General features: G+C 30.3%; 118 protein-coding genes, 1 other RNA gene and 1 riboswitch (1 of these 120 running past the window's edge). Of the genes, 81 read left to right on the forward strand and 38 right to left on the reverse strand.

Annotated elements, in window-relative coordinates; all coding sequences use genetic code 11:
* Positions 1-102 precede the first annotated feature (102 nt).
* From L992_RS01585 to L992_RS01670, 18 genes are all read left to right on the forward strand, one after another.
* Positions 103-681 (forward strand): LA_2272 family surface repeat-containing protein, encoded by a 579-nt coding sequence (locus L992_RS01585; RefSeq protein WP_052191623.1) that lies wholly within the window; start codon positions 103-105, stop codon positions 679-681.
* A gap of 115 nt (positions 682-796) precedes the next feature.
* Positions 797-1,147, forward strand: a complete 351-nt coding sequence (gene rplS, locus L992_RS01590; protein ID WP_047380723.1) for a 50S ribosomal protein L19 — start codon at positions 797-799, stop codon at positions 1,145-1,147.
* An 88-nt stretch (positions 1,148-1,235) separates the two neighbouring features.
* A complete protein-coding gene (gene lepB, locus L992_RS01595) occupies positions 1,236-2,162 on the forward strand; it encodes a signal peptidase I (protein WP_047380721.1) in 927 nt (308 codons plus the stop codon).
* A gap of 2 nt (positions 2,163-2,164) precedes the next feature.
* Positions 2,165-2,590 (forward strand): ribosomal protein S18-alanine N-acetyltransferase, encoded by a 426-nt coding sequence (gene rimI, locus L992_RS01600; protein WP_047380719.1) that lies wholly within the window; start codon positions 2,165-2,167, stop codon positions 2,588-2,590.
* Positions 2,591-2,615: 25 nt separating this feature from the next.
* Positions 2,616-4,049 carry an adenylosuccinate lyase gene (gene purB / locus L992_RS01605; RefSeq protein ID WP_047380717.1) on the forward strand — a complete coding sequence of 478 codons (1,434 nt, stop codon included), beginning with the start codon at positions 2,616-2,618 and terminating at the stop codon, positions 4,047-4,049.
* On the forward strand, positions 4,046-4,567 hold the full coding sequence (locus L992_RS01610) for a Gx transporter family protein (RefSeq protein WP_197053372.1): 522 nt from the start codon (positions 4,046-4,048) through the stop codon (positions 4,565-4,567). Before purB ends, L992_RS01610 begins: the two co-directional genes overlap by 4 nt.
* Entirely contained in the window at positions 4,564-5,922 is a 1,359-nt protein-coding gene (glmM, locus tag L992_RS01615) for a phosphoglucosamine mutase (protein WP_047380713.1), read from the forward strand. Before L992_RS01610 ends, glmM begins: the two co-directional genes overlap by 4 nt.
* A gap of 8 nt (positions 5,923-5,930) precedes the next feature.
* Positions 5,931-6,641: a class I SAM-dependent methyltransferase gene (locus tag L992_RS01620; RefSeq protein ID WP_047380711.1), complete on the forward strand. Its 711-nt coding sequence runs from the start codon at positions 5,931-5,933 to the stop codon at positions 6,639-6,641.
* A gap of 51 nt (positions 6,642-6,692) precedes the next feature.
* Positions 6,693-6,878 (forward strand): AtpZ/AtpI family protein, encoded by a 186-nt coding sequence (locus L992_RS01625; protein ID WP_231549750.1) that lies wholly within the window; start codon positions 6,693-6,695, stop codon positions 6,876-6,878.
* A gap of 13 nt (positions 6,879-6,891) precedes the next feature.
* Positions 6,892-7,266 (forward strand): ATP synthase subunit I, encoded by a 375-nt coding sequence (locus L992_RS01630; protein WP_047380707.1) that lies wholly within the window; start codon positions 6,892-6,894, stop codon positions 7,264-7,266.
* Between the two features lie 23 nt (positions 7,267-7,289).
* Complete coding sequence (gene atpB / locus L992_RS01635; RefSeq protein WP_047380704.1) at positions 7,290-8,102, forward strand: F0F1 ATP synthase subunit A; 813 nt, start codon at positions 7,290-7,292, stop codon at positions 8,100-8,102.
* 44 nt (positions 8,103-8,146) lie between these two features.
* A complete protein-coding gene (gene atpE / locus L992_RS01640) occupies positions 8,147-8,416 on the forward strand; it encodes an ATP synthase F0 subunit C (RefSeq protein ID WP_040407557.1) in 270 nt (89 codons plus the stop codon).
* A gap of 45 nt (positions 8,417-8,461) precedes the next feature.
* A complete protein-coding gene (gene atpF, locus L992_RS01645) occupies positions 8,462-8,968 on the forward strand; it encodes a F0F1 ATP synthase subunit B (RefSeq protein WP_052191622.1) in 507 nt (168 codons plus the stop codon).
* Complete coding sequence (atpH, locus tag L992_RS01650) at positions 8,965-9,486, forward strand: ATP synthase F1 subunit delta (RefSeq protein WP_047380702.1); 522 nt, start codon at positions 8,965-8,967, stop codon at positions 9,484-9,486. Before atpF ends, atpH begins: the two co-directional genes overlap by 4 nt.
* Before the next feature lie 31 nt (positions 9,487-9,517).
* Positions 9,518-11,020, forward strand: coding sequence for a F0F1 ATP synthase subunit alpha (gene atpA / locus L992_RS01655; protein ID WP_047380700.1), 1,503 nt, complete (start codon positions 9,518-9,520; stop codon positions 11,018-11,020).
* Positions 11,021-11,034: 14 nt separating this feature from the next.
* On the forward strand, positions 11,035-11,886 hold the full coding sequence (gene atpG / locus L992_RS01660; protein WP_047380699.1) for an ATP synthase F1 subunit gamma: 852 nt from the start codon (positions 11,035-11,037) through the stop codon (positions 11,884-11,886).
* 19 nt (positions 11,887-11,905) lie between these two features.
* Positions 11,906-13,309 carry a F0F1 ATP synthase subunit beta gene (atpD, locus tag L992_RS01665; protein ID WP_047380697.1) on the forward strand — a complete coding sequence of 468 codons (1,404 nt, stop codon included), beginning with the start codon at positions 11,906-11,908 and terminating at the stop codon, positions 13,307-13,309.
* 2 nt (positions 13,310-13,311) lie between these two features.
* The gene (locus tag L992_RS01670) at positions 13,312-13,719 is read left to right on the forward strand and encodes a F0F1 ATP synthase subunit epsilon (RefSeq protein ID WP_047380694.1); all 408 of its coding nucleotides are present in this window, start codon (positions 13,312-13,314) and stop codon (positions 13,717-13,719) included.
* A 26-nt stretch (positions 13,720-13,745) separates the two neighbouring features.
* Here the strand turns inward: L992_RS01670 and L992_RS01675 are convergent, their stop codons facing one another.
* From L992_RS01675 to L992_RS01695, 5 genes are read right to left on the reverse strand one after another with little or no spacing between them, the layout of a single operon-like run.
* Complete coding sequence (locus L992_RS01675) at positions 13,746-15,101, reverse strand: cell wall metabolism sensor histidine kinase WalK (RefSeq protein WP_047380692.1); 1,356 nt, start codon at positions 15,099-15,101, stop codon at positions 13,746-13,748.
* Positions 15,082-15,738 carry a response regulator transcription factor gene (locus L992_RS01680; protein ID WP_047380690.1) on the reverse strand — a complete coding sequence of 219 codons (657 nt, stop codon included), beginning with the start codon at positions 15,736-15,738 and terminating at the stop codon, positions 15,082-15,084. Before L992_RS01680 ends, L992_RS01675 begins: the two co-directional genes overlap by 20 nt.
* A gap of 11 nt (positions 15,739-15,749) precedes the next feature.
* On the reverse strand, positions 15,750-17,069 hold the full coding sequence (der, locus tag L992_RS01685) for a ribosome biogenesis GTPase Der (RefSeq protein ID WP_047394084.1): 1,320 nt from the start codon (positions 17,067-17,069) through the stop codon (positions 15,750-15,752).
* Between the two features lie 2 nt (positions 17,070-17,071).
* The gene (locus L992_RS01690; protein ID WP_047380685.1) at positions 17,072-18,778 is read right to left on the reverse strand and encodes a YgiQ family radical SAM protein; all 1,707 of its coding nucleotides are present in this window, start codon (positions 18,776-18,778) and stop codon (positions 17,072-17,074) included.
* Between the two features lie 6 nt (positions 18,779-18,784).
* Complete coding sequence (locus L992_RS01695; RefSeq protein ID WP_047380683.1) at positions 18,785-20,392, reverse strand: putative manganese-dependent inorganic diphosphatase; 1,608 nt, start codon at positions 20,390-20,392, stop codon at positions 18,785-18,787.
* Between the two features lie 192 nt (positions 20,393-20,584).
* Between L992_RS01695 and L992_RS01700 the strand changes: the two genes are divergently transcribed.
* From L992_RS01700 to L992_RS01735, 8 genes are all read left to right on the forward strand, one after another.
* The gene (locus tag L992_RS01700) at positions 20,585-21,343 is read left to right on the forward strand and encodes a TatD family hydrolase (RefSeq protein WP_047380681.1); all 759 of its coding nucleotides are present in this window, start codon (positions 20,585-20,587) and stop codon (positions 21,341-21,343) included.
* Positions 21,344-21,349: 6 nt separating this feature from the next.
* On the forward strand, positions 21,350-21,715 hold the full coding sequence (gene acpS, locus L992_RS01705) for a holo-ACP synthase (protein WP_047380679.1): 366 nt from the start codon (positions 21,350-21,352) through the stop codon (positions 21,713-21,715).
* The gene (locus L992_RS01710) at positions 21,715-22,134 is read left to right on the forward strand and encodes an NAD(P)H-dependent oxidoreductase subunit E (RefSeq protein ID WP_047380677.1); all 420 of its coding nucleotides are present in this window, start codon (positions 21,715-21,717) and stop codon (positions 22,132-22,134) included. Before acpS ends, L992_RS01710 begins: the two co-directional genes overlap by 1 nt.
* An 18-nt stretch (positions 22,135-22,152) precedes the next feature.
* A protein-coding gene (gene prfB / locus L992_RS01715; protein WP_197053369.1) for a peptide chain release factor 2 occupies positions 22,153-23,257 on the forward strand; the annotation gives its coding sequence in 2 pieces (ribosomal slippage) (positions 22,153-22,224 and positions 22,226-23,257; 1,104 coding nt in all).
* A gap of 73 nt (positions 23,258-23,330) precedes the next feature.
* The gene (gene gltX / locus L992_RS01720) at positions 23,331-24,839 is read left to right on the forward strand and encodes a glutamate--tRNA ligase (RefSeq protein ID WP_047380674.1); all 1,509 of its coding nucleotides are present in this window, start codon (positions 23,331-23,333) and stop codon (positions 24,837-24,839) included.
* A 108-nt stretch (positions 24,840-24,947) separates the two neighbouring features.
* The gene (locus tag L992_RS01725) at positions 24,948-25,430 is read left to right on the forward strand and encodes a hypothetical protein (RefSeq protein ID WP_047394085.1); all 483 of its coding nucleotides are present in this window, start codon (positions 24,948-24,950) and stop codon (positions 25,428-25,430) included.
* A gap of 150 nt (positions 25,431-25,580) precedes the next feature.
* Positions 25,581-25,928, forward strand: a complete 348-nt coding sequence (locus L992_RS01730; RefSeq protein ID WP_047394086.1) for a hypothetical protein — start codon at positions 25,581-25,583, stop codon at positions 25,926-25,928.
* Positions 25,870-27,174 (forward strand): ATP-dependent endonuclease, encoded by a 1,305-nt coding sequence (locus L992_RS01735; RefSeq protein WP_047380668.1) that lies wholly within the window; start codon positions 25,870-25,872, stop codon positions 27,172-27,174. Before L992_RS01730 ends, L992_RS01735 begins: the two co-directional genes overlap by 59 nt.
* A 46-nt stretch (positions 27,175-27,220) precedes the next feature.
* Here the strand turns inward: L992_RS01735 and L992_RS01740 are convergent, their stop codons facing one another.
* Genes L992_RS01740 through L992_RS01750 form a run of 3 tightly spaced genes read right to left on the reverse strand, consistent with a single transcriptional unit; the run spans position 27,221 to position 29,967 of the window.
* Complete coding sequence (locus tag L992_RS01740) at positions 27,221-27,757, reverse strand: chromate transporter (RefSeq protein WP_047380666.1); 537 nt, start codon at positions 27,755-27,757, stop codon at positions 27,221-27,223.
* Positions 27,754-28,284, reverse strand: coding sequence for a chromate transporter (locus L992_RS01745; protein WP_047380664.1), 531 nt, complete (start codon positions 28,282-28,284; stop codon positions 27,754-27,756). Before L992_RS01745 ends, L992_RS01740 begins: the two co-directional genes overlap by 4 nt.
* A 60-nt stretch (positions 28,285-28,344) precedes the next feature.
* Positions 28,345-29,967: an ABC-F family ATP-binding cassette domain-containing protein gene (locus L992_RS01750; protein ID WP_047394087.1), complete on the reverse strand. Its 1,623-nt coding sequence runs from the start codon at positions 29,965-29,967 to the stop codon at positions 28,345-28,347.
* 162 nt (positions 29,968-30,129) lie between these two features.
* Between L992_RS01750 and L992_RS01755 the strand changes: the two genes are divergently transcribed.
* From L992_RS01755 to efp, 3 genes are read left to right on the forward strand one after another with little or no spacing between them, the layout of a single operon-like run.
* Entirely contained in the window at positions 30,130-31,089 is a 960-nt protein-coding gene (locus tag L992_RS01755) for an NADH:flavin oxidoreductase (RefSeq protein WP_047380660.1), read from the forward strand.
* A complete protein-coding gene (gene earP / locus L992_RS01760; RefSeq protein ID WP_047394092.1) occupies positions 31,089-32,255 on the forward strand; it encodes an elongation factor P maturation arginine rhamnosyltransferase EarP in 1,167 nt (388 codons plus the stop codon). Before L992_RS01755 ends, earP begins: the two co-directional genes overlap by 1 nt.
* An 11-nt stretch (positions 32,256-32,266) precedes the next feature.
* On the forward strand, positions 32,267-32,830 hold the full coding sequence (gene efp, locus L992_RS01765; protein ID WP_047380656.1) for an elongation factor P: 564 nt from the start codon (positions 32,267-32,269) through the stop codon (positions 32,828-32,830).
* A 74-nt stretch (positions 32,831-32,904) separates the two neighbouring features.
* On the opposite strand, the gene ffs is transcribed toward efp, so the two are convergent.
* The 4 genes from ffs to L992_RS01780 all read right to left on the reverse strand — a co-directional run bounded on the left by ffs (position 32,905) and on the right by L992_RS01780 (position 36,843).
* Positions 32,905-33,004: signal recognition particle sRNA small type (gene ffs / locus L992_RS13290), an RNA gene on the reverse strand.
* A gap of 58 nt (positions 33,005-33,062) precedes the next feature.
* Positions 33,063-34,379, reverse strand: coding sequence for a hypothetical protein (locus tag L992_RS01770; protein ID WP_047380654.1), 1,317 nt, complete (start codon positions 34,377-34,379; stop codon positions 33,063-33,065).
* Between the two features lie 71 nt (positions 34,380-34,450).
* Entirely contained in the window at positions 34,451-35,176 is a 726-nt protein-coding gene (gene fabG, locus L992_RS01775) for a 3-oxoacyl-[acyl-carrier-protein] reductase (protein ID WP_047380652.1), read from the reverse strand.
* 77 nt (positions 35,177-35,253) lie between these two features.
* Positions 35,254-36,843: a ClC family H(+)/Cl(-) exchange transporter gene (locus L992_RS01780; protein ID WP_047394093.1), complete on the reverse strand. Its 1,590-nt coding sequence runs from the start codon at positions 36,841-36,843 to the stop codon at positions 35,254-35,256.
* Between the two features lie 159 nt (positions 36,844-37,002).
* Between L992_RS01780 and dapF the strand changes: the two genes are divergently transcribed.
* Positions 37,003-37,833, forward strand: coding sequence for a diaminopimelate epimerase (dapF, locus tag L992_RS01785; RefSeq protein ID WP_047380649.1), 831 nt, complete (start codon positions 37,003-37,005; stop codon positions 37,831-37,833).
* Positions 37,824-39,122 carry a hemolysin family protein gene (locus tag L992_RS01790; protein ID WP_047380648.1) on the forward strand — a complete coding sequence of 433 codons (1,299 nt, stop codon included), beginning with the start codon at positions 37,824-37,826 and terminating at the stop codon, positions 39,120-39,122. Before dapF ends, L992_RS01790 begins: the two co-directional genes overlap by 10 nt.
* A gap of 39 nt (positions 39,123-39,161) precedes the next feature.
* On the opposite strand, the gene L992_RS01795 is transcribed toward L992_RS01790, so the two are convergent.
* The 4 genes from L992_RS01795 to L992_RS01810 form a co-directional block, all read right to left on the reverse strand.
* The gene (locus tag L992_RS01795; RefSeq protein ID WP_047380646.1) at positions 39,162-40,337 is read right to left on the reverse strand and encodes an NADP-dependent malic enzyme; all 1,176 of its coding nucleotides are present in this window, start codon (positions 40,335-40,337) and stop codon (positions 39,162-39,164) included.
* A 35-nt stretch (positions 40,338-40,372) separates the two neighbouring features.
* Positions 40,373-40,915, reverse strand: coding sequence for a Fe-S-containing hydro-lyase (locus L992_RS01800; protein ID WP_047394095.1), 543 nt, complete (start codon positions 40,913-40,915; stop codon positions 40,373-40,375).
* Positions 40,912-41,754 (reverse strand): fumarate hydratase, encoded by an 843-nt coding sequence (locus L992_RS01805; RefSeq protein ID WP_047380642.1) that lies wholly within the window; start codon positions 41,752-41,754, stop codon positions 40,912-40,914. The genes L992_RS01800 and L992_RS01805 overlap by 4 nt, the downstream gene beginning before the upstream one ends.
* A 98-nt stretch (positions 41,755-41,852) precedes the next feature.
* On the reverse strand, positions 41,853-42,350 hold the full coding sequence (locus tag L992_RS01810) for a PTS glucose transporter subunit IIA (protein ID WP_047380640.1): 498 nt from the start codon (positions 42,348-42,350) through the stop codon (positions 41,853-41,855).
* Between the two features lie 292 nt (positions 42,351-42,642).
* Positions 42,643-42,740: riboswitch (purine riboswitch) on the forward strand.
* Between the two features lie 94 nt (positions 42,741-42,834).
* Between L992_RS01810 and L992_RS01815 the strand changes: the two genes are divergently transcribed.
* The gene (locus L992_RS01815) at positions 42,835-44,121 is read left to right on the forward strand and encodes an NCS2 family permease (protein ID WP_047394097.1); all 1,287 of its coding nucleotides are present in this window, start codon (positions 42,835-42,837) and stop codon (positions 44,119-44,121) included.
* Between the two features lie 42 nt (positions 44,122-44,163).
* Here L992_RS01815 and brnQ (L992_RS01820) read toward each other — a convergent pair whose 3' ends face one another.
* Positions 44,164-45,426 (reverse strand): branched-chain amino acid transport system II carrier protein, encoded by a 1,263-nt coding sequence (gene brnQ, locus L992_RS01820; RefSeq protein WP_047380636.1) that lies wholly within the window; start codon positions 45,424-45,426, stop codon positions 44,164-44,166.
* A 312-nt stretch (positions 45,427-45,738) separates the two neighbouring features.
* Here brnQ (L992_RS01820) and L992_RS01825 point away from each other — a divergent pair, with 312 nt between their 5' ends.
* The 5 genes from L992_RS01825 to L992_RS01845 all read left to right on the forward strand — a co-directional run bounded on the left by L992_RS01825 (position 45,739) and on the right by L992_RS01845 (position 51,901).
* Complete coding sequence (locus tag L992_RS01825; protein ID WP_047394101.1) at positions 45,739-47,088, forward strand: sodium:alanine symporter family protein; 1,350 nt, start codon at positions 45,739-45,741, stop codon at positions 47,086-47,088.
* Between the two features lie 112 nt (positions 47,089-47,200).
* Complete coding sequence (locus L992_RS01830; RefSeq protein WP_047394132.1) at positions 47,201-48,712, forward strand: AbgT family transporter; 1,512 nt, start codon at positions 47,201-47,203, stop codon at positions 48,710-48,712.
* Between the two features lie 76 nt (positions 48,713-48,788).
* Positions 48,789-49,631 (forward strand): WYL domain-containing protein, encoded by an 843-nt coding sequence (locus L992_RS01835; protein ID WP_047394104.1) that lies wholly within the window; start codon positions 48,789-48,791, stop codon positions 49,629-49,631.
* 132 nt (positions 49,632-49,763) lie between these two features.
* Complete coding sequence (gene brnQ, locus L992_RS01840; RefSeq protein ID WP_047380630.1) at positions 49,764-50,996, forward strand: branched-chain amino acid transport system II carrier protein; 1,233 nt, start codon at positions 49,764-49,766, stop codon at positions 50,994-50,996.
* Between the two features lie 143 nt (positions 50,997-51,139).
* Positions 51,140-51,901 carry a formate/nitrite transporter family protein gene (locus L992_RS01845; RefSeq protein WP_052191621.1) on the forward strand — a complete coding sequence of 254 codons (762 nt, stop codon included), beginning with the start codon at positions 51,140-51,142 and terminating at the stop codon, positions 51,899-51,901.
* Positions 51,902-51,950: 49 nt separating this feature from the next.
* Here the strand turns inward: L992_RS01845 and L992_RS01850 are convergent, their stop codons facing one another.
* The 4 genes from L992_RS01850 to L992_RS01865 are packed head-to-tail and all read right to left on the reverse strand — an operon-like array spanning position 51,951 to position 56,367.
* Positions 51,951-52,724, reverse strand: a complete 774-nt coding sequence (locus L992_RS01850; protein ID WP_047380628.1) for an SDR family NAD(P)-dependent oxidoreductase — start codon at positions 52,722-52,724, stop codon at positions 51,951-51,953.
* 10 nt (positions 52,725-52,734) lie between these two features.
* A complete protein-coding gene (locus L992_RS01855; protein WP_047380626.1) occupies positions 52,735-53,253 on the reverse strand; it encodes a shikimate kinase in 519 nt (172 codons plus the stop codon).
* 5 nt (positions 53,254-53,258) lie between these two features.
* Positions 53,259-53,588, reverse strand: coding sequence for a DUF1904 domain-containing protein (locus L992_RS01860; RefSeq protein WP_047380625.1), 330 nt, complete (start codon positions 53,586-53,588; stop codon positions 53,259-53,261).
* Between the two features lies 1 nt (position 53,589).
* Complete coding sequence (locus L992_RS01865) at positions 53,590-56,367, reverse strand: pitrilysin family protein (RefSeq protein WP_047394106.1); 2,778 nt, start codon at positions 56,365-56,367, stop codon at positions 53,590-53,592.
* 138 nt (positions 56,368-56,505) lie between these two features.
* Here L992_RS01865 and L992_RS01870 point away from each other — a divergent pair, with 138 nt between their 5' ends.
* The 16 genes from L992_RS01870 (at position 56,506) to fba (ending at position 77,943) form a co-directional block, all read left to right on the forward strand.
* Positions 56,506-58,074 (forward strand): putative glycoside hydrolase, encoded by a 1,569-nt coding sequence (locus L992_RS01870; protein ID WP_156110627.1) that lies wholly within the window; start codon positions 56,506-56,508, stop codon positions 58,072-58,074.
* 67 nt (positions 58,075-58,141) lie between these two features.
* The gene (truB, locus tag L992_RS01875; RefSeq protein WP_047380622.1) at positions 58,142-58,999 is read left to right on the forward strand and encodes a tRNA pseudouridine(55) synthase TruB; all 858 of its coding nucleotides are present in this window, start codon (positions 58,142-58,144) and stop codon (positions 58,997-58,999) included.
* A 22-nt stretch (positions 59,000-59,021) separates the two neighbouring features.
* Positions 59,022-60,827, forward strand: coding sequence for a translational GTPase TypA (gene typA / locus L992_RS01880; protein WP_047380619.1), 1,806 nt, complete (start codon positions 59,022-59,024; stop codon positions 60,825-60,827).
* A gap of 25 nt (positions 60,828-60,852) precedes the next feature.
* Positions 60,853-61,653: an ankyrin repeat domain-containing protein gene (locus tag L992_RS01885; RefSeq protein ID WP_047394107.1), complete on the forward strand. Its 801-nt coding sequence runs from the start codon at positions 60,853-60,855 to the stop codon at positions 61,651-61,653.
* Positions 61,654-61,777: 124 nt separating this feature from the next.
* On the forward strand, positions 61,778-63,127 hold the full coding sequence (locus L992_RS01890; RefSeq protein ID WP_047380615.1) for a TrkH family potassium uptake protein: 1,350 nt from the start codon (positions 61,778-61,780) through the stop codon (positions 63,125-63,127).
* 13 nt (positions 63,128-63,140) lie between these two features.
* Positions 63,141-63,797, forward strand: coding sequence for a TrkA family potassium uptake protein (locus L992_RS01895; RefSeq protein ID WP_047380613.1), 657 nt, complete (start codon positions 63,141-63,143; stop codon positions 63,795-63,797).
* 15 nt (positions 63,798-63,812) lie between these two features.
* Positions 63,813-65,702: a tRNA uridine-5-carboxymethylaminomethyl(34) synthesis enzyme MnmG gene (gene mnmG, locus L992_RS01900; protein WP_047380611.1), complete on the forward strand. Its 1,890-nt coding sequence runs from the start codon at positions 63,813-63,815 to the stop codon at positions 65,700-65,702.
* Positions 65,703-66,407, forward strand: a complete 705-nt coding sequence (gene rsmG, locus L992_RS01905) for a 16S rRNA (guanine(527)-N(7))-methyltransferase RsmG (protein WP_047380610.1) — start codon at positions 65,703-65,705, stop codon at positions 66,405-66,407.
* 35 nt (positions 66,408-66,442) lie between these two features.
* Positions 66,443-70,777 carry a hypothetical protein gene (locus tag L992_RS01910; protein WP_047394108.1) on the forward strand — a complete coding sequence of 1,445 codons (4,335 nt, stop codon included), beginning with the start codon at positions 66,443-66,445 and terminating at the stop codon, positions 70,775-70,777.
* A 24-nt stretch (positions 70,778-70,801) separates the two neighbouring features.
* Entirely contained in the window at positions 70,802-72,880 is a 2,079-nt protein-coding gene (locus L992_RS01915; RefSeq protein ID WP_047380605.1) for an outer membrane protein assembly factor, read from the forward strand.
* A 25-nt stretch (positions 72,881-72,905) separates the two neighbouring features.
* A complete protein-coding gene (locus L992_RS01920; protein WP_047380603.1) occupies positions 72,906-73,391 on the forward strand; it encodes an OmpH family outer membrane protein in 486 nt (161 codons plus the stop codon).
* Positions 73,392-73,424: 33 nt separating this feature from the next.
* The gene (lpxD, locus tag L992_RS01925; protein ID WP_047380601.1) at positions 73,425-74,423 is read left to right on the forward strand and encodes a UDP-3-O-(3-hydroxymyristoyl)glucosamine N-acyltransferase; all 999 of its coding nucleotides are present in this window, start codon (positions 73,425-73,427) and stop codon (positions 74,421-74,423) included.
* A gap of 119 nt (positions 74,424-74,542) precedes the next feature.
* Positions 74,543-75,130 (forward strand): TIGR03936 family radical SAM-associated protein, encoded by a 588-nt coding sequence (locus L992_RS01930; protein WP_047380599.1) that lies wholly within the window; start codon positions 74,543-74,545, stop codon positions 75,128-75,130.
* A 33-nt stretch (positions 75,131-75,163) separates the two neighbouring features.
* Complete coding sequence (serS, locus tag L992_RS01935) at positions 75,164-76,435, forward strand: serine--tRNA ligase (protein WP_047394111.1); 1,272 nt, start codon at positions 75,164-75,166, stop codon at positions 76,433-76,435.
* The gene (locus L992_RS01940) at positions 76,422-76,892 is read left to right on the forward strand and encodes a hypothetical protein (protein ID WP_231549747.1); all 471 of its coding nucleotides are present in this window, start codon (positions 76,422-76,424) and stop codon (positions 76,890-76,892) included. The genes serS and L992_RS01940 overlap by 14 nt, the downstream gene beginning before the upstream one ends.
* 73 nt (positions 76,893-76,965) lie before the next feature.
* A complete protein-coding gene (fba, locus tag L992_RS01945; RefSeq protein ID WP_047380593.1) occupies positions 76,966-77,943 on the forward strand; it encodes a class II fructose-1,6-bisphosphate aldolase in 978 nt (325 codons plus the stop codon).
* 39 nt (positions 77,944-77,982) lie between these two features.
* Here the strand turns inward: fba and L992_RS01950 are convergent, their stop codons facing one another.
* Entirely contained in the window at positions 77,983-78,228 is a 246-nt protein-coding gene (locus L992_RS01950) for a hypothetical protein (protein WP_052191620.1), read from the reverse strand.
* Positions 78,229-78,352: 124 nt separating this feature from the next.
* Here L992_RS01950 and L992_RS01955 point away from each other — a divergent pair, with 124 nt between their 5' ends.
* The 22 genes from L992_RS01955 (at position 78,353) to tgt (ending at position 98,316) form a co-directional block, all read left to right on the forward strand.
* Positions 78,353-79,252, forward strand: a complete 900-nt coding sequence (locus tag L992_RS01955) for a LysR family transcriptional regulator (RefSeq protein ID WP_047380591.1) — start codon at positions 78,353-78,355, stop codon at positions 79,250-79,252.
* 80 nt (positions 79,253-79,332) lie between these two features.
* On the forward strand, positions 79,333-79,827 hold the full coding sequence (locus L992_RS01960) for an NAD(P)H-dependent oxidoreductase subunit E (protein ID WP_047380590.1): 495 nt from the start codon (positions 79,333-79,335) through the stop codon (positions 79,825-79,827).
* A 44-nt stretch (positions 79,828-79,871) separates the two neighbouring features.
* Positions 79,872-81,659 (forward strand): NADH-quinone oxidoreductase subunit NuoF, encoded by a 1,788-nt coding sequence (locus L992_RS01965; RefSeq protein ID WP_047380588.1) that lies wholly within the window; start codon positions 79,872-79,874, stop codon positions 81,657-81,659.
* Positions 81,660-81,671: 12 nt separating this feature from the next.
* Positions 81,672-83,426 (forward strand): NADH-dependent [FeFe] hydrogenase, group A6, encoded by a 1,755-nt coding sequence (locus L992_RS01970; RefSeq protein ID WP_047380586.1) that lies wholly within the window; start codon positions 81,672-81,674, stop codon positions 83,424-83,426.
* A gap of 143 nt (positions 83,427-83,569) precedes the next feature.
* A complete protein-coding gene (locus L992_RS01975; protein WP_047380585.1) occupies positions 83,570-84,673 on the forward strand; it encodes a M20/M25/M40 family metallo-hydrolase in 1,104 nt (367 codons plus the stop codon).
* A 2-nt stretch (positions 84,674-84,675) separates the two neighbouring features.
* Entirely contained in the window at positions 84,676-85,482 is an 807-nt protein-coding gene (gene mreC, locus L992_RS01980) for a rod shape-determining protein MreC (protein WP_047380584.1), read from the forward strand.
* Positions 85,482-86,033: a hypothetical protein gene (locus L992_RS01985; protein WP_047380582.1), complete on the forward strand. Its 552-nt coding sequence runs from the start codon at positions 85,482-85,484 to the stop codon at positions 86,031-86,033. The genes mreC and L992_RS01985 overlap by 1 nt, the downstream gene beginning before the upstream one ends.
* On the forward strand, positions 86,030-86,734 hold the full coding sequence (gene recO / locus L992_RS01990) for a DNA repair protein RecO (RefSeq protein WP_047380581.1): 705 nt from the start codon (positions 86,030-86,032) through the stop codon (positions 86,732-86,734). Before L992_RS01985 ends, recO begins: the two co-directional genes overlap by 4 nt.
* On the forward strand, positions 86,728-87,198 hold the full coding sequence (locus L992_RS01995) for a PTS sugar transporter subunit IIA (RefSeq protein WP_047380580.1): 471 nt from the start codon (positions 86,728-86,730) through the stop codon (positions 87,196-87,198). The genes recO and L992_RS01995 overlap by 7 nt, the downstream gene beginning before the upstream one ends.
* A gap of 9 nt (positions 87,199-87,207) precedes the next feature.
* Positions 87,208-87,669 (forward strand): transcriptional regulator NrdR, encoded by a 462-nt coding sequence (gene nrdR, locus L992_RS02000; protein WP_047380578.1) that lies wholly within the window; start codon positions 87,208-87,210, stop codon positions 87,667-87,669.
* Entirely contained in the window at positions 87,666-88,097 is a 432-nt protein-coding gene (gene aroQ / locus L992_RS02005; RefSeq protein WP_047380576.1) for a type II 3-dehydroquinate dehydratase, read from the forward strand. Before nrdR ends, aroQ begins: the two co-directional genes overlap by 4 nt.
* A gap of 8 nt (positions 88,098-88,105) precedes the next feature.
* Positions 88,106-89,035, forward strand: a complete 930-nt coding sequence (gene fmt, locus L992_RS02010) for a methionyl-tRNA formyltransferase (RefSeq protein ID WP_047394113.1) — start codon at positions 88,106-88,108, stop codon at positions 89,033-89,035.
* 26 nt (positions 89,036-89,061) lie between these two features.
* Positions 89,062-89,712 (forward strand): redox-sensing transcriptional repressor Rex, encoded by a 651-nt coding sequence (locus tag L992_RS02015; RefSeq protein ID WP_047380572.1) that lies wholly within the window; start codon positions 89,062-89,064, stop codon positions 89,710-89,712.
* Between the two features lie 2 nt (positions 89,713-89,714).
* The gene (gene folD / locus L992_RS02020; protein WP_047380571.1) at positions 89,715-90,569 is read left to right on the forward strand and encodes a bifunctional methylenetetrahydrofolate dehydrogenase/methenyltetrahydrofolate cyclohydrolase FolD; all 855 of its coding nucleotides are present in this window, start codon (positions 89,715-89,717) and stop codon (positions 90,567-90,569) included.
* A 13-nt stretch (positions 90,570-90,582) separates the two neighbouring features.
* On the forward strand, positions 90,583-91,023 hold the full coding sequence (locus L992_RS02025; RefSeq protein WP_047380569.1) for an ACT domain-containing protein: 441 nt from the start codon (positions 90,583-90,585) through the stop codon (positions 91,021-91,023).
* A gap of 9 nt (positions 91,024-91,032) precedes the next feature.
* Positions 91,033-91,491, forward strand: a complete 459-nt coding sequence (accB, locus tag L992_RS02030) for an acetyl-CoA carboxylase biotin carboxyl carrier protein (protein WP_047394115.1) — start codon at positions 91,033-91,035, stop codon at positions 91,489-91,491.
* A gap of 120 nt (positions 91,492-91,611) precedes the next feature.
* Complete coding sequence (locus tag L992_RS02035; protein WP_047380565.1) at positions 91,612-92,871, forward strand: hemolysin family protein; 1,260 nt, start codon at positions 91,612-91,614, stop codon at positions 92,869-92,871.
* Positions 92,872-92,873: 2 nt separating this feature from the next.
* Positions 92,874-93,533 (forward strand): DUF502 domain-containing protein, encoded by a 660-nt coding sequence (locus L992_RS02040; protein ID WP_231549748.1) that lies wholly within the window; start codon positions 92,874-92,876, stop codon positions 93,531-93,533.
* Complete coding sequence (locus L992_RS02045; protein ID WP_047394117.1) at positions 93,534-94,322, forward strand: tetratricopeptide repeat protein; 789 nt, start codon at positions 93,534-93,536, stop codon at positions 94,320-94,322.
* Positions 94,323-94,378: 56 nt separating this feature from the next.
* Complete coding sequence (locus tag L992_RS02050; protein ID WP_047380560.1) at positions 94,379-94,891, forward strand: adenine phosphoribosyltransferase; 513 nt, start codon at positions 94,379-94,381, stop codon at positions 94,889-94,891.
* A 66-nt stretch (positions 94,892-94,957) separates the two neighbouring features.
* On the forward strand, positions 94,958-97,138 hold the full coding sequence (locus tag L992_RS02055; RefSeq protein ID WP_047380558.1) for a bifunctional (p)ppGpp synthetase/guanosine-3',5'-bis(diphosphate) 3'-pyrophosphohydrolase: 2,181 nt from the start codon (positions 94,958-94,960) through the stop codon (positions 97,136-97,138).
* 11 nt (positions 97,139-97,149) lie between these two features.
* Complete coding sequence (tgt, locus tag L992_RS02060; RefSeq protein WP_052193876.1) at positions 97,150-98,316, forward strand: tRNA guanosine(34) transglycosylase Tgt; 1,167 nt, start codon at positions 97,150-97,152, stop codon at positions 98,314-98,316.
* A 36-nt stretch (positions 98,317-98,352) separates the two neighbouring features.
* On the opposite strand, the gene L992_RS02065 is transcribed toward tgt, so the two are convergent.
* From L992_RS02065 to L992_RS02100, 8 genes are all read right to left on the reverse strand, one after another.
* Entirely contained in the window at positions 98,353-98,565 is a 213-nt protein-coding gene (locus L992_RS02065; RefSeq protein ID WP_047394118.1) for a hypothetical protein, read from the reverse strand.
* Between the two features lie 9 nt (positions 98,566-98,574).
* On the reverse strand, positions 98,575-99,606 hold the full coding sequence (locus L992_RS02070; RefSeq protein WP_047380556.1) for an asparaginase: 1,032 nt from the start codon (positions 99,604-99,606) through the stop codon (positions 98,575-98,577).
* Positions 99,607-99,658: 52 nt separating this feature from the next.
* Entirely contained in the window at positions 99,659-100,939 is a 1,281-nt protein-coding gene (locus L992_RS02075) for an adenylosuccinate synthase (protein ID WP_047380555.1), read from the reverse strand.
* 25 nt (positions 100,940-100,964) lie between these two features.
* Positions 100,965-101,666 (reverse strand): tRNA (guanosine(46)-N7)-methyltransferase TrmB, encoded by a 702-nt coding sequence (gene trmB, locus L992_RS02080; protein ID WP_047380554.1) that lies wholly within the window; start codon positions 101,664-101,666, stop codon positions 100,965-100,967.
* Positions 101,663-102,820: a 3-deoxy-D-manno-octulosonic acid transferase gene (locus tag L992_RS02085; protein ID WP_231549749.1), complete on the reverse strand. Its 1,158-nt coding sequence runs from the start codon at positions 102,818-102,820 to the stop codon at positions 101,663-101,665. The genes trmB and L992_RS02085 overlap by 4 nt, the downstream gene beginning before the upstream one ends.
* Before the next feature lie 74 nt (positions 102,821-102,894).
* Positions 102,895-103,557, reverse strand: a complete 663-nt coding sequence (gene cmk / locus L992_RS02090) for a (d)CMP kinase (protein WP_047394123.1) — start codon at positions 103,555-103,557, stop codon at positions 102,895-102,897.
* Between the two features lie 12 nt (positions 103,558-103,569).
* The gene (gene prmA, locus L992_RS02095; RefSeq protein WP_047380551.1) at positions 103,570-104,499 is read right to left on the reverse strand and encodes a 50S ribosomal protein L11 methyltransferase; all 930 of its coding nucleotides are present in this window, start codon (positions 104,497-104,499) and stop codon (positions 103,570-103,572) included.
* A gap of 10 nt (positions 104,500-104,509) precedes the next feature.
* Entirely contained in the window at positions 104,510-105,304 is a 795-nt protein-coding gene (locus L992_RS02100) for a TIGR00282 family metallophosphoesterase (RefSeq protein ID WP_047380550.1), read from the reverse strand.
* A gap of 165 nt (positions 105,305-105,469) precedes the next feature.
* On the opposite strand from L992_RS02100, the gene L992_RS02105 reads away from it, so the two are divergent.
* From L992_RS02105 to L992_RS02125, 5 genes are all read left to right on the forward strand, one after another.
* The gene (locus L992_RS02105) at positions 105,470-105,682 is read left to right on the forward strand and encodes a hypothetical protein (RefSeq protein ID WP_047380549.1); all 213 of its coding nucleotides are present in this window, start codon (positions 105,470-105,472) and stop codon (positions 105,680-105,682) included.
* A 115-nt stretch (positions 105,683-105,797) separates the two neighbouring features.
* A complete protein-coding gene (locus tag L992_RS02110) occupies positions 105,798-106,208 on the forward strand; it encodes a SoxR reducing system RseC family protein (RefSeq protein WP_052191618.1) in 411 nt (136 codons plus the stop codon).
* 15 nt (positions 106,209-106,223) lie between these two features.
* Positions 106,224-106,718, forward strand: a complete 495-nt coding sequence (locus L992_RS02115) for a toxin-antitoxin system YwqK family antitoxin (protein ID WP_052191617.1) — start codon at positions 106,224-106,226, stop codon at positions 106,716-106,718.
* A gap of 20 nt (positions 106,719-106,738) precedes the next feature.
* Entirely contained in the window at positions 106,739-107,074 is a 336-nt protein-coding gene (locus tag L992_RS02120; RefSeq protein ID WP_047380547.1) for an STAS-like domain-containing protein, read from the forward strand.
* Positions 107,075-107,147: 73 nt separating this feature from the next.
* The gene (locus tag L992_RS02125; RefSeq protein ID WP_047380545.1) at positions 107,148-107,390 is read left to right on the forward strand and encodes a hypothetical protein; all 243 of its coding nucleotides are present in this window, start codon (positions 107,148-107,150) and stop codon (positions 107,388-107,390) included.
* A gap of 260 nt (positions 107,391-107,650) precedes the next feature.
* Here L992_RS02125 and L992_RS02130 read toward each other — a convergent pair whose 3' ends face one another.
* From L992_RS02130 to mutL, 8 genes are all read right to left on the reverse strand, one after another.
* The gene (locus L992_RS02130) at positions 107,651-108,346 is read right to left on the reverse strand and encodes an LrgB family protein (protein ID WP_047380543.1); all 696 of its coding nucleotides are present in this window, start codon (positions 108,344-108,346) and stop codon (positions 107,651-107,653) included.
* Positions 108,347-108,688 carry a CidA/LrgA family protein gene (locus L992_RS02135; protein WP_047380541.1) on the reverse strand — a complete coding sequence of 114 codons (342 nt, stop codon included), beginning with the start codon at positions 108,686-108,688 and terminating at the stop codon, positions 108,347-108,349.
* A 75-nt stretch (positions 108,689-108,763) separates the two neighbouring features.
* Positions 108,764-110,242 (reverse strand): lysine--tRNA ligase, encoded by a 1,479-nt coding sequence (lysS, locus tag L992_RS02140; RefSeq protein WP_047380539.1) that lies wholly within the window; start codon positions 110,240-110,242, stop codon positions 108,764-108,766.
* A 24-nt stretch (positions 110,243-110,266) separates the two neighbouring features.
* Positions 110,267-111,688, reverse strand: a complete 1,422-nt coding sequence (locus L992_RS02145; protein WP_047380537.1) for a M48 family metallopeptidase — start codon at positions 111,686-111,688, stop codon at positions 110,267-110,269.
* 52 nt (positions 111,689-111,740) lie between these two features.
* The gene (locus tag L992_RS02150) at positions 111,741-112,109 is read right to left on the reverse strand and encodes a DUF1934 family protein (RefSeq protein WP_047380535.1); all 369 of its coding nucleotides are present in this window, start codon (positions 112,107-112,109) and stop codon (positions 111,741-111,743) included.
* Positions 112,109-112,450, reverse strand: coding sequence for a hypothetical protein (locus tag L992_RS02155; RefSeq protein ID WP_047380533.1), 342 nt, complete (start codon positions 112,448-112,450; stop codon positions 112,109-112,111). The genes L992_RS02150 and L992_RS02155 overlap by 1 nt, the downstream gene beginning before the upstream one ends.
* Before the next feature lie 51 nt (positions 112,451-112,501).
* Complete coding sequence (gene rlmH, locus L992_RS02160; RefSeq protein ID WP_047394126.1) at positions 112,502-112,969, reverse strand: 23S rRNA (pseudouridine(1915)-N(3))-methyltransferase RlmH; 468 nt, start codon at positions 112,967-112,969, stop codon at positions 112,502-112,504.
* Positions 112,966-114,879 (reverse strand): DNA mismatch repair endonuclease MutL, encoded by a 1,914-nt coding sequence (gene mutL, locus L992_RS02165; RefSeq protein WP_047394127.1) that lies wholly within the window; start codon positions 114,877-114,879, stop codon positions 112,966-112,968. The genes rlmH and mutL overlap by 4 nt, the downstream gene beginning before the upstream one ends.
* A gap of 144 nt (positions 114,880-115,023) precedes the next feature.
* On the opposite strand from mutL, the gene L992_RS02170 reads away from it, so the two are divergent.
* Positions 115,024-115,343: the 5' portion of a tetratricopeptide repeat protein gene (locus L992_RS02170; RefSeq protein ID WP_047394128.1), read on the forward strand. Its footprint extends 1,519 nt past the window's final position; 320 of the gene's 1,839 nt are visible here — the first part of the coding sequence; the start codon lies at positions 115,024-115,026; its stop codon lies beyond the right edge, outside the window.

The raw sequence follows: 115,343 nt of genomic DNA on the forward strand, positions 1-115,343 counted from the left end.
GAGCGCACGACTGTTAATCGTGTTGTCGCTGGTTCGAGCCCAGCAAGAAGCGCCATTTTTTTATTTTTTGTAAAAACTAGTAAAAGAAAAAGGGGAATTTTAATGAAAAAGAAATTAGTAGCAGGATTATTAGGATTATCATTAGCTTCTTTTGGAGCTGAAAGCTTTGAGCTAGGACTTTTATCACCAACACAGCTGAGAGGACCTCAAACAGATGTAAAAGGAGTAAGATTAGGTTTAATATACACTGAAAACCAAAATGTTGAAGGTGTGGATATAAATATAATTGCAAATAAAAAGCAAAATTTCAAAGGTTTATCATTAGGATCGATTTATGATAGAACAGAAAAAAACTTTGAAGGAGCAAAACTAGGATGGTTCTTCTTACCAATAACATTTAATAGTGTTGGTGGAAATATGACTGGAGTTCAGTTTGGACTAATAAATATGGTTGAACAAAATACTAAAGGAGTTCAAATAGGTGGAGCTAACTTTACTGAAACAGGAACAGGACTTCAATTTGGATTCTTTAATAAAGCAGGACAAATAAGAGGGTTACAGTTAGGTCTTGTAAATATGGCTGAAAACTTAGAAGGACTTCAAATCGGTCTTGTAAATATGGCTGATAATAGTGAATTATTTGAGGTGTTACCAATTTTAAACTTTAACTTTAGATTTTAATCTTCTAAATTGACAAAGTTAATATTTTGTGATACACTACTATAGTTATTAAAACGAATATTCCGCTTTAATGGAATATAATATTTAGTATTAAATGAATATTCAGGAGGCTAAAATGAAAGAAAAATTAATTCAATTAGTAGAGCAAAGCTACTTAAGAAACGACATCCCAGAATTCAAAGCTGGAGATACTATTGCAGTTTACTACAAAGTAAAAGAGGGTAACAAAGAAAGAGTTCAGTTATTCGAAGGTGTAGTAATCAGAGTAAACGGTGGAGGAGTAGCAAAGACTTTCACTGTTAGAAAAGTAACTGGAGGAGTAGGAGTAGAGAGAATCATTCCTGTAAACTCACCAATGATCGACAAAATCGATGTTTTAAAGATCGGAAAAGTAAGAAGATCAAAGCTTTACTACTTAAGAGGACTTTCTGGAAAGAAAGCAAGAATCAAAGAGATCAGAAAGTAAGATTTCTAAAGCTAAGGAAGAACAATTCCTTAGCTTTTTTCTTTTTTTTGTGTTAAAATATATATAAATTGACTAGAGGAGTGGGTTTATGAGTAGAGAAAATATAATTTTAAACACGATTTTTTATGTAATTTTATCAGCGTTTTTTATCTATATATTTGTTAAAGAGAAAAAAATAGTAGCTATAATAGATAAAAAAAGAACAAAATTTGAAGATAAACTAGTAGAAAAGTTAAACCTATCAGGAAAAACATCAGAAAAAATTCTAAGAAAAATAATAAAATTAATTGAAAGTTTAGGAAGTGCACTTATATTAGTGTTAATCATACAAAAATTTTATATAGGAAACTTTTTAGTACCAACAGGATCAATGATACCTACAATAGTTCCTAAAGATAGACTTTTCGGAAACATGGTGATATATAATTTTAAAGCGCCAGAGAGAGAGGATATTATAGTATTTAAAGAACCTATTGAAGATAAAGTACTTTATACAAAAAGACTAATGGGTCTTCCTGGAGAAAAAATTCAAATAAAATATGAAAAATTATTTGTAAATGGTCAAAAAATATCAGAAAGACAATATTCTCCATTAGGAGAACTAGCTAATAAAGAATGGATTATACCTAAAAAAGGAGATACGATAACAATAGTCCCAGGTCAAGACTATAATTCTGCTTTTGAAAGAGATAATATAGATGTGGCTAAAGTTCAAAGTTTATTAAAAGAAAATGGAGCATATGTATCACAACTATTACCAGACGTTGAATTTTTAGTAAATGGAGTTCCAACAGGAATGATTTTAGATTTTATTCATGAAGAAGATATTTTAAATGAACTTTTGAAGGGAAATACAGTTACAAGAATTTTAGATGAGGATTATTATTTAGCTTTAGGTGACAATACAAATGGAAGTTATGATTCTAGAATGTGGGGATTTGTAAAAGATAGTAGAATAAAAGGAAAAGCCTTAGTAAGATTTTGGCCTTTAAATAGAATAGGAATTTTAAAATAATTATGATATTAGAAATTAAAAAAGAAAATGAAGGTATTCTGAATGAAATATTTAGAATTGAAAAAGAGGTTTTTACAGAAAGTTTTTATTCTGTTGATACATTAAAAGATATGAGTCAAAAAGAGGAGTATCTAATCTTGGTTTATGGTAAAGATGTAAAAGGATACATGATATTGCATGATTCGTATGATTTATATGAGGTTATGAAAGTTGCAACCAAAAAAGAGTTTAGGAAAATGGGAATTGCAAAAGAATTAATAAATTATTACTTAGATAGATATAATAAAAACTTATTTTTAGAAGTTAGAGAAAGTAATGAAGTGGCAAGACACTTTTATGAAAATATAGGATTTGTAAAAGTTGGAAATAGAAAAAACTATTATCCCAACGGAGAAGCAGCAGTTTTAATGTCGCTAGAAAGAAATTAATATATATTTAGGAGGAAAATTAATAATGAACAGAGAAATTTATTCGAACCCTTTAGCAGAGAGATATAGCTCAAAGGAGATGCTAGAAGTATTCTCACCAAAATTTAAATTCTCTACATGGAGAAAATTATGGTATGTTTTAGCTGAAACTGAAAAAGAGTTAGGTCTTGATATATCTGACGAGCAATTAGCAGAAATGAAAGCTAATATAGAGAATATTGATTACGAGTTAGCAAACGAAATGGAAAAAAAGTTTAGACACGATGTAATGGCTCATGTTCACACGTTTGGAACAGCTGCACCAAAAGCTATGCCAATAATACACTTAGGGGCAACAAGTGCGTATGTAGGAGATAATACAGATTTAATCCAAATAAAAGAAGGATTAAATATAGTAAAGAAAAAACTGATAAATGTAATGGAAGGTTTAGCTAAATTCTCGAATGAGTATAAAGATTTACCAACATTAGGATTTACTCATTTCCAAGCAGCTCAATTGACAACTGTAGGAAAAAGAGCAACTCTTTGGTTACAAAGCTTAATCTTAGATTTAGAAGAGTTAGAATTTAGACAAGATACATTAAGATTTAGAGGGGTTAAAGGAACGACAGGAACTCAAGCATCTTTTGAAGAATTATTTAATGGAGACTTTAAAAAAGTTAAAGAATTAGATGAAAAAGTTGCTGAAAAAATGGGATTCAATAAAAGATTCTTAGTGACTGGACAGACTTATGATAGAAAAATTGATTCTGAAATATCAAATCTTTTAAGTAATATAGCTCAATCAGCACATAAATTTACAAATGACTTAAGATTATTACAACATCTAAAAGAGATTGAAGAGCCGTTTGAAAAGAATCAAATTGGATCATCAGCAATGGCATACAAAAGAAATCCTATGAGAAGTGAAAGAATATCATCGCTAGCTAAATTTGTAATAGCATTACAACAAAGTACTGCAATGACGGCTTCAACTCAATGGTTCGAAAGAACTTTAGACGATTCAGCTAATAAAAGATTAGCTTTACCACAAGCATTCTTAGCAGTTGATGCTATGCTTATCATTTGGAAAAATATATTAGAAGGATTAGTAGTTTATCCAAAGATGATAGAAAAACATATTATGGCAGAGTTACCATTCATGGCTACAGAGTATATAATCATGGAAGGAGTTAAAAAAGGTGGAGATAGACAAGAGCTTCATGAATTAATAAGAGTTCATTCTATGGAAGCTGGAAAACAAGTTAAAGTTGAAGGACTTGAAAATGATCTGATTGAAAGAATTGTAAACGACTCATCATTTGATATTGATAGAGATAAATTGATGGAAATATTAGATCCTAAAAACTTTATAGGTTTTGCATCTGAGCAAGTAATAGACTTCTTAGAAGCTGAAGTTAATCCTATATTAGAAAAAAATAAAGAGTTATTAGGAATGGATACAGACTTAAAGGTATAATTATGAGAGATAAAAGAAGGAGATATTTAACCGCTTTTGTGTTATTAGCCCTTTATTTATCACTGATAGAGACATTGATTCCAAAGCCTTTTCCATGGATGAAGTTAGGCTTAGCTAATATAGCTACAATAATAGCATTAGAGAAGTTTGATAGAAAAATGGCAATAGAGATATTGCTTTTAAGAATATTTATTCAAGGAATGATGTTAGGGACATTGTTTTCACCTAGCTTTATAATAAGTTTAACGTCAGGAGGGGCTAGTACCCTCTTGACCATTTTATTATTTAGGTATAGAGAAAATCTATCTCTGATTGCAATATGTATAAGTGGAGCTTTTATTCATAATTTAACACAGCTGATAGTTGTTTACTTTTTACTTTTTAGAAATATAAGCATCATGAGTAAATCTATTTTTATATTTATATGGGGTTTTTTATTTATGGGATGTATTTCGGGGCTAATAACAGGATATATATGTGAGAGATTACAAATTAGAAGGGAGAGAAGAAAAGGATGAGAAAATATTTTGGAACGGATGGAATAAGAGGAGAAGCTAATAAAGAGCTTACAGTAGAGCTAGCTTTAAAATTAGGGTATGCATTAGGATATACATTGAAAAAACAATATCCAGATAAGAAAAGAATAAGAGTAATTATGGGATCAGATACAAGAAGATCAGGATATATGTTAAGATCAGCTTTGACAGCGGGTTTAAATTCTATGGGAATCAATATTGATTTTGTGGGAGTAATACCAACACCAGGAGTAGCATATTTAACACAAAAGAGTACAGCAAAGGCTGGAATAATGATATCAGCATCGCATAATCCTGCAAGAGATAACGGAATAAAAATTTTCTGGGAAGATGGATATAAACTTCCAGATGAAGTAGAATTAGAGATAGAAGCACTAATGGATAATGTAGAAGAGATAACAAAAGATCCGATAGCCGGAGATGATGTAGGAAGGTTTACATATGCTGAGGATGAATATTATTTATATAGAGATCATGTGATTTCAACAGTTTCTGGAGATTTTTCAGGAATGAAGATTATCTTAGACGCAGCTAACGGATCAGCATATAGAGTAGCTAAAGAGGTATTTTTAGCTTTAGGAGCAGAGATAGTTATTATAAATGATGCACCGAATGGAAAAAATATAAATGTTAAATGTGGGTCAACTCATCCAGAAATACTTTCAAAAGTTGTAATGGGATATGAAGCTGACTTAGGGTTAGCCTACGATGGAGATGCAGATAGATTAATTGCAGTTGATAAAAATGGAAACATAATAGATGGGGATAAAATTATAGCTGTATTGGCTTTAGGAATGAAAACAAGAGGAGAGCTAAAAAACAACCAGGTTGTTACAACAGTAATGAGTAACATGGGGTTTGAGAGTTACCTATCAGATAAAGGAATAAACTTAATAAGAGCAAATGTTGGTGACAGATATGTTCTTGAAAAAATGAAGGAATTAGAAGTTAACATAGGTGGAGAACAATCAGGACATATAATTTTATCTGATTTTGGGACTACGGGAGACGGAGTTTTAACATCTGTAAAGTTGGTTGAGGCTATAAGAGATTCTGGAAAATCATTGGATGAGCTGGTGAAAGAGATTGTAGATTGGCCACAATTATTAATTAATGTAAGAGTTGATAATTCTAAGAAAAATTTATGGAATAAAAATGAAACAATAGTAAAATATATAGAGGAAAAAGAGTTGGAGATGGCTGGACTTGGAAGAGTTTTAGTAAGAACATCAGGAACAGAGCCTATAGTAAGGGTAATGGTAGAAGGAAAAGAGATGTCAACAGTTGAAAGGGTAGCAAAAGAGATAGCAACTGTAGTTGAAAAAGAATTAATTTAGGAGAGAAAATGTATTATAAGAATTTTTCAAAAGTTTATGATAAATTTATGCAACATTGTGATTATGATCAATGGGCAGAATTAGTAAAAGAAAAAATAAAGGAATCTGGAGTTGAAGGAAAAAAACTACTTGATTTGGGATGTGGAACTGGAGAAACATTGATTAGATTAAAAAATGATTTTGAATGTTCAGGGCTAGATTTATCTGTAGATATGCTAACTATTGCAAATAAAAAATTAAAAAATAAGGGTGTTCCATTATTCGTAGCAGATATGAGAGAGTTTGATACAGGTGAAAAATACGATATAATAGTGTCTCTTTTTGATACAGTTAATCATTTGACTTCTTTAGACGATTTAGATGATTTAATGAAATCGATTTACAATGCACTAAATCCTGGAGGAATCTATATATTCGATGTTATAAATAGAGAGTTTATGGATAAGATGTTTCCAGGAGGAGTTTATTATGATGATAGAAAAGATATGACAATAATTTGGGAACACTTTAGAGATGAAGAACTTGATATTGTTGAAGCGGTTTATTTTGTAAAAAATAGAGCGGGACATTATGAAAAACTAAAAGAATTATATGAAAAAAGAATATTTGAAGAGTTCGAAATTAGAAAAAAAATTGAAAAAAATAATTTAAACTTGTTAAGTATTGGTAAAAATGATAGAATAGCTGGGGAGAGATTTTTTTACGTGGTAAAAAAATAATTTTAACTATCTAAGGAGTGAAAAAACATGATTTTTTTTAATAAAGATTTTATGCATTATTTTTCACTATTGGGGTTTTTAGGATTTTTAATAGTAGGGAATATAGGAGCTTTTATATTGATCTACAAACTAATAGAAAAATATTTTTTTAAAAGCACGCTATTATTTATTTTCTTCATTATAATAGGAGTATTTAGTGCATTTTATAACGCTTATAAGCTAATAATGAAAAAATAGGATTGAGTGATATATGGACGAGTTAAAAAGAATAATAAAACGTGGAATTATAGCGTCAGTAGTAATTCTAATATATGGAGTATTATCAAGAAATGAATATGTCTACATTGGCATGTTTGCAGGAGCAGTTCTATCAGTAATCGGGTTTTATATGATATGTCTTGATGCGAAAGCAAGTTTGGCTTCGAACTCTCCATTTAAAGTTGGAGTGGTAGGATATTTAAAAAGATATTTTTTATACGGGATATTTTTAGCACTGGCTACAAAGTTTTACGGATTTCCAATGTTAGTTAGTGGAGTTATTGGGTTACTAAATATCAAATTGAATATTTTAGCAATAACTTTATTTAACAATATAAAAAAGTTTAAATCTAAGTATTTAAAATAAAATATTGAAAGGAGGCGAAACTAATGAGAATAGGACCAATAGAGTTTATTACCCCACCATTGGTAGAAGGACCTGCAATAATGTTTCACATACCATTACCACACTTCTTACATCAAATTCCGTTTGCAATGGAATATGCTGATGGAAAGTTTGGACTACCAGTTACAATAACTGTAATAAGTACATGGTTTGTAATATTAGTGTTAACACTTCTATTTAAAATGGGAACGAAAAAATTAGAGATGATTCCAGGTAGAGCACAAGTTGCAGCCGAGTCAGTTTATGATTTCGTATACGGTATTATTCATCAAATGTTAGGAGGTTGGACATCAAAGTATTTCTCATTCTTAGGAACACTGTTCTTATTTATTTTAGGATGTAATTTACTTATGTTCGCACCAATTCCTTGGGGAGGTTTTAAAGATGGTGTATTTACTTTAGCACCAGCATTTAGAGCTCCTACAGCGGATCTTAACACAACAGTTGGATTAGCATTATTAACTACAGCTACATTCTTAGGAACAAGCATAAAGCTAAATGGAATATTAGGTTATTTCAAGGGACTACTTGAGCCAATGCCATTTATGTTACCTATTAACTTAGTTGGAGAGTTAGCAAAACCAACAAATATTTCTATACGTTTGTTTGGAAATATGTTTGCGGGAATGGTTATAATGGGGCTTATTTATAAGGCAGCACCAATGGTAATACCAGCACCGTTACATCTATATTTTGATATATTTAGTGGAGTAGTACAAAGTTTTGTATTCTTAATGCTAAGTATGGTATATATTCAAGGTTCATTAGGGGATGCAGAGTGTCCCGATGATAAATAAAAACTAACAAGATTAAATTTTAAAATAACTAGGAGGTAAAGATTATGGATTTAATGTTAGCAAAAACTATAGTATTAGCAGCATCTGCAGTAGGAGCAGGATGTGGAATGATCGCAGGTATAGGACCAGGAGTTGGACAAGGATACGCAGCTGGTAAAGCAGTTGAGGCAGTAGCTAGACAACCAGAAGCAAAAGGAGATATCATCTCTACAATGGTATTAGGACAAGCAGTATCTGAGTCAACAGGTATCTACTCACTAGTAATCGCACTTATCTTATTATACGCTAACCCATTCGTAGGAATGTTAGGGTAATTTTAAAAAAATACATCAAATACTTTTAGGAAGGAGGTAGAAGACTTGGCACCAACAAATATGCCTGCAGTATCGATAGATATTAACATGTTTTGGCAAATAATTAACTTCTTCATTTTAGTGTTTATATTTAATAAATACTTTAAAGCTCCATTAATGAAATTAATGGATACAAGAAAAGAGAAGATTGCAGCTGAGTTCTCAGAAGCTCAAAAGAACAATGAGGAAGCTGTATTGAAAAATAAAGAGGCTCAAAAGATCTTAAAAGATGCTAAAGATGAAGCTACAAAAATACTTCAATTAGCAGAGAAAAAAGCTGATGAGAGAAAAGATGGAATTTTATCAGAAGCAACAGCTCAAAGAGATAAAATGCTTAAATCAGCAGAGCTTGAAATTCAAAAGATGAAACATGCAGCTAAGAAAGAGCTAGAGGTTGAAATGAGCCAACTAGCTGTAACATTAGCTGAGAAGATAATCAAAGAGAATTTAAACTCTAATTTAGAAGCTGCCCTAGCTGACAAATTTATAGATGAGGTAGGGGGAGTAAAATGATAGGAAACCAAATTGGTAAAAGATATGCTGAAGCAATATATGATGTTGCTGTGCAAAAAAATGAGGTTAAATCAGTATATGAAGTTTTAAATTCTGTAATGGAGTTATATAAAACTGATGTTGATTTTAGAAATTTCATAACTCATCCTCTAATTAAAGAGAATGAAAAGAAAGAAACTTTAAAGAAAATTTTCTCAGATTCTAATGACGGATTAGAAATTCTTTTCTATATTTTAGAAAAAGGAAGAATATCACAAATTAGAGAGATTGTAGCAGAGTATGTTAAGTTAGATTATGCAAAGAATCAAATTCTAGATGTAGAAGCTACATTTGCTGCTTCATTAACTGAAGAGCAAAAAGAGAAACTTTCTAAAAATCTTGAAAAGAAAACAGGTAAAAAGATAAAGCTAGTAGTTAATGTAGATAAGTCTCTGATTGGTGGAGGAATTATCAGAATAGGTGACGAAGTAATCGACGGAAGTATCCGTAGACAGCTAGAAACTCTAACACAAAAATAAAACTACTTGTAAAATTAGGAGGTGTAATCAGTTGAAAATCAGACCAGAAGAAGTAAGCAATATAATAAAAACTGAGATCGAGAATTACAAAAAGAGTCTTGATGTCAAAACTTCAGGTTCTGTATTAGAAGTAGGAGACGGTATCGCGAGAATCTACGGATTAAGCAGTGCAAAAGCAGGTGAGCTTTTAGAGTTTCCTAACGGAATAACAGGAATGGTTCTAAACCTAGAAGAGGATAACGTTGGAGCGGTTATACTAGGGGACTATACAAAGATTAAAGAGGGAGACGAGGTTAAAGCTACAGGTAGAATTGCCTCTGTACCAGCTGGAGAATCTTTATTAGGAAGAGTAGTTAATGCTCTTGGAGAGCCAATTGATGGAAAAGGTGAATTAAAAGTTGAGAAATACATGGAGATTGAAAGAAAAGCTTCAGGTATCATCTCAAGAAAGCCAGTATCTGAGCCATTACAAACAGGAATCAAGTCAATCGACGGAATGGTACCTATCGGTAGAGGACAAAGAGAGCTTATTATCGGAGATAGACAAACTGGTAAAACAGCAGTAGCTATTGATGCGATATTAAATCAAAAGAATACAGGAGTAAAATGTATCTACGTTGCAATTGGTCAAAAAAGATCAACTGTTGCACAGATCGTTAAGAGATTAGAAGACGCAGGAGCTATGGAATATACTATAGTTGTTGCTGCAACTGCTTCTGAATCAGCTCCATTACAATACTTAGCACCATACTCAGGAGTAGCTATGGGAGAGTACTTCATGGATAAAGGTGAAGCTGTATTAATAGTTTATGATGATCTTTCTAAGCATGCGGTAGCATACAGAGAAATGTCTCTATTATTAAAAAGACCACCTGGAAGAGAAGCTTACCCAGGAGACGTTTTCTATCTTCACTCAAGATTACTTGAGAGAGCAGCTAAGTTATCAGATGAATTAGGTGGAGGATCAATCACTGCACTACCAATCATCGAAACTCAAGCAGGAGACGTATCGGCATATATTCCAACAAACGTTATCTCGATAACTGATGGACAAATATTCCTAGATGCTCAATTATTCAACTCAGGATTCAGACCAGCTATAAACGCAGGTATATCTGTATCAAGAGTTGGAGGATCAGCTCAAATAAAAGCTATGAAACAAGTTGCTGCAAAAGTTAAGTTAGAATTAGCTCAATACACTGAGTTATTAACATTCGCACAATTTGGATCAGATTTAGATAAAGCTACAAAAGCTCAATTAGAAAGAGGACATAGAATTATGGAAGTTTTAAAACAACCACAATACAGTCCTTATCCAGTTGAAGAGCAAGTTGTATCATTCTATACAGTAATCAATGGATTCTTAGATGAGATTGCTATTGCTGATGTAAGAAGATTTGAAAGAGAATTAATTACAGAAATTAGAAATACAACTACTATATTAGATGAAATTTTAGAAAAGAAGAGCTTAAGTAAAGAGCTTGAAGCTAAAATTGCTGATGCTGTTGTAGCATTCAAAAAGAACTTTAATTAAAGAGAGGTGGGAGCATGGCTGGAACTAGAGAGATAAAAAATAGAATAAAAAGTGTTCAGTCTACTCACCAAATTACAAAGGCCATGGAAATTGTTTCAACTACAAAGTTTAAGAAATTTTCAACAATAGTAGCTCAATCGAAACCATATTCAGAAAGTATCGCTAATATTTTACAAAATATAGCAGCTGGTGTTAAAAGTGAAAGACACCCACTTTTTGATGGTAGAGAAGATGTAAAGAAAGTTGGAGTTATTGTTATGTCATCAGATAGAGGACTAGCAGGAAGCTTCAACAGTAATACATTAAAAGCTTTAGAAAAGTTAATTTCTGAAAATAGTGGAAAAGAGGTCTCTGTAATTGCAGTTGGAAAAAAAGCTAAAGAATACTGTGCAAAAAGAAATTACGATGTTAAAGCTGAATATATCCAATTAATCCCTGAAACTATGTATGACAAAGCGAAAGAGATTAGTGAAAATATTGTAGAGTATTACTATAACAACATTTTTGATGAAGTTTATGTAATATACAATAAATTCGTATCAGCTTTAGTAAGTGATTTAACAGTAAGAAAAATAATTCCTATAGAAAGAGCTGAAGGAAGCGAGAATAAGGCTTATATATTTGAGCCATCTCCAGAAGAGATTTTATCATCTCTACTACCTAAGTATTTAAATATAGAATTATATAAAGCTTTATTAGACAATACTGCTAGTGAGCATTCTGCAAGAAAAAATGCAATGAAAAGTGCAACGGATAACGCTGAAGATATGATAAAGGGATTAACTTTAGAATACAATAGAAGAAGACAAGCTTCGATAACTCAAGAGATATCTGAGATTGTTGGAGGAGCAGCAGCGTTAAATTAAGAATAATGAGGAGGCAATAGTGGAAAACAAAGGTACCCTTACCCAAATAATAGGTCCTGTTGTAGACGTTATGTTCAATGATAGATTGCCTGAGATTTACAACGCTTTAAAAGTTAAAGGTGAAGATGGAAAAGAGTTAGTTCTTGAAGTACAACAACATCTTGGAAACAACGTTGTAAGAACAGTAGCAATGGACGCTACTGAGGGTCTACAAAGAGGAATGGAAGTAATAGATACAGGAGCAGCTATAACAGTTCCAGTAGGAAAGGCTGTTTTAGGAAGAATCCTAAACGTTTTAGGAGAGCCAGTTGATGAAGCTGGTCCAGTAACAACAGAGGAGCATTTACCTATACATAGAGAAGCTCCAAACTTTGATGAGCAAGGAACAGAAGTAGAAATATTCGAAACTGGTATTAAGGTAATTGACCTTCTTGCACCATACATCAAAGGTGGAAAAATAGGTCTGTTTGGAGGAGCTGGAGTAGGAAAGACAGTTCTAATAATGGAGCTTATCAACAACATCGCTAAAGGACATGGAGGATTATCTGTATTCGCGGGTGTTGGAGAAAGAACAAGAGAAGGAAGAGACTTATATGATGAGATGAGAGAGTCAGGAGTTATTGACAAAACATCTCTAGTATATGGACAGATGAATGAGCCGCCTGGAGCAAGATTAAGAGTTGCTCTTACTGGACTAACAGTAGCGGAAAACTTCAGAGATAAAGAAGGACAAGACGTTCTTCTATTCATAGATAACATATTCAGATTTACTCAAGCCGGAGCAGAGGTTTCTGCCCTATTAGGAAGAATACCTTCAGCGGTTGGATACCAACCAACACTTGCTTCAGAAATGGGTAAATTACAAGAGAGAATTACATCTACTAAGTCAGGATCAATAACATCAGTTCAAGCTGTATACGTACCAGCGGATGACCTTACTGACCCTGCTCCAGCGACAACGTTCGCACATTTAGATGCTACAACAGTTCTTTCAAGAAGAATTGCATCTCTAGGAATATATCCTGCAGTTGACCCTCTAGATTCAACTTCAAAAGCTTTAGATCCAGCTATCGTTGGAAATGAGCACTATGCAGTTGCTAGACAAGTTCAAGAAATACTGCAAAGATATAAAGAACTTCAAGATATTATTGCTATCCTAGGAATGGATGAGTTATCTGATGAAGATAAGCAAACAGTTTCTAGAGCAAGAAAAATCGAGAGATTCTTCTCACAACCATTCGCAGTTGCTGAGCAATTTACAGGAATGGAAGGAAAATATGTTCCAGTAAAAGAGACAATAAGAGCTTTCAAAGAGATAATCGAAGGTAAGCACGATGCTCTTCCAGAACAAGCATTCCTTTATGTTGGAACAATTGAGGAGGCAATAGCTAAGGGAAGAGACCTTATGAAGGGAGCTGAGTAATTATGGCAAACTCATTTAAGCTAGAGCTAGTAACTCCATTAAATAAAGTTTTATCTGAAGAGGTAAACTTTGTAATGCTAAGAACTACAGAAGGGGATATGGGTATATTACCTAATCACTCACCTTTTGTTGCTGGTGTAGCAACTGGAGAAATGAAAGTTAGAAACAATGGGCAAGAGAAGTTTTACTATGTATCAGGAGGATTTGTAGAAATCTCTAATAACGTAGTAACTATTTTAGCGGATGAAGCTATGGACGTTAAGGATATAGATTTAGAAGCTGCTAGAAAAGAAGCTCAAATTGCTAAGGAAAAATTAGAAAAGTCTGCTGAGGATATGGATATTGCAAATGTGCAAAAAGCATTAACTCAAGCGTTAACTAAAGTAAAATTAGCAGAAAGAATGTTATAACTAAAATTAAAAACCGATTAGAAATTCTAATCGGTTTTTCTTATATTTATTTTAAAATTAAAAATATTATTTTCAATAGTCAGATTAAAATCAATTTCATGTAATTGAAGGATTTTCTTAACTAAAGAAAGACCTAAACCACTTCCATCAATATTTTCATTTAAAGCATTTTCCCCTCTATGAAAAGGTTCAAATAAATCATTTATATCAATGTTTTTATTTGATAAGATAGTATTTTCAAAAATGATAGAATTATTAGTAAAGTTTATAAGGACTTCACTATTTTCAGGAGAGTACTTCAACATATTTTGAATTAAATTATTCACTGCGATTTTCAAAAGGTTTAAATCTCCAGATATAAATAAATCTGAGATATTTGTATTGATATCAATATTTTTTTCGAATTCCAAATAGTCAAATTGTTCTAAAGCATTTTTGATTAAAGTTTTTAAATTTATTTTTTCTTTAATTAATTTATAATCAGGTGAGTTTATTTTGGATAAAGTTAATAAGCTTTCTGTTAAAGCTCTCATTTCTAAAGATTTATCAAGCATAGTTTTGTAATATTCTTTCTTTTTATTATCAGGAACATTTCCTCTAGAAAGTGCCTGTGAATATAGACAGAGAACTGAAATAGGTGTTTTAAGTTCGTGAGAAGCATTTGAAACAAAAAGTTTTAAATTTTCAATAGATATAGATAACTCTTTTGACATCTCATTTAAACTAGAACTTAACTCTTCTAGTTCATCTCCACTATTTAGAGCTATATTTTTAGGATACTCTAATTTGGCTATTTTTTCAGCACTATTTTTTAAATATGTAATATTTCTATTAATTTTTTTAGAGAAAATAGAAACCAATATACTACTCATAATAAGTGAAAATAAAGATGTGAATATGTTGAAGATAAAGATATCATGAATATGTTCAGCCATAACAGCCATTGAGCTTCGAATACTTAGAAGATAGCGGTTTTCTAAACGCTCATAGTATCGAATAAACATTACACCAGAAGTTCCATCAACCTCTCTAATTTTAAAAGTAGATTCATTAGTTTTCAAAGAGTTATAAATTTTTTTATTACCACTCATATGTGAACGGTTATTTTGTGGAATAATATTTAAATCAATTTTAACTCCGAAACTATCTTCCGCAAAATAGATGTAATTTTCTAATTTGTCTTTATCATTAATAACATTAACTAAACTATTTCTAATTTCAACGATGTTTTGTTTTTTTCTGTAGATATAAAATTTATCTAAGAAAAGAGAATTAAATATAAAACTGGTTATAATTGTTAAAAAAACTACCCCTATAGTCAATAGGAATAGTTTTTTAAAGAAGTTTAGTTTTATTGGAAAATTAATCTGTTTTAAAGACATAACCGACACCCCTTACACTTTTAATATAGAAATCATAGTCTCCAAGTTTTTTTCTTAACCTTTTAATTATAGTATCTACAGCTCTTTCATCACCAAAGAATTCAAATCCCCAAACTTCATTTAGAAGTGTTTCACGGGAGAAGATAATATTTTGATTTCTGAAGAAAAACTCAAGTAGTTGAGCTTCTCTTCTTGGAAGAGTATTTGTTTCTTCAGGTGTTGTGAGTACAAATGTATTGTAATCAAATGTTATATCTCCAATTTTAAAAAATGTATCATTATTTAATTTAAAGATTTTTTTTAGTTTGATAATAAGGAGCTTAGGAGTAAAGGGCTTGGTGATATAATCATCAGCCCCTAACTCAAGTCCTTTTATCTCATCAAATTCATTATCTCTAGCAGTTACCATAATAATAGGAGTTTGAGATAGAGATTTAATCTGCTTACAAATTTCCCATCCATTAAGGCCAGGAAGATTTATATCGAGTAAAATCAAATCAGGCTTTTCTTCATAAAATGAATCGATAGCCAAATCACCTCTATTAACAATTACAGTTCTGAATCCCTCTGCTTCTAAAGCATCAGAAATTATATTAGCTAGAGATTTTTCATCTTCAACAATAAGAACTTTCTTCATAGTGTTATACCTTATCCGTTTTTCTTTTCAAAAATAACATCTATTGGAGTTCCTTCAAATCCGAAAGATTCTCTCAGTTTATTTTCAATATATCTACCGTAAGAGAAGTGAACAAGCTCTGGATAGTTACAGAATAGAACAAATCTAGGTGGTGCAGTAGAGATTTGAGTAGCATAGTTAATCTTAACAACTCTTCCTTTTCTTGTAGGAGGATTATTCATTATAATAGCATCACTGATAACAGTGTTTAATAATCCAGTAGAGATTCTCTTATTGTACTCAGCGAATACAGCTTCAGAGTGCTCTAATATTTTAGTAGTTCTTTGTCCAGTTAAAGCTGAAATGAACTCTACAGGTGCATAAGATAGGAATGGTAATTCTGCAAGAAGCTCCTCTCTCATTTTTTTCATAGTGTCACCTTTTTTATTTTCGATAGTATCCCACTTATTCATAACAATGATAATAGGCTTTTTCTCTTCATAAGCAATCCCAGCGATTCTCTTATCTTGTTCTGTTAATCCTTCGCTTCCATCAAGCATCCAGATACAAACATCTGCTCTTTTTATTGTTTTGATCGCTCTTAAAACAGAGTAGTACTCTAAGCTTTCTTCAACTTTTGATTTTCTTCTGATACCAGCAGTATCGATAAGAACATATTTATTTCCATCAAATTCGATAGCAGTATCTATAGCATCTCTAGTAGTACCAGCGATATCACTAACGATAGTTCTTTCCTCTCCACAAAGTCTATTAACAAGAGATGATTTACCAGCATTTGGTCTTCCAATGATAGCTAATTTTAGTCCCTCTTCTTCTTCGAACTCTTCAACATGCTCATCAATTATATTTACAACTAAATCTAGCATATCTCCTAAGTTAACTTTATGTTCTCCAGAGATAGGGATAAGGTGTTCAAATCCAAGTCCCCAGAAATCATAAATATCATCTTGTTGTGCTTGGAAGTTATCTATCTTATTTACACATAAAACAACTGGTTTTTTCTTTTTTCTTAATAGGTAAGAGATTTCTTCATCTAAAGGATTTAATCCATTTTTCCCATCAACAACGAATAAAATAACGTCAGCTTCGTTCATAGCCACTTCAGCTTGTTGTTTTATTTTAGTCATCATAAAGTCATTATTTCTAGGCTCAAGTCCTCCAGTATCAACTAGAACGAACTCTTTTCCAGCCCACTCAGTCTCTCTATATAATCTGTCTCTTGTAACTCCTGGTTGGTCATCAACGATAGCAACTCTATCCCCAACCAATTTATTAAATAGTGTTGATTTTCCAACATTTGGTCTTCCCACGATTGCAACAATTGGTTTCAATTTTAATACCTCCTAGTTTTATTTGTTTGAGTGATAATATCTTTTTGTTTTTGTTTTTTACCATTATCCTTTTCAACAAATATTTTTTTATCATTGAATGGATTCATCTCAGTATAATACATAAGTGTAGAATAAGTTGATGGAGTAGGAGTAAAAATTTGTACCTGCTCTGGACTTATTTTAAGTTCAGAGGATGCGAATCTTTTTAAATCTAACATATCTTTTTCGTTACACCCTGGATGAGCAGCTATTAAATAGTAAGTTAAGAATTGTTTTTTATCATGCTTTTTATTTAGCTCGTAGAAACGATTTTTAAACTCTTTTAATATGCTTTTTCCTTGTTTACCCATTAGAGAAAGAATTTTATCCTCTGTGTGTTCAGGAGCAATTTTCATCTGTCCTGAAATATGGTCTTTAATAATTTCTTCTAGATATTTATCACCACATCTATTGTCATCTAAAATCATATCATATCTAATTCCAGATGCAATAAATATTTTTTTTATTTTATCGATAGATTTTAATTTTCTTAAAAGATCTATCTGTTTTGAATGATCTAATTTTAAAGCAGGACAAGTTTGTGGATAAAGACATCTTTTATGAGCACAAGCACCATGCTTTAATTTTTTATTACATTCTAAAGCGTACATATTAGCTGTCGGTCCTCCAACATCAGATATATGACCTTTAAATCCTTTTTTACTAGCTAACTCTTTAACCTCTTTAACTATAGAGTCTTCACTTCTAGATATAACAGTTCTTCCTTGGTGAACAGCAATAGCACAGAAGTTACACTCTCCATAGCATCCTCTATGAGTAGTAACAGAATTTCTAATTGTATCTAAGGCTTTTACATGTCCATCTTTTTTGTAATATGGATGAACATCTCTCTCAAATTCTAAACCGTAGATAGCATCCATCTCTTCAGAGGTGAAGTTTTCACAAGGTGGGTTTTGAATGTAATATCTATCAGCATTTTTTTGATAGATTCCTTTGGCTGTGATGGGATCACAGTTGTGGTAGAAAAGTTCAAAAGCTTTTACAAAGTTTTCCTTTTTCTCTAAACACTCTTCATAAGTTGGAAGGGCTAAATAACCCTCTTTAGGTTCTTTAGATATATATCCAAGCCCTCTTATATTTTTCCAATCCTCTTTATTCTGAATGGCTTTAGCTAGAGCTAGCATAGATTTTTCACCCATTCCATAAGAAAGGATATCAGCTTTAGCATCAAAAATAATAGGACGTCTCAGTGAGTTACTCCAATAATCGAAATGTACAACTCTTCTAAGACTAGCCTCTATTCCTCCTAGTACAATTGGAACAGAGCTATTTTTAAAGAAACGACGAATTAGATTTGTATATTGAATCGTAGCCCTATCAGGTCTTCTGTTGTTTTCTCCACCAGGGGTAAAGTCGTCACTTTTTCTTCTTTTTTTAGTGGCAGTATAGTTAGCAACCATAGAGTCAACACAACCAGCAGAAACTGCCCAATATAAATTGGGCGTTCCTAACCTAGTTATATCTTTATCAGAATTGATATCTGGTTGTGCAATAACTCCTACCTTAAAACCGTTTTTAACTAACCACTTACCAATAATAGCAGTACCGTTATACGAGGTATCTAGATATGTATCTCCAGATATTAAAATAATATCTAAAGAATCCCATCCTAATTTTTTAACCTCTTCCATTGTAGTAGGTAGAAACATTTAAAATCACACTCCTTGAGAAGCAGCCATTAAGAAAGGAACCACTTGTTTCTTTCTAGAAACAACACCATCAACCCATGCAGTATTGTTAACTAAAGTAGTGTGGAATCCTCTTTCAACGATAGTAGGCTCTCCAACAACTAGTAACATTGATCCTGCTTTAACGATATCAGTTATAACTAATACAGATAGTTGGTAGTGATGTTTAGAATTAGTATGAGCCATAGCTTTCTCTAAAGCTTCTTGTTGATCAAGAACACCTTTAACATCAACAGTATTAACTTGAGAGATAGCTAATTTGATACCATTCATAGTGAATTCTTTTTGGTCCATAGTTAAAATCTCTTCTGGAGTTTTGTCAGAAAGAGAAGTTCCAGCTATTAACATATCCATACCGTAAGCTTCGAAGTTTTCGATTCCAGAGATAGTAGCTAACTCTTTAACAGCAGCGATATCTTTATCTGTACAAGTAGGTGATTTAAACATAAGCGTATCAGATAAAATAGCACTCATCATTAAACCAGCAATCTCTTTTGGAGGAACTATTCCAGCTTCTTTATACAGATCAAGAATAATTGTACAAGTACATCCAACAGTTTCTGCATTTATTTTTACAGGTTCATTAGTTTCGAAGTTTCCAAATTTATGGTGATCAACCACTTGAACTATTTTTGCATCTCTTAAACCAGCAACAGATTGAGTATCCTCATTGTGGTCAACTAAAATAACATTTTTTCTAGTGAAGTTGATTAAATTTTTAGTTCTAATTGTTCCGTAAACTTCACCGTTTTTATCGATAACAGGGAAGTTAGTTTGTGATGATTCTTTCATAATATCTTTAATATCAGCTAAGTAATCGTCAACAGAGAAAGAGTAGAACTTTTCGTTGTTTAAGATTGATAAAATTGATACTGATTGAGATATTAGAGGAATCGCTTTAAATAGAGATTTGTTTACTCTTAAAATTGGAGTTTTTGAATCTCTTGGAAGGATAACATCATCTTTATCACAGCAAAGAATAATCATCTTTACTCCTAAATCGATTAAATCGTCGATAGAATCTAAAAGAGTTGTAGTAATAACGATATCACCAGCAGCGATATTTCTGTATTCACTAACTCCTTTTAAATTAGCTTCGATTTTCCCAGAAGGATATTTTCCACTGATAACTTCTCCTTCTAAAACTTCTTGTAAGTTTTCGTAAGTTGTATGATAAGCAGCAAAAAGATCTGAGTAATCGATGTTTAAGTAAGCATTAGCTATATCAGAAACATGAATCATTCCTCTTAAGTGATTTTTGCTATTTACAACAGGTAAACTAGAGAAGTTTTCCTCAGTCATTATTTCTAAAGCTCTTCTTAAAGAATCTTTGTGATTGATAGTTTTCTTTTCAACACGAGTAAGGTCTGAAATCTGAGCACTTACTGTTGAAAGTAATTTTGGTGCATCTATATTAAAACTTTTTAAAACAAATTCAGTTTCCTTACTGATGTTTCCTAATCTACAAGCTTGAGCAGATTCTCCTTTTAATTCTTTTAATCTAGCTAGTGATATAGCCGAACAGATTGAATCTGTATCTGGATTTCTGTGTCCAAAAATTAAAGTTGGTTCCATGTAAAATACTCTCCTTTTTCTTAAATAAGTCTATTTATTATTTTATCATTTTTTTGAAAATAGAACAACAAAATCTTTACTTTTCTCATAAAAAAACACAAATAAAAAATGAAATTAGGAGAATATGGAAAATATGTCGTATTTATGATAAAATATAGGAAGAGTTTTAGTTAAAATATACGAGGTGAAGAGATGAAATTAGTTGATACACATTGCCATTTAGATAATGAAAAATTCGATTTAGATAGATTAGAAGTTATAGAAAGAATAAAAGATAAATTAGAATTTTGTGTAAATATAGGATATGATTTAAAAAGTTCAAAAAGAAGTTTAGAATTAGCAAAAGAGTATGATTTTATATATGCAGTTGTAGGTGTCCATCCAATTGATATAGCAGAGTATAATGACGAGCTAGAAAAAGAGCTAGAGGTAATAGCAAAAGATTCTAAAGTTGTTGCTATAGGTGAGATTGGATTGGATTATCATTGGATGACAGAACCAAAAGAGGTTCAGCAAGATAGATTTAGGAAGCAGTTAGAGTTAGCAAAAAGAGTAGGTAAACCTGTTGTTATTCATACAAGAGACGCGATGGAAGATACAGTTAATATTTTAAAAGAGTATCCAGAGATAGAGGGGGTTATTCATTGTTATCCTGGGTCTTTAGAAACTGCAAAGGTTTTAGTAGATAGATTTTACTTAGGAATAGGTGGAACTTTAACTTTTAAAAATGCAAAGAAAACCGTTGAAGTTGTAAGAGATATACCACTAGATAGAATAGTTATAGAGACGGATTGTCCATACTTAACTCCTGAACCTTTTAGAGGAAAAAGAAATGAACCTATTTATGTAGAGCATGTCGCTCAAAAAATTGCTGAAATAAAAGAGATTTCAGTAGAAGAGGTTACAAAAACGACAACAGAGAACGCTAAAAAACTTTATAAAATAGGATAGGTGGCTATGAAGTTTGTAAGAATAGGAAACGATATCGTAGAAATATCTAGAATAGAGAGTGCAATAAGTAAAAAGGGTTTTAAAGAACGTGTTTTTACAGAGAAAGAGATAGAGCAGATTGAAGCAAAAGGTGGAAAAAGTGAAAGCTATGCGGGAAGATTTTCAGCTAAAGAGGCTATCGCAAAAGCTTTGGGAACAGGAGTTAGAGGTTTTAATCTTGTAGATATTGAGATATTGAATAATTCACTGGGAAAGCCTGAAGTAAAACTTTATGGAAATTTGAAAGAAAAAAATGTAAATGTAGAAATATCTATTTCACATTGTAAAGATTATGCAACTGCTGTTGCAATAATAATGGAGAGGGAGGAATAATGAAAGATTTTTATAAAGAGTTAGATAACTTTATAGAAAGTTTAGATAATAAAAAAGATGACTATAAAATACTTTCTTTTGTTGTTGATGAACTTGGATATATTCCTGATGAAGTGATTGATTATGTAGCTAAGAAAATAGATGTATTTTCATTTTCTTTAGATAGTACGATAAGGTTTTATCCAAAACTACAAAAAGCTAGAACGAAATTTTATGTACAGATATGTACAGGAAGAAATTGTAATCAGCCGGGATTAAAAGAGAAAATATCAGAGATTAAAAGTAAGATTAATTTTGTAATAGATGAAAGACATTGCTTGGGAAGATGTTCAAAGGGAAATGCTTTGAAAGTAAATGAAGAATATTATTCATATAAAAGTTTAGATGAGTTAGAAAAGATATTATTAAACTTAAAATAAGTTTTAGGAGGAATTTTAATGGATATTTTAGAATTAAAAAGAGAATACAATCAGTTTAAAAATCAGATTGATGCTATAAGGGGGTCTCTTTGACTTAGATACTAGAAAAGAGAAAATCTCATCTTTAGAGAAAAAAACTTTAGAAGATGGATTTTGGAATGATAAATTAACTAGTGGAAAAATTATAAAAGAGATGAACGAGGAAAAAGATATAGTTAAAGAGTTTGAAACTATAGAAAATATGTTTTTTGATGAAGAGATTTTAATAGATTTTGTAGATTCAGGAGAGGAAGATTTTGTAGAAGAGTTAGAAGAGAAACACTCTAAGCTTATGCAAACGATAGAAAATTTTGATACAAAGATGTTATTAGATGGAGAATATGATGGAAACAACGCTATAGTAACAATTCATTCGGGAGCAGGAGGAACAGAAGCTTGTGACTGGGCAGATATGCTATATAGAATGTATATGAGATGGTTTAATAACAGAGGATACAAAGTAACTGAAATGGATTATATGGCGGGAGATTCTGTAGGGATTAAATCGATAACTCTTTTAGTTGAAGGAACAAGAGCTTACGGGTATTTAAAAGGTGAAAAAGGAGTACATAGACTTGTTAGAATATCACCTTTTGATGCGAATAAGAAAAGACATACATCTTTTGCTTCAGTAGATATAATGCCTGAAGTTGATGAAACGGTTGAGATAACAATAGATCCAGGTGATTTAAGAGTTGACACATATAGAGCATCGGGAGCTGGTGGACAGCACGTAAATATGACAGATTCAGCAGTAAGAATTACTCATATACCTACTGGGGTTGTTGTAACTTGTCAAAGAGAGAGATCACAACTAAGTAATAGAGAAACGGCTATGAAACTTTTAAAATCTAAACTTCTAGAGATCGAGATGAAAAAGAAAGAGGAAGAGTTGAAAAAAATTCAAGGAGAGCAAAGTGATATTGGTTGGGGAAATCAAATAAGATCATATGTATTCCAGCCTTATACAATGGTTAAAGATCATAGAACAGCTGTGGAGTCAGGAAATATTAGAGCCGTTATGGATGGAGATATAGATGACTTCATAAATGGGTATTTAAGATGGTCAAAAAATAAAAACTAGCAAGCTATCTTGAAATTATTGAATATATGGATTATAATATAGGGTACAAATTACAAAAAAGGGAGAGATTATGATGGAAAGAAGAGTAAGAACGAGAATCGCACCTTCTCCAACAGGAGATCCACATGTAGGAACAGCTTACATTGCGTTATTCAACTTAGCTTTTGCTTATAAAAATGGTGGAGACTTTATACTAAGAATAGAGGATACTGACCAAAACAGATATACAGAAGGGTCAGAGCAAATGATATTTGATGCTCTAAAGTGGTTAGGATTAGATTACGCTGAAGGTCCTGATGTTGGTGGACCAACTGGACCATACAGACAATCTGAAAGATTCCACTTATATGGAGAGTATGCACATAAATTAGTTGAGAAGGGAGAAGCTTACCACTGCTTCTGTACTCAAGAGAGACTAGAAAAATTAAGAGAAAGACAAAAGGCTATGGGAAAAGCTCCAGGATATGATGGACACTGTAGATCTCTTTCAAAAGAGGAAATAGATGCTAAATTAGCAGCTAAAGAGGAGTTTGTAATCAGACTTAAAATGCCTTATGAAGGAGAAACAATCATAAAGGATAGATTAAGAGGAGATATCGTTTTTGAAAATAACAAAATCGATGATCAAGTTTTATTAAAAGGAGATGGATTCCCAACTTACCACTTAGCAAACGTTGTTGATGATTACTTAATGAATATCACTCACGTAATAAGAGCTGAAGAGTGGATTGCATCTACACCTAAGCATATCCAACTTTATAAAGCATTTGGATGGCAAGAACCTGAGTTCATACACATGCCTTTACTTAGAAACTCAGATAGAACAAAAATATCTAAGAGAAAGAATCCAGTTTCATTAAACTGGTACAAAGAGGAAGGATACTTAAAAGAGGGTATCGTAAACTTCTTAGGATTAATGGGATACTCATTTGGAGAAAACAAAGAGATATTTACATTACAAGAGTTCAATGAGAACTTTGATATCGATAAGGTATCTTTAGGAGGTCCTGTATTTGACTTAGTTAAATTAGGATGGGTAAACAACCAACATATGAGAATGAAAGACTTAAAAGAGTTAACTGAGTTAGCTGTTCCATTCTTTAGAAATGCTGGATTAATCGGAGAAGAGTTAACAGAGAAAGAGTTTGAAACACTTTCAAGAATTGTTGATATATTAAGAGAAGGAGCTCAAACAATAAAAGAGATTGTAGCTCAATCAGAAGTATACTTCAAAGATGAGTACACATTACCAGTTGTAACTGAAGAAACAGATAAAAAAGAAGTAAAAGGAATCGAAAGACTTTATACAGTTATTCAAGATGAAGCTGGAAAGAAATCAATTAATTTATTTGAAGAGAAGATTGCAGCTGAATCTGAAGAGATATCAATTGATAGAGCAAAAGAGTTATTAAAAGAAACTCTAGATACAATTGGAGAGGGACCAGGAAAAGTTTACATGCCTTTAAGAGCAGTATTGACTGGACTACCAAAAGGTGCAGACTTATATAACTTAGTTTCTATTATTGGAAGAGACAGAACTTTAGCAAGAATAGAGAGAATGAAAAAATTATACAATATTTAATTTAATTTTTTAGTGGAGTTTCAAGCTCCACTTTTTTTTTAGAAAAAAAAGAAAAAAAGAAATTATGAGTAGTTTATTAAGAAGAACGTTTAGCATCAGAGGAGGACTATGAAGACACATATTTTAATGGGAAAATTATTTTTAGAATCATTTAATATTTTGAAAGAAATTCAAAAAGAAATTCAAAAAGATCTGAAAAGTTTAGAATTTCAAAAAGAGATTGAGGTAGAGTTTAAAAATTTAAATTTTATGGAATCGTTTAAAAAAAACTTTTTTACACTGTTGATGTTATCTATTATGATTGATTGTAAAATATCTAAAAAAAATGTAGTTAAATATGGAAAAATTATTTTATATTTAAGACAGATAGTAACTTCGACAGATAATATAATAGATGATGAGAATAAAGGGATAATTTTTATAGATAGATTAAAAAATAATGTGGTTTCAAATAGTTTAGTGATGTTGTTTTGTCAAAATTTTTTGAGTAAAACATGCTTAGAAATAGATTTTAAGAGTTCTTTAAGTCAAAAAATTCTTAACAAGATATATTTGATTGCAGAAAGCGAAAGTTTAAGAGATAGAAAGTAGTATGAAACATATCCAGACGAAGAGTATGTTCTATCTAGAATTCATAATGGAATTGGGGGGGAGCTTCTAAAGATAAGCCTAGAGGTACCTCTAGAAATTGAAAAGAATAAAAAGTTAGAAGAGTGTGCAAAGGCAATATATGAAATTGGAATGTCTTTACAAGCTTTGGATGATTTTTTTGATATTGATGAAGATAAATTAGCTGAAAAAGTAAATTTGTATGAGGCAAAGTTATTGTATTCTGAAGACGTCAAGGAAATTATAGAAGAGAGATATTTAAAAGAAGTTTCGGAAAAAGCATATGAAGGCTTTCATATTCTAGAAAAAAATGGTTATCCAATGAATAGAAAAGAGGCTAAGAGAATATTAAAAAAATTATTTGAATTGAGAGGATTGAAAGAGTATTCTAAAATTTTAGATGAGGAGGACGATTCTAAGAATGGATATGAAAAAGATTATGATAGCCAATTGGCAGAGTATAGAGTATGTGAATATTGAGATAGAGAAATTATTGATACTGATAGGTGAATCTAATAGAGGAAAAACAAGTATTCTAAAGGCATTATCAGCTTTCTTCGGACAGTATGAGATAAAGAAAGAGGACTTTAAAGATAGAACTAGACCGATTGAAATAAGAATTAAATGTTATAAAACTAATAGAGGTTTTTTAACTTTAAAATTATTGAAAAGAGAGAACGAAGAGATAGAATATTACATAGTAGATCACGGAATAGAAACAAAAGTTGATTTAGAAATAATAAGAGCAGAGTATATATCTCTTAGAGGAGCAGTTATCAGTTCAAAAGATAACGGAGTATATGAAGGACTTTTAAGAATAAGAGATATATTTATGGATACTATGGATAGTCAAATAATAAAAGATTTAAATAGTAAATTAGAATATTTAGGGGAGAATAAATTATCCCAGAGTTTACAAAGAAAGATTTTATTTAGTTTTCTAAAAAATATTTTGTATAGTATTGATGAATACGAAACAAAGATAAAGTCAAAACTTTCTGACTTGTTTTTAATATTTGAAGAACCTGAACTTCATTTGAATCCTCAAGAGAGCAGAGAGATGTATTCGCTACTAATAAAACTTTCTAAAATAGGGGTTCAGATAATTTTAGAAACTCACTCAAGTTATTTTGTGGGATTAAAACAGTATAAGTCGATTTGCTTAATAAAGAAGATTAGAGGAGAGATTAAAGTTTTTCAATATACGGGGAAACTTTTAAATGGAGATGAAATTAAGAATTTCAATATGAACTATTGGATAAATCCAGATAGAGGAGAGATGTTTTTTGCTAAAAAGGTTATATTAGTAGAAGGACAAACAGATAAGATAGCACTTTCTTATTTGGCTAAAAAAATAGGGGTATATAATTATAGTTATTCTATTATAGAGTGTGGAAGTAAAAGTATCATTCCGCAGTTTATAAAGGTTTTGAATGGCTATAAAATACCGTATGTAGCCGTTTATGATAAAGATAATCATAGATGGAGAAATGAAACAGAACTAGATAGTTCGAATCTGAAAAATAAGAAAATAAGAGGAATTGTAAATAGGTTTATTGGAGATTATATAGAGTTCGAAAATGATATAGAAGAAGAGATTTGCCAAGAGGAGAGAGAACGGAAAAATTATAAGAATAAACCATATTATACATTACAAAAAATAAGTGAACTTGATTTTATAATGTCTAAAAAATTAGAAAATAAAATAAGACGCATATATAAATAGAGATAGAAAATTTAAATTTCTATCTCTATTTTAATTTATAGATAAATTAGAAAATAAATGCTCCAGCCAGAGCTGTAGTTAAAAGAATTATAATAGGATTTATCTTATTTAAATACTTTGTTCCTACAAAAACTATAATAAAAATTAAGATTGCTTTTAGACTTTGAGAATAATCATTTACAAAAAATGTAGGTTTAGCTATTATAATTCCAGCAAATGTTATTAAGGCTAAAGTTACTGGTTTAACACCTTTAAAAAAGAACTCTTTTTTAGGGTTGTTTTTAATTTTAGAAAAGATGCTTGCGATAATAATAATAACAATAAAAGAAGGTAAAGCAGACCCGGCAGTTGCAACCAGAGCACCAAGAGTTCCCCCAACTTTATGGCCAACGAAAGTGGCTGTGTTGATTGCTATAGGACCAGGTGTAACCTGTGATATAGCGATGACATCTAAAAATTCGCTTTCAGTTAACCAGCTATACTTAAATACTACTTCTTGCATAAGTGGAAGCATAGCTAATCCACCACCAAAAGAGAACATTCCTATTTTAAAAAATTCGATAAAAAGTATTAAATAAATCATTTTTCACCTCTAATTGTAAAGAATATAATACATCCAACACCAAAAAATAGAATTAAAGTAATAGGTGAGATATTAAAGAAAACTAGCCCTATTAATGAAACTATAAAAACAATATAACTAAAGTAATCAATTAAAGTGTTTTTTGATAGTTTGATAACCGAAGATAAAATAAGTGCAGCAATCCCAGCTCTAAGTCCAATAAAAATCTTCTGCATTGTAGGATTTAAAAAACTTTTAGAGAAGAATGCAGAGATTATAGTTATAACCAAAAGCGATGGCGCTATTACACCCAAAGTAGCAGCAACAGAACCTAAAATCCCAGCTCTTTTTTTTCCTATAAAAGTAGCAGCATTTATAGCAATAGGCCCTGGTGTCATTTGTGAAATTGTAATAATTTCAAGTAATTCATCTTTATCAATCCATTTTTTACCATATATCATCTCTCTTTCAATAAGAGGTATCATAGCGTATCCACCACCGAAAGTAAACATTCCTATTTTAAAGAAAGTAAGAAAAAGTTCTAGCATAAAAATCCTCCTTAAATTGAAATAAAAGCAGAGGTAGTCCTCTGCTTTTATAAAGTTCTATTATACGTTGTACATCTCTTTAATTTTTGCTTGTAATTCATCATCAGCAATATAATCATCATACTCAGTTAACTTATCAATAAGTCCACTTGGAGTGATTTCGATTATTCTGTTAGCAACAGTTTGGATAAACTCATGGTCATGAGCTCCAAATAGAATCGTTCCTTTGAAGTTAGTTAAAGCTTTGTTTAAAGATGTAATAGACTCAAGGTCTAAATGGTCTGTAGGGTTATCGAAGATTAAAACGTTAGCATTAGTTAACATCATTCTAGATAACATACATCTTACTTTCTCTCCTCCAGAAAGAACTTTAGCTCTTTTTGTAGCTTCTTCTCCAGAGAATAGCATTCTTCCTAAGAATCCTCTTACGAATGCATCGTGTTGATCAGGCGAGTATTGTCTTAACCAATCGATAAGATCAAGATCACAGTTTTCGAAGAACTCTGAGTTGTCTTTAGGCATATAAGCTTGAGTAGTTGTTACTCCCCAAGTATAAGTACCGCTATCAGCTTCCATCTCTCCAGCTAAGATAGAGAATAGAGTTGTTTTAACGATATCGTTTTGAGATATGAATACAACTTTATCATTTGTGTTAATTGTAAATGATACGTTATCTAAAATCTTAACTCCATCGATAATCTTAGTAAGATTTTCAACTTTAAGAAGGTTGTTTCCAGCCTCTCTTTCAGGTTTAAATTCAACGAATGGATATTTTCTATTAGAGATTTGCATATCTTCAAGTTGTAATTTATCTAATTGCTTCTTTCTAGAAGTAGCTTGCTTAGATTTAGATGCGTTGGCACTGAATCTAGCAATGAATTCTTGAAGTTCTTGTCTCTTTTGTTCTAATTTTTTATTTTTGTTGTTAATTAATGTTTGCATTAATTGGTTTGATTCGTACCAGAAATCATAGTTTCCAACGTACATTTTAACTTTACCATAATCGATATCAGCTATGTGAGTACAAACTTTATTTAAGAAATGTCTATCATGCGATATAACAATAACAGTAGTATCTTCTAGATTCATTAAGAACTCTTCTAACCAAGCAATAGCTTGAATGTCAAGACCGTTTGTAGGCTCGTCTAATAATAGAACATCAGGGTTTCCGAATAAAGCTTGAGCTAATAAAACTTTTACTTTATCAGGCTCGCTAAGTTCTCTCATGTATTTATAATGTAAATCAGCAGTAATTCCAAGACCAGTTAAAAGCATTTCAGCTTCAGTTTCAGCTTCCCAACCATTTAATTCAGCGAATTCACCTTCTAATTCAGCAGCTCTCATACCATCTTCATCAGAGAACTCACTTTTAGCGTATATCTCGTTTCTCTCTTCAATAATTTTCCAAAGTTTAGTATGTCCCATTAAAACAACGTTTATAACTGTATCTTCTTCGTGAGCAAAGTGATCTTGCTTAAGAACAGCCATTCTTTTGTTTTTATCAAAGATTACATCTCCTTCAGTAGGATCTAAATCTCCTGAAAGTATTTTAACAAATGTTGATTTTCCGGCACCGTTTGCACCAATAAGTCCATAACAGTTTCCAGGAGTAAATTTAACGCTTACATCCTCGAAAAGTTTTCTACCAGAGAATCTCATACTTAGATTGCTAGTTGCTATCATTTTAAAAAATTCCTCCTAAATATTTATAATATAAATTTTATTTTTAAACACGTATCTTAATTATTATACCATGAATTTTAATAATAACAAACATAATATATTTTCTTTTTTTTTAAATTGTGCTAAAATATTCTATACAATAAAAGAAGAAAGAGAGGAAGAATAGTGAATTTATTTACTCCTTTGAATATAAGAAATAAAAAACTTAAAAATAGAGTAGTTTTACCACCATTAGTTAGATTTTCTATGGTAGAAAAAGATGGATATGTAACAGAGGGTTTATTAGATTGGTATAAAGATGTTGCAGAGGGTGGAACAGGATTAATTATAGTTGAAGCTAGTTGTGTTGCAGAAGATGGAAAGTTAAGAGATAACCAAATAGGGATTTGGAGTGATGATTTTATAGAAGGATTATCAAAAGTTGCAGATATCGGGAAACAATACGATGTTCCAATGTTGATTCAGATTCATCATGCGGGATTTAAAGAGGAAGTTGCAACTGTATCTGAAGAAACTTTAGATAAAATTTTAGAGCAGTTTGTAGAAGCCTTTAAAAGAGCTAAAAAAGCCGGGTTTGATGGAATAGAGATACATGGTGCACATACATATCTTTTATCTCAACTTAATTCAAGACTTTGGAACGTTAGAAATGATAAATATGGTGGAAGTTTTGAAAAAAGAATGTTTTTCACAAAAGAGTTAATAGAAAGAACAAGAGAGCTTTTTGATGAAGATTTTATATTGGGTTATAGAATGGGTGGAAATGAACCTACATTAGAAGATGGAATAGAGATAGCTAAATATTTGGAAAAAATTGGAGTGGATGTTATCCATGTTTCTTCGGGAGTTCCAGATCCAGAAAAGAAACAACTCGTTAAAGTTGATATACCAGAAGATTTTGAATTTGACTGGGTAGTTTATTTAGGAGTAGAAATAAAAAAGCATGTAAATGTACCAGTTATAGGTGTAAGAAATATAAAAACTGAAGAACAAGCAAGTACTTTGATTGAAAGTGGAATGTTAGATTTAGTAGCAATAGGTAGAGGAATGATTGCAAGACCAAATTGGGTTCAATTTGCTAAAAAAGAGTATTTTAAAAGAACAGGAAAAATGGTGGACTAATGGAGATAAAAAGTTTAGATATTTTCTGTGAGATAATTGATAACTTTGGTGATATAGGTGTTGTTTATAGAGTTGCGAAAGAGTTCAAAAGTATATATAATGAAAACATAGAGATTAGAGTTTTTTTAAATCGATTGGATGAGTTTTTACCTTTAAACAAAAGAGCTAGAAATGTTGGTTATCAAAAGATAGATGGAATAGAGTATATAACTAATGAATATTTAGCTAAAAATATATGTACATTTTCTCCTGCAAATGTTATAATAGAGGCCTTTGGATGTAATATTTTAGAGGGATATTTGAATAAAGCTAAAGATGAATCATCTTTACTTATAAATTTAGAATATTTATCTGGAGAAAGTTGGATAGAGGAAGTTCATTTGATGGAGTCGCCTATTGGAGCAAAAAAGTTGAGAAAATATTTCTTTATGCCTGGCTTTAAAGAGAATACAGGTGGAGTTATAGTGGATAAGTTATTTTTAAATAGAAAGTTAGAGGTACAAAATAATAAGAGTATCTATATAGAAAAATACTTACCAGATTTAAGTGATAGAGATTATTTTATAGGAACTATATTTAGTTATGAAAAAAACTTTTTACCTCTTTTAAATGTCTTATTAAAAAATGGTAAAAATAATTGCCTACTGGTATTAGGACAAAAATCTCAAGATAGTATAAAAATAATTTTAGAAAAATTAGATTTTGTTGAAGTATCAAAAGACAGTTATGAAATGGGAAATTTAAAAATTAAATTTATGCCTTTTTTAGAGCAGGAAGAGTATGAAGAGTTAATAAACGTTGTTGATTATAATTTTGTAAGAGGAGAAGATTCTTTTGTAAGAGCACTTCTTACAGGAAAGCCATTTATGTGGCATATCTATTTACAAGAAGAGATGGCGCACATGGATAAAATAGATGGTTTTATAGAAAGATATAAAGAAGTTTTAGAGGAATTTAATTTAGAAATTCCTTTAAATATACAGACAAAGCTATTAAGAGATTATAATTTAAGAGATAGTAACTCTTTAGAGCTAGGTAGAGAGAATTATGAGGAATTCTTTAAAGAGTTTGAACAGATTTCTCAACTGACTAAAGCTTATTCAGAGTATATCGAACTAAAGTGTAATCTTATAGATAAATTAAATAGATTTATTTTAAAATATTAGGAGGTTCAATTATGAAAACTGCTCAAGAACTAAGAGCTGGAAGTACAGTAAAGATTGGAAACGATCCTTACGTAATTCTAAAAGCAGAGTACAACAAATCAGGAAGAAACGCTGCTGTGATGAAGTACAAAATGAAAAACTTATTAAACGGAAACATATCTGACGCTATATACAAAGCTGACGATAAAATGGACGATATCAGACTTGATAAAGTTAAAGCTGTTTACTCATACAACGATGGAGATTTCTATGTATTCTCTAACCCAGAAACTTGGGATCAAATCGAATTAAAAGATGAGGATTTAGGAGATGCTTTAAATTACTTAGAAGAAGCAATGGAATTAGAAGTAGTTTACTATGAGTCAACTCCAGTTGCAGTAGAGTTACCTACTTTCGTTGAAAGACAAGTAACTTATACTGAGCCAGGATTAAGAGGAGATACTTCAGGAAAAGTAATGAAACCTGCTAAAATAAACACAGGATTCGAAATTCAAGTTCCTTTATTCGTTGAGCAAGATGAGTGGATTAAAATCGATACAAGATCAAACGAATACGTTGAAAGAATCAAAAGATAGTAAATTAAAAAACTGAGGCTAGCCTCAGTTTTTTTTATTTCATTATTTTTACAAAAAATAAAAAGAGTCACAAGGGATAACAGGAGTAATCTTATACCCGCATTAAATACCTTAGTGCTGCTTCCTTCCAGATCTGACACGGTTCGATACTAATACGCCATAAGGCTCCTGTCACCACACTTGTGACATTTGTAATTATACCATTAAAAAATAAAAAATACAAGTGAAAATATTAAAAAATATTTTTAAAGAAATTTTTCACCTTATTTTTCTTTTCTTCAAAACTATTTTTATATTGATTTTTTAATTGATTTTCTAAAAAATCATTGAATGTAACTCGATTGTTAATTAAGGTTCTTCTGATTTCCTCAGGTAATGTAGTTTTTATGTTTATAAAATTTGTATTAGTTGAAAAGTTATTGTAAACTTTCAAATTATACTCTTTTGTTTCAGTTAATCGGATAAATTCATTTAAAATATTTTTCTTGAAGTTATCTAAACTATTTGAATTTTGAATAGTACTTTTATTTATTTGTATATGACTGATTTCTGTTGTACCATCGATTTTAATAATTTCTCCATTTATATTGATTATCTGCTCACTGTTTATATTTCCATCAGATAAATAAGTGTTAATATTATTAAATGAGGTAGCTTTAAAATTATTTAATTTCATATAAATGTTTCCAGAAAGGGTATTACTATTTAAATCTCCATAGATTTTCCCTTCACCATTACCATTAATCTCTGAAAGAGTTATATTGATCGGAAGCAAAGTGTTTTTAGAAAAATCAGTGTTGAAATTTTTAAAGTTTCCCAAAAACTTTATATTGTTATTAGAGCCTGAAAACGATATATTTTTAATTAGGATATTATTTTCATTATTTTTTATTTTTATTTTATAAATAAATTCTTTAGAATTTTTAGAAAAAGAGTTTATTCTATTTTTCAGATGTGAATTTATTTCAGTTTGAAGAATAATATCGATAAAATCTGCATTTTTTATAAGAAAATTAGTTAAATTATTTGACATATTTTTAGAAAAATTTTCTTTATTTAAAGCTGAATTAAAAATATTTGAAAGTCCGCCATCATTTTTAATTTGTTTATCAATCTCGTTTAAAAATTGAGATGTTTTTTCATTTTTAATCTCTGATTTAGCAGAAATATTGTGTTCAGGAAATTTAGTTGTGATAGTTTCATCTTTTGAATTCGTAGATGAAGAAACTTCAGATTGGTTAATGAAAATAATATCTTTAATATCGATTGATTCTATTGTAAAATTTTTTTTATCTTTCAAAAATTCCTTGAAGCTCATCTCTGTGTAAAGATGAGTTATCTGTATTTTATCTTTTTCAAAAATGGTATTCTCTAATTTAAATGAGTTGCTAAGAATATTTAAATTAGCTTTTTTTATAGTAACATTTTGTTTTAGTGATTTAGAAAGTTCTTTTTCTAAAATCCTTTTAAAGTAGATATTTTTTCCAATCGAGCCTAAGATAACTGAAGCTATGATTGCTAAAAAAAATATTTTTGTTTTATTTTTCATAAAATCCTCCAAAAAAATAAAGGCAAGAAATATAATTCTTGCCTTTAAAATCTGATTAATTATTTTAAAAATTAAAGTGCTAATCCACCACTAACTTCAATAGTTTGTCCAGTGATATAAGCTGATTCGTCACTTGCAAGGAATAATACAGCATTAGCGATATCTTCAGGCATTCCTAATTTCCCTAAAGCAGTTCTCTCAAGCATTCCATTGATTACATCTTCAGGTAGTACATCAGTCATAGGAGTAGCAATGAATCCAGGTGCAACACAGTTAGCTCTGATTTGAGCACCTTTTCTAGCTAATTCTTTAGACCAAGTTTTAGTCATAGCAATAACTCCACCTTTAGTTGCTGAGTAGTTTGCTTGTCCAATGTTTCCGTATAATCCAACTACAGATGATATAGTTATGATTGAACCTTTTTTATTTTTAGTCATTAAAGGTGCAATAGCTTGAGTAACATTGAAAACACCTTTTAAGTTAACACTGATAACAGCATCCCAAGCATCTTCGCTCATTCTAACAAAAGGAGCATCCTTAGTTATTCCAGCATTGTTAACTAGGATATCAACTCTTCCAAATTCCTCTTTTATTTTTTTTACTAATTCTTTAATAGCATCTCTATCAGTTACATTTAAAATTTCGTGTCTAACGTTTGCTTGCTCGAAAGTTGCTTCTCCCATATCACAAGAGATAACTAATTCAGCACCTTCAGAAGCTAATTTTTCAACTATAGTTCTTCCAATTCCTCTAGCTCCACCAGTTACTAAAGCAATTTTTCCTTCTATTCTATTCATAAGATCCTCCTATAAAATACATGTGTCATTTAATAGTATAATTATTTAAAAAAAATGTCAATGATTTCCTAAAAAAATTAATGAGATGTTCCCATTTTGAATAGGTCTTCATTTAATTTATCTGCTTGTTTACTAGGTAGTAGTAAAACAAGAACATCCCCTGCTAAAATTTGAGAACTTCCTTTAGGTATATACTCAACTTCAGCTCTTCTAATAGCAACGACTAGAGTATGTTTTGGCCAGTTGATATCTTTTATCAATTTGTTTTCAAAATCTGAATCAGCAGAAACTGGAATACAGATAAGTGTTTTATCTAGATGTTCGTGACGGTCCTCTTCAAGATCATCGTTTAGCTTTTTCTTAGGCATTCTATCATAAAGAATCTCATATATAGGTTCAAGTTTTAAAATATCAGTTATATAATAGGCTACGATAGATATAGTAGCAATAGCTAAGAGATGATCAAAGCTTCCAGTCATTTCTAGAATCAAAATTGTTCCGGTTATGGGTGCTCTAACTACAGCAACAAAGAAACCAGCCATACCTAAAATCATATAATGGACAATAAAGTCATTTCCAACACCAAAGTTACTAATAAGTATAAGAGCGTATATTTTTCCTAAAATAGCCCCTAAAACAAGCATTGGTAAAAAAATTCCACCTTGGAAACCAGTAGCGTATGATATTGTTGTGAAAAAAAGTTTAGCTAATAGAACAAATATTAAAAATATGATTGTTTGATTTAAATGTGGTAGTTCTTCAACTAAATGATGTCCACCACCTGTTATATCAGGCATAATAAAACATATTATAAATGATAATGTCATTACAAATGATATTTTAAAAGCTCGAGGTAATTTTACTCCTTTAAAAATATCTTGAGTTTTAATTAATGAAAAAGTAAAAAACTTTCCACAAAACGCAAGGATAACTCCAAAAATTATAAAAAATAAAAATTGAAGATATGGATTTATATTTGTAGGATATTTAGTATATAAATCAAAAGATGGATTCATATCAAAAATTCTTCTAGCCATAAAGTTTGAACAGATACTAGCTAAGAAAGTACAAATGATTAGTTTAGATGAGAAGAAACGATGAAGTTCTTCCATACTAAAAATAACTCCTGATAATGGAGCTCCAAAAGCTCCGGCCAATCCAGCACTTGATCCCGCAGTCACTAAGTATTTTTCATCAGTATAATCTCTTTTGAAAATTTTAGTGACACCATATCCGATATATGATCCTAATTGTACAGAAGGTCCTTCTCTACCAAGAGATAAACCAGCTCCAATTCCTAATAAACCTCCAAAGAATTTTACAAGCAGTTCTTTAAACCAAAATAGATAATCTAATTTTCTTAAAATTAGAGCTTTCACTTGAGGAATACCACTTCCTCCAGTTGTAGGAAATTTTCTAGATATGTAATCTACGAAAAGTCCTATTGCGATAAAAATACCCCAAATAAAAATAAGTTTTATTGGATTGGTTAACAGTTCTTTATTAAGATATTGACTTCTAAGATGTTCTGCAAAAGATAGTCCATATCTATAAACTGAAACAGTTATTCCAGTTGTAATACCGACTAGTATTGAAAGACCATACAATCCCTTATTTCCTTTTTGGAGAAGTTCAACATGATTTTGAATATTTCTTTTTTCAATCATAAAATCTCCTTGAGAATGTGTTATATTACTCGGGAATAGTAACATAAAAGATATAAAAAGTAAAGTAGAATCAAACAAAAGGGAAAGCTTGCGTTATATGAAAGGATAGGGTAGAATATAGTGTAAGAGAATAGTTTAAATTTAATGAGGTGATTGATTATGAGATTTAAAAAAATGCAAGGTGCAGGCAATGATTTTATACTATTAGATGGGATAAGAAATACTTATGAAGACTATTCAAAAATAGCTAAAAAGCTTTGTGATAGACGTTATGGTATTGGTGGCGATGGATTAATGGTAGCAGAGAAGAGTGAAATTGCAGATATAAAAATGGTGTACTATAATTCAGATGGGTCAAAAGGTGAAATGTGTGGAAATGGAATTAGATGTTTTTCGAAATTTGTATATGAAGAGAAACTTGTAGATACTGATGAGATAAAAATAGAAACGGGTGATGGAGTAAAAACATCATATTTAAAAATAGAAAAAGATATTGTCAAAGAGGTTACTATTTACATGGGAAAAGCAAGAATGACTCCAAAAGAGATTCCTGTTGATTCAAATTCTAAAAATATATTAAGAGAGATAATTAGTGTAGGTGGAGAAGAGTTTGAATACTCAGCAGTGCTGATAGGAGTTCCACATGCAGTTATAATAAAAGATAATTTAGAGAGAGTTGATGTAAATAAAGTTGGAGAAGAGATGGAAAAACATAAAGTATTTCCAAAGAGAATTAATGTAAACTTCATAGAGATTTTAGATAAAAAAAGATTAAAAATAAAAACGTGGGAGAGAGGTGCTGGAAGAACACTAGCGTGTGGAACGGGTTCTTGTTCAGGAGCGTATATAGCCAATTTGTTAGATTTGGTAGATGAAGAGGTTATGGTAGAAACAGAGGGTGGAGTGTTAAAAATTAAGATAGATGGAGAAGATATCTTTATGACAGGAGCAGCAGAGACCACATTTAAAGGAGAGATAGAATGGGAATAGCAGAAAAAATTGTATTTATAATATTTTTGATTTTAATAAGTGCCTTTTTCTCAATGGCAGAGATATCATTAGCAGGAGCTAGAAAAATAAAGTTGCAACTTCTAGTTGATGAGGGAAATTTTAATGCGAAAAAAGTAATAGATTTACAAAGTAATCCGGGGAATTTTTTTACTACAGTTCAAATAGGGTTAAATATTGTAGCGATATTAGCCGGGATAATAGGAGATGGTATTTTATCACCTATTTTAAATAAATATATTTCAAATCCAACAGTTGCATTTTTAATATCATTTGCTTTTGTAACAGGTGCATTTGTTGAATTTGCAGATTTGATTCCTAAAAGATTAGCGATGGTTTATCCTGAAAAGATAGCGGTAACTTTGGTGAATCCAATGAGTTTAACAATAAAATTATTAACACCTATTGTATGGGTTTTTAATGGAGTCGCAAATATGGTATTTAAAATTTTTGATACACCTATTTCAAGAGATGAATTGATAACTCATGATGATATATTTGCACTAGTAGATGCTGGAGCGGAAGCAGGAGTTGTTCATACAAAAGAACATCACTTGATAGAGAACGTTTTTGAGTTAGAGCAAAGATGGGTGTCATCAGCAATGACAACAAGAGATGAGATAGTTTATTTTACATTAGAAGAGACAGAAGAAAGTATAAAGCAAAAGATTGCAGAGTATCCTCATTCAAAGTTTTTGGTTTGTGAGAGTGATATCGATTCTATTTATGGTTATGTTGGATCAAAAGATATTCTTCCAAGAATTTTAAAAGGAGAATCAAGTGGCCTTCAAAATATAAAAGAGATTACAAATAGAAATATTTTGATTATACCAAATACTTTAACTTTATCTGAAATGTTAGATAGATTTAATGAAGCTAGAGAAGATTTCGCGGTGATTTTAAATGAGTATGCTCATGTTGTTGGAGTGATAACTTTAAATGATGTTGTATCTACTTTGATGGGAGATGTTGTATATCCGATGCAAGAGGAGTATATAATAAAAAGAGGCGATGGTTCTTGGTTGATAGATGGTGTTACGGCAATAGAAGATGTTAAAAAAGTTTTAGAGATAGAATCATTCCCAGAAGAGGATAGTTATGAAACTATAGCAGGATTTATGATGTATATGCTAAAAAGTATCCCTAAAAAGGGAGCACATATAGAATATAATGGATATAGTTTTGAAGTTGTAGATGTAGATAATTTTAAAATAGATCAGTTGTTAGTAATAAAAGAAGATAAAGAATTAAAAGAAAGTATTGATGAATAATAAAAAAAGTGACCTTAAATTTTAAGGCCACTTTTTTTATTATCTAGTTATATTTTGTTCTTTAGCTATTCTTTTAACCTCATCAGCTACAACTGTAGCAACTCTAGGATCAAAAGCATTAGGAATAACATATTCAGAAGTTAGTTCCTCTTCAGAAACAAGCTTAGCAATTCCAACAGCAGCAGCAATCTTCATCTCTTCTGTTATTTTTTTAGCTTTAGCATCTAAAGCTCCTCTGAAGATTCCAGGGAAAGCTAAAACGTTATTAACTTGATTAGGATAATCAGATCTTCCTGTACCAACTATTCTAGCACCTCCAGCAATTGCATCTTCGGGCATGATTTCAGGATTTGGATTAGCCATAGCAAAAACTATAGAATCTTTGTTCATAGTTTTAACCATCTCAATTGAAAGAATATTAGCCGCAGAAACTCCAATAAATACATCTCTACCCTCAACTGCTTCCTTTAAACTTCCTTTGATGTTATTAGGATTTGTAATATCAGCAATTTCTGATTTTAAGAAGTTGTATTGAGCTTTATTATCTCTAGTTATTATACCATCAATATCATTAACAACGATATCTTTGGCACCCATTTTGATAAGAAGCTTGATAATAGAACTTCCAGCAGCTCCAGCACCACTAACAACAAATTTAGCAGTTTCAAATGATTTGTTAACTAACTTGAAAGAGTTGATAAGAGCAGCAACAACAACAATTGCAGTTCCATGTTGATCATCGTGGAAAACAGGGATATTTAGTTCCTCTTTAAGTCTAGTTTCAATCTCTACACATCTAGGAGCAGAGATATCTTCAAGATTTATTCCACCAAATCCAGGAGCTATAAGTTTAACTGCCTTTATAATCTCCTCTGTATCTTGAGTATCTAAACATATTGGGAAAGCATCTACTCCAGCGAATTGTTTAAAGAGAATAGCTTTTCCCTCCATAACAGGAAGCGCAGCCTCAGGACCGATATTTCCTAAACCTAAAACAGCAGAACCATCAGTTACAACAGCAACCATATTTCCTTTTGATGTGTATTTATAAACATTCTCTACATCTTCTTTAATTGCCATACAAGGTGCTGCAACTCCTGGAGAATAAGCAAGACTTAACTCCTCTTTATTTGTGACAGCCACCTTTGAAATCACTTCGATTTTTCCTAAGTGAGCTTCATGTAATTCTAAAGATTTTTCAAAAACTGTAGACATAAAAATTACCCCTTTAATTAAATTTATTTTATTATTTATTTTGAGCTATTTCTAGCAATTTCGTATAAATCATTTCCTTCCGTATCGTTTATAACAATAGCGGGGAAATCAACAACCTCAAGTTTTCTAATAGCTTCGGCACCTAAATCTTCATAAGCGATAATTTCACTGCTTTTAACAGATTTAGCTATAAGAGCAGCAGCACCACCAACTGCAGCAAAATAGATAGCACTATTTTTAACAATGGAATCTCTAACTTTTTGGTCTCTAGCACCTTTTCCAATCATTCCTTTAAGACCTTGGTCTAAAATTTCAGGAGAGTAAGAATCCATTCTATAACTAGTAGTAGGTCCACAGCTTCCAATTGGTTGACCAGGTTTTGCTGGAGTAGGACCAGCATAATATATTATTTGACCTTTCACATCGAAAGGTAACTCTTTACCTTCTTCTAGAAGTTTAACTAGTCTAGCATGTGCAGCATCTCTAGCAGTATATATAGTTCCTGTAATAGAAACGGCATCACCAGATTTTAATTTTTTAATATCTTCATCTCTTAGTGGAGTAGTTAGTTTAATCATAATGTAACCTCCTTGTGTCTAGCGGCATGACAGTTCAAATTAACAGCAACAGGTAAAGAAGCGAAGTGGCAAGCTTGAGTTTCAACTTTGACAGCTAATGCTGTAGTTTTTCCACCAAGACCTTGAGGGCCAACATTTGTATTGTTAATTAATTCTAAAAGTTCTGCTTCTAAAGCGCCAGCAATTGGATCAGGATTAATATCGTCAATCTCTCTTAAAAGTGCTTCTTTAGCTAGTTCAGCACATCTTTCAAAGTTTCCACCGATTCCAACACCAACAATGATAGGGGGACAAGGATTTCCACCAGCATTTTTGATACTATCTACTACGAATTTTTTAATACCTTCAACTCCATCAGCTGGCTTGAACATTTTTAAGGTACTCATATTTTCAGAGCCTCCACCTTTAGGGGCAACTACTATTTTAACTTTATCTGAACCAGGGATAAGCTTAGTGTGAATAACTGCAGGAGTATTATCCTGAGTATTTATTCTGTCAAGAGGATGTTTTATAACAGATTTTCTTAAATATCCATCTTTATATCCTTTAGCAACTCCAGCGTTTACAGCAGAGTAGATATCCCCATTAATTTTTACTTCTGTTCCAATTTCTAAAAATACAACAACGAGACCAGTATCCTGACACATAGGAACATTATCTTTAGCAGCAATCTCATCATTCTCGATGATTTGGCTTAAAATCACCTTACCTAATTCACTTGTTTCTGTAGTTTGACATTCTTTAATCTTGTTTAGAACGTCATTTCCAATGAAGTAGTTGGCTTCAATACAAAGTCTAGCCACCTCATTAGTAACTAAATCTAAATCTAGTACCTTCATTTTTTCCTCCTTAATTTCTGTGTATGCTTTTTGTCTATAAAATTAAAGAAAGGCACCATCTTTATTAAAAACAACAAAGAGGTACCTTCTTAAAAAAATTACTTTTTGATTTTAACTCTCATTAAAAGGTCTCCTATTTTAACATCCCCAGAAGCAACAACTTCTAATGCTTCAACTTGGTCCATGTTAGCGATAATAACAGGAGTTTTAGTTGATTTAGCATTTTCTTTAATATAAGCTAAATCGTATTTAATAAGTTCATCTTTAACCTCTACAGTTGATCCAGGTTCAGCGACTCTAGTGAATCCTTCTCCGTTTAATTTTACTGTGTCAATACCAAAGTGAACAATTAACTCAAGTCCGTTAGAAACTTCAAAACTAACTGCGTGGTTAGTAGCGAAAATATCAATTTCACCAGCTACAGGTGAGCATATAGCTCCCTCAGTAGGGTCGATTCCACATCCGTCTCCAATCATTTTTTGAGAGAAAGCGTCATCTGGTATTTCGCTTAAAGGAATAACTTTTCCGTTTAATGGTGAGTAAATATTGAACCACTCATCCTCTTTTTTCTTTTTAAAGAAATCAAATAATCCCATAGTCAAATCTCCTTTCAAATTAAATGCGAAACATATGTAGTATTATTTCACATTTAGTTCATTAAATCAATAATATTTTTAAAGAAAAGCATACAAAGAATAAAAGAAAACTCTATGTACTATAAATAAATTATATCATAAGTATTAAATATTTTCCTAGAAAATTATTTATATTTTTTTGAACAATAAAAAAAACTTATGTGTTGATTAATTACATTAATAGTCGTTTACTTAAAAGAGTGAATGGAAATTAAATAAAACTTGACAAATTTAAAATAAAACTTTAATATTGAAGTAAAGTTATATTTTGAACCATATATACTTCGAATACGGCGAAGAGTTTCTACGAGCTACCTTAAATAGCTTTCTATGGGTCAAAACTTAGATTTTTTATTTAAGTTTTTTTGACCTGTTTACACAGGTTTTTTTTATTTTCAGAGTAAATAATAATAAAAATATTTAAAATAAAATTTAGGAGGGAAACATGGAAAGATTGTTTCAATTAAAGGAACACGGAACAACAGTAAGACAGGAGATAATAGCAGGGGTTACAACATTTTTAACAATGGCGTATATTATATTTGTTAATCCGTCAATCTTATCGATGACTGGAATGGATAAAGGAGCTTTAATAACTGTAACATGTTTAGCATCAGCAATAGGAACTGCGATAACAGCTTTTTGGGTTAACGCTCCATTAGCAATGGCACCAGGAATGGGATTAAATGCATTCTTTACTTTTACATTGGTTTTAGGAAACGGAGCGACTTGGGAGCAAGCTCTAGGAGTGGTATTTATATCTGGGGTTATATTCTTAGCATTAACATTCTCAGGATTAAGAGAGAAAATAATTGATGCAATACCGGCAGAGTTAAGATTAGCTGTTGGTGCAGGAATAGGGTTGTTTATAGCGTTTTTAGGAATGCAAGGAATGGGACTTATAGTAAGTAATCCAGCAACAATTGTAGCCTTAGGAAAATTTAATTTAAATGTAGTTTTAGGATTGATTGGATTTGCAATCATGGGATTATTAGAGATGAAAAAAGTAAAAGGTGGAATATTAATAGGAATTGTTACAACAACAGTTCTAGGAATAATATTTGGAGCGGTAGAACTACCTTCTCAAATAATTTCAATGCCACCGAGTCCAGCACCAATAGCTTTAAAGTTAGATGTTTTAGGAGCAATAAAACCGATATTCTTAGGATCGATATTCTCATTCATGTTTGTTGATTTATTTGATTCTTTAGGAACAATAATGGCTTGTGCTCACGAAGCAGAAATGATAGATGAAAAGGGTAAAATAAAGAATGTAAGCAAAATATTAGAAGCTGATGCGATAGCAACAGTAATTGGATCACTTTTAGGAACATCAACGACAACAACGTTCGTAGAATCTGCATCTGGAATAGCGGTAGGAGGAAGAACAGGTCTTACAGCACTAACAACAGCGATATTGTTTGCGGTATCATTATTCTTCTCACCAATCATTGGGGTAGTACCTGCATTTGCAACAGCACCAGCGCTTATATTAGTTGGAGTATATATGTTTAAAAATCTATTAGATATTGATTTCCATAATATAGAAGTAGCAATTCCATGTTTCTTAATAATAATAATGATGCCGTTGACTTATAGTATTTCAATTGGAATATCATTTGGATTTATATCTTACATAGTAGTTTCAGTATTTAGTGGAAAAGTTACAAATATAAAACCAATTATGTGGATAATTGGATTCTTCTCAGTTGTAGAATTAATGTTTAAATAATAAAAAAAGGAGTTTATCTTGAGTGATAAACTCCTTTTCTATTTAAGCTCTATTTTCTAAATTAATATTTTGCTCGTTTTTAAAAATCATACTTCCAAAGAAAGTTATTAAAGATGGCATAATCCATGGGAATCCAGCTTTAGCTAAAGGAATGAAGTTTAAATCAATTTTAAAAGTTTCTGCAATACTGATAATAAGCGTTACAGTTACGACAGCTTTGAACGTAAAGTGATTTTTAACTCCTAAAATATTTAATAAAATAAGCACGATAGTTACAGGATATAGTATAACTAGAACAGGAACAGATAAACTAATAATGTAGTCCAATCCAGCAACAGAGAGTATTGTAGAGAAAATACACATACCTATAGCTATTTTTTTATATGAAATTTTAGTTAATTTTGAGAACCAATCACTAGCGAGAGCAACTAATCCAACAGAAGTAGTAAGACATGCAGCAGCAACGCAAATTCCAAAAGCGATTTTTCCAACATCTCCTAAAGTAAGCTGAGCAAGAGTCAGTGTTGTTTGCGCAGTAGTTAATCCCTTGATACTACTAATCTGTGCACCTAAATATATTAAACTTAAATAAATAAAACCTAATCCTATAGCAGCTATAAAACCAGCATTACTTAAAAACATTTTTTGTTCATTTTTATCTTTTATACCTTTTCCTTCAAGTCCACTGATAATAATCACTCCGAATAAAACAGAAGCGAGAGCATCCATAGTCTGATAACCACTTATAAATCCATAAGAAAGAGGATTAGTTGAAATAGTGGATTCGACAGGTGTTCCTAGATTGCCAGTAATACCAAGTATAGTTATTAAAAATAGAATAAATAAAATAACTGGAGTAAGAAATTTTCCAAGAATATCAGTTATGCTAGATTCATTTAAAACTAAGAATAGAGTAATACCAAAAAATATTATTGAAGTGATGATTGCAATAATAGTTGGATTAGCATTTGGAAATAAAGGAAGAACTCCCATTTCAAATGTTGTAGAGCCAGTTCTTGGAATAGCGAATAGAGGACCAATAACTAATATCAATACAGTAGAATAAACAGTATTAAATTTAGTTGAAACTTTATTTGCAAACTCTTCAAGACTCCCAACTTTGGTAAAAGCTAAAATTCCTAATAATGGTAAACCAATTCCTGTAAGGAAAAATCCTAAACCAGCTTGAAACCAATCTTGACCAACAGCAACTCCAACAGAAGGTGGGAATAGTAAGTTTCCAGCACCGAAAAACATAGAGAATAGGGCGAACCCTAAAATTAATATCTCTTTCTTTTTGTTCATTATAACCTCCAAAATTTAAGTATTATAGTATTAAAAAAATGTGTGTGTTTAAATAATTAGCAAAATTGTATCAAAAAAATGAAAAAAAAGCAAGTTTAAATATTTAAAATAAAGCATAAGTGTACTTAAAAAATAGTACATAGAACAGAAAAAACGTCAACTAAAAAGAGAAACATCAATAAAATCAAGCTTTTATAGTTTTAAAATACGAACAAAAAAATAAAAAAATTGTTATCTACTAAATAAAAATAATAAATGCTAGGATTATAGATAAGAAATATACTTAAAAAATAAGCAGTCAAGGAGGCAAAAATGCAATGGATAAAGCAAATAATAGATGTTGTTAATACAATTCTATGGGAAAAAAATATTTTGGTAGTTATGTTAATAGGGATGGCGTTATATGCGAGTTATAAAACAAAATTCATGCAAGTTAGATTATTTGGTGAAATAGTTAAAACTTTAAAAGGTGAAAATACAGATGGAGAAGGAATGAGTTCACTAGAAGCTTTTTATTTGGGAACGGCTTGTAGAGTTGGAGCAGGTAATATAGCAGGAGTTGTGGCAGCTATCTCTATAGGTGGGCCAGGAGCATTATTTTGGATGTGGGTTGTGGCACTATTAGGAGCATCGACATCATTTATAGAATCGATTTTAGCGGTTATTTATCGTGAAAAATCTGAAGATGGAAGTTATAGAGGTGGAACACCGTGGATAATAAAAAATAGACTTAAAAAGAAGTGGCTAGGAGTGGCTTATGCAATAGCTTCTTTACTGTGTTATGTAGGGGTTATCCAAGTTATGTCAAACTCAGTTACAGAATCTATAGTAGGAGCATATAAAATAAAACCGATGATAGTCGGTATAATTTTATCGAGCTTAGTGGCGCTGACAATTTTTGGAAAAGGTAAAAAAGATAAGATAGTAGCAGCTTTAAATAAAATAGTCCCAGCAATGGCAGTTACATATTTAGCAGTGGTATTATACATACTAATTACAAATATAACGGGAATTCCAGCTGTATTCACAAAAATATTCTCTGCTGCTTTTGGAGTGAATCAATTTGCTGGTGGAGCATTAGGTGGAGTTATAATGCAAGGGGTTAGAAGAGGATTATTTTCAAATGAAGCAGGAAGTGGAAATGGAAATTATGCAGCAGCACTAGCAGATGTCGATGAGCCAGTTAAGCAAGGAATGGTTCAATCGTTAAGTGTTTTTGTAGATACGTTAGTAATTTGTAGTGCGACAGCTTTTGTTATATTACTAGCAGATGGAGTTGCTGTTGAGGGATTAGGAGGAATGGTTTTATTCCAAGAAGCTTTAAAAAGTCATATTGGTTGGATTGGAGCACCATTTACTGTGGTTATTCTATTCTTCTTCTCGTTTAGTACAATATTAGGAGTTACTTTTTACGGAAGAAATGCGCTTTATTTTATAAGTGAAAATCCGAATGTAAATTTAATGTATCAAGTTGTTGTGATAGCAATGGTTTATATAGGAGCCGTAGAACAGAATTTCTTTGTGTGGTCTCTAGCAGACTTCGGATTAGGATTGATGACAGTTTTAAATCTAGTAGCAATATCACCACTAATAGGAGAAGCGGTATCACACTTAGAAAGATATGAAGCGAAAATAAAAGATAAAAGAAAAATAAATATCTAAAAAACATTTTAACAGAAACACTATTGAGTAATTAAAAAAATGAGTATGCATTTTTTAATTAAATAGGTTTATACATAAAAAATTACAAACGGGAGGAAAAATGCAGACTGAGATACAAAAAAAGAAAAAAGGCTTAGTGGATAGTTTTTTAAATATAATAGAAAAAGGTGGGAATGCTTTACCTAATCCAGGAACTTTATTTGCAATACTAGCTTTAGTTGTTATTTTAATATCAGGGATAGGTGGAGCTTTAGGCTGGTCAGTGAGTTTTGTAGGAATAAACGGAAGAAGTTTAAAGACAGAAGAGATGACAATTTATACTAATTCTCTAATGACAAAAGAGGGTATAAACTATATATTTAATTCTATGGTAAAAAACTTTACAGATTTTGCTCCGCTAGGAACAGTACTAGTGGCTATGATAGGTATAGGAATAGCTGAAAGATCGGGCTTAATTGCAACTATTTTAAGAAAGGTAGCATTATCAACACCTAAAAAAATGGTGACTATGATGGTTATATTTTTAGGAATAATGTCGAATGTAGCGGCAGATGCAGGTTATGTAGTATTACCACCTTTAGCTGCATTGATATTCTTATCGTTTGGAAGACATCCTATAGCGGGTTTAGCAGCTGCGTTTGCAGGAGTTTCAGGAGGGTTTTCAGCTAACTTGTTAATAGGAGCTTTAGATCCACTTTTAGGAGGAATTTCAACTGAAGCTGCTAAGATTCTAGATCCAAATTATGTTGTTTCACCATCTGCAAATTGGTATTTTATGATTGCCTCAACATTTGTAATTACTATTTTAGGAACTTTAGTAAACTCTAAAATTGTTGAACCGAGATTAGGAAAATATATTGGAGAAGAAAAAATAGAATTAGAACAGATAACTCAAGAGGAGAAAAATGCTTTAAGAATTGCCGGAATAGCCACAATAGTAGTAATTATAATATTAATTCCAGTATATTTTGCTTTAGGTAAAAATTTCTTATTGAGTGGATTAGTTCCTGCAATTGTTTTATTCTTTGCAATTCCAGGATTAGCGTATGGTAAATCTATTGGAACAATAAAAAATGATAATGATGTGATGGGGATGTTGACAAAGTCTATGGAAGGTATGGCAGGATATATAGTTTTGGTATTCTTTGCAGCTCAGTTTATAGCATATTTTGGATATACAAATTTAGGAACGATACTAGCTGTAAAAGGTGCAGACTTCTTAGAAACAACAGGAATAGGAGGAATTCCATTAATTATAGGATTTATAATGATTGTAGGATTCTTGAATCTATTTATGGGGTCGGCGTTAGCTAAATGGGCTATTTTAGCTCCAGTATTTGTACCGATGTTAATGAGAATAGGCTATTCACCTGAATTCACTCAATTAGCATATAGAATAGGAGATTCGACTACGAATATAATCTCTCCTTTAATGTCATATTTTGCTATGATAATTGTATTTATGCAAAAATATGATAAGAAATCATCGATTGGAACTTTAATATCTATAATGCTACCATACTCTATTGTATTCATGATTGGGTGGTCTATATTCTTAGCGATATGGATGTTAAGTGGATTTCCTATAGGTCCAGAAATAGATATTTTATTAAAAGGTTTTTAATGTGACAGGATATTCTCATAGATTTTTTTTAAAAATTAATATATAATAATACAAAGAAAAATATGGGAGATAGATGATGAAGAAGATTAGGGTTACAGTTTCGGAAGATATTTGGAGACTTTTAAAAAAAGATTCAGAAGAGTTCGGGATAAACAACAATAAACTTTGTAATTTTATTTTAGATAAATTTAAATATTCTAAAAAGTTTGATCTTGATAGATTTATTGAACCTCAAGGAAGACCTTTGAAAAAAGTTATACAATTTGATTTGAATGTTTCAAACAAAGGGATATATTATGATATATTGAAAGCAAATGATGTAGATGTTGAAGCTGAATTTTTTAGAGAATTATTTGAAGTTTATTCATCTCAATTTAAATATCAGAGAGAAATTTTTATATTTCAAGAAACCTATAAAGCTGTTTTAGAAGCAATAAAAAATAAGGTTAAAATGAGAATCTTATACATGGAAGAGAGTTTTACAATATCACCATATTTTATAAAAAGAGAGGATCAAGGAGACGAAAACTTTATATTTGCATATGATGATGAAAATAAAATATATAGAAGTATAAAATTAAAGGATGCTATTATTTTAGGAACTTTAAATGAAAAGATTCAAGTTAGAGATAAAAAGTATATTGAAAATATGAGAAAAAACTTTGATCCATTTTTAGGTGAGAGGTTAATAATAAAAGCAAGATTTACTCCACGAGGTGAGAGTATGCTAAAAAGTTTTACAAACTATAAACCGAAGTTGATAAAAAAAGAAGAGGATATATATTTCTTTGAAATGACTTTGGAAAATGCGAAATTTTATTTTGCATCTTTTTTGAAAGAAGTACGAATAATAGAACCTCAAAAATTAAAGGATGAATTGAAGAAATCTTTTTTAGAAGCATATAAGATATATGAATAAGAATTGTATAAACACTTGAAATAACGAAAAAAAAGTGTTATTATTAACAAAAATTAAAAATAATTATTAAAATAAAAAGCAATCTTAATATTCAAGATTGCTTTTTTAATAAATTTTATATGGGGAGGACGTATGAATAAGAGAAAAGAGATTGTTGTTTTAGGGTTGGCATTATTTTCAATGTTTTTTGGAGCAGGAAATTTATTATTTCCCCCTTCGTTAGGGGTTGCAGTTGGGCAAAGTTGGATTTCAGCTGGAATAGGTTTTTTTGTAACTGGAGTAGGATTGCCACTATTGGGAATATTAGCCTTTACAAAAGGTGGAACATTGGATGAGTTTGCAAGCAAAGTATCACAAAAATTTAACAAGGCTTATTTAACAACACTTATTTTAGTTATAGGGCCATTATTTGCAATCCCTAGAACCGGATCGACAACATTTGAAATGGGAGTTCTACCATTAATAGGGGGAGCAAATCCTAAATTGATGGCGATAGCGTGTTCAGTACTGTTTTTTACGATTACATTATTTTTAGTAATGAATGAATCTAAGGTAACAGATATTCTAGGAAAATTTTTAACACCAATTATTTTAGTTATATTAGTTCTTATAACTATATTTGGTATTTTGAATCCAATTGGAGAAGCAATTCCAACAACTGTAAAAGGAAGTCAATTTGCATATGGATTTATAAATGGTTATCAAACAATGGATGCTTTAGCTTCAGTTTTATTTGGAGTTGTAATAATTAAAGGTTTAGAAACGAAAGGAATAAAAGATTCTAAAGAACAAAAATCGTTCTTAACGGGAGCAGGAGTAATAGCAGCAATAGGACTAGGAGTAATATATTTTAGTTTGATATACTTGGGGTCTCAAATTAGTTTTATGAAAAATTTATCAACAGCTCAAATAGCTTTGACTATAGCAGAATTAACACTTGGTAGTTCGGGTAAATTGGCATTTGGAATATGCGTTGCGGCAGCATGTTTGACAACATCTGTTGGATTGACAGCTTTAGTTAGTGATTGGTTCTCAAAGTTAATGGGAATTTCTTATAAAAATGTTGCGATTATAACTTGTGTATTTTCAGCAGTTTTAGCAGTAGCGGGATTAGATTATATAATTAACTTAGCTATTCCTGTATTAGTAATATTATATCCATTGACAATTGTTTTAATTGTTTTAAACGTTTTTGGTGTTGAAAATAAAAATTGTTATATTTTTACAGCTTTAGTTACTTTGATAGTTAGTACACTAGAGGTATTAAAGATAGATTTATCAATTATTCCACTTGCAGATTTAGGTTTTCCTTGGATAGTACCGGGAATAGTAGCCTTTGTTTTGGCAAAAATAACAAAAAAATAATAAAAAAGTTGTTTGTATATACTTAATATATTAAAAATGAACTCAATCAAATTTGATTGAGTTTTTTTTAAATATTCACTTGAAAAAAAAGGGGAAAGGGTGTATAATTCGAAACTGTACGAAAAGAAATCAGGAGGAAAAAAGTGAAGGTTTATTTAACAAACAAAGAAACAACAGAACAAGTTCTTCTTTTAGGAGAAAACAAAGGGCATTACACATTTACAAAAACAGTTTTACTAGGATTTATGGGAGGTGTATATATAGCTCTTTCAGCATTAGGAAATTTAATTGCTAACTTTACTGTAGGTGGAGGGGCAGGGAAGTTTATTGGTGCTGCAGTTTTCCCAACAGGATTGATGTTAGTTGTTTTGGTTGGGGGATCACTATTTACTGGAGATTGTTTAGGATTATTAGCATTTACAAAGGGTAAAGTAGAAAAGACAACATATGTGAGAAATTTAAGTGCAGTTTGGATAGGGAACTTTTTAGGATCAATATTTATAGCTTATGTGTCTTATTTAGCAGGAAATTATTCATCTCCTGAATTTGCGAAATATGTAGTTGGAGTTGCAGAACATAAAGTGCATTTAACTTTCGTAGAAGCTTTAGCTAGCGGGTTTTTATGTAATGTTTTAGTTGCTATAGCGGTATGGTTTGCATTAGCAGCAAAAGATTTAGCAGGAAAAATTTTAGCAATTTGGTTCCCAATTATGTTGTTCATTTTAGGAGGGTTCCAGCACGTTGTTGCAAATATGTATTATATAAGTATGGGAAAGATTTTAATGTCATCAGTTTATTCTCCAACTGAGATGGGAATTCATTTCTTGGCGGTAACAATAGGAAACTTCTTATCAGGAGCTTTATTCTTACCTTTAATCTATAAAAAGTTATATATGAACGATTAATAAAAAAAGAGGAGTCGCTTAATTCTAAGCGTACTCCTCTTTTAAATTACTATTTGTTTCTATGAACAGTTCTTCCATCAGCTTGATGGTTTGGTGTCATTGCAATTTCTGTTAACTGAACATTTTCAGGTAAACCAGTGGCATAGATAACAACATCTGCTACGTCATCTGGAGTTAAAGCATCAATACCCTTATAAGTATTTTTCGCTTTTTCACTATCACCTTTAAATCTTACTTTGCTAAATTCAGTTTCAACTAAGCCAGGTTTGATATTTGTAACTCTGATATTAGTGTCAACAAGGTCGATTCTAAGACCGTCAGAGAATGTTTTTACAGCAGCTTTCGTTGCACAGTAGATAGCCCCACCAGCATAAGCGCAATCTCCAGCGATAGATCCGATGTTAACGATATGTCCACTATCATTTTTTAACATTAAAGGAACAATAGTACTAGTTACATAAAGCATTCCTTTTATATTAGTATCGATAACAGTGTCGATATCTGTAGGTGATGCAAGATAAACTTTATCTAAACCTAAAGCTAATCCGGCATTATTGATTAAAATATCAATCTTTCTAAAAGATTCTGGAAGAGAGTTTACTTGTTCTTCGATATCTGAGCTTTTAGTTACATCCATAACTAAAGTATAAACTCTAATTCCATATTTTCTAATAAGCTCTTCTTTTAATGAATCAAGAAGGTCAGAGCTTCTCGCTGTTAAAATTAGATTAGCACCTTTTTCAGCATATGCAAGAGCACAACTTCTTCCGATTCCTTTTGTAGCACCTGTAATGAAAACCGTTTTACCATATAATTTGTTCATAGAAACCCCCTTAGCTTAAAATATAAGCATTTTTTATTTTTTCAACACTATCATAAATATTTGTGTTTAAATCTATTTTAATTGAAAAATCAGAAGAGATTTTATAAAGTGTTTTTCTTTTTTCGTAAAGCTCTTCAATGGTTTTAAAAATATCTTCAGAGTTATTTAGAAGAGGTCTAGTCTTACTTCGTTTAACTCTCTCGTAAATTGTATTTATATCACAATCTAAATAAACAACAAAAGATGTTGTCTTTAAGTTTTTGATATTTACATTATCAACGATAGCGCCTCCCCCAGTTGAAATAATAATATTATTATCTCTTGACTCCTCTTCGATAATTTTTCTTTCAAGATCTCTAAAGTATTTTTCACCATATTCTTCAAATATTTCAGAGATAGTTTTCTTTTCTCTGATAGATATACAACGATCGATATCTATAAACTTCATATCTAGACTTTTAGCAAGAATTCTTCCAATTGTAGTTTTTCCGCTACCCATAAAGCCTATGAGAGCAATATTAGCTTTCATAAAACTTAGAAATGCTCTCCGTTATCATAATAATCAGAACCTTCAAGGGGATAGAAGATAACAGTAGTATCATTATCATTAGTTAGTTTTTTACAAAATTTAGTAATAAAGTTAGCAACTAAATCTTTTGTTTCTTGTCCTCTATCAAACCAAGCAACATCAACAAATATATATCCAGGAACGATAGCTCCATCAAAGATGTACTCAGTTTCAGTATGCTCAATTGTGAACCAAGTTCTGTCACATTTGATAATATTAGTTAAACCATCGATTAATTCTTTGCTATTTTCGATTAAAATTTTCTTGTCAATACCTCTAAATTTTAAGTGTGGCATTTTAGTCCTCCTTTTCTGGTAGAAGAATAATTTCTACACAGTTATTTATATTAAGTGCTCTATTAGAAAAATTAACAATAGAGTTATAGTTTACAATTTTATTATACCTCATAGGAGTATAAAATTCATAGTCTGATATTAAAATTTTTTTCTCAAGGTAGTTGTTCCAAAAATTATTAGTTTTTAATGCTGTTTCAAAAGTGAGTTCATAATTTTTTTGAATATCCAAAATCTTATTTTGTGGAAACTCTCCCTTTTGTATGTTTTCAATAACACTTTTAGTTTTAGAAATAACCTCTTCAACTCTTTTAGTATCTGTACTAAACATTATCTGTAGATAGTTTTCTCCAAAATTTAGCTTCTCCAAGTTTGTTGAAGAAGATATAGAGTAAACTCCACCTATTTTTTCACGAACATTTTCGATAAGTAAGATATTCAACAAGCTTGATAATCCATTGTATAAACTTCTATTTTCTATATTAAATGTACTTTTATATGGAAATGTTAAAACAACAGTTGCTTTTTTATCGATACCCTGAACGATAGTTTTCTTTAGCGATTCTTGGGGATATTTTACATCTAATGGTTTTAAATTAGATAAAATATTTTCTGTAGGAAGATTTGCAAAATAGTTGTTTAAAATACTGATAACTTGATTTTCGTCAATTGAACCAGTAATAACTAATTTATAATCTTTAAAACTACTAAAAAGATCTAAGTAAGTTTTTTCTAGATTCTCTTTTGTTATAAATTCAAGATCATTTATTTCTAGAGGTGTTCTTCTAGGATGATTAGAATTTAAAGTTTCAAGATAAGTTTTTCTAAAAGTAGATCTAGGAGAAAAATCACGATTTTTAATCAGTTCTCTATTCGTTTTTAAAGTCGTTTCGATAATATTATCATCAAATTTCGGTTTATTAATTAAAGTTCTGAAATATTTTAAAGCTTCATTTAAATCCGATTTATTAGATACTATTTTAAATCCTTGAGTATAATCATTTATATAACTATCAACACTAAAGTTTTTTCCCTTGAAATATATTTCTAAAGAATCGTATCCGATATTTCCAACACCAGAATTTGATAGAATTTCAGGAATGAAAAGTGTATTTATGTATTCTGAATAATCTAAGCTAGAGCTTCCTTGAAGTTTGATTAGATTGATGTTTATTTTATCTTTATCAAAACTAGTCTCTTTAAAAAATACTTCAATCCCATTAGAAAGTTTTAGTTGTGTGTAGTCTTTATTTTTTTTGATTATTTCAGTTTTTCCAGGTTCATTTTTTATCTCGGGTATTTCAATATTAAAATCTAATGATTTTATATTAGAAGTATTTTGGATAAGTAGGGTATCAATATATTTTTTTAAATCATTCTCTTTGGGTAGAGTGTCTTTCATGTTTTCTCTAGATGTAATTAAGACATCATAATTTAAAGATAGAATATTAAAACTCAAGTTTTTTAAACTCTCAACAGAAATCTCTTTAATAAGTTTTGAAGTTAGATTATACTCTTCATCAGGACTTAAAAAAGTATTATTGTTTAGTATGTAATCCACAATAGAAGATATGTATGTATCATTCTTAATACTTTCTTTATTATTTGTTAGTGTTTTTAAATTATTGATTAAATTAATTTTTTCATTCTCTAATTCCTTAGATGAGATTCCATTGATAGAAATATCTTTAAGGTTGTTAATAATAACTGATACAGTTTCGTTCACACTATCCTCTCTGATTAAACTAGAGACTGCATACAATCCTGTTTTATCATTTAAAGAAAAATTGTAGATTGACGAATAAACAAAAGGAGAATTTTTATTTTTGGATAAAATAGAAAATCTAGTATTTAAGATTGAGTTAAATAATATTTTTTCAAGACCTTTTTTAAATGTTTCCTCACTATTTACAGGCTCTATATTTTCTTTCCACATAATATTAAGATTAGTTGTAGTTAATTCGGGATCTGTAAATATTGTAACTGAGTCCTCTTTGGATAATGCTATATCAAACTCCTTTTTTTCAGGGGAAGTTTTATTTTTCAATGAAGAGAAGTTGTCTAGTATAAGTTTTTTTACTACAGCAACATCAAAATCTCCTACAGCAACTACAGCCATATTTTGAGGTTGATACCATTTAGTGTAATAATCTCTTAAAATTTCAGGGGTAGCATCATTAATTGTTTTGGGAAAGCCAATAGGAAATCTTTTTGAATACCATGAGTTTCCGTATAAGATTTTTTTCTGTAAATCTCCAACTCTTTGTGAAATACCCTGACGAAGCCTCCATTCTTCGATAATAATCTTTTTTTCGTTCTCAACATCTTTAGGATCTAATGTTATTTCAGAAGACCATTCTTTTAACACATCAAATCCAATAGATAAATCTTTTTCAGAAGTAGGAACTTGAAGCTTATAAACCGTTTCAGAAAAACTTGTATAGGCATTTAAATCTCCACCAAAACTAAGACCAAGAGATTGTAAATACTGGATAAGTTCGTTTTTTTGATATTTAGTAGTTCCATTAAAGGCCATATGTTCTAAGAAATGAGCTAAGCCTTGTTGATTATCATCTTCTAGAAGTGATCCAGCTTTAACAACTAGATTTAAAGAAGCTCTATTTTCAGGTTTTGTATTTTTAAGAATATAGTATTCTAAACCATTATCTAGTTTTCCAGAGATGAGATTCTCAGAAGGAACTAGTTTGTGAATAGAATTTGAAAAAGAAAAAATTTGTAAAAATAAAAAAAATAAGATGGTAAATGATATTCGTTTATTCATAAAATCCTCCTCGGTAAGTTCGTTATGATATAGATAAATAGTAACATTTTATATCTTTTATTAAAAGGATTATTTAGTAGATTTTTTTATATAAAATTGATAAAATATATAAAGTAAATATTATTAGTGGAGGCTGGCGTGAGAATAAAAGACAAAAGGAAATTTTTCAGATTTCTAATATTACTGGTGATTTTTATCTTTACAATCTCTTGTGGAGTAAAAAGATTTGTATTTAATGACGAACCTAAAAAAGTAGAGATGGTAAGTGATGAAATAAAGGTTGATGTATTATCTTTGAATAAAGATAATACTCCTTTAGAACTTAAAAAAAAAGAGTTAATCGAGGTTAAAAAAGAAGAGGAGACGAAAGAGGTAATTTTCGAAGAGAAAAAAGAAGAAAAAATAGAAAATCAGCCTAAAAAATTTAATTTTATAAAGAATCAATCAATTTTTGTATTTAAAGATGAAAATCAAAAGGAGAGAGTTGATACATTAAGAAAGAGTACGAAAGTTGAAGTTTTAGAAGAGAAAACTATAGGAGAGGGCGACTTGAAAAAAAGTGTTCTAAAAATATCTTATAGAAAAGATTTGAAAGATAAGATTGGTTGGATTGGAAAAGTGGAGTTGGCTAAGACTCTTAATGAAACTTTGCCGGCTAATTGGAAAAATATAGATTTTAACACAAGTTATCCTATGAATAATTTTGCTAATAATCCAAGAGTAGATGTAAAAGGGATTTATTTAAACATCTATACTATAGGAAGTACAAAGAAAATGGAGAGATTAATAGAGCTTGCTAAAACAACTGAAATTAATGCCTTTGTAATAGATGTAAAAGATGATAATGGGGTTTTATCGTTTGAGATGGAAGCACCTAAGAAGTTTGGGGTGCAAGCTACAAAGAATTATCCTATAAAAAATATAGAGTTATTTATGAAAAAATTAAAAGAGAATAATATCTATGCTATCGCAAGAATAGTGTCTTTTAAAGATCCTACATATGCTAAATCTAATTCTGATAAAGTGATTATTTCAAGAGATACAGGTAAACCTTATACAAACAGTGATGGGATAATTTGGGTTTCACCTCATGATAGAAATTTATGGGAATATAATTTGGCTGTTGCAGAGGAGGCAGCTAAAGCAGGATTTAATGAAATTCAATTTGATTATGTAAGATTCCCTGCATCAAATGGTGGAAAACTAGATGCGAAATTAAACTATAGAAACACTAAAAATGAATCTAAACCTGAAACAATTCAAAAATATTTAAAGTACGCTAGACAAAGAATCAATGCATTAGGAGTTTATACAAGTGCAGATGTATATGGTCAGGTTGGAACATTTAGTGATGATATGGGATTAGGTCAACATTGGGAAACAGTAAGTCAAGTTGTAGACTATATATCGCCTATGATGTATCCAAGTCATTATGGAAATGGAGCGTATGGAATTCCTGTTCCAGATGCGCAACCATATAAAACTATATATCATTCTGTTAGAGATTCGATAAATAGAAGTGAAAATATTGCTTCGCCAGCAACTGTGAGACCTTGGATTCAAGCTTTTACAGCTAAATGGGTAAAAGGGTATATTCCTTATAATGAGAAAGAGATAAGAGAACAGATAAAAGCGATGAATGATTTAGGTGTGACAGAGTATCTATTGTGGAGTCCTAGCAATAATTACAAGATTACAGCGAATTAAAAATAAATGTTTAAAAAAAGTATAGTGTATGATATAATGTCATTTGACTAAATTGAAGGAGAAAAAATTGGAAGGAATAATAGTTATAGATAAACCTATCGGTATAACTTCTTTTGATGTCATAAGGGTTTTGAGAAGGAATTTAAAAGAGAGAAGAATTGGACATACAGGAACTTTAGATCCGTTGGCAACAGGAATTCTAGTGATTTGTGTTGGAAGAGCTACGAAATTAGCTCAAGATATAGAAGGATATGAAAAGGAATATGTTGCAGATTTAGAACTTGGTTTTAAAACGGACACTTATGATATAGAAGGAAAAACTTTAGATAGAGTAGAAAATTTCAATATATCTGATGAAACTTTTAAAGCGACTTTAGAAACATTTAAGGGTGATATAAAACAAATACCACCGATGTATTCAGCAATAAAAGTTGATGGAAAAAAACTTTATGAATTAGCTAGAGAGGGAGTAGAAATCGAAAGAAAAGCTAGAGATGTTAGTATAACAAACTTAGAAACAATATCTTTTGATGGAATCAAAGCTAAAATTAATTGTACAGTTTCAAAAGGGACTTACATAAGAAGTTTAATCTATGATTTAGGAGAAAAGCTAGGTACTTTTGCTACAATGACAGGATTAAGAAGAACTAGAGTTGGAAAAGAGGATTTAGATAGATCGTTTACTTTAGAGAAAATAGAGGAAATGGTTGCAGAGAATAATTTTTCATTTTTAATTTCTGTAGAGGATTATTTTAAATTCCCAAGAACAGATATTGAAGATGAGAATGATTTAAAACTTTTTGTAAATGGACAAAGATGTAAAAAAAGAATAAATGAAGGAAAATATAGTGTTTATTCTAAGAATAAATTTATAGGCTTAGGTGAAGTTACAAACGGTTTGTTAAAAGGTTATAAGTATTATTAATTTTAATAGAGAGGAAGAGATTATGAAAATAAAAAACATTGCGATTATAGCGCACGTTGACCATGGAAAAACAACTCTGGTTGACTGTTTATTAAGACAATCAGGAGTTTTCGGAGCTCACGAACTTGAAAAAGTTGCAGAAAGAGTAATGGATTCAAATGATATTGAGAAAGAAAGAGGAATTACAATTTTCTCTAAGAATGCTTCAGTAAGATATGGAGATTACAAGATTAACATAGTAGATACTCCAGGACATGCGGACTTCGGAGGAGAAGTTCAAAGAATCATGAAGATGGTTGACTGTGTTGTTTTACTAGTAGATGCGTTTGAAGGACCAATGCCACAAACTAAATATGTTTTAAAGAAAGCTTTAGAGCAAGGGCATAGACCAATAGTTGTTGTTAATAAAGTAGATAGACCAAACGCAAGACCTGAAGAGGTTTTATACATGGTTTATGATTTATTCATAGAATTAAATGCAAATGATTTACAATTAGAGTTCCCTGTTGTTTACGCTTCAGGAAAAGCTGGATTTGCTAAGAAAGAATTAGAAGATAACAGCGACAACATGCAACCATTATTTGAGACAATTTTAGAGCACGTTGAAGATCCAGAGGGAGACAGCGCTAAACCAACTCAGTTCTTAATAACTAATATAGAGTATGATAACTATGTTGGTAAACTTGCTGTTGGAAGACTTTATAACGGTACATTAAAAAGAAACCAAGAGGTTATGTTAATAAAAAGAGATGGAAAACAAGTTAGAGGAAAAGTATCTGTAATGTATGGATATGAAGGTCTAAAAAGAGTAGAGATTCAAGAAGCTTTCTCAGGAGATATCTTCTGTGTAGCAGGATTAGATAATATAGATATCGGAGAAACAATTGCTGATTTCAATGAGCCAATCGCATTACCAGTAATCGATATAGATGAGCCAACACTTGCTATGACATTTATGGTAAATGATTCTCCATTCGCTGGAAAAGAAGGAAAGTTTGTAACTTCTAGAAATATCTGGGATAGATTACAAAAAGAACTTCAAACTAACGTAAGTATGAGAGTAGAAGCTACAGAAAATGCGGATGCATTCGTAGTTAAAGGAAGAGGAGAACTTCAACTTTCTATACTTTTAGAAAACATGAGAAGAGAAGGATTTGAAATTCAAGTTTCAAAGCCAAGAGTATTATTAAAAGATATCGACGGAGAAAAATTCGAACCAATCGAGTTAGCAATGGTTGACGTTGACGATGCATTCGTAGGTGTTGTAATTGAAAAAATGGGAATCAGAAAAGGAGAAATGATAACAATGACTCCAGGAACTGATGGATACACAAGATTAGAGTTCAAGGTACCTGCAAGAGGATTAATCGGATTCAGAAACGAATTCTTAACAGATACAAAAGGAACAGGAATCTTAAACCATTCATTCTATGATTTCGAACTTTACAAAGGGCCAATCCCTACAAGACCTAAGGGAGTTTTAATCTCTTTAGAGCAAGGAACTACTGTAGCTTATGCTTTAGGTGGATTACAAGACAGAGGAGTATTATTTACTGAACCAGGAGTTGCTGTTTACGAAGGAATGATCGTAGGAGAGCACAATAGAGAAAATGACTTAGTAGTAAACGTATGTAAAGCTAAGAAATTAACTAATATGAGAGCTTCAGGAAGTGACGATGCTATAAAAATGGCAACACCAAGAAAATATACTCTTGAGCAAGCTTTAGACTATATTGCTGATGATGAGTTAGTAGAAATTACACCAGTAAACATCAGAATAAGAAAAAAGTTCTTAAAAGAAAGCGATAGAAGAAAAAACTCTAAATAATACATAAAAAATTAAGAGGTAGTCTATGAAAAAATTATTAGTTTTATTTTTATTACTTCTGACATTAGTGGGATGTAGTAGTTTCAATAGAAAAATATATACAGAAGATGAAATAATAGCAGCAGTTGTTGTGGATAATGTATATATATTAAATAGAGCAATAAAGAATGGTTTTAACATAGATCAACAGTTAAAAAATGGAGATACTCTTTTAAGCTTAGCTTTAAAAGAGGACTCTCTTCAGGTAATATCTTCACTATTAGCTAATGGTGCTGATTTAAATAAAGATTTACCTGCAAAAAAAAATATCGGAATCAATACGGTAACTTCCCCAAGACCACCAATATTTTATGTTAATAGCATGGATGCTTTAAAAATGTTTTTAAATGAAAGATCGAATTTAAATGCATTTACAAGTGATGGACAGTTACTTTTAAATTTTTATATAAAAACAAAGCCGGAAGATTTAGTTATTGTATTAATAGATAACGATGTTCAATTAAAAATTCTTGATTCGAGTGAATGGTATCCAATTTTTTGGGCTGTGAATATAGAGAATGAAGAGATTTTAAAAAGAATGTTAACTAAAGATAAAAGCTTATATTTGTTAAAAGATAAAAAAGGAAACTATCCGATATATTATGCTAATTCAGAAGAGGTTATAAGTGTGCTATCAGATGCTCAATATAATCTTGATGAAAAAAATATATATGGTGAGAATATATTAGGTGAGGTTTATTTAAAAGTAAAAAGATTAGGTTATAAGAATCTAGAAAAATTACTTTTAGAGAAAGGTGTAAATCCGAATTACAAATCATATAGATAAAAAAATATTAATTAAAACAAGGATAGGATTTCTTAATTCTATCCTTGTTAATTATTTAGTGAACTTGAAAAAATGATAAAAATAATGTATAATTTCAAAAGCATTTTTTCATAGGAGGAAATAGATGATAAGCAAATTTTTAAGCCCAATAGGTCGACTATCTCTTTCGAGAAAGTTAATACTTGGATTTTTTGCAGCAATTTTATTTGGGTCTATATTACTATATATGCCATTCTCGTTGCAAAATGGGCAAAAAATAAGTTTTTTGACAGCGGTGTTCACAATAACTTCGGCAATATGTGTAACAGGATTATCTGTAATAGATATAAGTCAGGTACTGTCATTTGAAGGACAAATAATTTTACTAGTATTTATTCAGTTAGGTGGACTTGGTGTAATGACATTTTCATCACTCTTTTTCCTATTAATCGGAAAAAAGATGAGTTACAAAGATAGAGAACTTATAAAAGAGGAAAGAAATGCTGAAAGTAGTGGTGAAGTAGTAGATTTTATAAAAAAAATAGTAATAATTGTACTATTGATAGAAGGAATAGGAGCGTTCTTTTTAACATTGGAATTTTTAAAAACTTTTGAATTTTCAAAAGCTTTATATTTTGGAATATTTCATTCGATATCAGCTTTTTGTAATGCTGGATTTTCATTGTTTTCAAACAATTTAGAAAATTATGCAGGAAGTGTTCTTATGAATATGACAGTTGCATATTTGATTATTTTAGGTGGAATAGGATTCTCTGTAATAAACTCAGTTTTAATTGCAGTGAGACGAGATGTAAAAAGATTTACTTTGACTTCAAAAGTAGCTATTTTAGTTTCGATGTTTTTAACGTTTGTTGGAATGATTTTATTCTTTTTATTAGAGTATAAAAATCCTACAACTATAGGAAATTTGAGTTGGTTTGATAAAATTTTAGCTTCTTTTTTCCAAAGTGTTACAACGAGAACTGCGGGGTTTAATACAGTTCCAATGGGAACTTTAAATCCAGCAACGATATTCATGTTTTGCATATTGATGTTCATAGGAGCTTCCCCTGGATCTACAGGTGGAGGAATAAAAACAACTACAATAGGGGTAATTGTTTTATATGTTTTAGGAGTTATTCAAGGAAAAGAAAATATAAATGTATTCAATAGAAGAATCAGTTGGGATATATTAAATAGAGCCTTAGCAATATTAGTAATATCAATAATATATGTTTCTATAATAATAATGGCTGTTATGACAATAGAAACAGGGGTAAGCTTTGACAAAATAGCCTTTGAAGTTGTTTCAGCGTTTGGAACAGCAGGGTTATCTATGGGGATAACAGCTGATTTAAGGGCATTATCAAAGATATTGATAATAATAACAATGTTTATAGGTAGATTAGGTCCAATGACATTTGCTTTAGCATTGGGAGAAAAGAAAGTTAAACAAAGTTTAAGATATCCGAAAGAAAATATTTTAGTTGGTTAATAATGGAGGAAAAATGAAGCAATATGTAGTAATTGGTATGGGAAGATTTGGAGCAAGTGTTGCAGAGACTTTATATAAATCAAACGAAGAAGTTTTAGCAATAGATGAATCTGAAGATACAATCCAAGAGGCTGTAAACAGTGGGATAGTTGAAAATGCAGTTGTTGCAGATGCAACAGATGATAAGGAATTGAAAAATATAGGACTAGAAGGATTTGATGTAGCTTTTGTATGTATAGGAGCTATTGAGCCAAGTATAATGGTTACATTGAATTTAAAAGAATTAGGTGTAAAAAAAATTATTGTAAAAGCAATATCAAGAAGACATGGAAGAGTTCTAGAAAAAATTGGAGCTAATCAAGTTGTTTATCCAGAAGAGTATATGGGAAAAAGAACAGCACTAGCTGCAATGGATCCAAATATGATTGAACATTTTAGATTCTCAAAAGATTTCCTATTAGCAGAGATAAAATCACCAGAAAGTTTTTGGAATAAAACTTTAATAGAATTAGACATAAGAAAAAGGTATAATGTAAATATAGTAGGAATAAAAAAAGGAAATAGAAACTTTATTCCTAATTTATCAGCTGATACAGTTATAGAACAAGGAGATATTTTACTTGTAATAACAGATGCCAAAACAGCTGCAGAACTAAAGAATTTAAAGTAATAGAGAGGAGTAGAAATGCAAAATTTTGATGTTATAGTTGTAGGAGCAGGGCATGCAGGGTGTGAAGCCGCACTAGCTGCTGCAAGAATGGGTGCCAAAACAGCAGTGTTCACAATACTGTTAGATAATATAGGATACATGTCTTGTAATCCATCTTTAGGAGGACCGGCTAAATCACATTTAGTGAAAGAGGTTGATGCTCTAGGTGGAGAGATGGGAAGAAATATAGATAAAACATTTATTCAAATAAGAGTTCTGAACACAAAAAAAGGACCAGCGGTTAGATCTTTAAGAGCTCAAGCTGACAAAGTAAACTACAGTAAAGAGATGAAGAAAACTCTAGAAAATACAGATAATTTAGATGTAATTCAAGGTATGGTAACTGATATTGTTGTTGAAAACAATAAAGTTGTTGGAGTAAAAACAAAAGAGGGTGTAGAATATAGGGCTAAAGCTGTTGTTATTGCAACAGGAACATTTATGAGAGGACTTATTCATATTGGAGAGAAACAATTCCAAGGTGGAAGAATGGGAGAGTTGTCTTCAGAAGAGTTACCTGTATCGCTAGCAAACTTAGGAATAAAATTAGGAAGATTTAAAACAGGAACACCTCCAAGAATTGATGCTAGAACAATTGATTATTCAAAAGTAGAAATTCAACCTGGTGACGAAGGAGTTCTAAAGTTTTCAAGCAGAACAACAGACGAAGAAGTTTTAACAAGAAAGCAGATACCTTGCCACATGGTGTTTACAAATAGAGAGGTTCACGACACAATTATTTCAAATAAAGATAGATCTCCATTATTCAATGGAACAATTCAAGGAACTGGACCAAGATATTGTCCATCAATCGAAGATAAAGTATTCAGATATCCTGATAAAGATAGACATCATCTGTTTTTAGAGAAAGAGGGCTATGATACAAATGAAGTTTATATAAGTGGATTCTCATCATCTTTACCAACAGATGTTCAATATCAAATGTTAAAAGGTATTGAAGGATTAGAGAATGCAAAGATAATGAGATATGCTTATGCAATAGAATACGATTATATAATTCCAGAAGAGATAAAGTATACCTTAGAAACTAAAAAAGTAGAGAATTTATTCTTAGCGGGACAAATTAATGGAACATCAGGGTATGAAGAAGCTGGAGCTCAAGGGCTTATGGCAGGAATAAATGCGACTAGAAAAGTATTTGGAAAAGAGCCTGTAATATTAGATAGAGCAGATTCGTATATAGGAACATTGATAGATGATTTGGTTTCAAAAGGAACAAATGAACCATATAGAATGTTTACAGCTAGAAGTGAGTATAGATTAGTTTTAAGAGAAGATAACGCTGATTTAAGATTGACAAAAATAGGTCATGAGATTGGGCTTGTTTCAGATGAAGAATACAGAAGAGTACAAACGAAAGAGTCAGATGTAGCAGAAATAATTGATAAGTTAGAAAAGCAACACGTTGGAAGTAGTAATCCAAGAGTGAATGAAGTGTTATTAAGAGCAAACGAACCTGAAGTTAAGTCTGGAATAACATTAATAGAATTATTGAGAAGACCGGAAGTAACTTATTCTGATATAAAGTATATTTCTGAATTAATAGAGAAGTTTGACTTAGGTGAATATTGTGAAGATACAGAATACCAAGTTGAAGTTCAAGTAAAATATTCTGGATATATTCAAAAATCATTAAAAATGATAGAAAAACATAAAGGATTGGAAACTAAAAAACTTCCTGAAGATATGGATTATGATTCTTTAGAAAATATGCCTAAAGAAGCTAAAGATAAACTTAAGCAAGTTAGACCGTATAACATAGGTCAAGCCTCAAGAATTTCAGGGGTTTCTCCAGCAGATATTCAAGTACTATTAATGTATCTTAAAATGAGAGGTAATAAATAGATGAAAGAGTATTTAATTGACGGAATAAAAAAAATAGGATTAGAATATACAGATAAAAAGATAGAGAATCTAGTTAAATATTTAGAATATTTAGTGGAATATAATGCACATACAAATCTAACTGCTATTAGAGATACAAAAGATGCTATTGAGAAACACTTTTTAGATTCACTTTTACTTCAAAACTTATTGGATGAAAAGCAAGGGAAAAAAGCTATTGATATAGGAACTGGAGCTGGATTTCCTGGAATGGTTTTAGCAATATTTAATCCAAATATGGAGTTTGTATTGATGGATTCAGTGGGAAAGAAAACAACATTTTTACAAAATGTAAAAGAGATGTTAAAATTAGATAACGTAACTGTTGTGAACTCAAGAGCTGAAGATTATATAAATGATGAAAATAGAGAAAGCTTTGATATAGGACTTTGCAGAGGAGTAAATAAACTAAACGTAATTTTAGAATATATGATTCCTTTTATAAAAGTTGGAGGTCATTTCTTAGCACAGAAAATGGTTGGAACAGAAGAGGAGGGAGAAGCAATAAACGCTTTAAATACTCTTGGTGCAAAAATAATGACAATTCATAGATATAATTTACCAAATTATGGAGATGAAAGACTTGTTGTTGAGATTCTAAAAGAGAGTTCAACAGATAAAAAATATCCAAGAAGAGCAGGGGTAGCTTTAAAAAAACCTTTATAAAATACATTAAGAAAATAACTAGGGAGGGAAGAACTATGAAAATTTTTGAAAAATATAAAAAAATTATATTCATAGCTCTTCCCATTTTTATTTTTTTGAGTGGAGGATTGTTAGTAAAATATAATTTGCCGAAATTAGTAGAAGTTATACTAAAATTAGCATTAGGACCAACAATATCTTCTCAAGAGATTAAATTTCCAAAATTTGGAGAGATTGATATAAAAGATGTTGTTCTTTCTAAAGGGAATGACACGATGGTCAAAGCTCCACAGGTTGTTATTACATATTCAAAAGAATCTTTAAAAAATTTCAGATTGAAAGAGATTAATGTAGAGAATCCATGGGTTCATATTGAAAGAAATGGTGAAAATGTAAATATAGTTAATGCTTTTTCTAGTGGAGGAGAATCAGATCCTAATAGTAAGGCTGGAGCTGCGGTGCCGATAGATATAATAACAGTTAAGAATGGAACTTTGATTTTTAGAGATACAACGTATTCAAGAGAGATAAAGCAGGAGTTGGATGTAGTAAATGGATACGTGTCATTTGACAAAGTAAAAGGAATTGATTTAGAGTTTAAAGGGAATAGAAATAAAGAGATATATGAGTATAGATTAAATAATTTAAATGAACCTTTAAATATGAATATTATATTAAAAAATATAGATGTAAAGCCAGAACTTATTCAATATGGGTATGACGATAAAGAGTTGAGTGGAGCGTCTGGAATATTTAATATGGATTTAACTATAGCTACGAGTGGATTGAGAGGTCATGCTAATCTAAAAGATGGAACAGTAATCTATGATAGTTTAAGTGATATAGTAAAGGATGTCAATGGAAATATTGATTTTAAGGAAAATGGAATAAACGTTGATTTTAGATATGATTTAAATAAAACACCCGGATTATTTAAGGTTTTTTATTCAGAGGAAACAGGAGTTAAAGTTGATTTTCAGTTTAAAGATTTACCTTATTCAACAGCTAGAAGTTATAAACTATTGGGAGATCTAAACCTACCATTAGATGAGTTGATATTTAAGAATGTAGACGTAGAGCTGCTTTATAAACAAGATTTAGGTTTTAAAGCGGAGGTACTATATAAGAGCTATCCTTTTGTATCATCTGGAATAGAAGTTGATAATCTGAATGGAAAAGTTAATTTTAAAGATGGTATTTTAAATCTTTCAGGAAATGAATTGGATATTTTATTTAAAGGAGTAGACTACAAAAAAGTATTCTCATATAGTGCAGATTTAGATTTGAGAGAAGATAACTTAAAGTTTGATATAAAAAGTAGTTTTATAGATTTTAATGGAGAATACTTGAAAGATGAAAAGAGAGTAGAGTTATACCAAGATTCAAAGTTAGCTTTGAGCTATGATTTAGAAAAAGGTAATTTAGATTTGTTAAACCTCTCTGGAAAAAATTTGATAAATGATTATACTTTTTTATTTAAAGCGAGTGAAGAAGATAAAAAAATAAATTTTGAAGAAATCTCAATGATAAATAATGAAAAACAAAAAGTTTTACAATTATCTGGAGATTTAAATAGAGAAATACTGAACTATAATTTTAAAATACATATAAAAAATTTCCAAGAGAAAAATCTTTTTGGAGAATTGTCGTTAAAAGCTAAACTTGATTTCATAGGTCAAATAGCAGGTGAAAAAGATAAATTTATTTTAAGAGGGGCAGTTAAGGATTTACAAGTAGAAGGACAGGACTTAGGATTAGAGAGTTATCTGAATCTATCATTAATAAACAATGATGGATTACAAGCTCAAATAGATGGAGAATTAAGAAAAGTTGAGTATAAAAACTTTAAACTTGAAGGAATAAAAATTGTTTCAAAATATCAAGATGGAAAGTTAGAAATCTCCGATGTAAGAAATGGATTTTTTAAAATAAATGGAGAGCTAGATACCTTAGAAAAATATATTGATTTGAATTATAGCATTAATGGATTGAGAAGTAGTGAGTTTAAAAATAGTAATATTAACTTAATATTAAATGATGTAAAAGGTTCTGTAAAAGGTCTGTTTGATAATTTAGAGGCAACTGCAAAGGTAACTGAAGCTTATTTAGAAACACCAAATAAGGAGCTAGTATCTTTAAATGGAGATATCAATTATCAAAATGATACGGTTGCTTTAAATAATTTTAAAATAAATCAGAGTTTAGCAAATGTTAGATACGATTTAAAAAGTAATAAGGGTGAATTTTCAATTAATATTCTTGAGGAGAATCTTTCTAAATATTACTCTTTTAAAGCTCTTAAGTATAGATTGTTATCAAGAGTTGATGGGAAGATAGTTGATGGGAGTATAGATGCAAAAATAGATATAACTGTAGATAGAGCATATTTAAATGGAAACTCAATACCTAGTTTGAAATTAGATTTATCTTATAAAAAAGATGAGTTAGAGAACATTTTAAATATAGAAAGTATAGATGTATTTAATTTAGAGGGGAAAAAATTGCTGTCCTCAAGAGGAGAGTTAGATTTTTTAGAGAATACAATAGATTTTATAGTACCTAAACAAAGTTTATACTTAAAAGATTTTTCGGGGTTTGTAAATGTAAAAGATATGAGTGGTAGTATTGGATTAGAAAGCAGTATCAAAGGAGATATTTTAGATCCATTCTATTCATTAAAATTATTTGATGGAGAATATGAAATAAAAGGAATTGATTTTGATAAAATTTCATTAGAATTAAATGGAGATAAAAGAAAATTAAAAGTTGATGAACTTTTAGGTTATTATGAAAATAATGAAATAAAAGGAAAAGGTGAGTATTTAATACAATCTCAAGAGTATAAATTCAATATATTTTCTAAAAATATTGATTTAAGTTTTTTAAATGGAATTCTTCCAAAAGATGTTATTAAAAATATAAGTGGAACTGCTAATGTAGATGTTTGGCTTTCTAGTATATTAAAAGAAAATAGCGGGTATGTAGATCTTATAGATTTTAATGCAAATTTACCGAGTGCTTTATTAGATTTGGAAAAACTGAACATGGTTTTAAAGATAGACAATGAGAGGCTGACTGTTAACTCTTTGGAAGGTTTAATTAATAAGGGAGAGATAAAAGGTAGAGGCTACTTAAAACTTCCTTCTATTGAAGAGATGAAGGCGGATGATGAATTTTATAAAGAATTAGATTATGCTTTTAATGTTACTTTGAAAAATATGATTTATGAATTAAAAGATTATTTTAGAATTGATTTATCTACAAATCTAATATACTCTGAAAATAAAGTTTCTGGAAATATCATTATAAACAATGGAGAGATAACAGGTATATTAAAAGAAGATAAGGGGTTGATTTTAACTATATTAAACTTTATAATAGATAAGACAAGAGCTATAATAGGTGAGAGTAAAAGACTTGGAGAAGATTTTGAAATAAAGGGAAGTAAGTTAGATGAAACTCCAGAGTTTAATGTTGGAGTTATGATAAAAGATGGAATAAATATAAATATTCCAGATATATCAACATTTGCTCAAGATGTTCAAGGTATTTTGTTAGGTAGGTTTAATTTAGTAGGAAAAAATGATAAAATATCAGTATTGGGTGAATTAGAAGTTCAAAAGGGAAGTTTTGTGTTAGGAAGTGAAGATTTTACGGTCACAAGAGCTTTGTTATTATCTGATAAAAAAAATGGACTACTTTCAGATTTTAACCCAAATTTAATTTTTGATGTTTCATCATTAACTGCGAATGGAAATATAGAAATTTCTTTACAAGGAGAGCTAAATAGTTTAAGATTAAATATATTAACTAGTCAAGGAAGTGAAAGTAGTAGTTTAAAAAATATATTTGATGGCGATGGCGATGAGAGTGATAAAAATATAGTAGCGTTACTTTTTAAAACTATAATAGATAGTCAGATATCAAGTACGTTATTGAGACCTATATCTAAAACGATAAAGAACACTTTTCATATTTCGAAATTTAGAATAGTTTCTGATGTTTTTAATCAAGAAGTATTAGCAAATTCCGACGATCCTAAAACACAGGATCCAAATGTATTTGGCTTCGGAGCTTATTTAGAAGCGGAGAATCCAATATATAAAGATAAGTATTTCTGGGTATTGAAATTAGGAATAATAGATGGAAGTAAATATGATTTTGGAAAAAGTTCTAGTGAAGGACAATCAAATGAAGTCTCAAATTCAGTTAATCAATTTGATTTTAAAGTTGAAAGAAGATATAGATCAGGATGGTCTTACGGAGTTGGAGTGTCAAGGTTAAATGAAGCAAATATGATAGATGAAGAGAAAAAAGGAAATTTAAATTATTATGTTGATTTTAAATTTGAAAGAAAATATAATAGTATAAAAGATATTTTTTCTAAATAAAAAATAATTGGAGGGCAATTTAGGATGAGAAAACACCTAATCGGAATAATATCACTAATAGCTTCTGTAGTTTCATTTGGAGCAGAAGGAGAATATTTAGTAAAAGGGGTAGAGTTTAGAAATTTAAATGAAATACCACAAGATGTTTTAATACAAAAAATGAGCCTAAAAAAAGGACAAGTATTCTCAACAGAAGGGTTATTAAAAGACTATAATAATATAAAAAATAGTAATTATATAGAAGAGTTAGCAATTTACCCTCAAGTTTTTGATGGTGGAATAAAGTTAGTAGTGGATGTTAAAGAAAAAAGAGAAACTAAAGAACTTTTAGAAAAACAAGGGATATTGCCAGCTTCAGAAAGAGAAAGAGTAGATACTTCTTTAGTTGTATCAGGTTTAGAGATAATAGGAAGTGTGAATGTTCCTGTATCAGAAGTCGCTAAAAAGATACCGATTAAAGCGGGAGGATATTTCTCTAAAAATAGAATAGTTAGAGGACAAAGAGAGTTGCTTGAAACAGGTATGTATAGAGAAGTAATTCCAGATGTATATCAATATCCAGAAGGATTAGTTGTTGTTTATTCAGTTATTGAAAATCCAATTATAAATGGAATAAAAATATCAGGAAATACTAAATATACAGCAGAAGAATTGAAAGCTTTAGTAAATATAGAAACAGGAAAAGTATTAAATTTAAATAATTTAAGAGATGCTAGAGATAAGATATTAAAGAAATACAATGAAGATGGATACGTGTTAGCTGAGATAGAAGATATCGATTTAACAGGAACTAATGAGTTAGAAATAGTTATAAATGAAGGTATGGTTGGAAAAGTAGACTTTACTAAAATGGTAACTAAGCAAAAAGGACAAAGAAGAAAAGCTACAGATACACTTCTAAAAACAAGAGATTATGTAGTTGAAAGAGAGATTGAAATTAAAGAAGGTGAAGTATTTAATATTAACGAATACAACGAAACAGTTTCTAATTTGATGAGAACTGGGTATTTTAAAAATGTAAAGTATGAAACTAAACAAAGATCAGGAGAAGGTTCAGGAACAGATTTATTATTACTGTTAGAAGAAGAAAGAACAGCGACATTACAAGGAGCAGTATCTTACGGTTCTGAAATTGGATTGTTAGGAATGTTATCAGTTAAGGATATGAACTGGAAAGGAAAAGGGCAGGAACTAGGTGTAACATTTGAAAAATCAGATGAAAACTATACAAGTTTCTCAATTAACTTCTCAGATCCTTGGATAAGAGATACTGATAGAATCTCTTGGGGATGGAGTCTTTATAAGAACGAATATGAAAATAGTGATAGTATCCTATTTAATGAAACAGATACATACGGAGCTAAGCTGAACGTAGGAAAAGGTTTAACTAAGAATTTAAGAATAGGAATAGGAACAAAAGCTGAATATATAACAGAAAAAACAGATACAGAAGAACTATCATATATAAGCAATGGTGAAGAGCTAAAACAAAAATGGGGAGAGGATAGAAGTTATGGACTATTCAGTATTTACCCATCAATAACTTATGATACTAGAAATAGTTATTGGAATCCAACAGCTGGTTGGTATGGTAAGTATCAAGTAGAAGTTGGATATGCGGATACTATTGATTCTGGAACTTTTGCAAATACAACTTTAGAATTTAGAAAATATCATAGAGGATTATTCAAGGATAATACTTTTGCATATAGAGCAGTTGGAGGAATAATGACTTCATCGACTCCTGAGTCACAAAGATTCTGGGTAGGTGGAGGAAGTACTCTTAGAGGATATGATGGAGGATTCTATCAAGGAACTCAAAAAGTAACGGCAACAGTAGAAAACAGAACTCAAATAAATGATGTTTTAGGATTCGTTGTATTCTCTGACTTTGGAAGAGCTTGGGATTACCAAGGGGAAGACCCAGGATACCTAAGAGAGGGAAGAGATGCAAAAGCACCTGACGATATAGCAACTACAGTTGGAGTAGGATTAAGAGTTAACACACCAGTAGGACCTTTAAGATTTGACTTTGGATGGCCAGTTGGAGATTCAGAAGAAAGTGGTATGAAGTTCTACTTTAATATGGGACAATCATTCTAATAAATATATATATGGAGGATTCACAATGAAAAAAATAGCACTAATCGCAATGCTAGGAGCATTATCAACATCTGCATTTGCATTAAAAGTAGGATATGTAAACAGCCAAGAGCTTTTCGCAAAATACTCGCAAACAAAGGTTGTTAGAGATAACTTAACTAAAGAAAAGCAAGCTTTAGAAGCAACATTACAAAAGCAAGAGATAGATTTACAAAAACTTCAAGTTGAATTACAAGGAAAAGGAAAAGATGTAACAGAAACTGAGAAAAAAGCTTTCGAAGATAAAGTTGCAGCTTTCCAAAAATTAGTAAGAGAGTCTCAAGCAAAGTTATCTAATGAAGAAGCTAAAAAGATGCAAGAGATTGATAGATTAATAAATATATCTATTCAAAATGTAGCAAGATCAGAAAAATATGATTATGTTTTAGAGCAGGGAGCAATCAAATTTGGTGGAGAAAATTTAACTCCAAAAGTATTAAATGTTATGGAAAAAAGTAAAAAAATAAACTAATAGTATTGTAAAAAAAGAGAGGGATAAAATATTATGACTTATAAAATAGATGAGTTAATATCCCTTCTTGAATGTGAGGTAAAGGGAGATGCCAAGGTAAACATTACAGGGTTATCTCCCTTTTTTCAAGCTCAAGAAGGAGATGTAACTTTTGCATCAGATGAAAAGTTTTTAAAAAAATTAAATGAGACAAAGGCAAGTGTTGTTATAGTACCTGCAGGAATAGAGTTGCCAGAAAATGGAAAAACATATCTACTTGTAACTTCTAATCCTAGAGTTTTAATGCCAAAACTATTAAATTTCTTTAAAAGAAAAACTAAGAGAATGGAAAAAATGATTGAGGATTCAGCAGTTATAGGTGAAGAGACTACCGTAGCTATAAATTCATACATAGGGCACGACGTAAAACTTGGAAAAAATGTTACAATTTATCCAAACGTAACAATCTGTGAAGGAGTAGAAATTGGAGACAATACAACAGTTTATCCAAATGTAACAATAAGAGAGTTTTGTAAAATTGGGAAAGAGTGTGTTATTCAACCAGGAGCTGTAATTGGATCAGACGGATTTGGATTTGTTAAAGTAAATGGAAATAATACAAAGATAGATCAAATAGGGTCTGTTGTGATAGAAGACTTTGTAGAGATAGGTGCGAACACAACTATTGATAGAGGAACTATCGGAGATACTATAATAAAAAAATACACAAAAATAGATAACTTAGTTCAAATAGCACATAATGATATTATAGGTGAAAACTGCTTAATTATTTCTCAAGTTGGAATAGCAGGTAGTACTGAAGTTGGAAATAATACAACTTTAGGAGGACAAGTTGGAATAGGTGGACACATAAAAATTGGAAGTAACGTAATGATAGGAGCTAAATCTGGAGTTACTGGAAATGTTGATGATAATCAAATTTTAGCAGGTCATCCACTGATGAATTTAAAAGATGATCTAAAAGTAAAAGCAGTACAAAAAAAGTTACCAGAGTTATTAAAAAGAGTTAAAGAGTTAGAGAAAAAAATATAAAAATAAAATCTAAAAGGACAGAAAAATCCTTTTAGATTTTTTATTTTTTTAAAGAAAGGTATTTAATTTACAGGGCTAACGTGGTACAATATACAAAATAAGAAAAATGAGGTAGTTTAATGAAAAAGAGAATATTTTTTGATAAGTATGGAGAGATGAGATTTATATCCCATTTAGATATGCTTAGATTTGCAGATAGACTATTAAAGAAAGCTCATATACCTATGAAATACACACAAGGGTTTCATCCAAGACCAAAGATATCTTTAGGAAACCCAGTATCCTTAGGAACTGAAGCTTTTAATGAGTTAATGGATATAGAGTTATCAGAAGTGATGACAAATGAGGAAGTTTTAGAAAGAATGAATTCTGCAGCTGTTCCTGGCTTTAGAGTAAATAAAGTTGAAACAGTAGAGGATAAAAAAAGTATTGTAGATACTTATACAAATGCTTTATTCCAAATAACAGGGGAAAAAGAGGATATAGATACTTTAGAAAATCTATTCAATCAAGATGAAATAATTGAAAGAAAAGAGAAAAATGGTAAAATATCTGAGAGAAATTTAGGTGAGAGAGTTAAAGATTTCTCTAGAGTAGAGAATACGATTGAGTTAGAACTGGTTAATACTTCACCAAATTCATTTTTAATATTAGCAGGTGTGGATATTAAGAACGTACATATAATAAAAAAGGGTTATAAAATCTAAAATATATAATATAAGTATAAAGGAGAAAAGGCTATGCTAGATTTAAGATTTATTCGTGAAAATATTGATACACTTCAAGAGATGCTGGTAAACAGAGGAAGTAACATCGATCTTCAAGAGTTTGTAACATTAGATACAGAAAGAAGAGAGATTTTATCCGAAGTTGAAACGTTAAAAAATAAAAGAAATACAGAGTCTGCGGAAGTAGCTAGAAGAAAAAAAGCTGGAGAGGACGCATCTGAAATAATTGCTGAAATGGGAAAAGTTTCTGCTCAAATAAAAGAATTAGATGCTAAACTTGCTGAGGTAGAGGAGAAAGTAACATATTTCCAAATGACATTACCAAATGCATACCACTCAAGTACTCCTATAGGAAAAGATGAAGATGATAACGTTGAAATCAGAAGATGGGGAACACCAAAAGAGTTCACATTTGAGCCAAAAGAGCATTGGGAATTAGGAGAGAACTTAGGAATATTAGACTTCGAAAGAGGAGCTAAGCTAGGTGGGTCAAGATTTACAATATATAGAGGTGCTGCAGCGAGATTAGAGAGAGCTTTAATCAGTTTCATGCTAGATATACATACAACTGAACATGGGTACACAGAGCATTTAACACCATTTATCGTAAGAAGAGAGGTTTGTGAAGGAACTGGACAATTACCTAAGTTTGAAGAGGATATGTATAAAACAACTGATGATATGTTCTTAATCTCAACTTCGGAGATTACATTAACAAATATTCATAGACAAGAAATTTTAAATGAAAGCGATTTACCAAAATATTACACTGCTTACTCACCTTGTTTTAGAAGAGAAGCTGGATCTTACGGAAGAGATTTAAAAGGATTAATTAGACAACATCAATTTAATAAAGTTGAAATGGTTAAGTTAGCTACTCCAGAAACATCTTATGACGAATTAGAAAAGATGTTAGTTAATGCTGAAACTATTCTTCAAAGATTAGAGTTACCATACAGAGTAATTCACCTTTGTTCAGGAGATATGGGATTCGGAGCAGCTAAAACTTATGATATAGAAGTATGGTTACCAGGGCAAAATAAATTTAGAGAGATTTCATCTTGTTCTAACTGTGGAGATTTCCAAGCAAGAAGAATGGGATTAAAGTATAGACCAGAAGGAAGTTCAAAGAGTGAATTCTGCCATACATTAAATGGATCAGGATTAGCAGTAGGAAGAACATTACTTGCAATTATGGAAAACTACCAACAAGAGGATGGATCATTCTTAATACCAGAAGCATTAGTACCATACATGGGTGGTATGACTGTTGTTAAAAAGTAGTCTTTTAGTTCTATTTATCTTGAATCTATTGATTAAAGATATGAGAGTATTGGGAGTTTTATTATTTGTTGGAGTTTTATTAAATGTATTTTTAAATAAAGAGTTGCTGAAACATCTAAAAAAATTAAAGTTTCTTTTATTTATCTATCTTACTACTTTTTTAGCTCAAATATATTATAACCAAGAGGGAGAGGTATTTTTTAAAATTTATAATATCTATGTCACAAAAGGTGGTATTTTAAATTTTGCTTCGAGCTTTTTAAGAATAATCAATTTAATTTTATTATCTTGGTTAGTAAATACTCAAAACTTATTGCCAAAGAGTTTAGCATCGTATCAACAAATAATTGAGGATGTAATTGAACTTATACCAGAAGTTTTTAAAATATTTAAGAGTAAAAGAAAAATAAAGTGGTTTTTTAGATATATTTTAAGTCAAATAAAGATAAAAAACTAATAGTTTCAAAAATTGATTTTAGTTTAAAAATTTGTTATATTAATAGATGAATAAAATATCAGGAGGAAAAGTTATGTCATATAATTACAAAGATTTAGGATTATCTAATACTAGAGAAATGTTCGCAAAGGCTAATAGAGAGCACTACGCAGTTCCAGCATTCAACTTCAACAACATGGAGCAAATGTTAGCAATCGTAGAAGCTTGTGCTGAAATGGGTTCACCAGTTATATTACAATGTTCAACAGGGGCATTAAAATATATGACAAAAGAGGTTGCTCCATTATTAGCAAAGGCAGCTGTGGATAGAGCAAGAGCTATGGGATCAGATATTCCAGTAGCATTACACTTAGATCACGGACCAAACTTAGACGCAGTAAAGGCTTGTATAGATGCAGGATTCTCATCAGTAATGATCGATGGTTCTCACTATTCATTCGAAGAAAATATAGCAATCACAAAAGAAGTTGTAGAGTACGCAAAGCAATTTGACGTAACTGTAGAGGCTGAATTAGGAGTTCTAGCTGGAGTAGAAGATGACGTTGTTGCAGAGCACAGTATCTTTACAAACCCTGATGAAGTTGAAGAGTTCGTATCAAGAACTGGAGTAGAGTCATTAGCAATCGCTATTGGAACTTCTCATGGAGCTCACAAGTTCAAGCCAGGAACTGATCCTAAATTAGAGTTAAACATATTAGCTGAAATCGAAAGAAGATTACCAGGATTCCCAATCGTATTACACGGATCATCAGCAGTACCTCAAAAATACGTTGAAGAAATCAAGAAATTCGGTGGACAATTAAAAGATGCTATCGGAATTCCAGATACAGAGTTAATGGGAGCAGCTAAATCAGGTGTTGCAAAAATAAACGTTGATACTGACGGAAGACTTGCATTCACTGCAGGAGTAAGAAGAGTATTCGGAGAGCAACCTGGAGAATTCGATCCAAGAAAATACTTAGGTGTTGCACAAGCTGAAATGAAAGCTTACTACAAATCAAAAATTAAAACAGTTTTCGGTTCAGAAAACGCTTACACTGCTGCAAAGTAGTTTAAATAGAAAACCTGTAGATTTCTCTACAGGTTTTTTTTATTTTATATATTTTCCCATTTTATATATATAAGTTTTACTAATCTCTCCATTCTCCTTATAAAATATATAATCTCCATCTAATTTTCCGTTTTTATAGTTTGCCTCAGATTTTATAGAACCATTTTGATAATAAGAGAACTCTTTTCCATTTTTATAGATATGAGTATTTTCATTTTTGTTAAATTTCGGAAAAATAAATAAAGATAGAACTACAGCGATAGAAATAATTATAGATTTTTTCATTTTAAATACACCTCGATAAGTTTTTATTTAAAAACAATATACCATTCATTCCTATATTAGTCTAATATTATAATATATATAATGATTATAAGTTTTATGTTATAATATTGTTGGAGGTGTTAAAATGGATTTAAATAAATTTGAATATATACTATGTGTAGCTCAAGAGAGAAGTTTTACAAAAGCTGCAGCAAAACTTTATATATCACAACCAGCGTTAAGTCAATATGTGGCAACTTTAGAGGAACAAATAAAGGTTAAATTGTTTGATAGAAGTGTGACACCATTAAAATTAACTTTAGCGGGAGAGATTTTTATAAAAAGAGCTCTAGAAATATTGGAATTGAAAAAAGATTTATGGAGAGAATTGCAAGACTTATCAGATAATTTAGTGGGAAATATTTCTATAGGAGTTTCTCCAAATAGAAGTTTATATCTTTTACCATATTTTTTTTCAGATTTAAAGAATAGCTTTCCAAACATTAGAGTAGAGATTGTTGAAAAAAATAGCCAAGATTTAGAGAAGGGAATTTTAGATGGAAGAATAGATGTTGCTATAATATCATTGCCATTGATGACAGCAGATTTAGATTATATAAAATTTTTTAAAGAAGAGTTGTTTTTAGTTACACCGAAAAATAGTGAATACAGTAAAAGATTTTTGGGTGCAAGAGTAGATTTTGATTTACTTAGTGAGGAAAAATTTATTTTACTTAAAGAAAAACAAAAATTAAGAAATGTTATAGAAAGTATATTTTTAAAAAACAGATTTATTCCTAATATATATTTAGAAACAGAAAGTCAAGAATGTGTTTTAGAAATGATATCTTTAGGTATGGGAGTGGGATTCACATCTAATATGATTTTAAAAAATAGACGATGGGAAGAAAGAGTTGAAGCCTTTTCTTTAAAAGAAAATGGATTAAATCGTGATTTCGCAGTTGTTTTTAAAAAAAATAAAAAATTAAACAATGTTGAAAAAGAATTTATAGAAATTTTACAAAAAAAATTTAAATCATTCTAGCTATTGATTTTTAAAAAAAAATATAGTAATAAAATAGAGTGAATTCTTTAGATAATAAAATGAAAAAACAGGAGGTAAAAATGGCTTGCAGTAATGAATTAAAAAAAGAGATGTACGAAGAATTAAAGAAGTATATAGATGAAATTAAGGAAAAAAATGGTGCCTTAATTTCTGTACTTCATAAAGGGCAAGAAATATTTGGTTATCTACCTCAAGAAGTTCAGGAGTTTATAGCAAAAGAACTAAATCTACCTATAGCAAAAGTTTATGGAGTTGTAAGTTTTTATCACTTCTTTTCAATGGTTCCTAAAGGAAAGTATCCTATTTCAGTTTGTATGGGAACAGCCTGTTATGTTAGAGGAGCAGAGAAAGTATTAAATAGTATTAAAAATTATTTAGGAGTAGATGTTGGAGAAACTACAGAAGATGGTTTATTTTCGATAGATGCATTAAGATGTGTTGGTGCCTGCGGTTTGGCTCCAGTTGTTCTGATAGGTAAAGATGTGTATGGAAAAGAAGATGTAAAAGATATGAAAAAAATATTGGAAAAATATAGAAAACAAGAATCAAAATAGTCATTATTATATTATTGCATTAAAAGTATTTTAGGAGGCTAGCTATGAAAGAGAAAAAGAAAATACTTGTTTGTGGTGGTACTGGGTGTTTATCTGCAAAGGGAGCAAAAATTGTAGAAAACTTGAGAAAATCAATAAAAGATCATGGATTAAAAGAGGAAGTAGAAGTTATTCAAACAGGATGCTTTGGTTTTTGTGAAAAGGGTCCTATAGTTAAGATAATTCCAGAGAATACATTTTATATTGAAGTAAAACCAGATGATGCAGAAAGAATAATAGTTGAGGATATAATTAGTGAAAAAAGAATAGTTGAATTGTTATATATCGATCCTAGAAATGGAGAGAGAGTTTTTGAAGGGGAAAATATGGAGTTCTACAAAAAGCAACTGAGAATTGCTTTAAAGAACTGTGGAAGTATTGATCCTGAATCATTAGAGCAATACATTGCAGCAGATGGATATGCCGCATTGAAAAAAGTGTTGACTACAATGACTCCAGAAAATGTAATAAAGATAATTAAAGATTCAGGTTTGAGAGGAAGAGGTGGAGGAGGATACTCTACTGGATTAAAATGGGAGTTTGCTTCTAAAAATATATCAGATCAAAAATATATAGTTTGTAATGCTGATGAGGGGGATCCAGGAGCTTTCATGGATAGATCTATTTTAGAGGGAGATCCACATAGTATAATAGAAGGAATGGCTATTGCAGGATATTCGATAGGTGCAACAAAAGGTCTTGTTTATATTAGAGCAGAATATCCATTAGCAATAGATAGGTTGAGAAAGGCAATTGACTCTGCAAGAAAAGAGAAAATATTAGGAGAAAAAATATTTGGAACAGATTTTGATTTTGATATTGAAATAAAATATGGTGCAGGAGCATTTGTTTGTGGAGAAGAAACAGCACTTATTCACTCTATGGAAGGTGAAAGAGGAGAACCTACAACAAAGCCACCATATCCAGCAGAATCAGGATATTGGGAGAAACCAACAATTGTTAATAATGTTGAAACACTAGCCAATATAACACAAATTATTTTGAAAGGGGTTGAATGGTTCAGAAGTATTGGAACAAAGAATTCACCTGGAACAAAAGTATTTGCTTTAGCAGGAAAAATAAATAATGTTGGATTAGTTGAAGTTCCTATGGGTATAACTTTAAGAGAGGTTATATTTGAAATTGGTGGAGGAATAAAAAATAATAAAAAATTTAAGGCTGTTCAGACTGGAGGACCTTCTGGAGGATGCTTAACAGAAAAGGATTTGGATACTCCGATAGATTTTGATACTTTATTAGCAAAAGGTTCTATGATGGGTTCAGGTGGAATGATTGTAATGGATGAAGACGACTGTATGGTTGGAGTTTCTAAGTTCTATCTCGAATTTACCGTAGATGAATCTTGTGGAAAATGTGCACCTTGTAGAATAGGCAATACAAGATTGTGGGAAATATTGGATAAGATAACGAAAGGAGAGGGAAGAGAGGAAGATTTAGAGCTATTAAAAGAGCTTTCTCAAACAATAAAAACTACATCTTTATGTGGATTAGGACAAACATCTCCAAATCCTGTATTATCAACTTTAAATCAATTTATGGATGAGTATTTAGAACATATTCATGAGAGAAAATGTAGAGCTGGTCAATGTCAAGCTTTAAGAAGATATCTTGTTAATGATAAATGTGTTGGATGTACGGCATGTGCAAGAGTTTGTCCGGTGGCTTGTATCGATGGGAAAGTAAAAGAGAGACATGTAATAGATCAAAGTAGATGTATAAAATGTGGAGCTTGTCATAGTGCTTGTAAATTTAATGCAATAGATGTAGCTTAGTGGAGGTAATTTATGAAAAATGTTATTGTTATAATAGATGGTAAAGAGGTAGAAGCTTTAGCAGGAACAACAATACTAGAAGCGGCAAAGAGTGCTGGAATAAAAATACCAAGCTTATGTTACATGAATATTCCAGAGATTGGATTTAAAAATGATTGTGCATCATGTAGAATATGTGTTGTTGAAGTAGTAGGAAGAAAAAATTTAGTGCCATCTTGCGCAACACCAATTTCACCAGGGATGATAATAAATACAAATACAATGGAAGTTTTGGAAAAAAGAAGAAATGTATTAGAGTTGATGTTATCAAATCATCCTACAGATTGCTTGATTTGTGCTAAAAACGGGAAGTGTGATTTGCAAACTTTAGCAATGGAGTTTGGAATTAGAGATATAAGATTTAAAGGGAAAATATTTGAATATAGAAGAGAAGTTTCACCTTCAATCGTAAGAGATTTAGATAAATGCATAATGTGTAGAAGATGTGAAAATATGTGTAACAATATTCAGCAATGCCAAGTATTATCTGCAGTGAATAGAGGTTTTAAATCGGTTGTTTCTACAGCTTTTGAATCAGATTTAGATAAAACGAACTGCACATTCTGTGGACAGTGTGTAGCGGTGTGTCCTGTAGGAGCTCTTTACGAGAAAGATTACACTTGGGGACTAATAAAAGATATTGCTAACCCAAGAAAAAGAGTTACAGTTCAAGTAGCTCCAGCTGTGAGGGTAGCAATAGGTGAAGAGTTTGGATATGAACCTGGAACTGATGTAACTGGAAAATTAGTTACAGCTTTAAAGAAATTGGGATTTGATGATGTGTTTGATACTAACTATGCAGCAGATTTAACAATAATGGAAGAGGCTGCTGAATTTAAATTGAGATTAGAAAAATACTTAAATGGAGATAAAGGTGTAAAGTTACCGATACTAACATCTTGCTGCCCTGCATGGGTTAATTTTATAGAGTATCATTACCCAGACATGTTAGATATTCCATCATCTGCAAAATCTCCACAACAGATGTTTGGTGCTGTATTGAAAAATATTTGGGGGCCAGCAAGAGGAATAAAAAGAGATGAAATAATAAATGTTTCGATAATGCCATGTTTAGCTAAAAAATATGAAGCTTCAAGAGAGGAGTTTTCAACCGATGGAGTTCCAGATGTAGATTATTCTATTTCAACAAGAGAGTTGGCTCACTTATTAAAACAGTCAAATATAGATTTAAAAAAATTAGATGATTCAGAATTCGATAATCCTTTAGGATATTCAACGGGAGCGGCAGTTATATTTGGAAGAACAGGTGGAGTTATAGAAGCTGCAACTAGAACTTTATATGAGTGGATGACAAATGAAACTTTAGAAGAGGTTAATTTTGAATCTATGAGAGGAATGGAAGGAATAAAAATAAGTGAGGTAAAAGTTGGAGATACAGTTGTAAGAATAGCTATAGCAAATGGATTATCTTCGGCGAGAGAGATCTTAAATAAAGTTAAATCAGGAGAAGAGTTTTTCCATGCAATAGAGATTATGGCTTGTAAAGGTGGATGTGTTGGAGGAGGAGGACAACCGTATCACCATGGAGATTTTGAAAAGGTAATAAAAAGAGCTGCTGGACTGCAAAATATTGACAACGGAAAAATGTTTAGAAAATCACATGAAAATCCATATATTCAGTCTCTATATGAAAAATATTTAGAACATCCATTAAGTTCAGAGGCACATAGAATACTACATACAAAGTATTACGCTAAAAAAAATTAAAATTAAATAACTATATTAGAAAAAAATAACAGTAGTACCGAACTACTGTTATTTTTTGTTGTCTTTAACTCTTTACAAAGGAATGACAATGTAATATAATCTAGGGAAGAATATCAAAAAATAGATAACCTACGGGAGGACAAATGATAAAAGAAACTAGATTGGTAGAGAATTTTTTAGATATGGTAAAAATCTCATCTCCTTCGAAAAATGAAAGAGCTATGGGAGACTATCTAATTAAACTACTAGAAGAGTTAGGATTAGAAGTAAAAGAGGATAATGCTGGAGAGATAAACGGTGGAAACTGTGGGAATATAATTGGAGTTTTAAAGTCTCCAGGAAAGAAGAGATTTTTATTTAGTGCACACATGGATACAGTAGTTCCTTGTGAAAAAATAACTCCAATAGTGGAGAACGGAATTATAAAATCAGATGGAACATCTATATTAGGTGGAGATGATAAAGGTGGAATTGCAGCTATAATAGAGATGTTAAGAGTAATAAAAGATAATAATTTAGAGCATCCTGAAATAGTAGTAGTATTTTCAATGGCAGAAGAGATTGGATTATTAGGATCAAAAGCTTTTGATATTGAAAGCTACGGTGTAGATTTTGGATTTATATTGGATTCAAGTGGAAAGCCTGGAAAAATAATAACAAAAGCTCCATCAGCAGCAAGAGGAATCATAACTATTATAGGAAAACCAGCTCATGCGGGAATATCACCTGAAAGTGGAATTAATGCATTGACAGTAGCAGCACACGCAATCACAAAAATAAAGCTAGGAAGAATAGATCTAGAAACAACTTCAAATATTGGGGTAGTGAAGGGTGGTCAAGCAACAAATATTGTTATGCCATCTGTAGAGTTAGATTATGAAGCTAGAAGTTTATCTAATGAAAAGCTAGAGGCATTATTAAAAGAAACATTTGATATATTCGAAGATGTTTGTAAAGAGTTTGGAGCTAAAATAGAGAATACAGTAAAAGTAGAATACCCAGGGTTTGTATTAGAGGATAACGCTGAAGTAGTAGAGATTGTAAAAAATGCTTGTGAAAGAATAGGAATACAAGGCGAAACAGTTTCTTCTGGTGGTGGAAGTGATACAAACATTTATAATAGTAAAGGAGTTCCAAGTGTAAACTTAGCAGTAGGAATGTCAAAAGTACATACTTTAGAGGAGTATATTGAAATAAAAGATCTAGTAGATTTGTCAAAAATATTAGTTGAAATTATAAAAGGATAGAGATGAAAACAGGAAAGAAGAAAAATGGAGTTTTAAATATAATATATTTACTTATAATCATAATGGTTATAGTTTTCTTTGCAAAAGATGTTTTTATGTATACTATGACAGAGGTTGAAGAATTTTTATTACCATTTCAATCTCGTATCTACTTTTTAGGAAAAACAGCTAAAGAAAGTACTGAAAGTGTTATAAACTATAAAGAGTTAGTTTCTGAGAATAGTAAGTTGAAACATACAATAGCTGAGAAATCACTAGTTGAAGAAAAAAATCAAAGATTGTTAGAAGAGAATACAAGATTAAGAGATCTTCTAGAGATGAAGGAACACTTTAAATTTAAGTTTAAAGTTGGAAAGATAAGTTTTCAACAAACGAGAGAGATGTATGAGAGTTTTGCGATAAATATCGGAGAAGCAGATGGAATAGAAAAAAATATGCCAGTTTTATTTAAAGAAACTTTGATAGGACGTGTAGAGAAAGTATTTAAAAATTATTCAATCGTACAAATGATAACTTTCCAAGATTCAATAGTTAGTGCAAATGCTGCAGAGGATACAATTGGAATAGTTAAAGGAAATAGAAGTGATCAATTAATTTTTGAACCAGTTTCATTCCATGAGGCACAGTTAAAAGTAGGAGATAAGGTTTCAACATCAGGAATTAGTGATGTTTATCCAAAAGGGTTATCAATAGGAGAGATTCAAGAAATTAAACCCAAGTATGATAAAAATGTAGAGTATATAGTGAAGTTACCATTTAATATAACGGATATGAACGAAATAATAGTTCTTACAGAGGTGGATAGATAATGAAGAAATTATTTATGTTTTTTGTTATAGGAGTATCTATTTTTGCATCAAATAATAGAATTTCAGATATAAAAGATATTTATTCAAATGTAAAAGAGACAGTTTATTTAAATGGAGATGAAAGAAAAAAAGAGTATAGTATAGAGTATATATCTCCAGATTATCTTAGAAAAGAGGTAATACTTCCTAATGTGAATAAAGGAGAGATTTTTCAATATGAAAATGGAGAATCTCTTGTCTATATACCATTATTCAATGAGGTTTCTAAAAATAAAAGTGAAGATGTGAGTAATTTTTTATCAATTATTAAAGATTTGAAAAAAAAGGATCAAAATGATAAAAGTTTTAGTGAAAATTATTATTTAGAAAAAGTAAAAGAGATAAAATATAAAGATTCTTATACGATAAGAGTAAAAGAATATAAAAAAATAAATGGATATCTATTACCAATAAAAATGGAGATATTTGAAAGTGGTAATAAGGTAGCAGAGTTATATCTGCAGGATACAAAAGTTAATAGTGACCTTAAAAGAAAGGAACTAAAAAAATGAAATTTATAAAAACTAAAGGATTGATAGTAAAGAAAGTAGACTTTGGAGAAGGTGATAGAATTATAACAGTTTTTTCAGAAAATTTTGGAAAGATTGATCTTTTAGTTAAAGGAATTAGAAAAAGTAAAAAAAGAGACCAGAGTTCGGTAGATTTATTAACTCTATCAAATTTTACATTTTACAAAAAAGGTGATAATTTTATACTGAATACAATTGACCCTATAGAATTTTTTTATGATTTAAAAAAGGATATAGAAAAATTAGAAATTTCATCTTATATTCTCTCTATAATAAATGAAATAATCTTGCCAGGAGAGAGAAAAAAAGAGTTTTTTCAAAGATTAGAAAAGGCTTTGTATTTTATCGTAAAAAATAATAACTACACTAATTTTTTACTGATTCTAAAAATGATGAATTGGATTATAAAAAATGAAGGTTATAGAATAGATATATCAGGTCAAAAATATTTTAATATTTCTGAATCGGTAATAACAGACTCTGGAAACGATAAAGTTATTCCTTTAAAGAAAGAGTTATTTGAAGTGTTGTCAAATATAGAGAAAGCGGTATCAATTTCAGAGGAAAATGTAGATTTAAATACTTTAATTGATGCAATTATTCTTTATGAAAAATATATAAACTATCATTTAGATACGAAACTAAATCTAAAGAAACATTTATTTGGAGGTTACTCATGTTAAACATAGTTAAAATAACTGACTATATGTCAGAGGAACTTATATCACTTGATCTAAAAGCTAAAAGTAAAGATGAAGCACTAAAGGAGTTATCTACTTTAATTGGAAAATCCAATAAAATAGAAAAAAAAGATGTTATATACAAAGCTCTTTTAGAAAGAGAGAATTTGGGAAGCACAGGAATAGGGAAAGGGGTAGCAATTCCCCATGCTAAGACTGATGCAGCGGAGAGTTTAACAATAGCTTTTGGAATAAGTAGAGAGGGAGTAGATTTTAAATCTTTAGATCAAGAGAAAGTAAAAATATTTTTTGTATTTGCATCACCGTTTAAAGATAGTCAAATTTATTTAAAAGTACTGGCAAGAATTTCAAGATTAATAAGAGATGAAAATTTTAGAGAAAAGCTTTTAAATTGTGGAAATGCAAAAGATGTATTAGAGTGTATAGACAAAGAGGAAGCTTTATAGGGAGAGAGTATGAGATGTCCATTTTGTAATAGCGAAGACACAAAAGTAATAGATAGTAGAGCATTTTCTGAGAATAATTCGATAAAAAGAAGAAGAGGATGTAATAGTTGTGAGAAGAGATTTACTACCTATGAACGAATCGAAGAAAATCCAATTTATGTAGTAAAAAAGAATAAAAGTAGAGAAAAATTTAATAAAGAAAAACTATTAAGAGGATTAGAAAGAGCAACTAATAAAAGAAATATAAGTAGAGATGACTTAGAAAAATTTATTGCGGATGTGGAAAAGGTAATACAAAACACTTTAAAAAATGAAATAACTACACAGGAGTTAGGGGAACTTGTACTAGAAAAATTAAAAGAGTTAGATGAAGTTGCATATGTTAGGTTTGCGTCTGTATATAAAGAATTCGATGATATAAAATCTTTTATTGATACCGTTGAGGATATAAAAAAGGATAAAAAAATATGAAGATCTTAATTATAAACGGACCAAATTTGAATTTTTTGGGAAAAAGAGAACCAGAGATATATGGAAATAAGACTTTAGATATGATAAATAATGAGATTGAGGTATTAGGAAAAAATCTTGGGTTGGAATTAACATTCTATCAATCGAATCACGAGGGTTGTATAATAGATAAAATACAAGACTCATATGAAAAGATTGATTATTTAATAATAAATCCAGGAGCATTTACACATTACAGTATAGGAATAAGGGATGCGATTTTGTCAACTAATCTGAAAACGATAGAGGTTCATTTATCTAATGTTTACTCTAGGGAGGAATTTAGACATAAATCTGTGATATCGGATATATGTATAGGAAAAATTACTGGATTCGGTTCTGAAGGGTATAAAATGGCTCTTCAATACTTAAGTAGTTTAAAAAAATAGGAGGCAAAATGAGAATTTTATTTATGGGAACACCGGAATTTGCGGTTCCATCATTAGATACATTAAGAAAAAAGCATGAAATAGTAGGAATATTTACAAAGGTGGATAAACCGAATACAAGAGGAAAAAAAATAAAATATACACCGGTTAAAGAGTATGGATTACAAAACGAGATACCAGTTTATCAACCAAACTCGTTAAGAACAGATGAAACATTTGAATTAATAAAAGAGTTAAATCCAGATTTAATAGTCGTAGTAGCTTATGGAAAAATTATTCCAAATAATATAATTGATTTCCCAAAATATGGGATAATAAATGTTCATTCATCTTTACTTCCAAAATTTAGAGGAGCAGCACCTATAAATGCAGCGATAATAGCTGGAGAAAAAGAGAGTGGAGTAACAATTATGGATATAGCAGAAGAACTTGATGCTGGAGATATAATATTAAAAGGAGTTACTCCAATATATGAGGAGGATACATTCTTAACTTTACATGATAGATTAAAAGCTATTGGTGCTGAAAAGTTGAATGAAGCTGTAGATCAAATTGAGAATGGTACAGCTCAAAGAGAGATTCAAAATCATTCAGCAGCAACATTTGTAAAACCATATAAAAAAACAGATTGTATAATTGATTGGAATAAAACAGAGGAAGAGATTTTTAATTTTGTAAGAGGAATGAATCCGTTCCCAACAGCATTTACGTCTCATAATGAGAAAGTATTAAAAGTTTATGCTGTAGAAAAATTTAATAGAGTTTACAATGGGGAAAACGGAGAGATAGTAGATTCTATAAAAGGAAGAGGATTTGTTGTAAAAGTAGGAAACGGAAGCGTAATTTTAACAGATATCAAACCTGAAAATAAAAAAAATATTTCAGGAAAAGATAGTATTAATGGAAATTTATTTGAAATAGGTGAAATTCTAAAATAAAATTAATCGGGGGGAGATGTAAGATAATGAAAGCTTCAGAAAGAAAAGAAAAGATTTCAAGAAAAACGATAGAAAGATTAACTATGTATTTAAAATGTTTAGAAAAATTTTCACCAGAGGATTATATATCATCTGAGGAGATGGGAGTTTTATTGGGAGTAACAGCAGCACAAATAAGAAAAGATTTTTCTAACTTTATAATGGACATAGAGTCATGTATAGGAATAAGGGGTAAAGGGTATAACGTAAAATGTCTTTACGAAATGATTGAAAATATATTGGGAATAAATAAACAAAATAATGTAATAATTGTTGGAGCAGGAAAGCTTGGAAATGCTATATTGTTAGAGGGAGAAATAGAAAAGCCTAGATTTAATATTGTTGGTATTTTTGATATAACTAAGAGTAGAATTGGAAAAGAATATAGAGGAATTAAAATAAGTAGTGTGAGTGATATTCCTAAAATAGCTTCTGAAAAGAAGATTGATATGGCTATTATAACAGAGAATAAATCAATTGCTCAGCAAGTTACTGATATAGTTACTCAATCAGGAATAAAAGCAATTTTAAATATGACATCTTTAGAAATTAAAGTTCCAAAAGATGTTGTAATCGAGCATATAGATTTGAATAGAAAACTTCAAGAATTAAATTACTGGAAAGAAAAGGTGGAGTAGTAATGAAAATTTTAGATGGTAAATACGTATCTCAAAAAGTTAGAGATTCTATAAAAAATGAGATAGTTGAGATAAAAGAGAGAATGGGAAAGGTTCCAGGTTTAGCAGTGATTCAAGCTGGAGATAATTTAGCATCTAAAATTTATGTTAATTCTAAAATAAAGCAATGTGCTGAAGTAGGAATAGAGTCAAAAAACTTTATTTTACCAGCAGATGTAAGTGAAGATGAGCTTTTAAGCAAAATAGATGAACTAAATAAAGATGATGCAATAGATGGTATACTGGTTCAATTGCCGTTACCAGATCATATAGATACACCAAAGGTTATTGAAGCGATAGATATAACAAAGGATGTTGATGGCTTTAAACCTGAAAATTTAGGAAAGGTTGTTTTAGGAGATGAAACGGCTTTAATTTCTTGTACACCAGCAGGAATACTTAGATTATTTGAGGAGTATAAGCTGGCTTTAGAGGGGAAAGATGTTGTTGTTATAGGTAGAAGTAATATAGTAGGAAAGCCAATGACAGCACTTTTAATAAATGAAGGGGCAACAGTGACTGTTTGTAACAGTAAAACGAAAAATCTTTCAGAAAAAACTAAAAATGCAGATGTTGTAATAGTGGCTATAGGAAAAGCCAATTTCTTAAAAGGAGATATGGTAAAAGACGGAGCTATTATAATAGATGTTGGAATTAACAGAGATGAAAATAATAAAATCTGTGGAGATGTAGATTTTGAATCTGTAAAAGAAAAAGTATCGTATATAACTCCTGTTCCAGGCGGAGTAGGACCAATGACAATTGCGATGCTACTTAATAACACATTAAAAGCATTTAAAATCGGAAAAAAAATATAGGGGAGAGTTTAAAATGGAGAAAAAAGAGTTTTACATTGTTGATAAAAGAATATTACCGAATTCAATACAAAGCGTGATTAAAGTAAATGAAATTGTTCAAGCAGAAAGAATTTCTAAATATGAGGCTATAAAAAGAGTAGGAATAAGTAGAAGTACTTATTATAAGTATAAAGATTATATAAAACCATTCTTTGAAGGTGGAAAAGAAAAGGTATTTAGTATTTATTTATCTTTAGAGGATAGACCAGGAATTTTAGCAAGAGTTTTAGACATTATAGCAGGAGAACAAATGAATATTTTGACAATTGTACAAAATATAGCTATTGATGGAATAAGTAGAGTAACTATATCGATTCAAACAACAGAAAATTTACTTAGAAAAATTGAAGAGATGTTAGAAAAAATAAGTTCATTAGATTCAGTAAAAGAGTTAAGAGTTATTGGAAGCAACTAAGGAGGAGTAATGAAGTTAGATTTAGAAAGCATAAAAAAATTAGCTAAAAGTATAGAGGAGCACAACCTTTCTGAAATTAGTGTAGAAGTAAATGGAACAAAGCTTACAATGAAAAAAGAGGAACCGAAAGAAGAGATCGCAGCATCAACAGTAAAATATGTTGAGCAAGCAGTTTCTACATCAAATGAAGTTTCGAGTGTAGAAAAATTAGAAACTTTTGAGATAGTAGAGGATGGAATAGAAGTAATATCTCCAATGGTGGGAACATATTATTCAGCACCTTCACCAGAATCAGAGGATTTTGTGAAAATAGGGGATAGAATAGAAGTAGGAGATACTGTATGTATTGTTGAAGCTATGAAAATGATGAATGAAGTTAAATCAACAGTAGCAGGAACAGTTGTTGCATTAAAATCAGAAAATGGAAAAGCTGTTAAAAAAGGAGATGTATTATTTTTAGTAAAATAGAGGAAAGCGAATAGCTTTCCTTTTTCTTCTTTGAAAGCACAGCGTGTTGTTTTTTATAGAGAATTATGGTAGAATATATAAGTATTCAATTTAAAAAAATAAGGAAGGTGTATTGTAAAGTTGGACACGTATCGTGATATTATTATATTATTTGTATTAATTTTACTATCTGGTTTTTTCTCAGCCTCAGAAACAGCGTTAACTTCTTTTAAAACAACAGATTTAGAAGATGTAGAGAAATCGAATAAAAAGACAGCACATTTATTAAAAAAATGGTTAAAAAGTCCAAATGAGATTTTAACAGGAATGCTATTAGGGAATAACATAGTAAATATTTTAGGTTCATCTATAGCCACTGCATTAGCAATTAATATAATGGGAAATTCTCCTAGAAGTTTAGCTATTGTAACAGGAGTAATGACTGTTCTAATACTTATATTTGGAGAAATAACGCCTAAAATTATGGCGAAAAATAATGCTAGATATTTTTCAAAAGTTGTAATAGCACCAATATATTATTTTGGTGTGTTAATGAAACCTTTAGTAAAAATATTGATGTGGACTTCAATTCTAATTGGAAGAATTTTAGGTGTTGAAGTAAAAACTGAAAGCATTATGTTTACAGAGGAAGATTTAATATCTTTCGTGAATGTTGGAGAAGCTGAAGGAATTATTGAAGAGGAAGAGAAAGAGATGATTCATTCTATCGTTGGATTAGGTGAAACTAATGCAAAAGAGATAATGACTCCGAGAACTTCGATGTTTGCAGTAGAGGGGAATAAGACATTAGATGATATTTGGGATGAGATGATCGAAGCCGGATTTTCAAGAATTCCAGTTTATGAAGAAACAATCGATAACATAATAGGAGTTTTATATACAAAAGACGTATTAAACTATTTAAAAGCAAATAGTACTAATACTCAGGTAAAAGAATTAGTAAGGGAAGCTTATTATGTTCCTGAAACTAAATCAATAATTGAGATTCTTCAAGAATTTAAGAGTAAAAAAGTTCATATTGCATTGGTTTTAGATGAGTATGGAGGAATTGGTGGAGTTTTAACAATAGAAGATCTATTAGAAGAGATTGTCGGAGAGATTCGTGATGAGTTTGATCATGAAGAGGAAGAGACGATAAAAGAGATTGATGAAAATAGATATGAAGTAGATGCAATGTTAGATATAGAAACAATTAATAAAAATTTAGCGATAGAACTTCCAATATCTGAAGATTACGAGAGTTTAGGTGGATTACTTATGTCTGAACTTGGGAAAATACCATCGATTGGTGATATTGTTGAGTTTGAAGATGTAAAATTAGTTGTTATTCAAGTCGAAAAGATGAGAGTATCTAAGGTAGAGATACAAAGAGGGGAATAATAATGAAGAGAATAAAAGCCAGTTTTTATAGCGGATTGATTGCGATATTACCAATAGTTATCACGGTTTATATATTTAACTGGATATTTCAATTATTCTTAGGATTATTACAAGATTCATTTGTAACGGTAGCAATAAGAAGTCTAGTAATACACGCAGGTTTAGGAAAAGAACAAGATTTGCATTTGTATACTCAAATCTTAATAAATGTATTATCTTTTATAACAGTTATTTTAACATTAATAATAATTGGAACTGCTATGAGAGTATTTTTATTCAAAAAAATTGGTACATTTTTAAATAATCTATTAGCTAGAATTCCGCTATTTAGTCAGATTTACAGTACAATAACACAAATAATATCACTATTTGCTTCTGATAGACAGAAGTCTTATCAGAAAGTGGTTATGTTTGAGTATCCTAGAAAAGGGATTTATAGTATAGGGTTTATGACTGCAAGTAGTAATCATTTAGCTGAAGAAGTAACTGAAGAAGAGATGTGTAATGTGTTTTTACCAACTTCTCCTAATCCAACATCAGGAATGTTTATAATATTAAGAAAATCTGAAGTGAAAATTTTAGATATAAAAGTAGATGATGCGATAAAACTTATAATTTCAGGAGGAGTAATATTACCACCAAATAATAAAAAGGAGAACTAGATGTACAAATATCTTTTTTTAGTTTTTATATTCATTGGGTGTAGCAATAGAAAATTAGTAGAAAATACAACGAACTCTGGAACAAAAGATGAAAAATATTTAATGCTCAAAGGAGCAAATTTATATTCATTAGGAAAAAAAAGTGAAGCTTTATCAACTTATGAAGAAATCTTAAAAATAAATAGTAGAAACTCAGAAGCATTGAGAGAGAAAGCAATTATAGAGGGTCAATTTGGAAATAAAAATCAAGCTGAAAAAGATTTGATTGAAGCATTGAAATTAAATCCAAAGGACAATTTAACTTTGAAAAATTTGGGATATTTAAATTTTGAAAAAAAGAATTATAAAAAAAGTCTAGAATATTTAAGTAAGGTTTCTTTAGATTTTAAAGAGGAGCAAGATTATTTTATATTAGGATATATAGAGTTTATAAACGGAAATTTTTTAAATTCTTTAAAATATTATGAATATATTGAGGATGAAGAGATTTTTAATAATAGTTTATTTTTCGATTCGTATTTAAATAATCTCAAAAAAATAGAAATTTTTGATAACGATATATTTTTTAAGATAGAGAATAGAGTAAAAAATAATAAAAATAACACTATAAAATTGTCTGATTTCTATAGTGTATCTTTGAAAAATGATGAATTGTCAGAAAGAGTTCTTAAAAATTATCTAACTTATAATAAAATAGATAGAGATATAGTTAATAAATTAATAAAATTATACTATAAAAATGGAGATAAAGAAAAAGTAAAAAAGGCTTTAAATTTAATTGACAATTGATATAGATAATTATATAGATATAAATTTTTAAAAGAGTAATATTTAGGAGGATTTAAATGGATTTAAAAAAATATGTAGCATTAGTTGAGGATTATCCAAAACCAGGAATAAAATTTAGAGATATCACTCCTCTAATGGGAAATGGTGAAGCTTATAAATTTGCAACAGATAAAGTTGTAGAGTTCGCAAAAGATCATAATATAGATTTAGTTGTAGGACCAGAAGCAAGAGGATTTATATTTGGATGTCCAGTATCATATGCTTTAGGTGTAGGATTTGCTCCAGTTAGAAAGCCAGGAAAGTTACCAAGAGAAGTTATTGAATATGCTTATGATTTAGAGTATGGTTCAAATGTTTTATGTATGCATAAAGATTCAGTAAAGCCAGGGCAAAGAGTATTAATCGTTGATGATTTATTAGCAACTGGTGGAACAATAGAAGCTACAGTTAAGTTAATTGAAGAATTAGGTGGAGTAGTTGCAGGATTAGCATTCTTAATTGAACTAGAAGACTTAAAAGGTAAAGAAAAATTAGAAGGATATCCAGTATTAACTTTAATGAAGTATTAATAACTTTTGAGGCGGCACAAAGTTGTGTCGCCTTATTTGTATAATCTTATTAGAAAGAGGTGTATTATGAAATATTGGCAAGAGATAGAAAGTGAAATAGATAAGCATAATTTAAAAGTAGACAGAGAGAAGATCAAAATGGCTTTCTTTTTTGCAGAGGAATGCCATATAGGACAATACAGAAAATCAGGTGACAGCTATATAATACATCCTGTAGAAGTAACAAAAATATTAATAGATATGAAAATGGATACAGAGGGAATAATAGCAGGAATACTTCATGATATAGTAGAGGATACTCTAATAACGATAGCAGATATAAAATATAATTTTGGTGATGAAGTAGCCCACCTTGTAGACGGAGTTACAAAATTAGACCACTTACCAAATGGAACTAAGAAGCAGGATGAAAATATAAGAAAGATGATAATCGCTATGGCCAAAGATGTTAGAGTTATTATTATCAAATTAGCAGATAGACTTCATAATATGAGAACGTTGAAGTTTATGCCACCAGAAAAACAAAAAAGAATAGCTCATGAAACATTATCGATATATGCTCCTCTAGCTCATAGACTAGGAATAGCAAAGATAAAGTGGGAGTTAGAAGATATGTCATTATATTATTTAGAACCTGAAAAATATAAGGATATAAAAGCTTTGATTGATGAGAAAAAGGATGAGAGAAAAAAATATTTAGAAGAGATGGTAAATAATATAACTCGTCTTTTAAATGAAGTTCAAATTTATGGTAAAGTTAGAGGAAGATTCAAACATTTTTATAGTATATATAAAAAAATGTTTGAAAAAGGAAAAGACTTTGATGGAATATATGATTTAATAGGTATAAGAATAATTTTAGATACTGAAGCAGAGTGTTACAACACTTTAGGAGTAATTCATAGTAATTACAGACCTGTTCCAGGAAGATTTAAAGATTATATAGCAGTTCCAAAATCTAATAATTATCAATCTATTCATACAACTATAGTAGGTCCTTTAGGAAAATTTGTAGAGATTCAAATTAGAACTGAAGATATGGATAGAGTTGCAGAAGAGGGAGTTGCAGCTCATTGGAGTTATAAAGAAAATAAAAAAATAAGCAAAAAAGATCAGGTATATGGTTGGTTAAGAAATATAGTTGAGCTAAATCAAGGAGCTGAAAATACAGAGGAATTTATAAGAGAAGTTACAGGAGATATTGTAAAAGAAACAGTATTTGTATTTTCTCCAAAAGGGGATGTTGTAGAATTGGCTCAAGGTGCAACACCTATAGATTTTGCTTTTAATATTCATACAGAGATTGGTATAAAGTGTATCGGAGCAAAAGTTAATGGAAGAATTGTTCCGCTAGATTATAAATTAAATAATGGTGATAGAGTTGAGGTTATCACTTCTAAGACGGCAAAAGGACCAGGAAATGATTGGTTAGATATTGTTGCGACTCAAAGTGCAAAGAGTAAAATAAAAAAGTGGTTAAAAGATCAAAAGTTAGATGAAAATATTAAGATCGGAAAAGAGTTAATAGAAAAAGAGTTGACTAAACTTGGAATCTCTCTAAAAGAGTTTGAAGAGGGTGCTGTTTTAAAGAAGCATTTAGAAAAACATAACATGCCAACATTAAATGACTTTTACTTCCATATGGGAGAAACTAAAAGCAAAGTTGATGTTATTATAGCTAAATTAAGATTAGAGCAAGAGAAACATAAAGCTTACGAAGAGACGACAGTAGAAGATTTCATAAAAGAACCGACTAAGAAAAAATCAGCAAAAAAAGATGATCAAGGAATAGTTATTGATGGAACAGAAAATACATTAATAAGATTTGCGAGATGCTGTACACCGTTACCAGGGGATAATATAGGTGGATATGTCACAAAGTTAACAGGAATAGCAATCCATAGAAAGGATTGTCCAAATTATATCTCAATGGTAAATCATGATCCGGCAAGAGTTATTGATGTTCATTGGGATGAAAAGCTCTTAGAAACACCATCTAAAAAAAGTAAGTATACTTTTGTGTTTACGATTAGAGCTTTTGATAGACAGAGTATTTTAATGGATGTAGTGACAACAATTTCGAATCACAAAATAAATGTTTTATCACTAAATTCTCATAATATAAAAAAGGGATTAGATACAATTGCTATTATTAAAGCAACAGTTGAGTTAAATAACAAAGATGAATATAAACAGTTAGTTAATCATCTTTTAAAAATAAAAGATGTTATATCAGTAGATAGATAGGAGAAAAAAGAATGAGTAGAAAGTTACCAGTAACGTATGAGTTATACGATAAGGATGGAAAGGCAAGAATAGGGAAAATCACGACTCCACATGGAGAGATAGAAACACCTGTATTTATGCCAGTTGGAACTCAAGCAACAGTAAAGGGAATGACTCCAGAAGAGTTAGAAGAGATGGGTTCTGAAATAATATTAGGAAATACATACCATTTATATTTAAGACCAAGTGATGAGCTTGTGGCTAAATTTGGTGGATTACACAAATTTATGAATTGGAATAAACCAATTTTAACAGACAGTGGAGGATTCCAAGTATTTAGTTTAGGAGATTTAAGACAAATTAAAGAAGAGGGAGTATACTTCAGATCTCATTTAGATGGATCAAAGCACTTCATCTCTCCAGAAAAGTCAATCAATATTCAAAATAACTTAGGTTCAGATATAGTTATGTTATTTGATGAGTGTCCTCCAGGAATGTCTTCAAAAGAGTATTTAATTCCTTCGATTGAGAGAACAACTAGATGGGCTAAAAGATGTGTTGAAGCACATAAAAGGCCAGATGAGCAAGGATTATTTGCTATAGTACAAGGTGGAGTATACGAAGATTTAAGAGACAAAAGTTTATCTGAATTAAGTGAAATGGATGAACACTTCTCTGGATATGCAGTTGGAGGATTAGCTGTAGGAGAACCAAGAGAAGATATGTATAGAATTTTAGATTATATTGTTGAGAGATTACCTGAAGATAAACCAAGATATTTAATGGGTGTAGGAGAGCCTTTAGATATGCTAGAAGCAGTTGCATCAGGAATAGATATGATGGATTGTGTTCAACCTTCTAGAATTGGAAGACATGGAACAGTATTTACAAAATATGGTAGATTAGTTATAAAAAATGCTTCATATTCAGAGGATACTAGACCTTTAGATGATGGATGTGATTGTTATGTATGTAGAAACTATACAAGAGGATACATCAGACATCTATTTAAAGCACAAGAAATTTTAGGTGGAAGATTAGCAACATATCACAATCTATATTTCCTATTAAAATTAATGAAAGATTCGAGAGCGGCAATAAAAGATAAAAGGTTTAATGAATTCAAAGCTGAATTTGAAGCTAATTACACAATTGGAAAAAATAGTGAATGGATTAAACCTCAAAAGTTTGATAAATAAAAAATGGGTCTTTGGACCCATTTTTTTTGTAAATAATTAGATATTTTCTTTAGTAAATTTTAATTTGAATTCATGCTCTGATCTAACAAAAAGCATTTCATCTCCATTTGAATCTAAAACTTTTTCAGAAAAAACTCTATAAAGATACATATTTTGACCATCTTGTTCATTCGTACAATTCATAATATTGTAGTTTAAAACTTCATAAAGTTTTCCGTTTTTATTATTTTTCCAAAGCTCTTTATTCATAACACTCCTTCAAGCGGTTATTTCACCACATAGATCAGTTTCCATATATAATTTTATATCCTCAGTAGAAAGATTTTTTCCTAGAAGATACATAAGTTTTGTTATAGCAGCTTCAGGAGTCATATCTCCGCCACTGATAACACCAATTCTTTTTAAGGCACTACTAGCTTCATAAAGGCCCATTTTAACAGCACCTGTTGCACATTGACTTATATTTACAACAACAACACCAGAGTCTATAATAGCCTCTAAAGCAGTTATAAACGATTCAGATGTTGGAGCATTTCCATTTCCATAAGTTTTTAATATTATTCCTTTTATTTCTGAGTGAGCTTCTACAAGAGTTTTAATATAAAGAGGGTTCATTCCAGGGAATATTTCAACTATAAGAACATTACTATTTATAGAGGGATCAATATAAAACTCTTTTTTAGGCATATCTAAAACTCTTTTATCAGTAACTTTTATTTCACACCCAATCTCTCCTAAAGGTCTATAGTTAGGTGAAGCAAATCCAAAATAATTAGTGGCATCAATTTTTCTAGCACGATTTCCTCTTAAAAGTTCATCTCTAAAACAGATAGTTACTTCTGGAATACTTTTAACACCATATATTCTATTTCCAGCTATCTGAATAGAAGTTATTAAATTTTGAAGAGCATCACTTCTAGGTGTAACTAGTGGCACTTGAGACCCAGTAAGTACAACAGGTTTATCAAGATTTTTAAGCATAAATGATAAAGCTGAAGCTGTGAATGCCATAGTATCAGTTCCATGTAAAATGACAAATCCTCTATAAGAATAGTAGTTCTGTTCAATAATTTTTACGATATCGATCCAAATTTCAGGATTCATATCTGAAGAATCAATTAAATTTGGAATCTGACAGTAATCAGCTGGAAATTTTTCTAATAAAGGATGGTTTTTAGCAACTTCAAACCAATTTTTTGCAGGTCTTAAAGGGCTGTTAGGATTATTTTCCTCACTATTAACCATACCAATGGTACCCCCAGTGTTTATAATAAGAATTTTTTCTAACATTGTACTCCTCCTAAACGTAATCCCCTAGTTACCTAGGGGATTACAGTTTTTATTAGATATCTTTTAAGAATATATTTTGATTTCTATCTGGACCAACTGAAACAACAGTTATTTGACATCCTAAGAACTCCTCAACTCTAGCAAGGTATTTTTTACAGTTTTCAGGTAACTCATCATAGTTTTTCATGTTAGAGATATCCTCTGTCCATCCTGGTAACTCTTCATAGATTGGTTTAGCATAAGCTAACTTTTCAGTAGCTGCAGGAACAGTTGAGTAAACTTTCCCATCTATTTCGTATCCAGTACAGATTTTTAAAGTATCTAATCCACTTAAAACGTCGATTTTAGTGATAACAACATCTGTTAATCCGTTGATATCTACAGCGTATTTACCAACAACAAGATCTAACCATCCACATCTTCTAGGTCTTCCAGTAGTAGCACCGAACTCTCCACCGATTTGTCTGATTTTTTCTCCTAATTCGTTATTTAACTCAGTAACGAAAGGTCCTTCTCCAACTCTAGTTGTATAAGCTTTCATAACTCCGATTATTCTATCGATTTTCTTAGGTGAAACTCCAACTCCAGTAGTAACTCCTCCACTTGTAGGTGATGAAGATGTAACGTATGGGTATGTTCCATAGTTAATATCTAGCATCATAGCTTGAGCTCCTTCAAATAAAACGAATTTATCGTCATCTAAAGCTTTGTTAATTTCAGGAGTAGCATCAATGATTCTATGCTTTAATCTTTCAGTATATCCTTTGTACTCTTCGAAGATTTCATTGAAATCCATAATAGGTGCATCGTATATTTTAGTGAATAACTCATTTTTCTCTTCTAAGTTCATTTTTAATTTCTTAGCGAATAACTCCATATCTAATAAATCAACAGCTCTGATTCCAACTCTTGAGAATTTATCTGAGTAACAAGGTCCGATTCCTCTTTTAGTAGTTCCAATTTTGTTATCTCCACTTCTCTCTTCTTTTAATATATCAAGTTGAATGTGGTAAGGCATAATTAAATGAGCTCTATCACTTATGAATAGGTGATCTACTTTAGCTCCTTTAGCTTCTAATGTATCTAACTCTTTTAAAAGCACTTTTGGATCAACAACAACTCCTGGTCCAATGATACATTTTCCTTGTCCGTGTAACATACCTGATGGTAATAGGTGAAGTATAAACTTCTCTCCATTTACAACAACTGTATGTCCAGCATTGTTTCCACCTTGGAATCTAACAACATAGTCAGCTCTATCTCCAAGAACATCGATTATTTTACCTTTTCCTTCGTCTCCCCATTGAGTTCCAACTACAACATATCCTGCCATTTAAATACCTCCATGTATTATTTCGTTATTTGATTTTTTTTATTTCAATATAGTTGATATTTTTGTTATGTTTACATACAAATAAATCTTCAAATTCTGTTCTGATATTATCAGCAGCCTTAGGACTATTGTGTAAATCAGCTGTATGATATACAACTTCGTACTTTTCTAAATCTTTAGCAAATTCTAAAACGTCAGCGTAATATTGATCGTGATCTGTTTTAAAGAATAAAGTTCCCTCAACTTTCATAATCACATCAAGAAGTTCAAATAGTTTAGGTTGAAGAATTCTGTTTTTTTCATTTCCTTCCCAAGGATCTGGGAAATTGATATATAAACCTTCAATCTCTCCTTTACCAATAAACTTTGTAATGTCTTCACCACGTCTTCTCAAGAAAACAACATTATTAAGATCTCTTTTAACAGCTTTAGTAGCAGATAAAACTAATCTTTTAAATCTTATTTCAAGAGCTAAGTGGTTTCTCTCAGGATATTTAGCAGCCATTCCAACAGCAAAATTTCCACTTCCAGATCCAATTTCTAGATATACAGGATTATTGTTTCCAAAAGCTTTTTGGTTCCAATGGTCTCTGTAAGAATCCATAATTTCACTATCATAGATAATGTGATTAGGGTATTCTACTAACTTAACCATATAAGGGTTATAGTTAATTCTTGGATTTGTGAAGAAGTGTCTCCATAGAGTATCTTCTAATCTTTCTTTCATTCTTCCTCCATAAATTTAATCGTTTTTTCAGCAGCATTTTTATTACTTTTGAAAAACTCTTTTATTTTATCCTCAGAAACAGGATTTGTTTCTAAGAGATTAATAGCATTTAAAAACTCCTCTTTATTATGTATTTTATGACCAATGCCAAGAGTTAAGATATCTCTTGAGATATCTTTTACATTTTGGAGATAAGGTCCAAAAATAGGTGTTTTACCATAGAAAAGAGGTTCTAGTAAACTGTGGCCACCTATATCAACTAATGTTCCACCAACAAATACAATATCAGCGATAGAATAGAATTTTCTTAAAACTCCCATTTTATCAACGACCAATACTTGGAACTCTTCTGTGCAATGATTGTTTTCTAAATCAGTCAATTTTTTATAGTTTAAATTTGAATTTTTTAGAAGAGATTCAATTTCTGAAACTCTTTCTAAATGTCTAGGAACAATGACTAGCAAAGTATTGCTCAACTCTTTATAGATATCTATAAGAATCGAATCTTCACCCTGTCGAGTACTTCCTGCAACGAAAATTTTTCTACAGTTGCTTTTTAACAATTTTTTTAATATCATTTTCTCATTTAAATTAAACTCTTCAAAAGAGATATCAAATTTTAGATTCCCTGAAACCGAAACTTTTGATGAATTCGCTCCAAGAGCAATTATTCTATTTCGATCTTCTTCTGATTGCATAAGAAAACCATCTATTTTAGATAATAAAGATTTTAGAATCCATTTAACTTTACAGTATCTAGGAAAACTTTTATTAGAAATTCTTCCATTAACAATATAAACTTTAGACATTTTATGACCAAGAGTTATTAGGTTAGGCCAAATCTCAGTTTCAATTAGAATTACTCGAGATATTTTTATATAATTAAATATTTTTTTTAGTATAAACATATCATCTAAAGGAAACTTTAATATAGATATTTTATCATCTTTTGAGTATTTATTTAAAGCAGTTTCATAGCCTGTATCAGTAAAAACAGTAATTAAAATATTCTCTTGAAAATTTTCTTTGAGTTTTTTTATAAGAGCGTCCGAAAGATTTATCTCACCTACAGAGGAACAGTGTAACCAAGTATACTCTTCTCCTTTTTTCAGTATTGATAAATCTTGAAATAATCTCGAGAAAACAAATTTCATTTTTTTAGGTTTAAAAAGTAAAAAAATAAAGAGGAAAGGATATAAAAATCCTCTCAACAGATTATAAAGCATTATTATCCTCCAATTTTGATTTGGATTAAATTAGCTATAGCAGCTACGCTTTCCTCTATGTTCATGAAGCTTGTATCAACTTCAATAGCGTCGTCGGCTTTTTTTAGAGGACTCTCTTTTCTTGTTGAGTCTGTATGATCTCTTTCTAAAATATCTTTCAAAACAGTCTCAAAATCTTCTATAATTCCTTTTGAAGCATAGTCTTTAACTCTTCTTTTAGCTCTTTCTTCAGCAGAAGCTATTAGAAATACTTTTAGATCAGCATTTGGAAATACAACAGTCCCAATATCTCTACCATCCAAGATAACTTTTTTACCATTACTAATCTCTCTTTGTAAATCAACTAACTTTGTCCTAACAGCTTTGATAGCTGAAACAGGAGAAACTATTTTAGTAACCTCAGGAGTTCTGATTTTAAGAGAAACATCTTCATTATTTAATATAAATTTATCTTCAATAATATCAACTTTTATATTATCTAAAATACTTTCAACAGCACTTGGATTATGGAAGTCAATATTATTCTCAAGAATATAAAGAGCTACCATTCTGTACATTGCTCCAGTATCAAGGTATGTTAAACCAAAATTTTTAGCAATTACTTTAGCGATAGTACTTTTCCCACTTCCAGCAGGACCATCTAATGCAATGATATAATTTTTCATAAAAAATCCTCCCTAGGCTTTAATAAGAAGAGCTCTCCACTCTTTATCTCTTTTTATTTCTAGTATTTCAAGACCTTTTTCTTCGACTTGTTTTACTATCTCAGGTAACTTATCTTCAATAATTCCAGAGAATATAATTAAACCATCTTTTTTAACAACTTTAAATATATCTTTTAAAAGAAGTAGAATGACATCAGCTAAAATATTAGCTACAACAACATCAAACTGTTTATCTTGAACAACAGATATTAAATCTCCTAAGAAAACTTGAGCAGTATTTTCAGAAATTTTATTAAGTTCTAAATTTTCTTTTGTAGCTTCAACAGCTAATTCGTCAATATCAGTTCCATAGATATCAGTTGCTCCCAATTTTTCAGCGGCAATCATCAATATTCCAGAACCAGTTCCTACATCGATAACAGTATTTCCAGGTTTGATATTCTCTTCCATTATTTTTAAACAAAGAGAGGTTGTAGGATGAGAACCAGTACCAAAAGCTCTTCCAGGATCTAGTTCAATAACTAATTCATCTTCTTCAGGTTCATATTCTCTCCAAGTAGGTTTAACCACAAACTTTTCACTTACTTTTTCAGGATATAGATATTTTTTCCAACTATTTTGGTAGTCTTCTTCATCGTATTCGTAGAAATCTATAGTAAAAACAACATCATCTCTGTCATTGAATCTTTCTTCAAAAGCAGCCTTTATAAGGTCATTTCTTCTTTGAGAATAAGGATTCATAGGGAAATATGCAGAAACTGCATAGTCAACCATTAAGAATTGCTTTTCATCTTTATAAAAATCTAAAGGATTTTTTGTTTTTAATGGTTCATCGATTTTTAAACCAGTAGCTCCAAATCCATAGAATATATCACAAATCTCTTTTTGAGTATCTTCAATACTATCACTATCAAATATAACTTTTATTTCAACAACTTTCATAAAAACCTTCCTAATTAAATATTCCTAACTCAATAAGAGAAAGGTTGATTCTTTCAATTTTTGTACATTCACCAGTTTCATCATCTAGCTCAATATCTAAGCCATTAATTCTTTCTTTACCTTCAGCAATATCAAATTTTTGTGGTAAAGCAGTTAAGAATTTAGGGATGATTGATTCTTTCTTCATACCTATTATCCCATTATCAGAACCAGTCATTCCAACATCACTGATATAACCAGTACCCTCTAATAAAATTTTGTTGTCTGCAGTTTGAACATGTGTATGTGTTCCATAAACCACAGAAACCTTTCCATCTAAGTAGTTAGCAAGAGCTAATTTTTCTGAAGTAGCTTCAGCATGGAAATCTATTATAATATGTTTACACTCTTTTCTAATCTCTTCAATAAGAGTATTAGCAGTTGTAAAAGGACAATCAATTGGAGGCATAAAAACTCTTCCTTGAAGTGATACAACAGCTATTTTATTTCCTTTTCTATCTTTTAAAATAGAGTACCCAGTACCAGGAACACCGTTAGGATAATTATGTGGACGAAGAAGTCTATTACTTCTATCTAAATAATCATAAATCTCTCTTTTATCCCAAATGTGATTTCCACTTGTAATAATGTCTACTCCCCAATCTAAAATTTCATCACAAAGCTTTGCAGTGATTCCGAATCCAGCAGCAGCATTCTCTCCATTAACAATTATAAAATCATAGTTGTTTTTATATTTATCAAGATATGCTTTTAAAGTTTTTCTACCAGGATTTCCAACAACGTCACCTATAACTAAAACTTTCATTATTTACCTCATTTCTATATTTGTATTACCAAAAAATATTATAACATTTTTTACTAGAAATTAAAACTCAAAAAATACTTAAAAAAAAAACAAATTGCATGTTGACAACTACACGAAAATGGTGTATTATTGAGTCAGATAATAAACAAACTAGGAGTGACGCATATGTTAACTAAAGAGGAATTTTTAAAAAAAATAGGACAAACTGAAGAGGAATTAAAAGCAAAAGGGCTTGAGTTAATGTTTATAGGTGAAGTTGGATATGGTGACGATGAAGATGACGGATGGGATGTAGTTTACATTGATCCAAGTAGATGTGTAGAAGTAGGTATGGGATGTAAGTGTGCTGTTGGTGGAACACTACACGAAAAATTATAAAATATATTTTAGGAAGGCAAGATTTATTTCTTGTCTTTTTTTATTTAAAAAAAATTTAGTTCTATAAAAAAATATGTTATAATTTCAATATAATCATTTCAATAAGGAGCAGATAATGAAAAGTAGTGGTTTAGTCAAAGATAGAATGGGAAATAAGGTAGTTGTTTCAATGTATAAGGAAAGTGCTTGCTCACACTGTAATAACTGTAGTGAAAGTGCTAAAATAGCAAATACTTTTACTTTTATATCTGATAGAGATGATATAAAAAAAGGCGATATAATAACTTTTGAAATGGAAGATAATCAAGTTTTTAAGGCAGCTATGATTGTATATATCCTTCCCTTGATATTTATGTTTTTAGGATATTATTTGGGAGCTAAAATAGGGTTTTCAGAAGGAAAGAGTATACTTACGAGCTTTATAAGTTTAGCTATAACTTTTTTAGGAATATTTTTTTACGATAGAAAAATAGTTAAACATAAAATGGAAAGAGCAGTAAAGATAATAGATATAGAAAGAAAATAGTGAGGGATTGAAATTATGATAAAAAAAATATCAATAGTTTTTGTTTTATTAGTACAACTAACTTTTGCTAAATACTCACAAGTAGATTATTCTAAAATTTTAAACAAAAATGGAAAAGTTTTCGTCAAAAATACTGGGACTCCTTTTACAGGGATGGTAACATTTCAAAAAGATAGAGAGTTTTACAAAAATGGTATACCAGAAGGGAAGTGGTTATCTTTTTATTCGAATGGTAGAATAAAGTCAATAGAAAATTGGAGAAACGGAGAGTTGAATGGAAAGTATGTTTTGTATAGCCAGGATGGACATAAAACATTTCAGACATACTATTTAAAAGGAAAAGACCATGGTTTATTTAAATTGTATCATGAAAATGGAAGACCACATATAGTTGGAAACTTTAATAATGGTCGAGCAATAGGAATTTGGAATTATTATAATCAGAACGGGAAATTGATAGGTAAAAGAGAATATACAATAGATACTAATCATTTTGATCAAACAAATTAAACGTAGGAGAAAATAACCTTATGAAAATAAAATTAAAAAAATACTTTAATAGTTCAATGCTAATAAACCCGGATAAAGCTAAAAGTTTTTATGAAAAAATCAAAGAGGTTTTGAAAAAAGAGGAAGAGGTAGTATTAGATTTTGCAGGAATACAAGTTACGACATTAGTCTTTTTATATGTACTTTTTACTAATTTATGGAATGAATATGGAAATGAGTTAAAAAACAAATTAACTATAAAAAATGCATCGCAAGGGCTTTTTAATCAAATGATTTATTTGAAAGATAATTATAAAGAACTAAAAACAAAGTTTTTAGGTGTTCACCAAAACTTTGAGATAGCATATATAGGATAATTGTTGACAAAATTAATAAAAAATGTTAACATAAAAAAGTAAAGAAACTATACCAAAAAGGGGTGTAAAAAATATGTTTTTTGAAGAGATACAAAATGAAATATATGATAGTACATTTGATGCTGTTTATAACGCATTATTAGAAGAGTTTAAAGAGGGAAAATTAACTATTGAAAGGTTAATGATGAATATAGACGAGCAACAACAAGTGTTATTAAATGGATTTTTTGAAGGAGAAACAAAGTTTGCTTACGCAAGTGCAACAGTAGATGCACACCAATATGCATTAGCAATGATAAAAAAAGGTTTAGCATAATAAAAAGAATGGAATTATTCCATTCTTTTCTTTTTTAATACAAAAAGTATTTGAAAAATATAAAAAATAGAACACCTGAAAAAGAATAAGCGTTCAGAAAAAAAACTTGACATAAAAGTGTTCTTATTATATACTAATCATGAGACCGAATTTGATTGAATAGATCTATATACCCCCCAAAATCTATTTTAATCTTTTTTATTTTTTAACACTCCCCCGTGTTATAAAAAACCCTCCTCCCCAGGAGGGTTTTTTTATTACTACCAAATAAATTTTAAAATAATTGGAGCGATAAAGATGGTTATGATACCAGCAATAACAATAGATAGTGCACTCATAGCACCTTCAGTCTCACCCATTTCAATAGCTTTGCTTGTTCCTACAGCATGGCTAGATATACCTATTCCCAATCCTTTAGCAATAGCATTTTCAATTTTAAATAGTTTTAACATAAATGGTGCAAAGATATTACCAGTTATTCCAGTTACCATGATAGCAAAAACTGTTATGGCAGGAATTCCGCCAAGTAGTTTACTAACCTCAATTCCGATAGGTGTAGTTATAGATTTTGGTACAAAAGATAAAAGAATAACATCTTGAATACCTAATAGTTTTCCAAGAATTAAAACAGAAACAATTGCTGTTATAGACCCAACTAAAGAACCTATTAAAATAATTTTATAATGTTTCTTTAAGCTATCTAACTCTTTATAAAGAGGAATAGCTAAGCAGACAGTTGCAGGAGCTATAAAAAATCCTAAAATATCCCCACCTTTATTGTAATAAGATGTAGGAATATCAAAAATTTTCATAATTGATAGGATTATTACTAACGCAACTAAAATAGGGTTTAAAATTGGTAATTTAAATTTATTAAAAATATCTTTTCCTATTTTAAAAGAAATCAAGCTTATAAATATTCCGAAAAATGCATTATCAAAAAGTATCTCTTTCATCTATTTCTCTCCTTTCATCATAAAATCAACAAATAAAGCTGTAATAACCATTGTAATCAAAGTTGTTAAAACTAGAAGTAAAACTAATTTAAAAAAATCTACTTTTAGTAAATCTACAACATCCAAAAGTTTTATACTTGGTGGAATAAAAGTTATAATCATATTAACGATAAAAAAATCACCAGCATTTTTGATGCTATCTAGTTTGATTATTTTCAGAGAAAGAAAAATAAATAAAAGTATTAAGCCGTTCACAGTTCCAGGAGTAGGAAGATGAAAAACTTTTTCTAAAATAACACCAAGATAGTTAATACTTAAAATAATAAGAAATTCGTATAACACGATAAGCCTCCAGATTTAAATTTTTTTTCTAAAAATACTAAAGAGGTGCCCCAAAGGAACACCTCTAAATTAAAATTAATCTTTTCTTTTCATTTGTGGGAAAAGGATAACGTCTCTTATTGATGGTGCACCAGTTAAAAGCATGATTGCTCTATCGATACCGATACCTAATCCACCTGTAGGAGGTAATGCGTATTCTAAAGCTTCAATGTAATCGTCATCGATAACAGCAGTAGCTTCGTCGTTTCCTAATAAAGCTTCTTCAACTTGAGCTTCTAATCTTCCTCTTTGATCAGCTGGGTCATTTAACTCAGAGAACGCGTTAGCATACTCTCTAGCATCGATAAATAACTCGAATCTGTCAGTAAATCTTCCATCCTCAGCATTTCTCTTAGCTAGAGGAGAGATTTCAACTGGATGTCCATAGATAAATGTTGGTTGTACAATATGTTCTTCACATTTTTGCTCGAAGAATTCATTGATAATATGCCCAACAGTAGTCATGTGATCAGCAACATGAACATTGTGTTCTTTAGCTAAAGCTTTAGCTTCCTCAACAGTTAGGTTTTGCCAGAAATCAGCACCAGTGATATCTTTTATCATATCAACCATGTGAATTCTATTGAATTTATCAAGGTTGATTTCTTTTCCATTGTATTCGATAGTAGTAGTTCCTAAAACATCAGTTGCTAAGAATTGGAACAGACTTTCAGTTAAGTCCATCATATCGTTGTAATCCGCATAAGCTTGGTAAAGTTCCATCATTGTGAATTCAGGGTTATGTCTTGTTGACATACCTTCGTTTCTGAAGTTTCTGTTGATTTCATAAACTTTATCAAATCCACCGATTATTAATCTCTTTAAGTAAAGCTCAGGAGCTATTCTTAAATATAATTCCATATCTAAAGCATTGTGATGAGTTATGAAAGGTCTTGCAGCAGCTCCACCAACGATAGGATGCATCATAGGAGTTTCAACTTCTAAGAATCCTTTTCTGTTTAAGAACTCTCTGATTCCGTTTATGATTCTAACTCTTTTCATGAAAGTATCTTTTACTTCTCTGTTCATGATAAGATCTAAGTATCTTTTTCTATATCTAGTTTCAACGTCAGTTAATCCGTGGAATTTTTCAGGAAGAGCTCTAACGTTTTTAGAAAGTAACTCAACATGAGAACTTCTTAAAGTTAACTCTCCTTTTTGTGTTATAAATAAAGTTCCTTCAACACCGATGATGTCTCCAGCTCCTAATTTTTTAACAATTTCAAAAGACTCTTCTCCAATTTGGTCTTGTCTAATATAAACTTGGATTTTTCCAGTTTGGTCTTCGATATGAGCAAATACAGCTTTACCTTGCTCTCTGAATCCCATGATTCTTCCCGCTGTTTTAAAAGTAGTCTCTGCTTCTGGAGTAGATGCTAAAAGATCTCCAACCATATGAACTTTATCATATTTTTTTCCGAATGGGTAAACTCCAAGAGCTTCAATCTCTTTTATTTTATCCCATTGCTCCATAACAAGACGTTCTTTTGCAACTCTGTCAAAGTATTTTTCCATAGTTTTTTCTCCCTTTTTTAAAATTTATAGTTTCAATAAATATATGCTACTTTTTCTACCCCAAGTACTGCTAGGGTTATTTTCTCTAGACTTTCTTAAGTAATCTTTAGCTTTTTCAATATCACCTTTTCTATGATAAATAACTCCTAAATAATAGTAAAGCTCAGATGTATTTTCATCAGGAGTTGTTATTTTTTCAAAGTCAATAAGAGCTTTGTCAAAATTATTCATCGAGAAATATGTTTTTCCACGATAGAAGTTAAGTTCAGAGATATTTGTAGATGTATTTTCTGCTTTATTAAAGAATATTAATGCTTCATTATAACTTCTTCGATTAAGAGCCTCTATTCCATTTGTTATATCTTTAGATGAGTCAGAAGATGGAGAGATAATAGTTACATTTTCATCTCTTTTCTGATCAATTAAAGAGCTAGAAGGTTCTGATGGTGAAGTTATAAATGTAGGGGTATCTGTAGTTGTTGCAGAAGAAGTACCACCTAAGCTTAGATAGTAGTTTCCTTTATCATTATCCCCATTTTTTGTATATAATGAACCAATTAAAAAGGCCAATTCTTGACTTTGAGAGTCGCTATAGAATTTTTCTAAAAATTGAAGTTCATCTAATGTTGCACTATTTTTTTCTTTAATAGCTCTCATTACTTCAGTATTTAGTTTTAAATTATTTCTATTGTAATCTAAATAGTAATTGTTAATAACAAAGCTTCCAGAACTAGCTTTTTCTTCGAAAGCAAGAAGCTTTATATTTTCTTCCTCATTAAGTGAAAAGTTTTCTTTTAAATATCTAATCTCTTTATTAATTAAAACTTTATTTTCACTTGTAGAGCTTAGGTCTAGTACCATAAATGCAACATCTTTCTGTCTGCTGTTCGTAGGGAATGCAGCAAGATATAGTTGGGCACTTTTTACCAATAAATCTAAATTTTTATTATTGTAGCTGTTTAAAATTATATCATAATTATCTTTCTCAGTAAAATTATATTTCAATTTATTTTTTATCTTAACAGTACCAATATATGTGAAACCTCTATAAATTTCAGCTACATATTCACCTTGGTATAAACTGTTGAAATTTAAAGAGTTATTACTGATATTAAAAGTATAATCACTTTTAATAGGAGAGGAAATCATTTTCACTCTATCAGCATTAATGTTATTAATAATTAGTGTTTCACCTGCATAAACTTCCATAGGTGCTAAAACTTGAGAAGGTAGATACTCACGAATAGCGCTACTAGATAAGTCTCTTTGTGTTAAATCAAATAAATAAGTTACACCAGATTCATTCAGGAAAAAATTGTCCTGTGGTAAAACTGGATTTTTAACACTAGGAACAACAACTTGAGTTTGCTTTGGAAGTTGTGTTTGAAGATTTGTACAACTAAAAAGAACTAACGCTGTTGTAGAAATTAAAAATATTTTTTTCATTTACCCCTCCTTTAATAAAAAATAGAGCAAAGAGATTGCTCTATTCTAGCTTTTATTGTACCTCAATTATTTCAATCTCTAATTGGTTTATCTCTATACCATTATCATATATAACATAGGCAATTGTCAACTTATTTTCAGAATAAACATATTTTTTACAAAAAACTGTAAAGTTCTTTTTTAAATATGGAGTATTATAAATAAAATCAGTTTTTGAATCAGGTTTTATGATAAGAGTACTTTCGATTTCACCAAACTTAAAAATCTCGGTAAGATAAGGGGACATTCTTATTTCACCTTTTCCATACTTATTATCATAAGTGAAAGCAGTAGTTTCGTCTGAAACTACTTTTTGAGCAATCATTTTTTGGGAGATTTTTTCACCGAAAGAATCAGTGCTATTAATTATTATTTTAGCCATTAATAGTAGTCCTTTTCATCGTCGTCATATCCCATATCATAATAATCATCGTGATCATAAGAATCTTCACGGTCGTAATATTCGTCATCATCCCAATCACCGATATTGTCTGCTCCTAAATATTCTTCTTTCCAGAAATCTAAAACAGAGTTTATTTCGTTTGAGTCATCAACAGCAATTAGATCATCCTCATCCTCGTCATATAAGAATATATAGTTAGTTCCGTCAGAATCCTCAGTTATAAGGTATTCCTTATCTCTAATAATAAGATTTTCTAAGACTGTTATTTCAAACTCCTCGTCATCGATGATGTGATAAAAAGTTTCTCCTTGCGAATACATTGTTTCCTCCTAATAATTTATAAAAATAAAATAAAAAAATAAAATTAAAAACTACTTATGATATTTAGTATTTTTTATTATACTAAACCATCTATAAATTTGCTCAATTAATATTAATCTCATTAATTGATGCGGGAAAGTCATTTTAGAAAAGCTAAGTCTTAAATCTGCAGCTTTTCTAATTTCCTCAGAAACGCCATAAGAACCACCGATTATAAAGTTGATAGTGTTATCACCATTAACTCCAATTTTTTCGATATGCGATGCCATTTCTTCCGATGAAAAATTCTTTCCACTGATATCTAAGAGAATTTTAAAACCTTTATTTTTTTCTAAAGTTTCTAAAATTGCTTTTGATTCCTTTTCAATAGAGATATTTCGATTAGAATCGTTACCATCTTCTTTTAATTCAAAAACTTTTAATTTACCAAATGCTTGAAGTCTTTTAGCAAATTCTTGAATTCCATCTAAAATATATTTTTCTTTAATTTTTCCAACACAAATAATATTTATATTCATTTTCTTTTGAATCCTTTCTCCATATCTAATAGGTTTATTTTAAATGTTATTGGTCTTCCATGAGGACAAGTGAACCGACCTATCTTATGAAGATCTAATATAAGTTTTTCCATTTCGGAAATAGTTAGTTTTTCGTTAGCTTTAATAGCGCTTCTACAAGACATAGAAATAATCATACTTTCGATAACTTCATTTTTTGAGTTAACCTTATTTAATCCTTCTAATACTTCGAAAAAAATATTTTCAAAAGAATCTTTACTTTTCAAAGAAGGGACAGATCTAATTAAAAAATCTAAATCATTAAATTGATCTATTTCAAAGCCAAAATCTTCAAAAAAGTTAATTTTTTCTTTTAGAAGTTCAATCTGTTTTAAAGTTAAAGAAACTTTTATAGGAACGAGTAAGGTTTGTGAAGAAATCTTATGTTGACTATACTCGCTTTTAAGCTGTTCGTAGAGAATTCTTTCGTGAACAATATGTTGATCATAAATAATTAAATCGCCATCCTCTTCAACTAAGATAAAAGAATTTGAAAATTGTCCTATGATTCGTATATTTTTTAAAGGTGTTTTTGAAACATCCTCTTTAATATTCGAAATTTTATTTTCTATAGAATCTATAGAATTCGAAGAAGTTATATTTTTGACTTCTTTTTCAGCATAGTTATCTAAAGATTCTATTGTAAGAGCCAATGGTTTTCCTTCTGTTTTAATAGGAGAAAATTTACTTGGCAATTCAAAACTAGAAACTTCTTTCTTTTTAGAAAACATATTATTTTCTTCAAAAGAAATTTTATTTTCCTCTTTTACATCTTCCATTCTTTTTATATCATTAATTTCAAAATTTTCAAAAGAATTTTTTTGATTATTTAAATTTTTCACTTCATTAATATCGAGCTCATCAAAATCAACAGTTTGCTTTTTTACTTCCAAAATTGGAGTAGTAAAATCTTTGTTAATATTTAAAGCTGAATTAACAACAGAGTAAATTTCATGATAAATTTTATTTTCATCTGAAAACTTAATAATTTTTTTAGAAGGATGAACATTAACATCGATAGATTTAGGATCAACCTTTAAATTAATTATAGCGAATGGGTATTTCCCTTTCATAAGGTGAGTATAGTAGGCATCAATTAAAGCTTCCTCTATAATTTTAGATTTAACAGGTCTACTATTAACAAAGGTGAAAATAAAATCTTTAGTAGATCTAGTTAAAGAAAGGTTACCAACATAACCAAATTCAACATTTTTTAAATTCTTAAGCACAGAAACTCCAAAAAGTTCAATAAGGGTGTTTTCTATTCCGTTACCACTTGTACGAATGCTTTCTTTGCCATCAATACAAAGTATAATAGAAACACTTGGATTTGCAATCGCCTCTTGTAAAACAATTTCCTTTATTTTGGTATTTTCAGTCATATCTTTTCTTAAGAATTTTAATCTTGCAGGAGTATTAAAGAATAAATCCTTAATCTCTATTTCAGTACCAGAACTTTTTTGAATTTCTTTTAGATTTGTTATTTTTCCACCCGAAACATTGATTGAATAACCAATGGAATCATCTTTTCTTTTTGTTGAAATAATCATTTTGGAAACAGCGGCAATAGAAGAAAGAGCTTCCCCTCTAAAACCATAAGTATTTAAATTAAAAAGGTCCTCTTTAGAAGCGATTTTACTAGTAGCATGTCTTTCAATACAAAGAAGAAGATCTTCTCTAGACATTCCTTTACCATCATCGGTAAATTTAATATCTTTCCCACCTTTTTTTACATCTATTTTAACATATTTACTATCTGCATCAAGTGAGTTCTCTAGAAGTTCTTTGATTAAACTTGCTGGATTTTCAACAACTTCACCGGCAGCAATCATATTCGAAAGAGACTCGTCTAAAATTTTAATAATTCCCAAAATATCACCTCCCACAAAAATTATAACATTATTTATTATTATACAGATTTAAAATAATTTCAACTATTTTTTTTATAAAATATAAATTTTTTAGTAAAAATTATATGATATAATAAAATATAAAGTACTTATAAGGAGTGAAAAATGAGATATTTACAAATTATAATATTGCTAATGACCCTTGGAATTAAAAGTTTTTCATACAATGTTGATGATTATATATTCTTTAATAAAGGTTTAGAAGCTAATGACAAAAGAGATTATAAAAACAGTTTGTTTTTTTATGAAATTTATCAAAAAAATTTTCCATATTCATATCCATTAAGAAGCAATTATGCTAAATTTTATATTGCAAAAAATTATATGGATATGGGGAGACTAGATGATGCACTTTTATATTTTTCAAGAGCCGTTTATGTTCCTGAGAAATATGTGAAGCAAGAGGTAAAAAAATCGAACTATTT

The organism is Cetobacterium sp. ZOR0034, assembly GCF_000799075.1.
In the GTDB taxonomy this organism is placed as follows: Bacteria; Fusobacteriota; Fusobacteriia; order Fusobacteriales; family Fusobacteriaceae; genus Cetobacterium_A.

Bases quoted from the DNA above. Each gene is read 5' to 3' on its own strand.
- L992_RS01585 (WP_052191623.1), top strand. From the start codon at position 103: ATGAAAAAGAAATTAGTAGCAGGATTATTAGGATTATCATTAGCTTCT.
- rplS (WP_047380723.1), top strand. From the start codon at position 797: ATGAAAGAAAAATTAATTCAATTAGTAGAGCAAAGCTACTTAAGAAAC.
- lepB (WP_047380721.1), top strand. From the start codon at position 1,236: ATGAGTAGAGAAAATATAATTTTAAACACGATTTTTTATGTAATTTTA.
- rimI (WP_047380719.1), top strand. From the start codon at position 2,165: ATGATATTAGAAATTAAAAAAGAAAATGAAGGTATTCTGAATGAAATA.
- purB (WP_047380717.1), top strand. From the start codon at position 2,616: ATGAACAGAGAAATTTATTCGAACCCTTTAGCAGAGAGATATAGCTCA.
- glmM (WP_047380713.1), top strand. From the start codon at position 4,564: ATGAGAAAATATTTTGGAACGGATGGAATAAGAGGAGAAGCTAATAAA.
- L992_RS01620 (WP_047380711.1), top strand. From the start codon at position 5,931: ATGTATTATAAGAATTTTTCAAAAGTTTATGATAAATTTATGCAACAT.
- L992_RS01625 (WP_231549750.1), top strand. From the start codon at position 6,693: ATGCATTATTTTTCACTATTGGGGTTTTTAGGATTTTTAATAGTAGGG.
- L992_RS01630 (WP_047380707.1), top strand. From the start codon at position 6,892: ATGGACGAGTTAAAAAGAATAATAAAACGTGGAATTATAGCGTCAGTA.
- atpB (WP_047380704.1), top strand. From the start codon at position 7,290: ATGAGAATAGGACCAATAGAGTTTATTACCCCACCATTGGTAGAAGGA.
- atpE (WP_040407557.1), top strand. From the start codon at position 8,147: ATGGATTTAATGTTAGCAAAAACTATAGTATTAGCAGCATCTGCAGTA.
- atpH (WP_047380702.1), top strand. From the start codon at position 8,965: ATGATAGGAAACCAAATTGGTAAAAGATATGCTGAAGCAATATATGAT.
- atpG (WP_047380699.1), top strand. From the start codon at position 11,035: ATGGCTGGAACTAGAGAGATAAAAAATAGAATAAAAAGTGTTCAGTCT.
- L992_RS01670 (WP_047380694.1), top strand. From the start codon at position 13,312: ATGGCAAACTCATTTAAGCTAGAGCTAGTAACTCCATTAAATAAAGTT.
- L992_RS01675 (WP_047380692.1), bottom strand. From the start codon at position 15,101: ATGTCTTTAAAACAGATTAATTTTCCAATAAAACTAAACTTCTTTAAA.
- L992_RS01680 (WP_047380690.1), bottom strand. From the start codon at position 15,738: ATGAAGAAAGTTCTTATTGTTGAAGATGAAAAATCTCTAGCTAATATA.
- L992_RS01690 (WP_047380685.1), bottom strand. From the start codon at position 18,778: ATGTTTCTACCTACTACAATGGAAGAGGTTAAAAAATTAGGATGGGAT.
- L992_RS01695 (WP_047380683.1), bottom strand. From the start codon at position 20,392: ATGGAACCAACTTTAATTTTTGGACACAGAAATCCAGATACAGATTCA.
- L992_RS01700 (WP_047380681.1), top strand. From the start codon at position 20,585: ATGAAATTAGTTGATACACATTGCCATTTAGATAATGAAAAATTCGAT.
- acpS (WP_047380679.1), top strand. From the start codon at position 21,350: ATGAAGTTTGTAAGAATAGGAAACGATATCGTAGAAATATCTAGAATA.
- L992_RS01710 (WP_047380677.1), top strand. From the start codon at position 21,715: ATGAAAGATTTTTATAAAGAGTTAGATAACTTTATAGAAAGTTTAGAT.
- gltX (WP_047380674.1), top strand. From the start codon at position 23,331: ATGGAAAGAAGAGTAAGAACGAGAATCGCACCTTCTCCAACAGGAGAT.
- L992_RS01725 (WP_047394085.1), top strand. From the start codon at position 24,948: ATGAAGACACATATTTTAATGGGAAAATTATTTTTAGAATCATTTAAT.
- L992_RS01730 (WP_047394086.1), top strand. From the start codon at position 25,581: ATGTCTTTACAAGCTTTGGATGATTTTTTTGATATTGATGAAGATAAA.
- L992_RS01735 (WP_047380668.1), top strand. From the start codon at position 25,870: ATGGATATGAAAAAGATTATGATAGCCAATTGGCAGAGTATAGAGTAT.
- L992_RS01740 (WP_047380666.1), bottom strand. From the start codon at position 27,757: ATGATTTATTTAATACTTTTTATCGAATTTTTTAAAATAGGAATGTTC.
- L992_RS01745 (WP_047380664.1), bottom strand. From the start codon at position 28,284: ATGCTAGAACTTTTTCTTACTTTCTTTAAAATAGGAATGTTTACTTTC.
- L992_RS01750 (WP_047394087.1), bottom strand. From the start codon at position 29,967: ATGATAGCAACTAGCAATCTAAGTATGAGATTCTCTGGTAGAAAACTT.
- earP (WP_047394092.1), top strand. From the start codon at position 31,089: ATGGAGATAAAAAGTTTAGATATTTTCTGTGAGATAATTGATAACTTT.
- efp (WP_047380656.1), top strand. From the start codon at position 32,267: ATGAAAACTGCTCAAGAACTAAGAGCTGGAAGTACAGTAAAGATTGGA.
- L992_RS01770 (WP_047380654.1), bottom strand. From the start codon at position 34,379: ATGAAAAATAAAACAAAAATATTTTTTTTAGCAATCATAGCTTCAGTT.
- fabG (WP_047380652.1), bottom strand. From the start codon at position 35,176: ATGAATAGAATAGAAGGAAAAATTGCTTTAGTAACTGGTGGAGCTAGA.
- L992_RS01780 (WP_047394093.1), bottom strand. From the start codon at position 36,843: ATGATTGAAAAAAGAAATATTCAAAATCATGTTGAACTTCTCCAAAAA.
- dapF (WP_047380649.1), top strand. From the start codon at position 37,003: ATGAGATTTAAAAAAATGCAAGGTGCAGGCAATGATTTTATACTATTA.
- L992_RS01790 (WP_047380648.1), top strand. From the start codon at position 37,824: ATGGGAATAGCAGAAAAAATTGTATTTATAATATTTTTGATTTTAATA.
- L992_RS01795 (WP_047380646.1), bottom strand. From the start codon at position 40,337: ATGTCTACAGTTTTTGAAAAATCTTTAGAATTACATGAAGCTCACTTA.
- L992_RS01800 (WP_047394095.1), bottom strand. From the start codon at position 40,915: ATGATTAAACTAACTACTCCACTAAGAGATGAAGATATTAAAAAATTA.
- L992_RS01805 (WP_047380642.1), bottom strand. From the start codon at position 41,754: ATGAAGGTACTAGATTTAGATTTAGTTACTAATGAGGTGGCTAGACTT.
- L992_RS01810 (WP_047380640.1), bottom strand. From the start codon at position 42,350: ATGGGATTATTTGATTTCTTTAAAAAGAAAAAAGAGGATGAGTGGTTC.
- L992_RS01815 (WP_047394097.1), top strand. From the start codon at position 42,835: ATGGAAAGATTGTTTCAATTAAAGGAACACGGAACAACAGTAAGACAG.
- brnQ (WP_047380636.1), bottom strand. From the start codon at position 45,426: ATGAACAAAAAGAAAGAGATATTAATTTTAGGGTTCGCCCTATTCTCT.
- L992_RS01825 (WP_047394101.1), top strand. From the start codon at position 45,739: ATGCAATGGATAAAGCAAATAATAGATGTTGTTAATACAATTCTATGG.
- L992_RS01835 (WP_047394104.1), top strand. From the start codon at position 48,789: ATGAAGAAGATTAGGGTTACAGTTTCGGAAGATATTTGGAGACTTTTA.
- brnQ (WP_047380630.1), top strand. From the start codon at position 49,764: ATGAATAAGAGAAAAGAGATTGTTGTTTTAGGGTTGGCATTATTTTCA.
- L992_RS01850 (WP_047380628.1), bottom strand. From the start codon at position 52,724: ATGAACAAATTATATGGTAAAACGGTTTTCATTACAGGTGCTACAAAA.
- L992_RS01855 (WP_047380626.1), bottom strand. From the start codon at position 53,253: ATGAAAGCTAATATTGCTCTCATAGGCTTTATGGGTAGCGGAAAAACT.
- L992_RS01860 (WP_047380625.1), bottom strand. From the start codon at position 53,588: ATGCCACACTTAAAATTTAGAGGTATTGACAAGAAAATTTTAATCGAA.
- L992_RS01865 (WP_047394106.1), bottom strand. From the start codon at position 56,367: ATGAATAAACGAATATCATTTACCATCTTATTTTTTTTATTTTTACAA.
- typA (WP_047380619.1), top strand. From the start codon at position 59,022: ATGAAAATAAAAAACATTGCGATTATAGCGCACGTTGACCATGGAAAA.
- L992_RS01885 (WP_047394107.1), top strand. From the start codon at position 60,853: ATGAAAAAATTATTAGTTTTATTTTTATTACTTCTGACATTAGTGGGA.
- L992_RS01890 (WP_047380615.1), top strand. From the start codon at position 61,778: ATGATAAGCAAATTTTTAAGCCCAATAGGTCGACTATCTCTTTCGAGA.
- L992_RS01895 (WP_047380613.1), top strand. From the start codon at position 63,141: ATGAAGCAATATGTAGTAATTGGTATGGGAAGATTTGGAGCAAGTGTT.
- mnmG (WP_047380611.1), top strand. From the start codon at position 63,813: ATGCAAAATTTTGATGTTATAGTTGTAGGAGCAGGGCATGCAGGGTGT.
- rsmG (WP_047380610.1), top strand. From the start codon at position 65,703: ATGAAAGAGTATTTAATTGACGGAATAAAAAAAATAGGATTAGAATAT.
- L992_RS01910 (WP_047394108.1), top strand. From the start codon at position 66,443: ATGAAAATTTTTGAAAAATATAAAAAAATTATATTCATAGCTCTTCCC.
- L992_RS01915 (WP_047380605.1), top strand. From the start codon at position 70,802: ATGAGAAAACACCTAATCGGAATAATATCACTAATAGCTTCTGTAGTT.
- L992_RS01920 (WP_047380603.1), top strand. From the start codon at position 72,906: ATGAAAAAAATAGCACTAATCGCAATGCTAGGAGCATTATCAACATCT.
- lpxD (WP_047380601.1), top strand. From the start codon at position 73,425: ATGACTTATAAAATAGATGAGTTAATATCCCTTCTTGAATGTGAGGTA.
- L992_RS01930 (WP_047380599.1), top strand. From the start codon at position 74,543: ATGAAAAAGAGAATATTTTTTGATAAGTATGGAGAGATGAGATTTATA.
- serS (WP_047394111.1), top strand. From the start codon at position 75,164: ATGCTAGATTTAAGATTTATTCGTGAAAATATTGATACACTTCAAGAG.
- fba (WP_047380593.1), top strand. From the start codon at position 76,966: ATGTCATATAATTACAAAGATTTAGGATTATCTAATACTAGAGAAATG.
- L992_RS01950 (WP_052191620.1), bottom strand. From the start codon at position 78,228: ATGAAAAAATCTATAATTATTTCTATCGCTGTAGTTCTATCTTTATTT.
- L992_RS01955 (WP_047380591.1), top strand. From the start codon at position 78,353: ATGGATTTAAATAAATTTGAATATATACTATGTGTAGCTCAAGAGAGA.
- L992_RS01960 (WP_047380590.1), top strand. From the start codon at position 79,333: ATGGCTTGCAGTAATGAATTAAAAAAAGAGATGTACGAAGAATTAAAG.
- L992_RS01965 (WP_047380588.1), top strand. From the start codon at position 79,872: ATGAAAGAGAAAAAGAAAATACTTGTTTGTGGTGGTACTGGGTGTTTA.
- L992_RS01970 (WP_047380586.1), top strand. From the start codon at position 81,672: ATGAAAAATGTTATTGTTATAATAGATGGTAAAGAGGTAGAAGCTTTA.
- L992_RS01975 (WP_047380585.1), top strand. From the start codon at position 83,570: ATGATAAAAGAAACTAGATTGGTAGAGAATTTTTTAGATATGGTAAAA.
- mreC (WP_047380584.1), top strand. From the start codon at position 84,676: ATGAAAACAGGAAAGAAGAAAAATGGAGTTTTAAATATAATATATTTA.
- L992_RS01985 (WP_047380582.1), top strand. From the start codon at position 85,482: ATGAAGAAATTATTTATGTTTTTTGTTATAGGAGTATCTATTTTTGCA.
- recO (WP_047380581.1), top strand. From the start codon at position 86,030: ATGAAATTTATAAAAACTAAAGGATTGATAGTAAAGAAAGTAGACTTT.
- L992_RS01995 (WP_047380580.1), top strand. From the start codon at position 86,728: ATGTTAAACATAGTTAAAATAACTGACTATATGTCAGAGGAACTTATA.
- nrdR (WP_047380578.1), top strand. From the start codon at position 87,208: ATGAGATGTCCATTTTGTAATAGCGAAGACACAAAAGTAATAGATAGT.
- aroQ (WP_047380576.1), top strand. From the start codon at position 87,666: ATGAAGATCTTAATTATAAACGGACCAAATTTGAATTTTTTGGGAAAA.
- fmt (WP_047394113.1), top strand. From the start codon at position 88,106: ATGAGAATTTTATTTATGGGAACACCGGAATTTGCGGTTCCATCATTA.
- L992_RS02015 (WP_047380572.1), top strand. From the start codon at position 89,062: ATGAAAGCTTCAGAAAGAAAAGAAAAGATTTCAAGAAAAACGATAGAA.
- folD (WP_047380571.1), top strand. From the start codon at position 89,715: ATGAAAATTTTAGATGGTAAATACGTATCTCAAAAAGTTAGAGATTCT.
- L992_RS02025 (WP_047380569.1), top strand. From the start codon at position 90,583: ATGGAGAAAAAAGAGTTTTACATTGTTGATAAAAGAATATTACCGAAT.
- accB (WP_047394115.1), top strand. From the start codon at position 91,033: ATGAAGTTAGATTTAGAAAGCATAAAAAAATTAGCTAAAAGTATAGAG.
- L992_RS02040 (WP_231549748.1), top strand. From the start codon at position 92,874: ATGAAGAGAATAAAAGCCAGTTTTTATAGCGGATTGATTGCGATATTA.
- L992_RS02045 (WP_047394117.1), top strand. From the start codon at position 93,534: ATGTACAAATATCTTTTTTTAGTTTTTATATTCATTGGGTGTAGCAAT.
- L992_RS02050 (WP_047380560.1), top strand. From the start codon at position 94,379: ATGGATTTAAAAAAATATGTAGCATTAGTTGAGGATTATCCAAAACCA.
- L992_RS02055 (WP_047380558.1), top strand. From the start codon at position 94,958: ATGAAATATTGGCAAGAGATAGAAAGTGAAATAGATAAGCATAATTTA.
- tgt (WP_052193876.1), top strand. From the start codon at position 97,150: ATGAGTAGAAAGTTACCAGTAACGTATGAGTTATACGATAAGGATGGA.
- L992_RS02065 (WP_047394118.1), bottom strand. From the start codon at position 98,565: ATGAATAAAGAGCTTTGGAAAAATAATAAAAACGGAAAACTTTATGAA.
- L992_RS02070 (WP_047380556.1), bottom strand. From the start codon at position 99,606: ATGTTAGAAAAAATTCTTATTATAAACACTGGGGGTACCATTGGTATG.
- L992_RS02075 (WP_047380555.1), bottom strand. From the start codon at position 100,939: ATGGCAGGATATGTTGTAGTTGGAACTCAATGGGGAGACGAAGGAAAA.
- trmB (WP_047380554.1), bottom strand. From the start codon at position 101,666: ATGAAAGAAAGATTAGAAGATACTCTATGGAGACACTTCTTCACAAAT.
- L992_RS02085 (WP_231549749.1), bottom strand. From the start codon at position 102,820: ATGAAATTTGTTTTCTCGAGATTATTTCAAGATTTATCAATACTGAAA.
- cmk (WP_047394123.1), bottom strand. From the start codon at position 103,557: ATGAAAAATTATATCATTGCATTAGATGGTCCTGCTGGAAGTGGGAAA.
- prmA (WP_047380551.1), bottom strand. From the start codon at position 104,499: ATGAAAGTTGTTGAAATAAAAGTTATATTTGATAGTGATAGTATTGAA.
- L992_RS02100 (WP_047380550.1), bottom strand. From the start codon at position 105,304: ATGAAAGTTTTAGTTATAGGTGACGTTGTTGGAAATCCTGGTAGAAAA.
- L992_RS02105 (WP_047380549.1), top strand. From the start codon at position 105,470: ATGTTAACTAAAGAGGAATTTTTAAAAAAAATAGGACAAACTGAAGAG.
- L992_RS02110 (WP_052191618.1), top strand. From the start codon at position 105,798: ATGAAAAGTAGTGGTTTAGTCAAAGATAGAATGGGAAATAAGGTAGTT.
- L992_RS02115 (WP_052191617.1), top strand. From the start codon at position 106,224: ATGATAAAAAAAATATCAATAGTTTTTGTTTTATTAGTACAACTAACT.
- L992_RS02120 (WP_047380547.1), top strand. From the start codon at position 106,739: ATGAAAATAAAATTAAAAAAATACTTTAATAGTTCAATGCTAATAAAC.
- L992_RS02125 (WP_047380545.1), top strand. From the start codon at position 107,148: ATGTTTTTTGAAGAGATACAAAATGAAATATATGATAGTACATTTGAT.
- L992_RS02130 (WP_047380543.1), bottom strand. From the start codon at position 108,346: ATGAAAGAGATACTTTTTGATAATGCATTTTTCGGAATATTTATAAGC.
- lysS (WP_047380539.1), bottom strand. From the start codon at position 110,242: ATGGAAAAATACTTTGACAGAGTTGCAAAAGAACGTCTTGTTATGGAG.
- L992_RS02145 (WP_047380537.1), bottom strand. From the start codon at position 111,688: ATGAAAAAAATATTTTTAATTTCTACAACAGCGTTAGTTCTTTTTAGT.
- L992_RS02150 (WP_047380535.1), bottom strand. From the start codon at position 112,109: ATGGCTAAAATAATAATTAATAGCACTGATTCTTTCGGTGAAAAAATC.
- L992_RS02155 (WP_047380533.1), bottom strand. From the start codon at position 112,450: ATGTATTCGCAAGGAGAAACTTTTTATCACATCATCGATGACGAGGAG.
- rlmH (WP_047394126.1), bottom strand. From the start codon at position 112,969: ATGAATATAAATATTATTTGTGTTGGAAAAATTAAAGAAAAATATATT.